General features: G+C 40.1%; 103 protein-coding genes, 4 tRNA genes, 3 other RNA genes and 1 pseudogene (1 of these 111 running past the window's edge). 58 read left to right on the plus strand and 53 right to left on the minus strand.

The window, feature by feature from the left end:
- The 5 genes from F885_RS15235 to F885_RS15215 form a co-directional block, all read left to right on the plus strand.
- On the plus strand, positions 1–2590 hold a 2590-nt coding region (locus tag F885_RS15235), incomplete at its 5' end, for a YadA-like family protein (RefSeq protein WP_005314236.1).
- Positions 2591–2655: 65 nt separating this feature from the next.
- Complete coding sequence (gene tpgA / locus F885_RS15230) at positions 2656–3447, plus strand: trimeric autotransporter adhesin/peptidogylcan-associated protein TpgA (protein ID WP_005202348.1); 792 nt, start codon at positions 2656–2658, stop codon at positions 3445–3447.
- Positions 3448–3866: 419 nt separating this feature from the next.
- A complete protein-coding gene (locus F885_RS15225) occupies positions 3867–4067 on the plus strand; it encodes a hypothetical protein (RefSeq protein ID WP_004808602.1) in 201 nt (66 codons plus the stop codon).
- Positions 4068–4297: 230 nt separating this feature from the next.
- Positions 4298–5536: a putative solute-binding protein gene (locus F885_RS15220; protein WP_005202349.1), complete on the plus strand. Its 1239-nt coding sequence runs from the start codon at positions 4298–4300 to the stop codon at positions 5534–5536.
- A gap of 80 nt (positions 5537–5616) precedes the next feature.
- Entirely contained in the window at positions 5617–6057 is a 441-nt protein-coding gene (locus F885_RS15215; protein WP_005202350.1) for an SMI1/KNR4 family protein, read from the plus strand.
- 104 nt (positions 6058–6161) lie between these two features.
- Here F885_RS15215 and ssrS (F885_RS20555) read toward each other — a convergent pair.
- The 5 genes from ssrS (F885_RS20555) to F885_RS15205 form a co-directional block, all read right to left on the minus strand.
- Positions 6162–6343: non-coding RNA, 6S RNA (gene ssrS / locus F885_RS20555), on the minus strand.
- A 137-nt stretch (positions 6344–6480) separates the two neighbouring features.
- A non-coding RNA gene (gene ssrS, locus F885_RS20560) (6S RNA) lies at positions 6481–6669 on the minus strand.
- 139 nt (positions 6670–6808) lie between these two features.
- Positions 6809–6998, minus strand: a non-coding RNA gene (gene ssrS, locus F885_RS20565) — 6S RNA.
- A gap of 309 nt (positions 6999–7307) precedes the next feature.
- Positions 7308–7592 (minus strand): cell division protein ZapA, encoded by a 285-nt coding sequence (locus F885_RS15210; protein ID WP_005202351.1) that lies wholly within the window; start codon positions 7590–7592, stop codon positions 7308–7310.
- A gap of 2 nt (positions 7593–7594) precedes the next feature.
- On the minus strand, positions 7595–8149 hold the full coding sequence (locus F885_RS15205) for a hypothetical protein (protein WP_004808598.1): 555 nt from the start codon (positions 8147–8149) through the stop codon (positions 7595–7597).
- A 66-nt stretch (positions 8150–8215) separates the two neighbouring features.
- On the opposite strand from F885_RS15205, the gene F885_RS15200 reads away from it, so the two are divergent.
- From F885_RS15200 to F885_RS15180, 5 genes are all read left to right on the plus strand, one after another.
- Complete coding sequence (locus tag F885_RS15200) at positions 8216–8848, plus strand: UPF0149 family protein (protein WP_005202352.1); 633 nt, start codon at positions 8216–8218, stop codon at positions 8846–8848.
- 69 nt (positions 8849–8917) lie between these two features.
- Positions 8918–10237, plus strand: a complete 1320-nt coding sequence (pepP, locus tag F885_RS15195) for a Xaa-Pro aminopeptidase (RefSeq protein ID WP_005202353.1) — start codon at positions 8918–8920, stop codon at positions 10235–10237.
- Between the two features lie 183 nt (positions 10238–10420).
- Positions 10421–11632 (plus strand): 2-octaprenyl-6-methoxyphenyl hydroxylase, encoded by a 1212-nt coding sequence (gene ubiH / locus F885_RS15190; protein WP_005202354.1) that lies wholly within the window; start codon positions 10421–10423, stop codon positions 11630–11632.
- Positions 11629–12861: an FAD-dependent monooxygenase gene (locus F885_RS15185; RefSeq protein ID WP_005202356.1), complete on the plus strand. Its 1233-nt coding sequence runs from the start codon at positions 11629–11631 to the stop codon at positions 12859–12861. The genes ubiH and F885_RS15185 overlap by 4 nt, the downstream gene beginning before the upstream one ends.
- Before the next feature lie 173 nt (positions 12862–13034).
- Positions 13035–13283, plus strand: coding sequence for a hypothetical protein (locus tag F885_RS15180; protein WP_005202358.1), 249 nt, complete (start codon positions 13035–13037; stop codon positions 13281–13283).
- Between the two features lie 23 nt (positions 13284–13306).
- Here the strand turns inward: F885_RS15180 and F885_RS15175 are convergent, their stop codons facing one another.
- Complete coding sequence (locus F885_RS15175) at positions 13307–13756, minus strand: MerR family transcriptional regulator (RefSeq protein ID WP_005202360.1); 450 nt, start codon at positions 13754–13756, stop codon at positions 13307–13309.
- A 61-nt stretch (positions 13757–13817) separates the two neighbouring features.
- Between F885_RS15175 and F885_RS15170 the strand changes: the two genes are divergently transcribed.
- A complete protein-coding gene (locus F885_RS15170) occupies positions 13818–14459 on the plus strand; it encodes a cation efflux transmembrane domain-containing protein (RefSeq protein ID WP_005202363.1) in 642 nt (213 codons plus the stop codon).
- A gap of 65 nt (positions 14460–14524) precedes the next feature.
- Here F885_RS15170 and rsmI read toward each other — a convergent pair whose 3' ends face one another.
- Positions 14525–15367 carry a 16S rRNA (cytidine(1402)-2'-O)-methyltransferase gene (gene rsmI / locus F885_RS15165; RefSeq protein WP_005202365.1) on the minus strand — a complete coding sequence of 281 codons (843 nt, stop codon included), beginning with the start codon at positions 15365–15367 and terminating at the stop codon, positions 14525–14527.
- A gap of 16 nt (positions 15368–15383) precedes the next feature.
- On the opposite strand from rsmI, the gene F885_RS15160 reads away from it, so the two are divergent.
- From F885_RS15160 to F885_RS15145, 4 genes are all read left to right on the plus strand, one after another.
- Positions 15384–16316, plus strand: coding sequence for a penicillin-binding protein activator (locus F885_RS15160; RefSeq protein WP_005202366.1), 933 nt, complete (start codon positions 15384–15386; stop codon positions 16314–16316).
- A 12-nt stretch (positions 16317–16328) separates the two neighbouring features.
- Positions 16329–16733: a YraN family protein gene (locus F885_RS15155; RefSeq protein ID WP_005202369.1), complete on the plus strand. Its 405-nt coding sequence runs from the start codon at positions 16329–16331 to the stop codon at positions 16731–16733.
- Positions 16734–16804: 71 nt separating this feature from the next.
- Positions 16805–17515, plus strand: coding sequence for a BON domain-containing protein (locus F885_RS15150; protein ID WP_004808582.1), 711 nt, complete (start codon positions 16805–16807; stop codon positions 17513–17515).
- Positions 17516–17518: 3 nt separating this feature from the next.
- Complete coding sequence (locus F885_RS15145; RefSeq protein ID WP_005202371.1) at positions 17519–18391, plus strand: alpha/beta hydrolase; 873 nt, start codon at positions 17519–17521, stop codon at positions 18389–18391.
- Between the two features lie 18 nt (positions 18392–18409).
- On the opposite strand, the gene nudC is transcribed toward F885_RS15145, so the two are convergent.
- The 3 genes from nudC to dnaQ all read right to left on the minus strand — a co-directional run bounded on the left by nudC (position 18410) and on the right by dnaQ (position 22294).
- The gene (gene nudC, locus F885_RS15140; RefSeq protein ID WP_004808578.1) at positions 18410–19162 is read right to left on the minus strand and encodes an NAD(+) diphosphatase; all 753 of its coding nucleotides are present in this window, start codon (positions 19160–19162) and stop codon (positions 18410–18412) included.
- Positions 19162–20808: a hypothetical protein gene (locus F885_RS15135; RefSeq protein WP_005202373.1), complete on the minus strand. Its 1647-nt coding sequence runs from the start codon at positions 20806–20808 to the stop codon at positions 19162–19164. The genes nudC and F885_RS15135 overlap by 1 nt, the downstream gene beginning before the upstream one ends.
- A 127-nt stretch (positions 20809–20935) precedes the next feature.
- A complete protein-coding gene (gene dnaQ, locus F885_RS15130; RefSeq protein ID WP_005202374.1) occupies positions 20936–22294 on the minus strand; it encodes a DNA polymerase III subunit epsilon in 1359 nt (452 codons plus the stop codon).
- 531 nt (positions 22295–22825) lie between these two features.
- On the opposite strand from dnaQ, the gene F885_RS15125 reads away from it, so the two are divergent.
- The 6 genes from F885_RS15125 (at position 22826) to F885_RS15100 (ending at position 33233) form a co-directional block, all read left to right on the plus strand.
- Positions 22826–26080 carry a LysM peptidoglycan-binding domain-containing protein gene (locus tag F885_RS15125; RefSeq protein WP_005314248.1) on the plus strand — a complete coding sequence of 1085 codons (3255 nt, stop codon included), beginning with the start codon at positions 22826–22828 and terminating at the stop codon, positions 26078–26080.
- 6 nt (positions 26081–26086) lie between these two features.
- Positions 26087–27928, plus strand: a complete 1842-nt coding sequence (locus F885_RS15120; protein WP_005202380.1) for an extracellular solute-binding protein — start codon at positions 26087–26089, stop codon at positions 27926–27928.
- A gap of 295 nt (positions 27929–28223) precedes the next feature.
- Complete coding sequence (gene yejB, locus F885_RS15115) at positions 28224–29294, plus strand: microcin C ABC transporter permease YejB (protein WP_005202384.1); 1071 nt, start codon at positions 28224–28226, stop codon at positions 29292–29294.
- Positions 29294–30304, plus strand: coding sequence for an ABC transporter permease (locus F885_RS15110; protein ID WP_005202386.1), 1011 nt, complete (start codon positions 29294–29296; stop codon positions 30302–30304). Before yejB ends, F885_RS15110 begins: the two co-directional genes overlap by 1 nt.
- Positions 30282–31877 (plus strand): ABC transporter ATP-binding protein, encoded by a 1596-nt coding sequence (locus tag F885_RS15105; RefSeq protein WP_005202388.1) that lies wholly within the window; start codon positions 30282–30284, stop codon positions 31875–31877. Before F885_RS15110 ends, F885_RS15105 begins: the two co-directional genes overlap by 23 nt.
- Before the next feature lie 111 nt (positions 31878–31988).
- On the plus strand, positions 31989–33233 hold the full coding sequence (locus F885_RS15100) for an NADH:flavin oxidoreductase/NADH oxidase family protein (protein ID WP_005202390.1): 1245 nt from the start codon (positions 31989–31991) through the stop codon (positions 33231–33233).
- Between the two features lie 87 nt (positions 33234–33320).
- Here F885_RS15100 and F885_RS15095 read toward each other — a convergent pair.
- The 3 genes from F885_RS15095 to pyrC all read right to left on the minus strand — a co-directional run bounded on the left by F885_RS15095 (position 33321) and on the right by pyrC (position 35100).
- A tRNA-Glu gene (locus F885_RS15095) sits at positions 33321–33396 on the minus strand.
- Between the two features lie 19 nt (positions 33397–33415).
- Positions 33416–34081, minus strand: a complete 666-nt coding sequence (gene rnt, locus F885_RS15090) for a ribonuclease T (RefSeq protein WP_026057574.1) — start codon at positions 34079–34081, stop codon at positions 33416–33418.
- Positions 34066–35100, minus strand: a complete 1035-nt coding sequence (gene pyrC, locus F885_RS15085; protein WP_005202392.1) for a dihydroorotase — start codon at positions 35098–35100, stop codon at positions 34066–34068. Before pyrC ends, rnt begins: the two co-directional genes overlap by 16 nt.
- 163 nt (positions 35101–35263) lie before the next feature.
- Here pyrC and F885_RS15080 point away from each other — a divergent pair, with 163 nt between their 5' ends.
- Complete coding sequence (locus F885_RS15080) at positions 35264–36541, plus strand: diguanylate cyclase (RefSeq protein WP_005202394.1); 1278 nt, start codon at positions 35264–35266, stop codon at positions 36539–36541.
- 50 nt (positions 36542–36591) lie between these two features.
- Here the strand turns inward: F885_RS15080 and F885_RS15075 are convergent, their stop codons facing one another.
- Entirely contained in the window at positions 36592–37797 is a 1206-nt protein-coding gene (locus F885_RS15075) for a L,D-transpeptidase family protein (RefSeq protein ID WP_004808556.1), read from the minus strand.
- Positions 37798–37994: 197 nt separating this feature from the next.
- Between F885_RS15075 and hemE the strand changes: the two genes are divergently transcribed.
- The 6 genes from hemE to F885_RS15040 all read left to right on the plus strand — a co-directional run bounded on the left by hemE (position 37995) and on the right by F885_RS15040 (position 44573).
- Complete coding sequence (gene hemE / locus F885_RS15070) at positions 37995–39068, plus strand: uroporphyrinogen decarboxylase (RefSeq protein WP_005202395.1); 1074 nt, start codon at positions 37995–37997, stop codon at positions 39066–39068.
- A 42-nt stretch (positions 39069–39110) separates the two neighbouring features.
- On the plus strand, positions 39111–39905 hold the full coding sequence (locus F885_RS15065) for a DUF817 family protein (protein ID WP_005202396.1): 795 nt from the start codon (positions 39111–39113) through the stop codon (positions 39903–39905).
- Between the two features lie 184 nt (positions 39906–40089).
- The gene (locus F885_RS15060; protein WP_005202397.1) at positions 40090–40560 is read left to right on the plus strand and encodes a DUF3015 family protein; all 471 of its coding nucleotides are present in this window, start codon (positions 40090–40092) and stop codon (positions 40558–40560) included.
- Positions 40561–40759: 199 nt separating this feature from the next.
- Positions 40760–41904, plus strand: a protein-coding gene (locus F885_RS20570; RefSeq protein WP_085944219.1) for an IS3 family transposase whose coding sequence is annotated in 2 segments (ribosomal slippage) — positions 40760–41024 and positions 41024–41904 — 1146 coding nt in all. Because the reading frame shifts where the segments join, the coding sequence is not laid out codon by codon here.
- A gap of 74 nt (positions 41905–41978) precedes the next feature.
- Positions 41979–43805 (plus strand): Lnb N-terminal periplasmic domain-containing protein, encoded by a 1827-nt coding sequence (locus F885_RS15045; protein WP_005314252.1) that lies wholly within the window; start codon positions 41979–41981, stop codon positions 43803–43805.
- 27 nt (positions 43806–43832) lie between these two features.
- A complete protein-coding gene (locus F885_RS15040; RefSeq protein ID WP_005202399.1) occupies positions 43833–44573 on the plus strand; it encodes an SMI1/KNR4 family protein in 741 nt (246 codons plus the stop codon).
- 11 nt (positions 44574–44584) lie between these two features.
- On the opposite strand, the gene F885_RS15035 is transcribed toward F885_RS15040, so the two are convergent.
- The 7 genes from F885_RS15035 to trpD form a co-directional block, all read right to left on the minus strand.
- A complete protein-coding gene (locus F885_RS15035) occupies positions 44585–44947 on the minus strand; it encodes a cupin domain-containing protein (RefSeq protein ID WP_005202400.1) in 363 nt (120 codons plus the stop codon).
- Entirely contained in the window at positions 44947–45447 is a 501-nt protein-coding gene (locus F885_RS15030; protein WP_005202402.1) for an endonuclease V, read from the minus strand. The genes F885_RS15035 and F885_RS15030 overlap by 1 nt, the downstream gene beginning before the upstream one ends.
- A gap of 12 nt (positions 45448–45459) precedes the next feature.
- Positions 45460–46008 (minus strand): GTP cyclohydrolase I FolE, encoded by a 549-nt coding sequence (gene folE, locus F885_RS15025; protein WP_005202404.1) that lies wholly within the window; start codon positions 46006–46008, stop codon positions 45460–45462.
- Positions 46009–46099: 91 nt separating this feature from the next.
- Entirely contained in the window at positions 46100–46789 is a 690-nt protein-coding gene (locus tag F885_RS15020) for a Smr/MutS family protein (RefSeq protein ID WP_017402419.1), read from the minus strand.
- Positions 46790–46994: 205 nt separating this feature from the next.
- A complete protein-coding gene (locus F885_RS15015) occupies positions 46995–47414 on the minus strand; it encodes a hypothetical protein (RefSeq protein ID WP_005202407.1) in 420 nt (139 codons plus the stop codon).
- 128 nt (positions 47415–47542) lie between these two features.
- A complete protein-coding gene (gene trpC, locus F885_RS15010; protein ID WP_005202409.1) occupies positions 47543–48349 on the minus strand; it encodes an indole-3-glycerol phosphate synthase TrpC in 807 nt (268 codons plus the stop codon).
- A gap of 9 nt (positions 48350–48358) precedes the next feature.
- Positions 48359–49408, minus strand: a complete 1050-nt coding sequence (gene trpD / locus F885_RS15005; RefSeq protein WP_032812186.1) for an anthranilate phosphoribosyltransferase — start codon at positions 49406–49408, stop codon at positions 48359–48361.
- 369 nt (positions 49409–49777) lie between these two features.
- On the opposite strand from trpD, the gene F885_RS15000 reads away from it, so the two are divergent.
- Together F885_RS15000 and F885_RS14995 are read left to right on the plus strand one after the other, a co-directional pair.
- Positions 49778–52510: a TonB-dependent receptor plug domain-containing protein gene (locus tag F885_RS15000; protein WP_005202411.1), complete on the plus strand. Its 2733-nt coding sequence runs from the start codon at positions 49778–49780 to the stop codon at positions 52508–52510.
- Between the two features lie 7 nt (positions 52511–52517).
- A pseudogene (locus tag F885_RS14995) lies at positions 52518–55290 on the plus strand (M1 family metallopeptidase).
- Positions 55291–55349: 59 nt separating this feature from the next.
- Here F885_RS14995 and F885_RS14990 read toward each other — a convergent pair.
- On the minus strand, positions 55350–56714 hold the full coding sequence (locus tag F885_RS14990) for an L-cystine transporter (RefSeq protein WP_005202416.1): 1365 nt from the start codon (positions 56712–56714) through the stop codon (positions 55350–55352).
- Positions 56715–57069: 355 nt separating this feature from the next.
- Positions 57070–57654 carry an anthranilate synthase component II gene (locus F885_RS14985; RefSeq protein WP_005202428.1) on the minus strand — a complete coding sequence of 195 codons (585 nt, stop codon included), beginning with the start codon at positions 57652–57654 and terminating at the stop codon, positions 57070–57072.
- A gap of 622 nt (positions 57655–58276) precedes the next feature.
- Here F885_RS14985 and glnA point away from each other — a divergent pair.
- From glnA to F885_RS14960, 5 genes are all read left to right on the plus strand, one after another.
- Positions 58277–59692 (plus strand): type I glutamate--ammonia ligase, encoded by a 1416-nt coding sequence (glnA, locus tag F885_RS14980; protein ID WP_171057879.1) that lies wholly within the window; start codon positions 58277–58279, stop codon positions 59690–59692.
- A gap of 123 nt (positions 59693–59815) precedes the next feature.
- Positions 59816–60307, plus strand: a complete 492-nt coding sequence (locus tag F885_RS14975; RefSeq protein ID WP_005202430.1) for a chorismate--pyruvate lyase family protein — start codon at positions 59816–59818, stop codon at positions 60305–60307.
- A 15-nt stretch (positions 60308–60322) separates the two neighbouring features.
- Positions 60323–61204, plus strand: coding sequence for a 4-hydroxybenzoate octaprenyltransferase (ubiA, locus tag F885_RS14970; RefSeq protein ID WP_005202432.1), 882 nt, complete (start codon positions 60323–60325; stop codon positions 61202–61204).
- 110 nt (positions 61205–61314) lie between these two features.
- Complete coding sequence (locus F885_RS14965; RefSeq protein WP_005202433.1) at positions 61315–62619, plus strand: alpha/beta hydrolase; 1305 nt, start codon at positions 61315–61317, stop codon at positions 62617–62619.
- A 115-nt stretch (positions 62620–62734) separates the two neighbouring features.
- Complete coding sequence (locus F885_RS14960; RefSeq protein WP_005202434.1) at positions 62735–62941, plus strand: hypothetical protein; 207 nt, start codon at positions 62735–62737, stop codon at positions 62939–62941.
- A gap of 19 nt (positions 62942–62960) precedes the next feature.
- On the opposite strand, the gene F885_RS14955 is transcribed toward F885_RS14960, so the two are convergent.
- The 4 genes from F885_RS14955 to F885_RS14940 all read right to left on the minus strand — a co-directional run bounded on the left by F885_RS14955 (position 62961) and on the right by F885_RS14940 (position 64184).
- Entirely contained in the window at positions 62961–63401 is a 441-nt protein-coding gene (locus F885_RS14955) for a DUF2726 domain-containing protein (RefSeq protein WP_017402421.1), read from the minus strand.
- A gap of 58 nt (positions 63402–63459) precedes the next feature.
- Positions 63460–63535 (minus strand) — tRNA-Asn (locus tag F885_RS14950).
- Between the two features lie 85 nt (positions 63536–63620).
- The gene (locus F885_RS14945) at positions 63621–63929 is read right to left on the minus strand and encodes a DUF8200 family protein (protein WP_005202435.1); all 309 of its coding nucleotides are present in this window, start codon (positions 63927–63929) and stop codon (positions 63621–63623) included.
- 179 nt (positions 63930–64108) lie between these two features.
- Positions 64109–64184, minus strand: a tRNA-Asn gene (locus tag F885_RS14940).
- 236 nt (positions 64185–64420) lie between these two features.
- Between F885_RS14940 and F885_RS14935 the strand changes: the two genes are divergently transcribed.
- Complete coding sequence (locus F885_RS14935; RefSeq protein WP_005202436.1) at positions 64421–64852, plus strand: hypothetical protein; 432 nt, start codon at positions 64421–64423, stop codon at positions 64850–64852.
- Between the two features lie 36 nt (positions 64853–64888).
- On the opposite strand, the gene F885_RS14930 is transcribed toward F885_RS14935, so the two are convergent.
- A complete protein-coding gene (locus F885_RS14930; protein ID WP_005202437.1) occupies positions 64889–65326 on the minus strand; it encodes a PaaI family thioesterase in 438 nt (145 codons plus the stop codon).
- A gap of 181 nt (positions 65327–65507) precedes the next feature.
- On the opposite strand from F885_RS14930, the gene F885_RS14925 reads away from it, so the two are divergent.
- Positions 65508–65927, plus strand: coding sequence for a GFA family protein (locus F885_RS14925; RefSeq protein WP_005202438.1), 420 nt, complete (start codon positions 65508–65510; stop codon positions 65925–65927).
- Positions 65928–66022: 95 nt separating this feature from the next.
- Here F885_RS14925 and F885_RS14920 read toward each other — a convergent pair whose 3' ends face one another.
- Complete coding sequence (locus F885_RS14920) at positions 66023–67258, minus strand: pyridoxal phosphate-dependent aminotransferase (protein ID WP_004808509.1); 1236 nt, start codon at positions 67256–67258, stop codon at positions 66023–66025.
- A 214-nt stretch (positions 67259–67472) separates the two neighbouring features.
- On the opposite strand from F885_RS14920, the gene F885_RS14915 reads away from it, so the two are divergent.
- Entirely contained in the window at positions 67473–67652 is a 180-nt protein-coding gene (locus tag F885_RS14915) for a hypothetical protein (protein WP_005202439.1), read from the plus strand.
- A gap of 37 nt (positions 67653–67689) precedes the next feature.
- Here the strand turns inward: F885_RS14915 and F885_RS14910 are convergent, their stop codons facing one another.
- Entirely contained in the window at positions 67690–68484 is a 795-nt protein-coding gene (locus F885_RS14910; protein WP_005202440.1) for an A1S_2505 family phage non-structural protein, read from the minus strand.
- Positions 68485–68918: 434 nt separating this feature from the next.
- On the opposite strand from F885_RS14910, the gene uvrB reads away from it, so the two are divergent.
- The 8 genes from uvrB to proB all read left to right on the plus strand — a co-directional run bounded on the left by uvrB (position 68919) and on the right by proB (position 78494).
- Positions 68919–70943, plus strand: coding sequence for an excinuclease ABC subunit UvrB (uvrB, locus tag F885_RS14905; RefSeq protein ID WP_004808507.1), 2025 nt, complete (start codon positions 68919–68921; stop codon positions 70941–70943).
- 120 nt (positions 70944–71063) lie between these two features.
- Positions 71064–71648 (plus strand): lipocalin family protein, encoded by a 585-nt coding sequence (locus F885_RS14900; RefSeq protein ID WP_005202441.1) that lies wholly within the window; start codon positions 71064–71066, stop codon positions 71646–71648.
- A 106-nt stretch (positions 71649–71754) separates the two neighbouring features.
- A complete protein-coding gene (gene rarD, locus F885_RS14895) occupies positions 71755–72699 on the plus strand; it encodes an EamA family transporter RarD (protein ID WP_005202442.1) in 945 nt (314 codons plus the stop codon).
- A 255-nt stretch (positions 72700–72954) separates the two neighbouring features.
- Entirely contained in the window at positions 72955–74412 is a 1458-nt protein-coding gene (locus F885_RS14890) for a glyceraldehyde-3-phosphate dehydrogenase (RefSeq protein ID WP_004808502.1), read from the plus strand.
- A gap of 134 nt (positions 74413–74546) precedes the next feature.
- Positions 74547–75290 carry a hypothetical protein gene (locus tag F885_RS14885; protein ID WP_005202451.1) on the plus strand — a complete coding sequence of 248 codons (744 nt, stop codon included), beginning with the start codon at positions 74547–74549 and terminating at the stop codon, positions 75288–75290.
- Positions 75290–75970, plus strand: a complete 681-nt coding sequence (locus F885_RS14880) for a hypothetical protein (protein WP_005202453.1) — start codon at positions 75290–75292, stop codon at positions 75968–75970. The genes F885_RS14885 and F885_RS14880 overlap by 1 nt, the downstream gene beginning before the upstream one ends.
- A gap of 157 nt (positions 75971–76127) precedes the next feature.
- Entirely contained in the window at positions 76128–77345 is a 1218-nt protein-coding gene (gene cgtA, locus F885_RS14875; protein ID WP_005202455.1) for an Obg family GTPase CgtA, read from the plus strand.
- A 15-nt stretch (positions 77346–77360) separates the two neighbouring features.
- The gene (proB, locus tag F885_RS14870; RefSeq protein ID WP_005202457.1) at positions 77361–78494 is read left to right on the plus strand and encodes a glutamate 5-kinase; all 1134 of its coding nucleotides are present in this window, start codon (positions 77361–77363) and stop codon (positions 78492–78494) included.
- 26 nt (positions 78495–78520) lie between these two features.
- Here proB and F885_RS14865 read toward each other — a convergent pair whose 3' ends face one another.
- Positions 78521–79195: an HAD-IB family hydrolase gene (locus F885_RS14865; protein WP_005314276.1), complete on the minus strand. Its 675-nt coding sequence runs from the start codon at positions 79193–79195 to the stop codon at positions 78521–78523.
- Positions 79162–80370: a DUF1615 family protein gene (locus F885_RS14860; RefSeq protein WP_005202462.1), complete on the minus strand. Its 1209-nt coding sequence runs from the start codon at positions 80368–80370 to the stop codon at positions 79162–79164. Before F885_RS14860 ends, F885_RS14865 begins: the two co-directional genes overlap by 34 nt.
- A gap of 82 nt (positions 80371–80452) precedes the next feature.
- Here F885_RS14860 and dusB point away from each other — a divergent pair, with 82 nt between their 5' ends.
- The gene (dusB, locus tag F885_RS14855; RefSeq protein ID WP_005202464.1) at positions 80453–81475 is read left to right on the plus strand and encodes a tRNA dihydrouridine synthase DusB; all 1023 of its coding nucleotides are present in this window, start codon (positions 80453–80455) and stop codon (positions 81473–81475) included.
- A gap of 59 nt (positions 81476–81534) precedes the next feature.
- On the opposite strand, the gene oxyR is transcribed toward dusB, so the two are convergent.
- The 4 genes from oxyR to rubA all read right to left on the minus strand — a co-directional run bounded on the left by oxyR (position 81535) and on the right by rubA (position 84905).
- On the minus strand, positions 81535–82440 hold the full coding sequence (gene oxyR, locus F885_RS14850; protein ID WP_005202466.1) for a LysR family transcriptional regulator OxyR: 906 nt from the start codon (positions 82438–82440) through the stop codon (positions 81535–81537).
- A gap of 6 nt (positions 82441–82446) precedes the next feature.
- The gene (gene estB / locus F885_RS14845; RefSeq protein ID WP_005202467.1) at positions 82447–83391 is read right to left on the minus strand and encodes an esterase EstB; all 945 of its coding nucleotides are present in this window, start codon (positions 83389–83391) and stop codon (positions 82447–82449) included.
- 84 nt (positions 83392–83475) lie between these two features.
- The gene (rubB, locus tag F885_RS14840) at positions 83476–84657 is read right to left on the minus strand and encodes a rubredoxin reductase RubB (RefSeq protein WP_005314280.1); all 1182 of its coding nucleotides are present in this window, start codon (positions 84655–84657) and stop codon (positions 83476–83478) included.
- An 83-nt stretch (positions 84658–84740) separates the two neighbouring features.
- On the minus strand, positions 84741–84905 hold the full coding sequence (gene rubA, locus F885_RS14835; RefSeq protein WP_004678010.1) for a rubredoxin RubA: 165 nt from the start codon (positions 84903–84905) through the stop codon (positions 84741–84743).
- Between the two features lie 348 nt (positions 84906–85253).
- On the opposite strand from rubA, the gene F885_RS14830 reads away from it, so the two are divergent.
- From F885_RS14830 to cysN, 5 genes are all read left to right on the plus strand, one after another.
- Complete coding sequence (locus tag F885_RS14830; RefSeq protein WP_005202469.1) at positions 85254–85691, plus strand: SRPBCC family protein; 438 nt, start codon at positions 85254–85256, stop codon at positions 85689–85691.
- 159 nt (positions 85692–85850) lie between these two features.
- Entirely contained in the window at positions 85851–87377 is a 1527-nt protein-coding gene (lysS, locus tag F885_RS14825; protein WP_005202470.1) for a lysine--tRNA ligase, read from the plus strand.
- 144 nt (positions 87378–87521) lie between these two features.
- Complete coding sequence (locus F885_RS14820; protein WP_005202471.1) at positions 87522–88961, plus strand: capsule assembly Wzi family protein; 1440 nt, start codon at positions 87522–87524, stop codon at positions 88959–88961.
- 322 nt (positions 88962–89283) lie between these two features.
- Positions 89284–90192 (plus strand): sulfate adenylyltransferase subunit CysD, encoded by a 909-nt coding sequence (cysD, locus tag F885_RS14815; protein ID WP_004808480.1) that lies wholly within the window; start codon positions 89284–89286, stop codon positions 90190–90192.
- An 83-nt stretch (positions 90193–90275) separates the two neighbouring features.
- Complete coding sequence (gene cysN, locus F885_RS14810; protein ID WP_005202472.1) at positions 90276–91889, plus strand: sulfate adenylyltransferase subunit CysN; 1614 nt, start codon at positions 90276–90278, stop codon at positions 91887–91889.
- A 123-nt stretch (positions 91890–92012) separates the two neighbouring features.
- On the opposite strand, the gene F885_RS14805 is transcribed toward cysN, so the two are convergent.
- The 3 genes from F885_RS14805 to F885_RS14795 form a co-directional block, all read right to left on the minus strand.
- Positions 92013–92885 (minus strand): DMT family transporter, encoded by an 873-nt coding sequence (locus tag F885_RS14805; protein WP_005202473.1) that lies wholly within the window; start codon positions 92883–92885, stop codon positions 92013–92015.
- Positions 92886–93060: 175 nt separating this feature from the next.
- Positions 93061–93738: an IS1595 family transposase gene (locus tag F885_RS14800; RefSeq protein ID WP_005202474.1), complete on the minus strand. Its 678-nt coding sequence runs from the start codon at positions 93736–93738 to the stop codon at positions 93061–93063.
- Positions 93739–93785: 47 nt separating this feature from the next.
- Positions 93786–94337 carry a DUF2239 family protein gene (locus tag F885_RS14795; RefSeq protein ID WP_005202475.1) on the minus strand — a complete coding sequence of 184 codons (552 nt, stop codon included), beginning with the start codon at positions 94335–94337 and terminating at the stop codon, positions 93786–93788.
- Between the two features lie 217 nt (positions 94338–94554).
- On the opposite strand from F885_RS14795, the gene F885_RS14790 reads away from it, so the two are divergent.
- Both F885_RS14790 and F885_RS14785 read left to right on the plus strand, forming a co-directional pair.
- Positions 94555–95070: a hypothetical protein gene (locus F885_RS14790; protein ID WP_005202476.1), complete on the plus strand. Its 516-nt coding sequence runs from the start codon at positions 94555–94557 to the stop codon at positions 95068–95070.
- 67 nt (positions 95071–95137) lie between these two features.
- Positions 95138–95401 carry a ribosomal protein L7/L12 gene (locus tag F885_RS14785; RefSeq protein ID WP_005202477.1) on the plus strand — a complete coding sequence of 88 codons (264 nt, stop codon included), beginning with the start codon at positions 95138–95140 and terminating at the stop codon, positions 95399–95401.
- Positions 95402–95438: 37 nt separating this feature from the next.
- Here the strand turns inward: F885_RS14785 and F885_RS14780 are convergent, their stop codons facing one another.
- Complete coding sequence (locus F885_RS14780; protein ID WP_005202478.1) at positions 95439–96767, minus strand: polyamine export protein PaeA; 1329 nt, start codon at positions 96765–96767, stop codon at positions 95439–95441.
- 201 nt (positions 96768–96968) lie between these two features.
- Positions 96969–97970 carry a LysR family transcriptional regulator gene (locus F885_RS14775; RefSeq protein WP_004808464.1) on the minus strand — a complete coding sequence of 334 codons (1002 nt, stop codon included), beginning with the start codon at positions 97968–97970 and terminating at the stop codon, positions 96969–96971.
- 530 nt (positions 97971–98500) lie between these two features.
- Between F885_RS14775 and F885_RS14770 the strand changes: the two genes are divergently transcribed.
- The gene (locus tag F885_RS14770; protein WP_004808463.1) at positions 98501–100105 is read left to right on the plus strand and encodes an isocitrate lyase; all 1605 of its coding nucleotides are present in this window, start codon (positions 98501–98503) and stop codon (positions 100103–100105) included.
- Between the two features lie 310 nt (positions 100106–100415).
- Here the strand turns inward: F885_RS14770 and F885_RS14765 are convergent, their stop codons facing one another.
- From F885_RS14765 to F885_RS14755, 3 genes are all read right to left on the minus strand, one after another.
- A complete protein-coding gene (locus tag F885_RS14765) occupies positions 100416–101042 on the minus strand; it encodes a superoxide dismutase (RefSeq protein ID WP_005202479.1) in 627 nt (208 codons plus the stop codon).
- A 230-nt stretch (positions 101043–101272) separates the two neighbouring features.
- Entirely contained in the window at positions 101273–101893 is a 621-nt protein-coding gene (locus F885_RS14760) for a superoxide dismutase (protein ID WP_005202480.1), read from the minus strand.
- A 348-nt stretch (positions 101894–102241) separates the two neighbouring features.
- Positions 102242–103000, minus strand: coding sequence for a Nif3-like dinuclear metal center hexameric protein (locus F885_RS14755; RefSeq protein WP_005202481.1), 759 nt, complete (start codon positions 102998–103000; stop codon positions 102242–102244).
- 188 nt (positions 103001–103188) lie between these two features.
- On the opposite strand from F885_RS14755, the gene F885_RS14750 reads away from it, so the two are divergent.
- Positions 103189–104376 carry a trypsin-like peptidase domain-containing protein gene (locus F885_RS14750; protein ID WP_004808459.1) on the plus strand — a complete coding sequence of 396 codons (1188 nt, stop codon included), beginning with the start codon at positions 103189–103191 and terminating at the stop codon, positions 104374–104376.
- A gap of 329 nt (positions 104377–104705) precedes the next feature.
- On the opposite strand, the gene F885_RS14745 is transcribed toward F885_RS14750, so the two are convergent.
- The 5 genes from F885_RS14745 to map all read right to left on the minus strand — a co-directional run bounded on the left by F885_RS14745 (position 104706) and on the right by map (position 111095).
- Positions 104706–105911: an MFS transporter gene (locus tag F885_RS14745; protein ID WP_005202483.1), complete on the minus strand. Its 1206-nt coding sequence runs from the start codon at positions 105909–105911 to the stop codon at positions 104706–104708.
- A 150-nt stretch (positions 105912–106061) separates the two neighbouring features.
- Entirely contained in the window at positions 106062–107198 is a 1137-nt protein-coding gene (locus F885_RS14740; protein ID WP_005202491.1) for a porin, read from the minus strand.
- Positions 107199–107281: 83 nt separating this feature from the next.
- Entirely contained in the window at positions 107282–108628 is a 1347-nt protein-coding gene (locus tag F885_RS14735) for an MFS transporter (RefSeq protein ID WP_005202492.1), read from the minus strand.
- A gap of 380 nt (positions 108629–109008) precedes the next feature.
- The gene (locus F885_RS14730) at positions 109009–110064 is read right to left on the minus strand and encodes an OmpW/AlkL family protein (protein WP_005202495.1); all 1056 of its coding nucleotides are present in this window, start codon (positions 110062–110064) and stop codon (positions 109009–109011) included.
- 206 nt (positions 110065–110270) lie between these two features.
- Positions 110271–111095, minus strand: a complete 825-nt coding sequence (gene map, locus F885_RS14725; RefSeq protein ID WP_005202497.1) for a type I methionyl aminopeptidase — start codon at positions 111093–111095, stop codon at positions 110271–110273.
- 213 nt (positions 111096–111308) lie between these two features.
- On the opposite strand from map, the gene rpsB reads away from it, so the two are divergent.
- Positions 111309–112061, plus strand: a complete 753-nt coding sequence (gene rpsB, locus F885_RS14720; RefSeq protein ID WP_004652723.1) for a 30S ribosomal protein S2 — start codon at positions 111309–111311, stop codon at positions 112059–112061.
- Positions 112062–112199: 138 nt separating this feature from the next.
- Positions 112200–113075, plus strand: a complete 876-nt coding sequence (gene tsf, locus F885_RS14715; protein ID WP_004652724.1) for a translation elongation factor Ts — start codon at positions 112200–112202, stop codon at positions 113073–113075.
- A 98-nt stretch (positions 113076–113173) separates the two neighbouring features.
- Here the strand turns inward: tsf and F885_RS14710 are convergent, their stop codons facing one another.
- From F885_RS14710 to cysS, 4 genes are all read right to left on the minus strand, one after another.
- Positions 113174–113650 (minus strand): copper resistance protein NlpE, encoded by a 477-nt coding sequence (locus tag F885_RS14710; RefSeq protein WP_005202498.1) that lies wholly within the window; start codon positions 113648–113650, stop codon positions 113174–113176.
- 108 nt (positions 113651–113758) lie between these two features.
- Positions 113759–113884 (minus strand): type B 50S ribosomal protein L36, encoded by a 126-nt coding sequence (gene ykgO, locus F885_RS20575; protein WP_081400817.1) that lies wholly within the window; start codon positions 113882–113884, stop codon positions 113759–113761.
- Positions 113885–114018: 134 nt separating this feature from the next.
- Positions 114019–114094, minus strand: a tRNA-Gly gene (locus tag F885_RS14705).
- Between the two features lie 62 nt (positions 114095–114156).
- Positions 114157–115343, minus strand: the 3' portion of a protein-coding gene (gene cysS, locus F885_RS14700; RefSeq protein ID WP_005202499.1) for a cysteine--tRNA ligase. Its footprint extends 235 nt past the window's final position; only the last 1187 of its 1422 coding nucleotides appear in the window; its start codon lies off the right edge, out of view; it ends in the stop codon at positions 114157–114159.

Here is a 115343-nt window from a genome sequence, read left to right on the forward strand (position 1 = left end):
TAATGGTAGCCAATTATTCAACACCGCTAACAATGTGAAGAATATTGTAGGTGGCAATACGACGATTGATGCAACGACGGGAGCAATCACCACAAATAATATTGGTGGCACAGGCTCGAACACGATTGATGGTGCGATCACCAGCGTTAAAGATGCAGCAACCAAAGCGAAAACAACGGTTACAGCTGGAGATAACGTTGTTGTAACCCCAACGACCAATGCAGATGGTTCAAGCAACTATCAAGTATCGACAGCGAAAGATGTGACCTTCGACAAAGTGACTGTAGGTAATGTAGTTGTTGATAAATCAAGCAATACAATTGAAGGCTTGAGCAATAAAGACATTACGGCAGGTGATTTTGCAACTAAAGGTAGAGCTGCAACTGAAGAGCAATTGAAAGTTGCGATCAGTAATAACATCACTGAAGTTGTTGATGGTAATGGCAACAAGGTGAATATCATTGATCAGGTTGTAAATAAAAATCCAGATAACAAGAATCAAGATTCATTGTTCTTAACCTACGATAAGCAAGGTCAAGAAACGACGGATCGCCTGACGATTGGTCAAACGGTACAGAAGATGAATACCGATGGTATTAAATTCTTCCATACCAATGCGGATACTTCTAAAGGCGATTTAGGAGCAACCAATGACTCAAGTGCAGGTGGTATCAACTCTACTGCGATTGGTGTAAATGCAATTGTTTCAACTGGTGCAGACAGTGCAGTTGCTTTAGGTCATAACAGTAAGGCTGGAGGAAAAGAGTCAATTGCAATTGGTCAAGGTGCCGAGGCATCTGGATTACAATCAATCAGCATTGGTACTGGTAACAAAGTGAAAGGTGATCACTCTGGTGCAATCGGTGATCCAACAATTGTTGATGGTGCGAACAGTTATTCTGTGGGTAACAATAATCAAGTGCTTACAAATGATACTTTTGTCCTTGGTAACAATGTAACCAAAACAGTAGCTGGATCAGTTGTGTTGGGTAATGGTTCAGCAGCGACAACGGGTGCGGGTGTTGCGGGTTATGCATTATCTGCTATCACAAGTGCAGATAAGACAGCAATTGATAAAACAACTTCAACTACTGGTGCAGTTGCAGTGGGTGATGCGGCGAGTGGTATTTATCGTCAAATCACGGGTGTTGCAGCAGGTAGTGACGATGCCGATGCCGTGAATGTTGCTCAGTTGAAAGCTGTGGGTAACCAAGTTGTCAAGACTCAAACTGCGCTTGTAGATAGTTTGGGTGGCGGTGCTAAAGTTAATAATGACGGTACAATTACAGGACCGACTTATAATGTAGCCCAAGGTAATCAAACCAATGTTGGCGATGCATTAACGGCACTTGACAAAGCGATTGGCTCTGTAGGAACAACATCGAAAACGACTGTAACCAATGGTCAGAATATTGTTGTGAATAAGAGCAAAAATGCAGATGGCTCTGATAACTATGAAGTTGCAACAGCAAAAGACTTAACTGTTGATTCTGTGAAAGCAGGTGATACTGTTCTGAATAATGCTGGTATCACAATTGGTAATAATACGGTTGTGTTAAACAACACTGGATTAATCATTGATGGTGGTCCAAGTGTGACGACTAAAGGCATTGATGCAGGCAATAAGCAAGTTATCAATGTTGCAGCAGGTACGAAAGCAACTGATGCAGTAAACAAAGGTCAATTGGATAGCGCAATCAGCAATGTGAATAACACTGTGAATGAGCTTGCTAATAATGCAGTGAAATACGACGATGCCAACAAAGACAAGGTTACATTGGGTGGTGGAGCCAATGGCACCACGATTACCAATGTGAAAGATGGTACTGTTGCTCAGGGTTCTAAAGATGCTGTGAATGGTGGTCAGTTGTGGAATGTTCAGAAGCAAGTTGATCAAAACTCAACTGATATTCAGAACATTAATAACAACATTAGTAACATTAACAACGGTAAGTCTGGTCTGGTTCAACAGCAGACTGCCAATGGTGAAATTACGGTTGGTAAAGACACTGGTGGTACAAGTGTCAATGTGGCTGGTAAAGATGGTGATCGTGTTGTAACTGGCGTTAAAGATGGTGCAATTAGTGCGACATCCAAAGATGCGGTGAATGGCTCTCAGTTGAATGCAACAAACAAAAAAGTTGTTGAATTCTTAGGCGGCGGAGCTGGTTATGACAACATTACCAATAGTTTCACCAACCCAACCTACAATGTTGGGGGCAAAGATTACAACAATGTTGGCGGAGCAGTTGATGCTTTAAACAAAGCCGATCAAGCATTGAATAGTAAAATTGACAATGTAAGTAATCGTCTTGAGCAAGCATTCTACTCAACCAATCAACGTATTGATGACGTAGAGAAAAAAGCCAATGCTGGTATTGCCGCGGCAATGGCATTGGAAGCTGCACCATATATCGCTGGCAAATATACTTACTCAGCAGGTGCTTCTTATCATGGTGGTGAAAATGCAGTCGGCGTAACCTTACGTAAGACTGCAGATAATGGTCGTTGGTCAATCACGGGTGGTGTAGCTGCTGCATCACAAGGTGATCCAAGCGTACGTATCGGTATCAGTGGCGTAATTGACTAAGGGACTCGTTATGTAGGAGAGCCCTTAGGCTCTCCTCATCTCCAATAGATAAAGAGAGTTAAAATATGAAAAATATGATAAAAGCATTGGTTATCGGGATCACATCTTCTTTCGCAATGGTGACATTTGCAGCAGATGATGAAGTTGTTGTTCAACAAGAGGAAATCAAATTTCCAGCAGTTGAAAAGAGCTATCTCAAACAAGTGCAGCGTTATGAATACGATAATGTTGCTCGTTTAGGAACAGGTTTAACCAAAGACCAAATCCGACATGTATTGGGAAATCCTCAATTTAGTGAGGGTCTGTTCTTTGTTAAAACTTGGAACTACGTATTAGATGTTCGTCAGCCGAATAGCCAAGATTATTTACGTTGTCAGTTGCGTGTAGACTTTGACAAGCAAGCATTATCAGAACGCTTATCGTGGAAAGGCGAGGCCTGTGAAGGTTTAATGGCTTGGGGAGCGAATAATCAAGTTCCAGCAGATACCAATTTAAATAGTCTACGTTCATCAAGTGTATTTTTTGCATTTGATCGTTCAAATGCCAATGCAATTGAACAGGGACCTAGTTCAGTGGCAGCAATTGCACAACGGATCAAACAAGCGCCAGCGAATAGCCCTGTAATTGTTGCTGGCTTTGCAGATCCTTTAGGTAAATTTGCCTATAACCATCAATTATCAGCACAACGTGCCAATACCGTTGCTAAGCTGTTGGTCAATGAAGGGGTTGATGCGAATCGCATTCAAATTCAAGCTAATAGCCAAACGGATCTATACCAGCAATGTGCTGGACATAGGGCAAATAGTCAACTTGTAGGCTGCTTAGCTCCAAATCGACGTGTAAATATAAGCTGGTAAATTTATTCAATAAGAAATGGCTGCTTAAGGGTGGCCTTTTTTATTCCCGTGTAATACCTGATGGTAAAAAACTCTCCTTAATTTGAACGGTGTTCAGTACTTTGCTATAAGTGGCATTAATATTTGTCTATTTTTTTAATCTTCCTTTTTGTTTTAATTTATTGATTTTATGCGGTTTTTAATTTTCTGGTTTTATTCTGCATAAATAATAATTTTTGTGAACTGTCTGACAATTTGCTTTAATTTTGTTTAAAAAGTGATCTAATATACGCCGCATGAAATAACATTTTCAGATGTCAGTTTCATGTATCTAAATAATTAGATTGAATATTTGTGGGGTAAGTAACGAGAGTGGTTTCACTTCTTGGCTTGATAAAAATATTCAAATTTTTTAAAGCAGTTTTATAGAGGGAAAAACAATGTTGGATTCTAAAGAACTTATTGTACTCGATCAGATACTTGTCCTCACCAAAGAAGGCAAAAATGATTTAGTTTATGAAAATGACACATTACTAAAAGTAAAGATGATCTCGAATCAACACATTGTGGTCGAAGATGATTATCAGACCAATTTTCTATTAAAGCGACAAGATGAAAATGTCGTTTGGTCGTTTATTTAAGCTGAGAAGAATCGCATCTGAGTCGAAAAATTGGTCATAAAATTTTATTATTCAATGGTTTATTTTTATAGTGCAATTCTGTGATTTGGATGTTTATTCTCGTATAGTCAATATTTTTTTGTATTTTGACTCAATTGACACCATCCAAAGAAAAGCAGTCAATTCTATTTCTATGCTTTATCCTTAATTTGAATAAAACTATTGGGAAATAGCTAAGGATGGAACAGGTGATGCAAAATAATAAATTCACGACATTTTTGAGGCCTTTCGCTGTGTCATGTATCTTGGCATCATCATTTGGGGTGATAAGTCCAAGTTATGCTGCGCCCGAAGGGAAACTAGATTTAACGCTTTCTCCGCATTCACAAAATAAAGTTAAGCAATTATTAAACGATCCCAAAACTTGGCAACAGATTCCTAAACAAGTCACTTTATGCGTGTTTTCTCCAAATGGTGAGCATAGTGAAGCATTTGAGCAAGCAACCAGTTACATCACAGAAATTCCAAGTATCGTCCGTGTAGCCAAACAGTTTGGTGTAAACATGAACGTGACACGTCCTTCGCATTTACAATTCAAATTAGACTTTGATTACCCAAAATTGAAAAAACAGGCATCGACTGTGGTCAATCTCAAGGTCTATACCAATGAAGCTGTATTAACTGAAGATTTCCGTAGTAAACGTTGTGATGGGGCTGGAATTAGTAATTTACGTGCAAAACAGTTTAATAAGTTTGTGGGCAGTGTCGATGCGATAGGTGCATTACAAACCTATAAGCAGCTCAGTTCAGTGATTCAGGTTTTGGCTAATCCAAAATTTGATGAAAAGATGACAAATAATGATTATGAAGTGGTTGGAATTGTACCGTTAGGTGCAGCCTATATCATGGTCACAGATCGTAATATTAATACCTTGGCAAAAGCCGCAGGTAAGAAAGTTGCCGTGTTCCAATTTGATGAGACCCAAAAGAAATTGGTACAGAACGTTGGTGCTCAACCTGTCTCTGTTGATTTGGTAACTGTGGGTGGGAAATTTAATAATAAAGAAGTCGATATTATGGCAGGTCCAGCCATTTTATTTGAGCCACTTGAATTGCAAAAAGGCATGACTGATAAATCAGGCAAGGCCGTCGGTGGGATTATTAAATTTCCTGTGATTCAAGTGACAGGGACGCTGATTATGCACCGTAATAAGTTTCCAGCAGGTATGGGATCGATTGCACGTGAAGTCATTTCTAAGCAGTTAAATCCTGCATTTGAATTTGTCGACAAGATTGAAGCAAAAATTCCTGATAAATTTTGGTTGAAATTGAATGAAAGCGACAAACCTGGTTATGTTCGATTGATGCGTGAAGCGAGGATTCAAATGACCAAAGAAGGTTTTTACGACAAAGATATGATGAAGTTGTTGAAACAGGTACGTTGTTCACAAGACCCAAGCAATTATGAATGTGCTTTGAAAGATGAGTGATAAGTCATATCCAAAGAATTGATCATTGAGTCTGCAGAAATGATTTACTTTATTTAGATTGATATCTATTAGAGTAAATCATGGATGTGATTAATAAGATTAAAAGTAAATTACAAAAACAGAATGTAAGCTTGAATACACCGGCAACATGGCAGGAAATTTTGGCTTTTGAATACAAGTATCAAGTCAAATTATCGCCAATTTTAAGAACTTACTTCTTAGAGTTTAATGGTATAGCTAACCGAGATATGGATGATAACTATTTTACATTTTTGTCGCTGGCTGACTTTCAATTATTCGAAAGTATTTCAAGCTACTATGATAAAGATAAGTATTTATATCCGAACTGTTTTGTATTTTCGGACTATCTAGTCTGGTGTTGGGGGTATGTGGTACAACTCGATCAGCTTGGTTTGGATGGTGTTGTATATCAAGTGGGAGGGGTAGAAAAAGTAAAAATTGCAGATTCTTTCACAGCATTTTTAAATCAATATTTAATCGATAGTGATGAATTATTATAAAAATAATTAATGGGGACTGTTAAAAGCATAAGGTTCATTCGAGATAAATGCTTTATTAAAGATATAATTAGAAGTTAAATTATTATTTTAATTATATTTAAAAAAGATACTCCAGAGGTGCCGCTGCATGGTCGTTACCCTGAACCCGATGAGTTCAAGGTGGAGGTGACGCATACTTAATGGGTTTCCTACTCGAGGCAGGCATACACTCAAAATACACAGAACACATCCATAAATTTAAGTATCGGCAGGGGAATAGACGTACTGGCGAACACCCTAGAGATGTTTCCTATTATAGTTAAATCAACAACGACCACAAGAGTTAAATATTGTGATTTGTATGTTTTACTAACAATTAGAAAATTAAGTTTAATAAGATTATAAAATCTAAAAACAGGATAAATCGTTATTTGAAATCAAATATGGGTCTCCAAAATGCCGCTGCATGTCTTTACCCTTGAACACTAAGGTTCAAGGTGGAGAGCGCTGTATATTATCTGGGTTTCCTACTCAGGGTAGGCATACACGCTAAATATTCAGAAACGCTTTCCGATTAAGAAGGATATCACGGCTCAGGGGAATCAGACCGGCTGGCGTACACCTCAGAGATGTTTTTAATTATAGTGAAATTAGGGGCTGTCGCAAGGGGAGAAAATAGAGAGATTTGTAAGTTTAAGTTTACAGTTAAGATGTTAAATAGAAGTGACTGAATTGAAAAATATAATAAATAAATCGATTTTTTAATTAAAAAATAATCTCCAGAAGTACCGCTGCATGTCTTTACCCTTGAACACTAAGGTTCAAGGTGGAGAGCGCTGTATATTGTCTGGGTTTCCTACTCAGGGTAGGCATACACGCTAAATATTCAGAAACGCTTTCCAATTAAGAAGGATATCACGGCTCAGGGGAATCAGACCGGCTGGCGAGTACTCCAGAGATGGATTGCATTATAGTGAACTCTGACGATGTTGCAAGGACTCCACTAATATTATTTGTAAGTATAGCTTAACAATGTGTAAGCTTATGTTTAGGTCATTTATGCAAGAAAAGAGCAGGATTATTCATTTTTTCCTGAATAACATTTAAAAAATAAACATATGAATTGACTCTATGTTAATACTTTGATTGAGGTCAAAAGATAGAGAAGTGATAAAAATTACAATGGGAGTAAGATAAAAAGGAAAAATTATTTTTGTGTGAAAGCTTGTTTAATAAAAAAGCCTGAAATTTGCATTTCAGGCTTTTTTCATTCAGATATTTTGTTCAACATCTTCTAGAATAGTTTCTAAAAGCCGTTCGCAATGAGCGTACTGTTGCAAAGATTTATTTAAGCTAAACACTTCTTGTGCCATCTGTAACGCAACCATAATCACAAGCTTATTATGTTCAACTCGTGGGGCACTACGACGCATGTCATGGAATTTTTGATTAAGTAGCTCTGCGGCACGCTCTAACTCTTCACGTTTTTCTTCTGTCGTATTAAGACGGAAAGTCTGTTCAATTAAGCGAAGTTCGACAACGATTGGTTCACTCATGATCAGATCTCCTCTTGGGTTTCAGCATTAGGGTGAGCAAGCTGCTGAATTTCTTGTGCATGCTGATCCTGTGCTGTGCCTAAAATTGAAAGGCGCTGAATAATAGCCTCGACTTTAGATTTTGCTAGCTCATTTTTTTGTAATAAGCGATCACGATCTTGTTGTAAATCTTGAATCTCTTGCTGACTATGGCGTTGTTGTGCTTGTAATTTTTCTTTATTGACACGTAGGTCATTACGCTCAGCCAAGATTTCTTGAAAGCGATTTTTCAAATCAGTGGTGCTTTTCTCTAAACGGCTATAACGTTCCGCTAAAGTTGTTGCATCTTGATTCAGTTGTTTAAATTGATCTTGTAACTGAGTCAGTTGTTCAGTTAAGTTATCAACTTCTTCCTGCTTTTGCGTGATGATGCTATTTTTCTGCACAATTTGTGCATGTTGGTCCGTTTCAGCTAATTGCTTAGCTTCGGTGAGCGAAGTATTTTCTCGCTCTAAGTGATGTAAGCGTGTTTTTAAAACACCAATATGCGCTTGTAGACGCTGTAATTGTTCTAACATAACGAAGGTCGCACAGAGTTGCAATCAAAGGTAATATATACAGCAGTATAGAGGTTGGATAAACGAATGCAAGACGATATTTCAGGTTGGACAGAATGGAATGCTCATTTTGATGGGATTGAAGAAATTTCAAGCCCAAGTGAGTTACACGGTTTACTAACTGGTATAGTTTGTGTGACACAAGCGCCGACTGAAGATGAATGGTCACAAATCTTAAACACCCTGAATGTGCCTGCTTTACAGCCAGAAGCACTGCAAAGTTTAACCGATGAAGCAGAAGATGTGGCACATGCTTTATCGGATGATGAATTAGATTATTTACCGATGCTCCCAGATGACAACCATTTGCTAGCTGATCGTGTTCAAGCCTTGGCAGATTGGTGTGCAGGGGTGGTACTGGGTTTTGGTTTGGCTTCTGGTCATATCCGTGCTGAGGAACAAGAGCTGATTGAACATTTACAAGATGTTGCAGCTGTTGAGTTCGAAGACTCGGATAATGATGAAGAAGGTGAAGAAAGCTATCAGGAACTGTATGAGTTTGTACGCTTGATTCCTGTGAGCTTATCGATTGGTCGCACCAAGATTCCTGTAGCCGAAAGTTCTTTATTGCAAAACTTTCATGCCAAAAGCAGAAATCAAGACAATCCAGCTGATCCACAAACAGTAGTAGAAATGTTTACCCCACATCGTCCGAGTTAACTCGGGCGGTGCCTTAACACCTTATAAATAAAGATACTTACAATCATTCATCTTCATCAGAAGGACTATATGAAATTAAGTCAAGCCGATTTTAAACAACGTCGTGATATTCTCGCTAAAAAAATAGGCAGCAATAGCATTGCAATTATTGCGACACGAGCAGAAATGTATCGTAATCGCGATGCTGATTATAAATATCGTGCCGACAGTAGTTTTTATTATCTCACTGGATTTGCCGAGCCCGAGGCGGTTGCGGTTATTGAAACCTTTGCCGAAGGTGAAGAGTATAGCTACAGTTTGTTCTGCCGTGAACGTGATCGTGAAATGGAAATCTGGCATGGCTATCGTGCTGGTATTGATGGTGCGATTGAAATTTATGATGCAGATGAAGCTTATGCGATTGACTTATTAGATGAAGAAATCATCGAAAAAATTCTAAATAAACAGCGTCTTTACTATCGTATTGGTCAGCAAGCTGAGTTTGATGCACGTGTTAGTCAGTGGATTCAAAAGGCAGATGCAGAACAGCGGCGAGGTAGTGCTGCACCTGCTGAGTTGATTCAGCTTGATCGTATTGTTGATGAAATGCGTTTGAAAAAATCAGCCCAAGAAATTGAGTTGATGCAGATCGCATCGAATATTAGTGCCGAAGCACATACTCGTGCTATGCAAACTGTTAAACCTGCGATGATGGAGTATGCACTGGAAGCAGAACTCAATTATATTTTTGGGAAAAACGGTTGCGTACCGTCATATAACAGTATTGTTGGTGGCGGTGAAAATGCCTGTATTTTGCATTATGTTGAAAACAACAAGCCACTCAAAGATGGTGATTTAGTACTTATTGATGCAGCGTGTGAATATGAATTCTATGCGTCAGATATTACGCGTACATTCCCTGTCAACGGTAAGTTTAGTCCTGAACAGAAGGCGTTATATAATATTGTTTTAGAAGCGCAGCTTGCTGCAATTGATGCGACACGTATTGGCAATCATTATAAATACCCACATCAAGTTGCAGTGAAAATCTTAACTCAAGGTTTGGTTGATCTTGGTTTGATGAGTGGCGATGTTGATGAATTGATTGAAAGCGAAGCATTCCGTCAGTTCTTTATGCATGGTACAGGTCATTGGTTGGGTATGGATGTACATGATGTTGGTGCATACAAGACTGGCGAAGACTGGCGCGTTTATGAAGCAGGTATGGTGGTCACTGTTGAACCCGGCTTATATGTTGCACCTGATGATGAAACCGTCGATGCAAAATGGCGGGGTATCGGGATTCGTATCGAAGATGATATTGTCGTTACGGAAAATGGTCCATTGGTTTTGACCAAGAATGTAGTGAAAACTGTTGAAGAGATTGAAAGCTTGATGGCAAGCCATTAAGTTGAGATTGAGAAAAGGCTTATCGATCGATAGGCCTTTTTTATTTCGTTTGATGACCAAGACAACTTTTGAATATATTTTAAAAACATAGACCAAACAAAGTACAAATTCCAATCCTGATTTGAGTTAGAGTAAGATAGTCCCGAAACATCAAGTCATGAAAAACTGATAAGGAATAATATTATGCAGCAACAAGTCATCATTGTCGGTGGAGGTATGGTTGGACTCAGCCTTGCTTTAATGTTGGCAAAATCTAATATCGCAGTAAAGTTATTAGAAGCTGTGAAATATCCGAATTTTGATGATGAAAATGTTGCGCCTTATCATTCCAGTTTTGATGCGCGTAATACCGCATTATCACGCCGCAGCGTACAGATTTACCAAAAGTTAGGTTTGTGGGAAGCCTTACAACAACATGCTACCCCAATTCTGCAAGTGCATATTACTGAGCAAGGCAGTTTTGGTAAGGCTCGTCTCGTTGCAGAGCAAGAAAAAGTAGAAAGCTTTGGGCAAGTGATTGAAAATGCTTGGTTAGGTCGAGTATTACTCACCCAAGTGCGTCAACAGCCGTTGATTGAGTTGATTGATGGTGTGCAAGTAACTTCACTGACGCAAGATGCAGATCAGGTACAAATCGAAGCCATGCGTAATGGCGAATATATCCATTCCTTAAAGTCCAAGTTAGTCATTGCTGCTGATGGTCGCGATTCTTTCTGCCGCCAAGCCATTGGCGTGGGTGTAGATGAACATGATTATGACCAAGTCGCGATTGTGACCACTGTACAGACTTCTAAGCCGCACCAGCAGGTTGGCTTTGAACGTTTTAGTGCGTTGGGACCATTGGCACTTCTACCTTTACCAGGCGAATACCGCCGTTCAGTAGTTTGGCCTGTGAAAAAAGGTACTGAAGCAGAATGGTTAGGTGAAGAAAATGATCAACATTTCCTTGATGCTCTACAGGAAACCTATGGGGATCGAGCAGGGAAATTTGAAAAAACAGGCAAACGTTTTAGCTATCCATTGTCGCAAGTGTTAGCAGATAAGCAGGCGGTTGGACGTGTGGTGTTGATGGGGAATGCAGCACATACCATTCACCCAGTGGCAGGGCAAGGTTTTAACCTGTGCTTGCGTGATGCAGATGTGCTGGTTCGGTTCCTGATGGAGCAGTTAGCAAAATCAGATGATATTGGCGCGCCTGAAAATTTATTGGCCTATGAACAATCACGTTTGAAAGATCAGCAACGTGTAATCAAGTTCTGTGATTCGGTGGTGCGTGGTTTTAGTAATCAGAATCCAATCCTCAAATTATTACGCAATACAGGATTGATTGCTTTTGATGTGATTCCAGGTGTTAAGCCTTTGGTTGCCAATTATGCAATGGGGCTAAAAGCATGAGTGAAATCTTAGATGTCGTTATTGTCGGTGGTGGTTTAGTTGGCGGTTTAACAGCTTTATTACTCGCGCAAGGTGGGGTACAGGCGACGGTGCTAGATGCTGCACCTGTACTTGATCAGGATAAAACTTTGTCAGTCATGAATCCAAGGGTATTGGCACTCAGTCAAGCCACCATTCATTTACTCAAAACAGTGGATGTCTGGGATGATTTAGCACGCCAAATGCCCTATTCAGGCATGCAGGTCTGGAATAAAAATGGCTATGGTGAAATTAATTTTGGTCATGCTTCGGAGCAGCAACCTCAATCAGATCAGGCATTAGGTTCAATGGTTGAGCCAAGTGTTTTGAATGTTGCGATTCAACAAAAAATGCTGCAACAGCTCAAAGACTATCGTACCCAAGTCAAAGTCATTCGGATCGAACAGATTCCGCAAGGCTGGTCAATTCAATTGGCAGATGGCACGACATTAAAAACCAAGTTGCTGATTGGTGCAGATGGTGCGAATTCTTTTGTACGTGAGCAGGCGTATATTGATTTAGATGTACTGGATTATAAGCAGGCTGCGATCAGCTGTGCGATTAAAACCACGCGCCCGAATCAATATGTGGCTCGACAGATTTTCCTACCGACAGGACCATTGGCTTATTTACCGATGGCAAGTCTTGATCCTCAAGAAAACGGTTATTGGCAATCAATTGTTTGGACTTTACCAGATGATTATGCTGATGAGTATTCAGCACTCAGCGATCAAGCATTTATGCAACTATTGACGCAAGAAAGCCTACATATGTTGGGTGAGGTGGTTGAGGTGCGTTCTAGAGCACAATTCCCATTAAAAGCACGTGCAGCGCAACGCTACATCAAATCAGGCTTAGCACTGATTGGTGATGCCGCGCACGTGATCCATCCTTTGGCTGGACAGGGTGTGAATATTGGTTGTTTAGATGCCGCTGTGTTGTGTGATGTGTTACTACACGATTTAAAACGTGGTGTGTGGGCCAACGAACAGACTTTATTGCGTTATGAACACCAACGTAAGGGTCAAAACGACGCCATGATGCATAGTATGTCTGCGATTGGATGGATTGAAAGTTCAGAATTATTTCCCTTTGTTTGGGCAAGAAATTTTGGTTTGAAACAGGTTGAACAGTTCGATTGGTTTAAGGATCGTTTTATGCAACAAGCCAATGGATTAGGGACATTGAAAGACACACAATATGCATGTTAAAAAATAGTAGATATTTTTTAAACAATCATTTATAAATCAGAGTGAATTTGGTCATAAAAAGTACGTTTTAACAAATATTGTGCTTTGCTAAATCTGAAGAGCTTGCTAAATTCCACCTAGTTCTGATGGCCAAATAGCGATGATGAGAGTTGAGTCATTGTGGGGAGATGAAGATGACGGAAATGAATGATTACGACGAAAACACAGAAGATTCTGCTGTAGACGACGAAGAGGCGAAAGCGGCAGAAAGTGGTGCAGAGAGTGAAGAATCGAGCGCCAATGACGCTGATCTTGCTGAAGCGGAAACTTTAACCGTGACTGCGAAGCAGAAACAACGCCAAGCTTTAGAAGATGAAGTGGCTGCGTTTCTTGCACGTGGTGGGCGTATTACTGAAGTTCCGCCAGGTGAGCATCAAGATTAAGTCTGAATTGATATAAAAAAGCATCACGGTTGTGGTGCTTTTTTATGTTGGTGTGACTCATGTTCACACTCAAGTGGTTGGTGTAACTCTTTTAAAATGCCACATTGTTCAATGGTACGATGTTGTGAACATTGTTGTTTTAAATGGCTTAGATCTTGTTTGAGATGTTCCAGATTCTTAATCTTCTGTGAAACCTCGGCAAGATATTGATCAATCAGATGATCGACCTCCATGCAGGTTTGATTTGGATCTTCGGCTAGACCCTTAAGCTTTTGAATATCTTGTATGGTGATGCCCAGTTCTCGGCAGTGTTTTAAAAATAACAATTCTGAAAGCATTTGTTCCGAATAATGACGGTAATTTCCCGCCGTTCGTTGGGCTTTGTCCAGCAACCCAATTTTTTCGTAATAGCGAATCGTATCTACAGATACACCTGACTTTTTTGCTAATTGTCCAATGCTAAAACTGATCATGCTTGACTCTGGAGTTACTCTAGGGTTTTAAATCACTATAAAATATTCAGTGAGAAAAGTCATGGCAGGATGTGGATGCAACACAACGTGTTCGCCAACACAAAAAATTAGTCCAAAGTTTAGAAAGGCTTTATGGATTGCTTTAGTTTTAAATGCATTGATGTTCTTTGTCGAAATTATCGGAGGATCACATGCACGTTCTGTGTCGCTCTGGGCGGATGCCTTGGACTTTGCGGGTGATGCAGCAAACTATGCCATTTCTTTAGCTGTATTGTCCATGACCTTGTACTGGCGAGCGACCGCAGCCTTAGTCAAAGGAATCACCATGGCTGCCTTTGGTATTTTTGTGATTGTTAAAGTATTCTGGTCATGGTGGCTAGGTGTAACACCTGAACCAATGCTTATGGGGGCGATTGGTGTACTGGCATTGGTTGTCAATGTTATCTCTGCATTGATGCTCTATGCATTCCGTGATGGCGATGCAAATATGCGCTCGGTATGGTTATGTAGTCGGAATGATGCGATTGCTAATATCGCCATTATCATCGCAGCTGTTGGTGTATTCGGCACAGGAACCATGTTCCCTGATTTATTTGTAGCCTTTATTATTGCGTATTTAGGTGTTTCTTCTGGTTTGGCAGTGATTAAGCAGGCGAGAATGGAAAGAAAACGAGATCAGGTTAATATCATGACTAAGGCCTAAAACACATTGTTGTTATTTCATATTGAGATGATAAGGGGAGATTTAAAAAATCTCCCTCTTAGGTTTTATTGATCTTGTTGGGTGAGTTCCAAAGCACGTTGGTACGCCACTTTCTTTTTTATACCCGTCAAATCAGCAGCCAATTGTGACGCCGCTTTTACCGATAAATCCTGTAATAAACGTTTCAACAACGCATCCAGTTTATCCTGCTCCATATCTTTTTCCGCAGATGCTCCACCGACCACAACCACAATTTCACCCTTTTCTTGGTTGTGATCATTTTCGATAAAAGTAACCAATTCTTTTAAAGTCATCTTCTTGATGGTTTCAAAAGTTTTGGTAATTTCGCGGGCAAAACCAACAGGTCGCTCTTCACCAAAGACTTGCACCATATTTTTGATGCTGTCCAAAATACGATGAGGTGCTTCGTAGAAAATCAAGGTCTGGGTTTCATCCTTGAGCTTTTCAAGCTGGCTGATTCGTTGCGATGCTTTCGATGGTAAAAAACCCTCAAAGCTAAAGCGGTCACTCGGTAAACCCACTGCACTTAATGCCGCAATTGCTGCACAAGCACCCGGTACTGGAATGACACGAATGCCATGTTCTTGAGCGGCACGAACCAGCTTAAAACCTGGGTCGCTAATCAGTGGAGTACCAGCATCACTGATTAATGCAACATTTTCTCCTTTTAACATTCTTTGGAGAAGTTGATCAATTTTGTTACTTTCGTTGTGATCATGACACGCTGTGAGTGGAGTTGAGATATTATAATGTTTGAATAATTGAGCAGATTGACGAGTGTCTTCTGCGGCAACTACCGATACAGATTTTAAAATATCAATTGCACGAAAGGTCATGTCATCTAAGTGCCCAATCGGGGTTGCTACAACAAATAATTGAGCACTCATAAAAGGTAACTCCCTAATGTATTACAAAAAATATTGGCTGCTACTATGTTTGGCGGCATGTGTGAGTCCAGTTTATGCGGACGTACTGGTGATTCTACCCGAATCTGGTACGATGGCGCGAGCTGGTCAAAGCATCAAACGTGGTTTCTTGAGCGCTTATACAGCATCTGGCAGCAAAGAAAAAATCATTTTTGTAGATTCAGCGAAAAATAACATCGATACGATTTTTAAGAAAAGGGTCAACAGTAAGACTCGACTGATTGTTGGGCCATTGGCACGGCCTGAAATTGAAACTGTGATGCAACTGAATCCAGCAATTCCTGTAATTGCATTAAATGATGTGAATAACCAGACCACCAATGTATGGCAATTTAGTTTGGCAAAACAGCATGATGCTGTTGCATTAACTCAATTATTGAAGAAAGACAAAATTAAAAATCTATTGGTATTACGTCAAGCTGGAACTGAATCTGCAACAGAACTATTTATGATGGCACTCATGTCTGAATTTGGCTCAGATATTCATGTGGTCAATGAACGTCCTAAAAAACTTGCGCGTAAAGAAGGGCTGTTATTGTTGGGCGATCAACAGTGGTTAGAGCAACTAGGTCCTTTACCTGAAAAAAATATTTATGCTACTGCGTTGAGTATTGAGCAAGACAAGAGCATTCCGATGGGACTCAGTTTTTGTGATACACCAGCTTTATATAACGGACAATGGGCAGACCTAGTCGCTGCATATAAAGAACAACCAGAAAATATGGCATTTCAACGCTTATTGGCCTTTGGTGGTGATGCATGGAGTATTAGTCAGCAATTTTTAAATAGTCCAGATCGACACTTTTCCTTTGAAGGTCGAACTGGGGCAATTGATGTGAAAGACGGGAAAGTTTATCGCCAACCTTATTGCTATCAACAGCAGAAAAAGGGTATTCAAGCATTAAAATAAGATCGGGCAGGTATGTCACAATCAGTACATGATTTAGGGCAATGGGCTGAACAGAAAGCACTTGCTCTTTTACAGTCCCAACAATATCTATGTGTAGCGCGGAATTATCATTCACGTTATGGGGAAATTGACTTAATCGTTGAACGGGAAAAGGAACTCGTTTTTGTCGAAGTCAAAGCCAGATCGAAAGCAAGTTATGCGAAAGCCTATGAGGTGGTTTCACTCGCCCAGCAACGTAAAATTATTAAGACAGCTCAATTGTTTTTACAGAAATCTCCACATTATGAGGACTTTGATTGTCGTTTTGATGTGATTTGTTTTGATTTTCCACAGAAAATTGCAAAAACAGTACAACCAGATTTTTCAAAATTGCAGTATGATCAGCAATGGATTGAACACGCATTTACTTTAGATTAATTAAGAAGTCTAATTTAAAGCTAAATATTGAAAATTGAACAAATTTGTTTGTAGATAGGGAGTCTTGCCAAGTGTTAAAACGTTTATCGATTACGTTGCTTTGCGCTGCAAGTTTATCGGGATGTGCTAGTTTTATTTCTGGTGGCACAGGAAGTTCACCCGTTGGAACGAACAGTGGTGAACGCAGTCTTGGGCAGATTTTTATTGATTCTTCGATCAAGCGTACTGCAAATATTAATTTGTACAAATTAGATCACCGCTTTAAACAGTCTCGTATCAACATTGAAAGTTTCCACAGCAATGTTTTATTGACTGGACAAGTCCCTGATCCATATTTAAAACAATTGGCAGAAGATAACTTACGTTCGATGTCAGATGTAAAAGCCGTACATAACTATATTACGGTAGGTGACAAGGTCGGTTATAACACCATCATGCAAGATGCAACGGTGACTGCAAATACCCGCGGTTTGTTGATGAAAGCCCCTGTAGTATCTGACAGCAAAGTATTAGTGCATACTGAAAATGGTGTGTTGTACGTGATGGGACGTTTAAATACTGCTGAATCAAGAGATTTAGATGACGTCTTACAAAAAGTTGGAAATGTGACTAAAATTGTGACACTCATCGACAACACGGATCAACCTTCAGGCACTGTTGCTAGTTCAACAGCAGCAGCACCAATGGTGGGCACTGTGACTACACAGCCTTTAGTTGAGACACCTGTTGCAATTGATCCTGATCAGGCGGAACCTGCGACCATTACTCCAACTAATCCTTAATTTATGAAGCAACTTATTCAACAAGTACAAGAAAATGTAATAAAGGCGAAAAACCTCTATCAGGAGTTTCGCCTTTATGATTTTGCCAGTTATTCGATCAATTACCTGACACCCAAAGATACCTTTGAAAAAGAAGAGCATCTTGCCTATGGATTGAAAGCAAGACAGCGTTTGGATCTGTATCGAACTAAAAATCCTAAAAAGCAAAGGCCACTTATCGTATTTGTACATGGTGGCTCTTGGCAGCATGGTAACAAACGTGAGTATCTGTTTATTGGGGAAACTTTTGCCCGTGAAGGTTATGATGTTGCAGTGATTAACTACCATCTTGCACCAGAACATATCTTCCCGACCTTTATTGATGATATTGCTCAAGCCATTCATTATTTAAATCAGAATCAGAGCAAGCTAAATATTTCGACAGATAACATCATTTTAATGGGACATTCTGCGGGTGCGTTTAATGTCATGTCTGTGGTGTATTCTGCCTATTCACAAAATTTTAAATACAAAGAAAATATTAGAGCAATTGTGGGGATGGCTGGGCCATATCACTTTGACTACAAGGGTGATCCTTTAGCTGAACATGCTTTTGATCAGAAAGTATCGTATCAACAAGTGATGCCGTATTACTTTATTGAGCCGAATCAAATTAAGCATTATTTGTTGATGGCTGAACAAGATCAGTTGGTGGGCAAGGAAAATAGTTTTGATCTAGATAAAGCACTCAGAGAAAAAGGCAATCATAGTCATATCGCCGTGATTCCAAAGACAGGGCATATTACCATTGTGGCGACACTGGCCAGTTTGATGAGCCATTATTTCAAAACCAAACGGACGATCCTGCACTTTTTGGATGAAGCCTTAGACCCCTAATCAATAAAAAAGCATCGTTTAAGATGCTTTTTTATTGTCGATGATTTGCATGATCATGCTATGGGCAATACTGCCTTTAAACGGAATTTCTGGAAGTTGATCAAATTTAAAAAACGCTGCTTCACTGATTTCCTCGAGCTGCAATTGGATATCACCTGAATCATATTCAGCATGGAAGGCAATCATTAAATTACTAGGAAATGGCCAAGGCTGGCTCGACATATAACGAATATTTTTAAGTTTGAGTCCAACTTCTTCAAATGCTTCACGTTGCACGGCTTCTTCTAAAGTTTCACCCACTTCAACAAAACCAGCAATTAAGCCATGCATATTACTTTTGTTATGCGCTGATTTGGCAAGCAAAATCTCATCGTTACCTTTGGTGATAATGGTAATGATACAAGGCTGTACGCGAGGATATTGATGGTAAGCACAACTTGGGCAAACCATGGCATATTCTTTAGGGTGAATTTCAGTCGCATGACCACAGTGGCTACAGAATTTATGGTTACGTCGCCATTCAAGTAATTGAACTGCTCGACTGGCTTGCAGGAAATCACTACTTGACCAAGACTGAATCAGTTCCCGAATCGGAACTAATTGATAGCCTTCAGGAATAGATTCATTTTCAAGCAGATCACGTGCGATGACGTGATCATTATGATGGATGGGGAGGTCACTTGCTAATTTCTCAACTTGGGGCAGTTGTAGATTTTGGTCGACTAACAGTTTTTGGTGTTGAAAAATATAAGCAAGTGATAGTTGAGTCATTATGCGGCTATGGTTTGTAATTGCTGACTGTTTGATAATGCCACATCAAACATAGATTGCAATACAGGTTGCTTGTTCTTTAAGTTCTCAACCAGTAAATCTAGACCTGCGACAACGTTTAAGACGCAATTAATTTGTTCGGCATCGAGAGGTTGATTTTGCGCTAAACGATATTGGGCAAAGTGCGCTGCACCTAATAAAGCAGTTTGTTGAGCTGAACTACCTAAGAACAGAGCAGCGCCTGAAAGTTCCTTCAGATACACGGGTAACGCTTCTAAGCTATGTGCTGTAGGATCTTGTACATAGAGACTTAAGGTTTGCGTTAAAGTATCAATCAAGGTTTTGGTTTCAGTCAATAACGCTTTATGTGCTTCATCTAAACGATCAAGCGAGATTTGCATGTTATTAACACGTAACTGTAAACGACTAGACGTGTAATTACGTTCCAAAATCCCAATCGAATTCATTGAAGCCAAAATACTGTTCATTAACTGTTGTACCGAAGTTGCATCAGTTAATGTATTTGGTTGGCTTAATTTTTCCGCTTGCTGAGTTAACTCTCGTGCTGCTTCATTAAGATTCAGTACTTTGAAAACATTCGAAAGCTGATGTAGTTTTTGTTGCAGTTCTTGGGTTTTTTCAGCTGACATATTTTGATGGTTGTATTCAATCTCATTACGGATTTGAGCCATCTCATCTGTCATTAACTGACTGATGGTGTGTACCGTTTCATAGTCAGGGCCGTATAAATGACGGCTTAGTACTTGTAGCTGCGTATCGCTAAGTAACTCATCACCAATATTGAGTTGATCTCGAATATGCTGTGACACATCATCTTCTTGGCTAATACAAATACATAGGATGTCTGCAAGATCAGCAATGCTGTTTTTAAAGCTGGCCGATTGAGCGAGGAATTTACCGATATTGGTTTCAATTTGAATCAACGTACGTAAGCGTGCTTCGGTAATTGAAAGCTCATCAATATGGCTTAACCCTACATTGACCAACTGCCAGTATTGTTGGCTTGGTTGACCCGCCGCTAAACCTGCAAGATAAACGCCGACCAATTTGATCCCTTGTAGATCAAGGGGGGTTTCAGATTGCTTAATGAGCTTGTTTAAACACAATTTATAAAGTTGATGAATATATTGTGATTGTTCCAAGCTTGGTGCCTGAGGCAAATTAAAACTCGGGGTAATGAACTCAAGCAATGGTTGTACCGTTTGACCTTCTTTGGTCAGTGGTTTACCTAGGGCTTTTTCTAAACGGTTCAGTGTATCGAGTAGGAATTGAGGAACTTTTACTTCACGTAAACAAATGAATTCGATATAACGCTTCAGCATGGTAGTACCTTCACTGAGCGCAATAACATCATTGGTTTGGATTTGCTGTGGTTGCGCCATAATTTTGCGCATCAGCTCGGCAGAGTATTGAGTAATTTGTGATAAATGTGGCATATCAATTAACGCGAGAACTTGCGTACATTGTTCAAACTGGTTCAGCGCATCATCAATCCCGAAAGGTAGTGCTTGTTCTTCGGCAAGGGTATTGACTGCTGTTTCTACCAATTTAATCGAATTGTCGATTTCATTTTTTATTATTAATAATGCCGTTGGGTCGAAATGAATCGAGGTTTGGTAAGACATATGACCTACACCTTTCCTAAGTTGTTATATCCATGGACCTCCTTTTTTAGGAGGCCTAAATCTTTAAAGGTTAATATAACTTAACTTTAGAGGCTTGAAATACAAAAAATTACATTGACTGGAAAATTTATTTTGCGAAAAGGCAAGGCTCTCCATGTTTTTGTTCAAATTGTTTGACCCAGGTCTCATGTTCATTTAATTCATGTTCAGACGGTTGAATCACAGGTAAGTCAACTTGGACACGTAGGCGGGTGGATTTATTTTGATTTTGTTCTGTTTGAGAAAGGGCGTCCATATCAAATGAGACTTGCCCACCCGTCATGGCAAGATAAACATCGGCTAAGATTTCAGCATCGAGTAAGGCACCGTGGAAAGTACGATCTCGTGCTGGAATTTCATAACGGCGTACCAAAGCATCCAATGAGTTCTTTTGACCAGGGTGCTTATTCTTGGCCAGTGCCAAGGTATCGGTAACCTCACAAACCTCAGACAATAAAGGTAAGCCAGCACGTTTGAACTCCATATCTAAGAAGTTCATATCGAAGGTCGCGTTATGCGCGATAATTTCGGCGCCTTTTAAGAAGGCAAAAAGCGTATCGGAAATTTCAGCATATTTCGGTTTGTCTTTTAAAAAGTCATCGCTGATACCATGCACATTTTCAGAGTCACCGACGGGTTTTTCTGGATTGATATAGATATGAATTGAACTACCCGTGAGTTTACGGTTGATCATTTCAATTGCACCGACTTCAATAATACGGTCGCCATCTTGATAGTAAAAACCTGTGGTTTCCGTATCAAGAATGAGCTGGCGAGGGCCCTGTAGATGAACTTTGGCTTCTGTAATGACAATATTTGGATGCTGATTTAATGGAGCGGCTTCGACGACCACTTCATCTGATGCTGTATTGTCACCCATATTATCCAAGACTTCTTCAAGTTCTGATTCTTCGATCATTTCATCGCTATCCATATCAATATCTAATCCGAAAGGGTCATTTAAGAGCCAATCGGATTCAGGCTTTTTTGTATCAGCGTTAGCCTGTGTTGGCGATTTTAGTTGTTGAGCGGTTTGTTCTGCACCTAAATTTGCCAATTGGTCTGCCATTTCATTACCTGCATGTCCAGCATGGCCTTTAATCCAGTTCCATTCGATCTCTCGGTTGGCACAGACCGCATCCAGTTTCTGCCATAAATCAGGATTTTTAACATCTTTCCAGTTTTTCTTTTTCCAGCCATGAATCCATTCAGTAATGCCTTGTTTGACATAATTGGAGTCTGTCCAAATAATTAAACGGGCATCGGTCGGGCAAAAAGAAACGCCTTCGATCGCAGCTTGAAGCTCCATACGGTTATTGGTTGTTTCAGGTTCGCCACCAAACAGCTTGTGTTCACCTTGTTCGGTAATGACATACGCGCCCCAACCCCCAAGACCTGGGTTACCCTTGCATGCGCCATCAACGTAAAGTGTGATTGTTTGTGACATATTTGAACCTGAACAATAAGCAGAATAAGAAGTTGAATATTTTAATCGCACAAAAAGTTAGCCAATATTCAAGTGTTACTTAAACATAGAACAAAAGAATAAGACTTTTACTTGAGCTAAAATAAGCAGGGAATTTTAGCATCCCCATAACAATAACAGCTATTGTAAAGCTAAATTTGGCTTCTGAACGTTACAAAACTCATCTTTTTTAATTTCTTGTAACATTTCCATGCAAATCACGTTAAATTATTGCCTTGTCTAAGTGACATGCTTTACTACAATGGCTAAGTCTGTTGACGTTTCACAGATGACAGAAGAGTTTTGCCTTGTGCTGTGACCAAAGCAGTGCTTTGTACTTGCTCAAGTCATGGCTAAAACTTTTCCAAACTTCGTTGTGAAACTTGACAAAGAGCGATGATTGTCTTTGTCCCATGCCTTGTTTGAATGGTTTAGCCTATAACGTATGCATGGTTGAAACATCAATAGCCCCTAATTAAGAAATAAACTAGCGTGAGTTGACTGGAAGTTTTTATGTATAAATCGAGCACATTGGTGTCGCAAGCATCTGCAACATCATTATTCAAAATTACTGTACTCACTTCTGCTCTCGTTGCGTTGGGAATCACCACAGGTTGTTCTTCAACACCTCAATCAAGTAAAAGCTCGTCTTCAAAGCAAGCTGGCTCAGGTTATTTAGATGCAAGCAGTTTAGATTCACTTGAAGACTTATTGTCTGCAACCGACATGCGTGCTGTGGAAGGCGACCGTTTATTGGTACTGAAACATGGTGATGTGTGGAAACGAATGACGGTTGGATTCAAGATGGACTTGAACCATTGGGATTCACGAATTGAAGCACAACGTAGCTGGTTTATTTCTCGTCAACCATATTTAGATCGTTTAAGTGCGCGTGCCAGCCGCTATTTATATCACACCGTAAAAGAAGCTGAACGTCGTGGTATGCCGACAGAATTGGCATTACTGCCGATTATCGAAAGTTCGTATGACCCAGCAGCAACCAGTAGTGCAGCAGCAGCAGGTCTATGGCAGTTCATCCCAAGTACAGGGCGTATTTATGGTTTGCAACAGACCAGCCTCTATGATGGACGTCGTGATGTAGTCGAATCGACACGTGCTGCGTATGAATTCTTTGGTAGCTTATACAATCAGTTTGGTTCGTGGGAACTGGCATTAGCTGCATATAATGCGGGACCGGGTCGTATTCAACAGGCGATTAACCGTAACCGCGCTGCAGGTTTACCAACCGATTATTGGTCATTGAAGCTTCCACAAGAAACCATGAACTATGTTCCACGGTTTTTGGCTGTTGCTCAAATTATTAAAAACCCAGGTGCATATGGTGTGAGCTTACCACCAATTGCAAACCGTCCTCACTTCCGTGAAGTAAGTCTGGCTGGTCCAATGGAACTCAATCAGATTGCATCGATTACGGGCTTAAGTCGAGCTGAACTCTATGCACTGAATCCAGCTTATCGTGGCGAAATGGTTGACCCAATGAGTCCAATGCGGATTTTAATTCCAGCAGATTTAAGTCCCTCAATCGATGCGAAATTACGTTCTGGTAAGGCAAGTTCTGGTGGATTCTGGGCTAGCAATAAAAACCCACCGCCAATGAATACCAATCCACTGAGCAGCTCAACGACGATTCGTACAACGACCAATAGTGGGCAAAGTATTACTGCATCGACAGCAACGCCACCCAATTTAACGGCAAGTAATACAACACGTCCAACAACTTCCTCAATCAGTACCAGTAAAGTTAATACGCCTAGAGGTTCGGATGCGTTGGCTTCATTTGCTGCAGGGGCTGATGTTCCAAGCGCACCACGTATTCCTGTCGCAATCACGCCTGCCGCAAATGTGAAGCCTGTGGTGACTGAACCACCAATTTCTTTAAAAGAACGTGAGCAAATTAGTGCCGCAATAAAAGAAGAAGGCAAAAAAGAAACGGTTGCACAAGTCTTAGAGCCACAAGCGACTCAAGCTGAGAAAGATCAAGTTGTTGCAGAAATTAAGGCAATTGCACCAAAAGGCACAGAAATTGTTGATCCATTCGATGGCAAAATTAAATTAACTGCGATTCAAACCAGTCAATCGGTTGCTGATGAAAAAGGTCAAGAGGTGAGCCGAGGCTTCTCTTATCCAAAAAACTTGGTTGAAGATACTGCCACTGCAAACAGTGAAGACGCCAAACGCAACCAAGGCAAGCCATACATTAAAACCGATACGGATGTTGTTGTCGTTGCATCAAAAGGCAAGCGCAGCACCTATGTGGTACAGCCTGGCGATACCTTAGCTGTGATTGCGCAAAAAAATGGCGTGAACTGGCGTGATGTTGCCAAGTGGAACCAGATTGATCCAAACGGTACCTTATTTGTTGGTGCAAGCTTATATTTATATGATGCCAAACCAGAAGCACCTAAAGCTGCTGAAAAGCCAGAGAGCTATGTAGTGCAGTCGGGTGATAGCTTAACTAACTTGGCTTCACGCTTTGATTTAACTCTAAAACAGTTGGCGGATTATAATAATTTGTCTGTGACTGATGGTTTGTTCGTTGGGCAAAAATTAACATTGATTGAGCCAAAAAATAATGCCCGTACAACGCAACAGGCAGCACGTGTGACTGACAGTAAGGCAACAACGACTCAAAAAGTTGCAACCAAATCATATACGGTGAAGCGTGGCGAATATTTAAAGCTGATTGCGGATCGTTATGCATTATCGAATCAGGAATTGGCTGATTTGACCTCTGGTTTAACTGCGAGCAGTAGCTTGTTCGTTGGACAAAAAATTAATGTGCCGTTACACGAAGTTTCTCAGACTCAGGAAACACCTGAGCCAACGAAGACGAACGTAAAATACGAAAATGTAAGTGCATCGACTAACTATAAAACTGAAAACTATACCGTACAGCGTGGCGACACTTTATCAAGTATTGCAACCAAGTCGAAAATTAGCTTGAGTGAGTTGGCTGAGCTAAATAATTTGAAGTCAAATAGCGGCGTGCGTTTGGGTCAAAGCATCAAGATTCCTGCGGGTTCAACTGTACCTGATCAGTATGTGGTGCAGTCGGGTGATAGTTTGAATGCGATTGCAGCCAAGTACAATCTTCAACTGAGCTATGTTGCCGATCTGAATGGCTTGGAAAGAACGTCGGGTGTACGTGTTGGTCAACGTTTGAAACTGACGGGTGATGTGCCTACAAAAACCACTGCGAGCAATACGACCAAATCGAGAGAAGAAACTACACCTGATATTTATACGGTTAAATCTGGTGATACTTTAGGCAATATCGCGAGTCGTCATAATTTACAGCTCGATTATGTTGCTGGTTTAAATGGTTTAACACGCGGCAGTAATGTTCGTATTGGGCAAAAGCTAAAATTGACAGGTGATTTACCGAAAGCTGAAACCGCAAAGGTAGAGAATAGTAAAACAACACCAAAAACATCAGCACCAAGCCGTAATACTGAAAGATATAGTGTCAAAGCAGGTGAGTCTTTGAACAGTATTGCTAATCGTTTTGGGATGTCTGGTCGTGAACTGGCTGAGTTAAATGATCTAAAAGCCAATGCAAGCCTGCAACGTGGTCAAAGTATTTCAGTCCCTAAAACAGTGAGTGAATACAAAGTAAAACGTGGTGATACGCTGATTGGTTTAGCAAGTCGTTATGGTTTAGATACAGGTGCGCTGGCAGAAATGAATGATTTAACGCCAAGTACCCAGTTACGTATTGGTGACGTGATTAAAGTGCCTAATCTGTAATTGTAAATGATTCATTTACGTTTAATCAAAAGGCTTAGTCTATATGCTGGACTAAGCCTTTTTGCTCAGTCTCCATTTGCGGCAATGCAAACCACGCCGTATTTGGCGATGCATGTACAGCCTAAATATGCACAGTTGAAGGTGATGCCTTATGCTAATCCGAATGCACCGAAGGGTGGTACGCTGAGCCAATCGAGTTTAGGGACATTTGATAATTTAAACAGCATGAATGGCAAGGGCAGTTCAACCGAAGGCGTTAATTATCTGTTTGATAGTTTGATGGATCGTTCGCTGGACGAGCCGCGTGTGATGTATCCGCTGCTTGCAGAAAAGGTCAGTTATGATCCTGATCAGCTGCAATCGGTGACCTTTCACTTGAATCCACAAGCACGATTTAATAATGGTCAGCCTGTAACTGCTGAAGATGTGAAATTTACCTTCGATACTTATCAGACCAAAGCCAATCTGGGCTTTCAAATGTATTTGTCAGATTTGGCTAAAACTGAAATATTATCTAAACATCAAATCAAATTTATTTTTAAGTCTAAGAACAATGTGGAAATGCCACTGATTGTGGCGAGCCTGCCGATCTACTCAAAATTGGATTGGAAAAATAAGAACTTTGGTCGTGTCACCCTTCAACCGATTATCGGTTCAGGCCCTTATGTGGTAGATCGTATTGATGCAGGGCGTAGTATTACCTATAAGCGCAGTCCAAACTATTGGGGCAAAGATTTGCCAGTAAACAAAGGCCGCTATAATTTTGATCGACTGAAATATGTGTATTATCGAAATTTAGATGTGAGTTTTGAAGGGTTTAAATCTCGACAATTTAATTTATACGAAGAAAAAAATATCCGTAATTGGGTCACAGCCTATCAGTTTCCAGCAGTGAAATCAGGTTTAGTCAAAAAGTATAAAACGCAGTTAGGTACTCCTCTAGATATCCAAAGTTTGGTGTTTAATATCCGCCGTGCGCCACTCAATGATATTTATCTACGTCAGGCATTAACCTACGCTTATGATTTTGAGTGGCAAAATAAGGCACTGTTCTTTAATCAAAATCAGCGTTTACAAAGTTACTTTGATAATACTGATTTGGCTGCAACTGGTCGCCCGAGTGCTGCTGAACTAAACCTATTAAAGCCATATTTGGCCCAATTCAATCCAGTGATGCGACAAGGTATTTTGGCTGATTGGCGCTATCCTGTTTCCGATGGCAGTGGTTTCAATCGGCAGAATTTATTGACTGCACAACAGATCTTAAAAGATGCTGGTTATCAAATTCGCAATGGGCAGTTATATGATCGAACAGGTAAAGCCATTCGAATTGAATTATTGATGCAACAAGAAAATCCACAGCGTGAATTAATGCCTTTTGTGCGCAATTTGAAGCGTTTAGGTATTCAGGTTCAACTACGGCAGGTGGATGTACCGCAATATATGGAACGGATTCGTCATCAAGATTTTGATATGATGGTGCTGAAACTGCCACAGACTTTAACTCCAGGAAAAGAACAGGCCCAATTCTGGGGGAGTGCAGCAGCAGATGAGGCGGGTAATTATAATTATTCAGGGATTAAGAATCCTGCGATTGATCAGATGATCGCGAAAATTGTGGCGGCAAAAACACGCGATGAGGTGGTGTTGTATACGCGTGTGCTTGATCGTTTATTGCGTGCAGGATATTACCAAATTTTGACTTATGGAAAGCCTGAGCGTTGGTTTTCCTACTGGGATATCTATCAGCAGCCTTCGGTTAAACCAAAACTTTCTGTAGGATGGGAGTATTGGTGGGTCGATGCAAATAAGGCTAAGAAACAGGAGCAGTCTATACAAAAGCATTAATTAGAATGGTTTGGACTAGCGTTTGATGAAGTCGTTAGATTAATATAACGGAGTCTTACCGAGTTCTCATCTTAATTTCAAGATAAGCTTTCAGCTGGAGTTACTTTTGTTTCGCCCAAAGTAACCAAAGGCATTGTCATCCACAAAACCTGTTTAGTTATTGGGCCTCTTTTATTCTTTCGCAAAACATTATCTTGTTTAAAACACGCAGGTTGTGGATGACGTTTCCGTGTATTTTATCTCATGTTAGATTTCATAAAAACTTAGTAAATAAATTAATAAGGGTTCGACTTCAATGGTTCACTATATTCTAAAAAGAATGTTATTGATGATCCCGACATTATTTTTCATTTTATTGATTAATTTTTGTATTGTGCAAATTGCCCCAGGCGGACCAGTCGAACAAGCGATTCAGCAAATCCAAAATGCGCAAGGCTTAGGGGTAGGCAATAATGCGCCCTCAGGTTTGACCACCTTGGCACAATACGAGGGTGCGCGTGGTTTAAGCCCTGAAATGATTGAAATAATCAAAGCCCAGTATGGTTTTGATCGTCCTGCTACTGAACGCTTTTGGCTGATGTTGAAAGGCTATTTAAGCCTAGATTTTGGGAACAGTTTTTTTAAAGATAAACCTGTGACCCAACTGTTATACGAAAAGTTGCCTGTTACGCTGTCTTTGGGCTTGTGGAGCACCTTTCTGATCTATCTGATCGCAATCCCGCTAGGTATCAAAAAGGCCAAAAATAATGGCTTGCTGTTTGATCAATCTACTTCCTTATTATTAGCCGTAAGTTATGCCATTCCATCCTTTGTATTTGCTATTGTGTTGATTGTTTTCTTTGCGGGTGGCAGTTATTTGCAATGGTTTCCATTACAAGGTCTGGTTTCAGAGAGCTTTGCCCAATTGAGCCTCTGGGCAAAAGTACAAGATTATTTGTGGCATATGTATTTGCCCATCTTGAGTATGGTGCTCGGTAGTTTTGCGGCGTTAACTTATCTGACGAAGTATTCATTTGTTGAAGAACTGCAAAAGCCCTATGTACTGACTGCAAGGTCAAAAGGACTGAATGACAATCAGATTCTTTATGGGCATGTGTTTCGCAATGCAATTTTAGTGGTTGTGGCCGCTTTACCAGAAGCTTTGGTCGGCATTTTCTTTGTCGGTAATTTATTTATCGAAATCATTTTTAATTTAGATGGAATTGGTCTATTAGGTTTTGAAGCGATTACTCAGCGTGATTATCCTCTGATTTTTGGTACTTTATTTTTATTTACCTTATTCGGGATGATATTGCGTTTAATCGGTGATGTACTCTATCAAGTGATTGACCCACGCATTGATTTTGAATCAAGAGGTGGAAAATAATGTCCCCTTTGATGCGTGCACGTTTTGATCGATTTAGGCAAAATAAATTGGGATTTCGCTGTCTGATTTTATTTTTAACGATCTTTGTATTGTCCTTATTTGCTGAATTGATTGCCAATGATAAACCATTGTTGGTTCGCTATCAGCAGTCTTTTTATTTCCCGATTTTGAAAGATTATCCAGAAACGACCTTTGGCGGCACCTTTGAAACTGCTACAGATTATCAAGACCCAGCCGTAAAACAATTGATTCAAAAACATGGCTGGATGATTTCTCCACTGGTTACTTTTGCTTATCAAACACCAAATTTATCATTGGCAGTACCTGTGCCTTCAGCGCCAAGTTCGCAAAATTGGCTTGGAACTGATGACCAAGGCCGTGATGTATTTGCCCGAATTTTGTATGGCCTGCGTGTTTCTCTTTTATTTGGGTTTGCTTTAACCCTATGTTCTGCGGTGATTGGCATCATGGTTGGCGCAATACAGGGCTACTATGGCGGCTGGGTTGATTTAGTTGGGCAGCGGATTTTGGAGGTCTGGGGTGGTCTACCAATGTTGTTCATTGTCATGATCTTGGTCAGTATGTTTAGTCCCAGCATTTATTGGCTATTTTTGATCATGTTGCTATTTGGTTGGACTCAGTTGGTTGGGCTCGTACGTGCAGAGTTCTTGCGTGCGCGAAATTTTGATTATGTCCGTGCAGCGCAAGCGTTGGGCGTAACGGATCATAAAATTATCTTTAAGCACATTTTACCGAATGCAATGAGTTCAAGTTTGTCACAGATTCCGTTTATGTTGACCGCCAATATTATTGCCTTAACTGCATTGGATTTTTTAGGTTATGGTCTACCGCCTGATGCTGCATCATTGGGTGAATTATTATTACAGGGTAAAAATAATCTAGATGCGCCGTGGTTGGTGCTGTCTGGCTTTTTTACATTGGCGATTGTACTTTCGTTATTGATTTATATCGGGGAGGCTGCACGTGATGCATTTGACCCAAGACGATAAACCGCTTGATCAATCCCCGTTATTAACGGTTCAACAACTGAGTATTCGTAGTGAAACAGGACAAAGCTTGCTTGAAAATTTGAGCTTTGATTTATATCCAGAGCAGACGGTTGCGATTGTTGGAGAGAGTGGCTCTGGTAAAACCATTAGTTTGTTGGCTGTGCTGGGTGTGTTGCCTGAACATTTTACAGTACAAGGCAAAGTGGAACTCGATGGAGAAAATGTGCTGGCTTTGAGCAAGAGTCAGTTACAGCAGATACGTGGCAAACGCATAGCTATGATTTTTCAGGAGCCGATGACCGCTTTAAATCCTTTGCACAAAGTAGAGCAGATGCTAGGCGAGAGTCTAATGCGACTCGGTATTGCCAAGACTGAGATTCGAAAACGGTGTGTGGCGTTGTTGCAGGATGTCGAGATCCACGATGCAGCACATATACTGAAGTGCTATCCACATGAGTTGTCTGGTGGGCAGAGGCAACGAGTCATGTTGGCAATGGCTTTGGCTTTAGAGCCTGAGATTTTAATTGCGGATGAACCAACCACGGCTTTAGATGTGGTATTACAAGCACAGATTTTAACGTTGTTAAAACGCGTACAGCAGCAACGAAAGATGGCGATTATTTTGATTAGCCATGACCTTAATTTAGTTAAGCATTATGCAGATCAGGTTGTGGTACTGAATCAAGGACAAGTTGAAGAGCAGGGTGAAGTTCAGAAGATATTTACCTATCCTGAAACGAGCTATACACAGCATTTGCTCAATCATAATTTTGGACAAGCTTTGGCGATACAGCCGACGCAAACCTTGCTTGAATTAAATAACGTCACAGTAAAATATCCGATTCAGCAGGGATTATTTCATTGGATTAAAGCTTATAAAGTTGCAGCAGAATCCATCCAGTTGAGTCTGTCTCAGGGAGAGGCTTTAGGCATCGTTGGAGAGAGTGGTTCAGGTAAATCATCTTTGGCTTTTGCAATTGCAAGGCTGATCAGTAGCGAAGGTTCTATTCATTTTCAGGCACAAGATTTAAACCTGTTGACTCAAAAACAGCTTCGACCACTTCGACGTGATTTTCAGATTGTGTTTCAGGATCCATTTAGTAGCCTGAATCCTCGTATGTCAGTTGAACAGATCATTGCCGAAGGGCTTCATCTTCAACCCATTTCAAAGCAACAGTGCCAAACTGAAGTTGACGCTGTTTTGGCAAAAGTCGAATTATCTTTAACGGACAAAGATAAGTATCCGCATCAGCTTTCTGGTGGGCAGCGGCAACGTGTGGCACTTGCAAGAGCATTGGTGCTAAAACCAAAGCTACTGATTCTGGATGAACCAACCTCCGCCTTGGATCGGACTACGCAGTTGGCCATCATTCAATTGTTACGTCGTTTGCAGCAGCAAGAGCACATCAGCTATATCTTTATCAGTCATGACTTACAAGTCATTAAAGCACTGTGCCAAAAAGTCCTAGTGATGCATCAAGGCAAAGCCTTGGAATATCAAGCCACAGCACTTTTATTTAGCCAGCCTCAGACTGAATATACCCGTCAGCTTATTTCTGCTAGCGAATATTAGCATTGTAATTAAATTGACATATGCTATTGTCAGTTCATCGGAAGAATGCTTGACAGTAACAATAATCAGATTAAATTAGAGCAAATACTCTAATTGTAGCAGAGGATGACCATGAGTCAGATTGCAGACAGTATCCAGATTCGCAACACCACATTTAAAAACCGTATTATCAAAGGGGCAATGAGCGAAGCACTCGCGAATGATGCAGGACAACCCAATGATCTATTGATTGGTTTATACGAAGCGTGGGCAAAAGGTAGTTTGGGCTGTGCCATTACGGGAAACGTAATGGTGAATGTAGGCGCTAAAAATGAACCGGGTGTGGTTGCAATTGAAACCGAGCGTGATCTGGAAAAACTCAAGCAATGGGCTGCTGTGGGGAAAAAACATGGCATGGTGCAATTGATTCAGTTGTCACATCCTGGTCGCCAATGTCCAAAAGGTCTAAATAAGGAAACGGTTGCACCTTCAGCTGTGCCTTTTAGCCCAATGCTTGCAGCAATGTTCGGTACGCCACGCGAGCTTAAACATGAAGAAATTTTAGATATTATCCAGCGTTTTGCGACAGCTGCAGCAGTATGTGAGAAGGCAGGTTTTGAAGGTGTACAGTTGCATGGCGCACACGGTTATCTGATTAGCCAGTTTCTATCACCTTTGACCAATAAGCGCACGGATCAATGGGGTGGTTCGATTGAGAATCGTATGCGTTTCTTGATTGATGCTTATCAGGCGGTACGCGATGCAACTTCTGAAAACTTTATCATTTCGGTCAAACTGAACTCAGCAGATTTCCAACGTGGTGGGATCACAGAAGAAGATGTCATTACCGTTTTCAAAGCGATTGATGCTGCGGGAATCGATATTATTGAAATTTCTGGGGGAACCTATGAAGCCCCTGCAATGGCAGGTGCTAAGGCAGAAAAACGTAAAGCCAGTACCATTGCGCGTGAAGCTTATTTCTTGGAATTTGCAGAAAAAATTCGCCAACATGTTGCCTGTAAATTGATGGTAACAGGTGGTTTCCGTACTGTAGAAGGAATGAATGCTGCACTGGAAAGTGGTGCATGTGATTTTATTGGTATTGCACGTCCATTGGCGGTTGAAGTTGATTTAACAGATCGTTTAATTGCAGGGCATGATGTCCGTTATGCAGTCAATCAAATTAAAACAGGAATTCCATTTGTCGATAAAATGGCAATTATGGAAATCATTTGGTATGCAGCGCAGTTTAAAGCCATTGGACAAGGTAAAAAGCCGAATCCAAAATTATCACCATTGTTGGTATTCTTAAATTATGCGAAAGGGAATATCAAAGCGGTTGTAAAAGGTCGGGTCAATTCACGTAAGTCTGCATAATATATTTTAGGGCTCTTCGGAGCCCTTTTTATTATTCTAAGCAAATAAAAAAGCCACTGTCTTAAGATGCAGTGGCTTTTTCAAATTTGGCGTCCCTACGGGGATTCGAACCCCGGTTACCGCCGTGAAAGGGCGATGTCCTAGGCCTCTAGACGATAGGGACTTCTTGAGGTGGGTGTATATTAGGGTTCTGTCACCAAACTGTCAAGAAGGTGTGGAGACAGTTTGTTCAAAATATAGCAAAACAGTTCAGCAGTCTTCTGAGTATCGTATAAAGCAGAGTGTGCTTCTTTACCATCAAACTCGATTCCCGCCTGAATACAAGCACGTGCCAACACGGTTTGGCCAAACATGACCGCACTGAGTGTCACGGTATCAAATACCGAAAAACTGTGAAATGGATTTTGATTTTTTGTTCCGGTACGTGCAATTGCTGCTTGTAAGAAACCTAAATCAAAGTGTGCATTGTGACCAACCAATACAGCATGAGTACAATGCTGAGCTTTACGAACTTCAGTCAATGATTTGAAAATACGACGCAAGGCAGTGCGCTCATCTTCAGCCATTGCAACACGCATTGGATTGAAAGGATCAATACCAATAAAATCTAATGAACGGCGGTCAAGATTCGCGCCTTCAAAAGGGTTGATATGTGCTTGGAATGAAGGGCCAGGTATAAATTGCCCGTGTTCATCATAGATGATCGGAATACACGCAATTTCGAGTAGGGCATCGGTTTGCGAATTAAAACCTGCTGTTTCCACATCGACAACAACAGGTAAGAATCCACGAAAACGCTGTCCGATGACAGGGGCTTTATTTTCTTCTTGGGTCACACTTTTCTCCAATGCAAGGTTTTGCCTGCATGAAGTGGGATAATTTTTTGGTCATCGAGATAGTCTAAAGATTCTGCGATAGTAATATCTTCTTTGACTAAGGTAATGGTTGAGGTATTACGTGGCAAACCATAGAAGTCAGCACCGAATAAGCTTGCGAAGCCTTCTAAGCGTTCTAGCTTTCCGACTTGATCAAAGGCTTGTGCATACAGCTCAATGGCATTTGGTGCGCTATAACAACCCGCACATCCACAGGCATTTTCTTTGGCATCTTGTGAATGGGGTGCACTGTCAGTACCTAAGAAAAATTTCGGATTACCACTGGTTGCGACTTCCAACAATGTTGTTTGATGGGTTTGACGCTTTAAAATCGGTAAGCAATAGAAATGCGGTTTTACGCCGCCAACCAACATGTCGTTACGGTTAAATAATAGATGTTGCGGAGTAATGGTTGCTGCAACATTACGATCTTGTTCGAGTACAAAATTCGCCGCATCACTTGTTGTAATGTGTTCTAACACGACTTTTAATTTTGGGAACTGTTTGAGTAAAGGCGATAGCACTTCATCTAAAAATCTTTTTTCACGATCAAAAATATCGACGTGATTATGCGTCACTTCCCCATGCAGTAACAATGGAACCTGATGTTCTTCCAGTTGTTCAATCACGGCATACACTTTGCGAATATCACTAACACCATTATCCGAGTTGGTGGTCGCACCCGCAGGATAAAGTTTGATCGCATTGACGAATTCAGACTCTTTAATTTTACGCACTTCGTCAGGAGAAGTGTAATCGGTAAAATAAAGTACCATGCGCGGATCAAAATTTAAGCCTTCAGGCACATGGGCAAGAATACGCTCGCGATAAGCTAAAGCTTCTTCTACCGTTTTAACGGGTGGGACAAGATTGGGCATACAAATTGCGCGGGCAAATTGTTTGGCTAAATCAGGAACAGTACGTTTTAAAGCTAAACCATCACGCAGGTGTGCGTGCCAATCATCAGGTTGCAAAAGTGTAAGAGTATTCAAGGTCTACTTCAAACTTAAAAATAATACAAATAATAATGCATAAAGTGTGAAAATGGTAACTAGAATTACGGATAAGTGGTTAAGCAAAGCGCATGACAAAATGATAATTTATGTTATTTTTTATGCGGCACAAAAATAGTGCAGCATAAAAAGAGTATCTGGGATGGACAACGGCTATGATCTTGATCAATTGCGGAGGTCGAAAGAAGACCTCGAGCAGCTTGTTGCCCAACATTCTAAATCTAAGAATACCCATCAAACTTTACCGCAAAAATTAGAAAATGAATTCTGGAAATTTAATGTAGACAGAACACGTCTCAATGCGATTCAGTTCTTTGGTCAGGGGGTGATTACCTATACTATATTTGTGCTGTTGATCCTGCCATCTAATTTTCTCGTGATTCGTGGCAGTACATATTTTGCCCTCGATTTTATCTACAGTATTCTCAGCTTAATTGTTGTGGGGATTGCACTGTTCTTATTCTGGGCTTTTTCACGCTTTAAAAAACTCAATCCTTTATTTTACCCTGCCGCTTGCCTGATAGTGTTCCTGACCATTGTATTCACCTCATTTTTGATGATGAGTGTTTCAAATCTGGTACTGCAAAATCAGGCCATGGTCCTCATTGCATTTCTGTATATGTTGGGTTTTATCCTGAGTGGCATTCGACCACTACATATGTTATGGATTGGTACCTTTGCCGCAATTTCGATTTTGTTTCTTTTATATTGGTTTGATAACCCTAGTGATTTTCTCATGATTGGGCGCACACTAATAGGAAGCTTACTGCTGGGTTTTTCGATTAGTGTGATGTTGACTTCAAAAGAAAGAAAAATATTTATAAAGTCCAAAATTTCAGAAATTGATGAGCAGATTTTACGGATACAAGCATCTGAGTTATTACATCTGAGTCAGCATGACGAACTGACCGATGTGTCAAATCGACGTACCTTTGAAGAGATGTGTACCTATTACTATGATTTAGCCTGTAAAGAGCGCAAATCGCTTTCGGTCTTATTTATCGATATTGATTATTTTAAAAACTACAATGATTTTTATGGGCATCAAATGGGGGATCAGGTGATCTCAGCTATTGCGAAAACCATTAAAAGCTCGATTCGACATATGGATTTTATTGCTCGTTATGGAGGGGAGGAGTTTGTTGTACTGTTGCCTGAGACCTCTGCACAAGGTGCTTATGCAGTTGCGACCAATATCTATCGTGCCATTGACCGCTTAATGATTCCACATGATAAATCATTGGTATCTAATCATGTAACTATTAGTTTGGGGATTACGGTATTTAACGGCAATCCGAAAATTAGTCAAGAGATGTTGATTCATACAGCAGATAAAGCTTTGTATCGAGCAAAACAACTTGGGCGCAATCAGATTTATTATCAGCCCTTACCGAATATAGAAGAAAGTATTTTGAAATAAAAAACCGAATATCAAGCACTGATATTCGGTTTTTGTAGAAAATGCCTAGATTATTCTAAGAATTTTACAGTAACACCTGAACGTACTTTAGCACCTAAGTCATTGGCATCCCAGTTGGTTAAACGGATACAGCCGTGTGATGCAGTCTTAGAGATTAAAGATGGGTTTGGTGTACCATGAATACCAAATGATTTTTTGCTTAAACCAATCCAAATATTACCGACTGGTGCATTTGGACCAGGTGGTAGAGAAAGTGGTTTAAGGTTTTTACCTTGCACAAAGTTAGATGGTGAATAACTATACCAAGGGTTTTTGGCAACACCGACTACTTTATAGGTACCTGCTGGAGAAGGCGTATCAGTACTGCCAATTGTTGCAGGAAATGATGCAATCATTTGATTACGGCTATTGAACAAATAAAGCTGTCTTGCGCCTTTGTGTGCAACGATCAAATGAATATCTTCAGGTAAGTCATTGCGGACATTGGCCACAATAATTTTTTCACCCGCTTTTTTAAATGTTGCAGTTGGATTCAGTTTCTTTAAGAAATTCTCATCCATATGGAATTTTTCACCTAACATCTCTGTTACGCGGGTGTAATACAAACCTTTCATTTTTGCTTGTAGTGCATAATCAGAAGGGATTGAGTCAGCATATGGACCTTTTAAGTCTGCGTCGGTAATGGTGTACTCAACATAAGCTGGCTTAGTCTGCTTAGCAACCAATGCATCCCAAGTTTCCTTGGTTAACTGACCTGTTGGTGTTAAACCATTCATTTGCTGGAATGATGCAATCGCTTTTAGTGTATTTTTACCGTTTGAACCATCAATCGCACCTGGTGATGCATGTGCATTGTTCAACATGACATGTGCGCGTGCGTAGGCAGGAAGTTGTCCTTTTGGCAAAGCTTCAGGATATTCAGCATTATTCATGCTGTCTAAAGTCCATGAAATTTTAGCAGCTGGAGCAGCGGTTGTTGCCGTGGTGGTATCCGGTGTATTTTCTAATTTTTGCGATACGACTGATGCCGCACCCGTATTGACTTGAGGTTCAGATACCGCTGGAGCTGCAACACTTGACGCAGGATCAGCAACAACACTTGATGCCGAACGGTCAATGGCTAAGGGATCAATCGGATCTTGGACCGAACCTGTAATTTGTTTTGGATTTAATGGTTGCTCAGTTGTTGGCGCAGCAAAAGCAACATTAGCAAGAATACAACTTAAACTCATAGCGAGTAATGAGCGAACAAACATGTAATTCAACCTTAAGAATTATTCATATTGAGATATAAGATATTGCAAGTATTACAGAAAATAATGCAGCTTGCAGTAGCAGTTTTGTGTAAAAGCGAAATTTATTTCAGCTCATAAATTTGAGTACGATTGAAATTATAAATTCCAAGCTAACTTTGTTATGATGCGCGCTATATGAAACAATTTAGAGATGGGTAATGACAACGTTGAAAAATGATCGTTTTTTACGAGCTTTATTACGTGAACCTGTAGACACCACACCTGTATGGATGATGCGTCAAGCAGGACGTTATTTACCAGAATATCGTGAAACTCGTGCGCAGGCAGGGGATTTCTTATCTCTATGTAAAAATACTGACTTTGCTTGTGAAGTGACCTTGCAGCCATTACGCCGTTATGAACTGGATGCTGCAATTTTATTTTCAGATATTTTAACGGTACCTGATGCTCTAGGTTTAGGTCTGTATTTTGAAACAGGTGAAGGGCCGAAGTTTCATAAAACAGTACGTACTGAACAAGATGTGGCAAACTTGCCAAAACTCAATGCCAAATCTGATCTGGCTTATGTCATGAATGCTGTTTCGACCATTCGTTCTGCTTTAAATGGCCAAGTTCCTTTGATTGGTTTCTCTGGCAGTCCGTGGACTTTAGCAACTTATATGGTTGAAGGTGGATCAAGTAAAGAGTTTCGCTTCATTAAAAATATGATGTACGCACAGCCAGAAGTGTTACATGCTTTGCTAGATCATTTAGCTGATTCAGTGATTGATTATTTGAATGCGCAAATTGATGCAGGTGCACAAGCGATTCAGATTTTTGATAGCTGGGGCGGTGCGCTCGCGCATAGAGAATATGTTGAATTTTCATTGAACTACATGACCAAAATTATTGCAGGTCTTCAACGTGAAAAAGATGGTCAACGTATTCCGATTATTGTGTTTACCAAAGGTGGTGGTCAGTGGTTGGAAACGATGCTCACCACAGGGGCTGATGCGTTTGGTTTAGATTGGACCACACCGCTTTATACTGCACGTGATGTGGTTGCAGGACGAGCTGCATTACAAGGTAATTTAGATCCAGCTGTGCTTTATGGTTCAGCCGCTTCAATTGAAAAATCAGTGAAAGCCATGATTGATGATGCTTATGCCAATGGTGAAAAAACAGGCTATATCGCAAACTTAGGTCATGGTATTACCCAATGGGTCGATCCAGCACAACCTAAGATTTTTGTAGATACTGTACATGAATACAGTGCTAAATATTTAGGTTGATATTTTTAAGCATTTCAAGATAAACACGCTAGGATCAGTTTTGTGCCGTTGATTGTATTACCGCTCAACTTTATCTTTAAGGCAGCTTCGGCTGCCTTATTTGGATTGTTGCTTTTGATTGCATTTGCAGTCACCGCACCGATGGGAAGTCATGAATATTGGGGCTTCTTTCGTTATGACTATTTGCTGTTTTATGCCTTGATCATTCAAGTCTGTCTGATCTATTTAAAGCTCGAGTCATGGGCAGAAGCAAAAGTCATTGCTTTATTCCATATCATGGCGATGGGAATGGAAATATTTTTGACCCATCCAGCGATTGCCTCATGGCAGTACCCACAACCAGCGGTATTGAAATTACTTACTGTGCCATTGTTTGCGGGGTTTATGTATTCAGCAGTGGGGAGTTTTTTTGCTCGCTCATTGCGGCTCTATAACGTTTCATTCGAGAATTTGCCGAATTTTGGCAATATGCTGTGTTTGGCAGTGTTGTCTTATCTCAACTTTATGACCAAGTTTTTTATTCCTGATATTCGTGTTGCATTATTTATTTGGAGTATTTTGATTTTCTGGAAAACAAAACTTTATTTTCAATTGCAACAGCATCGTTTTAGGGTGCCGATGTTGCCGATTTTATTGTTGCTTGCCTTCTTGATCTGGATTGCAGAGAACATCAGTACCTTCTATAAAATTTGGTTGTACCCAAGTCAAGTCGATGCATGGCATATGGTGGGGTGGGGTAAATTAGGTTCATGGTATTTATTATTATTGCTGAGCTTAGTGTTGGTATTAAAAATCTTGGGGACGCGAGATAAAAATGGGGCTTGGCGGTTAAATTAGGCCATTCGAAAATCGTTTAAAATGAGCATCTAATTTCCTTTTGTTATGAATATTTCAGATATATTTCAAAATTTATTTGCTAAAGCGCGCTAAGCTCGCTATTTTAACTTTTGTGTAGGAAGAATTACACAACACAATAGTGATAACAAATACTGAAGAATAATTGATACTGGAGATCGTTCCTATGTTAAAAAAAATTGCATTAGCTGCTCTATTGACCGCTGGTTCAACAGTTGCAATGGCTGATAATGATGTCGGTTGTGGTGCTGGTACACAAATTTGGGCAGGTAAAAAAGGTGTTGCACCTAAAATTCTTGCTGCGACAACCAATGGTATTTTTACCAACCAATTATTAGGTATTACTTTTGGTACTTTAGGATGCCGTCAAGGTGGTACTGTCACAGCTCAAGTGGTGACTTTTACCAATGAAAATGCTGAATCTTTAGCGCGTGATATGGCCGTTGGCCAAGGCGAAAGCTTAAATGTACTTGCTGAATTAATGCAAATTAAAGCCAATGACAAAGCACGTTTCTTTGCTGTGTCTAAAGCAAATTTTGCTGAAATTTATTCAAGTAAAAATGCAAACTCGCTTCAAGTGCTAGACGCTTTACAAAGTGTGATGGCAAAAGATGCAGTGCTTAAAGCATACGTTTAATTTGCTACATGTTAAAACCCTGTCTTGATGACAGGGTTTTCTTATACCTACGATCATTATTCTTAAAAATTGCGATTGAATGAAATTAGCTACTTTTGTACTTGCGTCTTTGATGTGTCACTTAGAGGTGGATCAGGAAATTTGAACAACACTTATAAGTGATATTTTGCTCCCCAAATGATGTTATAAACATCAATATATGGAGTATTTTATGGCACGTAGACCAAGAAGAAATCATTCAAATGATTTTAAAGCTAAGGTAGCACTTGCTGCGATTAAAGCAGAAAAAACACTTGCTGAATTGAGTGCTGAATTTGATGTTCATCAAAACCAAATTATCGACTGGAAAAATCAACTGATTTCAGCTTCCTCGCAAGCTTTCGATCAATCAAAAGCTCCAACAGAACCACCCATCGATCTAAAAAAACTACATGCAAAAATCGGTGAGCAGGCATTAGAAATTGATTTTTTAGAAGGTGTGTTGAAGAAACTGGGCCGCTTCAACCACAAAAGTTAATCGATGACTCACTTCAGATTTCAGTATCTAAGCAAGCTCAGCTGCTGAAAGTCTCCCGTGGTTGTTATTACTATCGCCCAAAACCTGTGAGTGCATCAGATCTGAAGCTGATGCGGTGTATGGATGAGTTACATATGCAATACCCTTTTGCAGGTAGCCGTATGATGCGTGATTTGTTGAATCGTCAAGGACATCATATAGGACGACGTCATACACGTACTTTAATGAAGAAAATGGGCATTAATGCGTTATATTGCAAACCAAATTTAAGCCAGGCTAATCAAGCTCACCGCAAATATCCATATCTGCTCAAAGGATTGGCTATTCAGCGCAGTAATCAAGTGTGGTCTACGGATATAACGTATATCCCTATGGCAAAAGGCTTTGTTTATTTATGTGCTGTGATTGATTGGCATAGCCGCAAGGTACTTGCGCATAGAGTATCGATTAGTATGGAGGTTACATTTTGCATAGAAACATTAAATGAAGCTATTGAAAAATATGGTCGACCTGAAATATTTAATACAGACCAAGGCAGTCAGTTTACCAGTGATGCATTTATTGATGTATTGAAATCAAATGACATCCAAATCAGCATGGATGGTAAAGGTCGATGGGTTGATAATGTGATGGTTGAACGATTATGGCGGAGCGTTAAATATGAAGAGGTGTATCTCAAAGCCTACAGCAATGTTTTGGATGCGAAGAAGCAATTAAACGCATATTTTGAATTTTATAATTTGAAACGACCTCATTCGAGTCTGGACAAAATGACTCCAGATGAGTTTTACTATGACCAGCTACCACAACAAAATAAGGTAGCTTAACTAGAGCAGAGTATCACTTATAAATAAGCTTTTAGTTGTTCAAACATGTGGGACCACCTCTCTTTGCCCACGCGATGGTTGAATCAGATTTTCAAACTTATTTGGACATCGCGAAACAAAAACAATTAGATCAGCACATCACATGGCAGCGCTTGATGTATGCCGACCAAAAACAAAATAGTGAAGTTACTTATGCGGGTTATTTTTACGCAAAAGATGGTAAAACAAATTTAAAGAATGAATTACAAGCTGACATTAAAGCCTTATTTGTAGAAGCTCCAGATAACCAATCCATCCGTTGTAAATTTCCCGCGCGTAGCCGCTGGTTGATGCAACAGCTCAACCTTAGTGATCAACAGCTGCCAAAAGTAAATTGTACGGAATTTGAGGACTGGATCAATCAAATCAAACCGTATAAAGCGACTTTGATTTATGCAACAGATTTTATGGGTAATCCAAGTTCGATGTTTGGACATACGCTATTGCGTTTAGATCCAAAGGATCAGAAGCAACTCAATCTAGTGTCCTATGCAGTGAACTATGCTGCCACAGTGAAAGGTGATGATAACTGGTCTTATGCATGGAAAGGTTTAACAGGGCAATATCCAGGTGAATATTCTTTAATGCCGTATTATCGTAAAGTAAAAGAATACGGTGATTTTGAAAGTCGTGACCTGTGGGAGTATGAGCTGAATTTAACCCCAGAGGAAACTCGGTTTCTAGTTGAGCATATTTGGGAAATGCAGCATGTGAGTTTCCCTTATTATTTTGTTAGCGATAACTGTGCCTACCGTTTACTTGGCTTAATTGATTTAGTACGTCCAAATTTAAACTTAAAACAGCAGTTTAACTATGCTGCCATTCCAATTGAAACCTTGAAGGCTGTCGATCAACAAAATTTAGTAAAAGAAGTCGTGTATCGACCAGCTTTGGAAACCCAATTACTTGCTCAAGCCAAGCAGCATGGCACAGCTTTAGCCAAAGTCGCTCATCAGGTTGCTTTTACCGAGACAGATCAGACTCAACCCATTTTAAAAGCATATCAGCCACAAGATCAGGCCAAGATTTTAGAAATGGCTTATGACGATTTATATCTACAATATATTAGCCATAAGGTAGATGCGGATTTTGCCCAACCTCAATTACGTCAGTTACTTGCTCAGCGTAGTCAAATCGAGATTGATAAACAACGTCAAGAACCGATACGTCCGAAAAAGCAGCCTGTAGAAGGGCACCATGCCCGTAACTTGTCGGTAAATGTGGGTGAAGTACAAGGACAGAAGTTTATTGAACTTGGGCATCGTCAGGCTTATCACGATTTAATTGATCCACAAGGTGGCTATCGTGCAGGCACACAACTTTTGTTTTTAGATGGCAGTCTGCAATACCGCGACGACAAGCTTAAGTTAGAACATTTAGATCTACTGTCGGTAAATTCCTATAACCCGATTCAACCATTTAAATCACCACTCACTTGGGGTTTTAATTTAGGTTGGAAACAGGAGTCAGTTGAGAAAGGGCAGTTTAGTGAGGATCAGCAACATGGTGTGATGAATCTAAATATGCAAGTTGGCTATAGCGTGGCAGATTATGATCGTCGAAATTTGTGTTATGCCCAATTGCAAAGTCATATTCAAGGTGGCAAAAATTTAGATAAAGGCTGGCGTGTTGGAGTAGGGCCAACGGTAGGATGTATGAATCTGTGGACAGACAATATTAACAGCGTGGTACAGATTGAGTTACCGTATTGGCAAGATCGGAGTCAGTGGAATTTAAGAGTCGGTATGCAACTTCAATATAGTTTGAATACAAATCATGCTTTACGTTTAAACTGGGATTTTGAACAGCAGGATCATAAAGACTGGAATAAAATCGGTGTGGGTTATGTACACTTTTTTTAAAGTTGATTGTTTTATAGGAAAATAAAAATGTGGTCTGAAGTGGCTCAAAAAATAAAAAAACTTAAACAGTTTGACCAATGTTTTGTTGTAGATGGTGCTAGTCTGAACCAATATATTATTAATTCAGTTGATGAAGAAAAGTTGTTTCAATTAGAAGAGCAACTAAATATTCAAATTCCAACTCAGTTTAGGAGTTTCTTATTGCAGTTGGGTATGGGGTGTTGTGGACCTGATACAGGTATCACGACTTTAGATGATTTTGAGTTGTATTCTATGGATTTAACACCAGAATATGGTGAATGGCTTGATGCTAATGTGAGGAGCTTTATGCGCATTGGCTGGGGAAGCTATATTAGTGAATATTGTATTATTACGAATGGAATGCATAAAGGAATGATATATGAGTTTGAAGAAAATTCATTTTTTATAAAAAGAGCTGATAGCTTTATGGCATGGTATGCTGAATGGCTAAGAATACAATTACGTTGTTTTGAGGTAATTATCGATGAAATAAGAGAAAATGATGATATTACTGAGATTATGATGAATTTATATACGAATTATAAAATACAGCCAGCTTTGACATTAACTAGGTTAAAGAGTTTGCTAGGATGGAAAGACTTTGAAAGGCATATTACACTCAGCTTGATACCCTCTTTTTATTCAGAGCAACAGGTGCGTAAAATTTATTTGCCTGAAAAAGTGGCCTGTGAATTTAAAACAAGAATTGCTCAATATTTTAATAGTGAACCACATTCAGTTTTTTAGAAAAGATAAGTTCAAATCTCAACAATCACATAGTATTTTTTAACTGCTTCAATCACTTCAAATGTACCGACAAATGCGGGTGGAATAATCCCTGCATTTCCAGCAGTCACTTCAATAAAAGAATTGGTTTTTGCATCGTGAATACGCACAATTCCTTCAATGATCTGAAAAAACTCTTGTTTGTTTTCAGAAAATTGAATATTCCAAGCACCGACTTCACATTGCCAGATGCCACAGTCCATATGTGGATGTTCATATAAACTATAGGTTAAACGTTCGGGATTACCTTGAACCAAACGATCGGGACGAGGATAATCAATACTTGCTTCATTTGCGATTAAATCGCCGAAACCTGCTAACTGAACAGATGGCATTAGAAAAACGCTCTACTTTCTTGATCGACTAATTTGAGCAAGTTGGGAATACGATGTTGTCCTGACATCCTCATAATATATTGTTTCGCTTGTTCTAAATCGATGCCAATGCTTGTGATATATAACGGTTTAAGACTTTTACCACGTATAATTTCACATGCTTTAGGCGTATCTTTGAAATAATTCTTCGCCACACCAATCACTGGGATTTTGGGGATCAAGTTTTGCCAGAGATGACTGCCTAAACCAGCATTACCTTCATGACCCAAGGTGACATATCCATCAATTATAATGTAATCAATTGGATCATGAATGTCATGTAGTAACGCAAGAATACAAGGTAATTCTCGTTTATAAAAATTACCTGATTCATATTCAGCAATTGGATGAATGTGTTTTGTATAAATCTGTTTTGGAGTTGTACTTTCCCATACGGGAAAAATTACACCTGCAATGAAAGCTGAATTTTCTTTATAATGAACATCAATGGCTAGAATCATTATTCAGAAAGCTTAATAGTTTTCAGGAACAGCACTTAAGAATTCACGACGTACATCTTTGTCGGTTTTAAAATCACCAACAAAAGAAACCGTACGTGTGGTTGATTCTTGTTTACCTACACCACGCATCATCATACACATATGCGCAGAGTCAATTACAACTGCAACACCACGTGCTTGAGTCACTTCTGCAACTGCTTCTGCAATTTGCTGCGTCAAGTTTTCTTGAACTTGTAGACGACGTGCAAACATTTCTGTAATACGCGCAAATTTTGATAAACCTAAAACTTGACCTTCAGGTAAATATGCAATGTGCACACGACCATAGAATGGCAGTAGATGATGTTCACAAAGTGAATAAAATTCAATATTTTTGACCAATACCATTTCATGGTTATCGGAAGGGAAGAGCGCGCTATTTGTAACTTCTTCAAGCGTTTTGCTATAGCCAGAAGTTAAAAAAGAGAAAGCTTTAGCCGCACGCATTGGCGTATCTTTTAAGCCCGGGCGATTTAGGTCTTCACCAACGGCAGTTAAGATATTTGCGTACGATTGCTGCATAGACATAACAATGTTCACTTAGGTGGGTTGAACAAAAACGGCAATTGTATCAGAAAACGATTGGAAATCTTAATTTTGATAAAAATGCCGATTACTGTTTGTACTTAGGGTTCTTTTCGGCACGTTTGAGCAGGACTAAAACCGCTCCTGTACCGCCTTGATTTTCTGGCGCACTAACGAAAGCAAGCACATCACGATGCTGTCTGAGCCAACCATTGACATAGGTTTTTAAAATTGCTTCGGGCCCTTTACCGTGCACAATTTTAACGACATTTTGATTTTCATCTTTTGCCATTTGAAGTACTTGTAAGACCGCAGCACGTGCTTGCTCAACGGTACAGCCATGTAGGTCAACCGCCTCGAACCAGCGAATTTTGCCTGCTTTTAAGTCTTCAAATACTTTGTGCTGTAAAGTCGCAATGCGATAGCTTAAAGTTGCTTGGCTGGCAACAGGATTTAAGATTGCTTGGGTATCGGAAATTTCTGTAAGCTCTTGCTCTGCGCCACCTTCTGCCGCAGCACGTTTTGCCAAGGTTTGAGCATCGACTTTTTTACTGCGTGCAACGCGAGTATCGGCAATATTTTGATTGTCGATTGGTTTTACCCCAAGCAGGGCTTTTTTAAAAAGCTCAGTATCTTCCAACTCTTCTGCAACGGCTGGAGCTTTTTGTGACTCTGCTTGTTTTGCAATAGCACTCGCTTGAGGATTAGAGATTTGCTTTTTAAAGGCTTTCAGTAAGTTAAACTGGTCTTTAGAAAGCGATGAATCGTGTTTACTCATAAGTTTAGAAAAATAGGCAAGATACGAGAGATATAAAATTATAGTCCGAAACCGTGATGATTTGAACTGAATTGCATTCATAGGGAAAAGGAATGCAATTTAAATCATTAGACAGAATTGAATGTGTAGGTGAGAAATTAATTTAGTTTTTACTTCTACTGTGATCTTTGTATTAAAAAACTAAATGTTTAATGGCGTTTATTACTTAAGGAAGAGTAATGATTTTGATAATGCGTGATTGGTTTAAACCCCTATTCTTAAAGCGATCATAAAGTTCAAAGCATATATGCTCATTTACTTGAACACGCGGCAGAGTATGATCAAAGTCAAAATAACGAATATAGCCAGATTGGTCCATGACAATCGTCAGGCGCTCGATTTGACTTCGTTTCTTGGGGAACATTTTATATTGTTTTACGATGCCACACTCTTCAGTTTTAATGTAGGTCTTTGCGGGGGACAAATACATGGCAATGCCAATAAGAATAAGCCCAGGAATTAAAGTAAAGAAATAGGCGACTCTTGGATCTTTAAAACTCTGAATTTTTTCGTAGAAAAATAGATGACTATAAATAGGAAAGCTAACTAAAAAGATCAGCCCCAAGATTAATAAAAAATTACTCATATTGTTTCATCGATTTTTATCTTTTAGTATTTTGAACTCTAATTTTTATTCTTTATTTAGAGTCTATATTTAGTTCTAGCAACTTTTTTAAAGGTTCAAGGTAGAATTTTACCTTGAACCTGATTTGCTTAGATCTGCTCAGGTTGCCCAAACAATGCATGAAATGCTTGATCAGGGCGAGGCTGTTTCATAAAGCTTTCACCCACAAGGAAAGTATGAATGTCATTGGCTTGCATCATCTCTACATCAGTAGGCATGGCAATACCACTTTCAGTAACTAAGATACGGGAAGCAGGCAATAATTTCTTTAAACGCAATGAGGTATTTAAATCCACATCAAAGGTTTTAAGATTACGGTTGTTCACACCCAAAATACATTGCTCAGAAAGTTTTAGCGCACGTTCCAATTCATATTCATCATGCACCTCAACCAATACATCCAACTGTTGTTCAAATGCTGTTTTCGACATTTCTTCCAGTTGTTGATCTGATAAACATGCCACGATCAATAAAATACAATCAGCATGTAGCGCACGTGCTTCAACCACATTATAAGGATCAATCAAGAAATCTTTACGCAAAGCAGGTAGGGCACAATGCTGACGTGCAATCGCAATATTTTCGTCTGCACCTTGGAAGAAATCCACATCGGTCAATACCGATAAACAGGCTGCACCTGCTTGTTCATATTGTTGTGCAATTTCCGCAGGATTAAAGTCTGCACGGATCACACCTTTAGAAGGTGATGCTTTTTTAATTTCTGCAATTACAGCAGGGCGTTTATGCTGTAAAGCATTGGCAAAACCTCGCACAGGCGTTGCTTCATTTGCCCACTGCTCAACATCATGCAAGCTACGTTGTTTTAAACGTGCTGCAAGCTCCTCATGTTTGCGGTCAACAATTTTACCTAAAATGGTATTTTGAATATCGATCATGAGAAGTCCTTAGTCTGCCTGATATTGTTTCAATGTTTTGGTAAATTCAGCCAAGATACTCATTTTTTCTAAGGCTTGTCCGCCGTAAAGAATATCTTGAGCCAGCTCAACGGCTTGTTTATAGGTTTTGGTAATACCTGCGACGTAAATGCCTGCACCTGCATTGAGTGCAATCATATTTGCTGCTTTTTCGCCTACGTCTGATTTGTCACGACTCAAAGCATCTTTGATTAGCTTTAAGCTTTCTTCTGAACTATTGACGACTAAACCGGTGAGTGTTTGAGAGGCGATACCAACGTCTTCGGGGTTCAACGTCCATTCTGTAACTTCGCCATCTTTAAGCTCAGCCACAGCGGTTGGCGCAGCTAGACTGATCTCGTCTAAACCATCTTTAGAATGCACCACCAGTACATGCTCGGCACCAAGCTGTTTTAATACTTCAGCAATGGGACGGCAAAGTTCATCTGAGAATACGCCAATTACAAAACGATTTACGCCAGCAGGGTTGGTGAGTGGACCAAGTAAATTAAAGATACTACGAATGCCCAATTCACGACGTGGCGCTACCGCATATTTCATGGCTTTATGGTGATTTGGCGCAAACAGGAAACCTACGCCCATTTCACGGATACAACGTTCTGTTTGCTGCATGTCTAAATCAAGTTGAATGCCAATCTGTTCCAGCACGTCAGAAGAACCTGATTTACTTGATACACCGCGGTTACCATGTTTCGCAATAGTTGCTCCCGCAGCAGCGATCACAAAACTTGAAGCGGTTGAAACATTAAATAAGTTTTGACCATCACCACCTGTACCCACGATATCTACCAGATGAGGAATATCACTGACATCAATTTTAATCGCGAATTCACGCATAATACGTGCAGCGGCTGTAATTTCATCAATACTTTCACCCTTCATGCGCAAGCCCATCATTAGCGCACCGATTTGAGCATCAGTGGCTTCACCTTGCATGATACTGCGCATGACATCTTCCATTTGTGGCTGGGTCAGATGGATGTTCTTGGTAATGTTATTGAGTGCCTGTTGGATATTCATAGTCATGAGTTACAGCATTTAATGATTAAAAAATTTGGATGAAAGTGGTTGATGATGAAGGATAGCTCAGCTTTATGTGGTGTGTGTCCCACCCGCTAAAGGGCTATGTTAGCAGAAAATAACTCAAGATTTGGGTTGTGGCTAGAGAGTTTTTAAAATTTAACCCGTTTAGGCGCATTGGTAAATTTGTGACTGGGAGTGATTGAATGAAAAAGGTTTTATTTTATGGGGGAGTTATTTTAGTTTTTATGATAAATAATCAACCATTTGGTATATCTTATTCACACATATCCCTATAAAAAATGTGTATAAATCAACTAAATAAAAGTAGATATATTAGGGCGGTCTTCATTTTACTCATTCATAAATATGTATCTAAATTACTTGAAATATCTTGGGGCTGTTAAAAACAAAGGTTGTTTTGTTTTTGTCTTTATTGCATGTCTTCATCCATTAGAGAGCCATGCGGAGACAAATGTAGAACAGCCACAAACAACGACAACATCGGATAAAGTGGTGCATGTTGCGGTGACAGGTTCACGTATATCCAAAGCCCAGAAAGATGGCCCAACCAGTGTGACCGTGATTACCGCAGCCGATATCGAGAAACACGGTTTTAGTAATGCCTTTGATGCCTTGAATAACCTGACGCAAAACACAGGTTTTGTACAAGGCGCGGATTATGGCAATACTTTTACTCCCGCAGCCAATGCGATTAGTTTGCGCGGTTTAGGGCCGAACCATACCTTAACCTTAATTAATGGACACCGAGTTGCAGATTATCCAGTGCCTTATGACGGCGCTGTGAATTTTGTCAATTTAGCCAATATTCCGACTGCGATTATTGACCGCATTGAAATCTTAAATGGTGGAGCTTCCGCGATTTATGGTTCAGATGCGATTGCGGGTGTAGTCAATATCATCCTGAAAAAGAAAACTGATGGGACACAATTCAATATCAAGGCAGGTGGCACTAAAGAAGGTGGTGAAAATTTACGTCTACAATTGAGTGGCAGTAAAACATTGGACAAGCTCAATCTGGTTTATGGTGTTGAACTGAGTGGGCGCGAACCAATTTGGGCGGCTGACCGAGATTTCATGTCGAGCCGAACGCTTCGAGGGGAAAAGCCAGACACGATCGTTGGACGTAAAAATGCCAAGACAGGCCAATATCTTTCAATTAATGGCTGTGAGGCATTTGATGATCTATTTAAAGGCTCAGTAAAAAATATTGGAAAAGCGGGGACCGATAATTGTGCCAGTGGTTTAGCCAGACCGACCTATTGGACGGTTCAAACCAAGAATCGCAGCCAAAATGGTTATCTCGGTTTAGATTATGAGCTGAATGAGAAAACTCAATTATTCGCGGATGTTTTGATTGGTGCCAATCAAATTGAAAACAATACTCGTGGCCCGACATGGACTTCTTTAGGCGCAAGTAGTGGCTATTTCCTCAATCAAGACACAGGAAATTATGAAATCTGGACACGACGTTTTGCACCAGAAGAACTCGGTGGTGTCGAGCAAGCCAATAAAAAATGGAAAGAACTCTCCTCCAATTTGAACTTTGGTATCCGTGGCGATATTGGAGACAGTAGCTGGCGTTATGAAGCAGCCTATAATGGCTCGATTTATACCAGTCAATTACGTAAACAAGGGCTGGTACGTTCGAATGTTGATGAATATTTCTTAGGTCGGCAATTGGGGACAGATCAAGATGGTATTCCAATTTATTCCCCGCATTTAGATCGTATCAGTCGGCCACTGACCGCTAGTGAGTTTAGAAGCATTTCAGGCACAACTGAGGAAAACGACAAGTCTTGGGCACAGAGTTTAACCCTGAGTGCAAATGGTGATGTGTTTGAATTGCCTGCAGGAACGGCCAAGCTTGCTGCTGTGGCAGAAATTGGACGCCAAGGTTTTAAAATCAAACCCGATAAGGCGGTGGAAAATGGGGACTTCTATAATGCCACTTCCAGTGGTGAATATGGTGGGGCACGTACCCGTCAGGCATTAGGTACGGAATTATTCTTACCTTTAGCTAAACCGCTCAACCTCACCTTGTCTGGACGCTATGACCGTTATGCTTTGTCAGATAGTAGTATTGATAAATTCACATTTGGTTCAGGCTTAGAATTTAGACCACATCCAACCTTATTGGTGCGAGGCAACTACGCAACCAGTTTTCGTGCACCAGATATGAACTATCTGTTTTTGAATAAACAAAGAGGGTATTTCCCAAGTACCACCGATTATTTACGTTGTAGCCAAACGGGACAAGCATTAGATAAATGTAGCTTTAAAGATTATTCGCCTGGTGCGAACTACACACTAACGGGCAACAAAGATTTAAAGCCAGAAGAAGGCAAATCTTATGGTGCAGGTTTTGTTTGGTCTCCAAGCAATAAGTTTGATATTTCCGTCGATTATTGGGATATCAAAATTGATAATCTGGTAACCAATTTAAGTGAAGATAAGATTTTACGTTTAGAAGCTGATTGTCGTTTGGGTGCACAAGATATCAATTCGGCACAATGTGTTGATGCGTTGGCACGAGTAGAGCGCAATCCTACAAATGCAGTGGTTGATCCAAATGTGATCAACAATATCAATATTGTTCCGATCAATGCTGCCTCAGATCATACTCGTGGGATTGATTTCACCAGCAAATGGCGTTGGAAAACAGAAAATTTAGGTAACTTCCTGTGGACGGTGAATTATAGCCGTGTGCTTGAACGTGAATATCAACAATCAAAAGATGGCGAGAAAGATAACTATTTAAAAGACTTAACCATTCCAGATTGGCGAGACCGCTTTAATACCAGTCTCCGTTGGAGTCTCGGTGATTGGGCATCAACCGTATTAGTCAATCGCTACGGCAAGATTCCAAACGGTAATCAAACAGCTTACTTAAGCCCGACTTATTTGGTCAATTGGAGTGGAACTTATCAAATTTCACCCAAGGCCTCTGCATCAATCATTGTGAATAACCTATTTGACAAAGTGAAACACGATGACACAGGCGGATGGCCATATTATCCAGTAGGATCATATTCACCAATCGGCCGTCAGGGTTGGTTGGAGTTTAATTATAAATTCTAACAATGATGTGTGGACGCAGCGAAGTGGTACACCATTTGCTGCGTCTTTTTATTTTAAAAACTACAGAGGACAGATCTCCTATGTTGGTCAAACCTTCATTTAAAAAACAATTGCTACTTACAACATTACTTTCATTATCTGCAACCCAGATTTTTGCATCAAATAGCAATGAACAAATTCCAATCGGCAAATTGCCTGAATGGGCCATACCCGAATCTTATGATTTAGATTTTAAAATTGATCCTGCACAAAAAAGTTATACCGGTAAAACCACCATTCATTTAAAACTGACCCAAGCAACCGATCATGTTTGGATTCATGGCAAATCTTTATCGGTAAAAGAGGCCAACATCCTATCCGCAGCTGGACAGAAAACCACGGCCAAATATGAGCAAGCTTCAGAAGTTGATGGTGTCAGTCTGATTAAATTTGCCCAGACATTACCAGCAGGTCAGTACAGCTTAGTATTGGATTTCAATGCCGATTATGATCAGCAACTGGACGGTATTTATAAAATTGAGTTTGAGGGTAAACCTTATGTCATGACTCAAATGGAGGCGATCAGTGCACGTCAATCCTTTCCATCATTTGATGAGCCACGTTTTAAAACACCCTTTAATATTCGATTAACCATACCAAGTAAATATTCAGGTTTTGCCAATACAAATCAAGTCTCTGAACAGACCGAAAAATCGGGTTGGAAAACTTTAAGCTTTGCCCCGACCAAACCACTACCAACCTATCTACTGGCATTGGCGGTTGGTCCTTGGCAAGTACAACAAGGTCCTGATATTGGTGCGACTGAGTGGCGTAAACAGGCGATCAAATTACGAGGTCTTGCACCCGATGCTAAGGCTGAAAAAATGCAGCATGCCTTGTCTGAAACTCCCGCAATTTTAAAAACATTAGAAGATTATTTTGCATTCGGATATCCATTCGACAAGCTAGATTTGCTTGCTGCACCTGACTTTGCGGCGGGTGCGATGGAAAATCCCGGACTGATTACATTTAGAGACTATCTAATGCTACTGGATAAAGACTCTCCCGTGTCATTTGTACAAAGCTCTTTTAATGTCAATGCGCATGAATTGGCACATCAATGGTTTGGGGATGTGGTGACCATGCCGTGGTGGGATGACCTGTGGTTGAATGAATCTTTTGCCACGTGGATGCAAAGTAAGATTACCCAACAATTACATCCTGAATTTAACGCTGATCTTGAACGTGTCGTTGATACTGCAGGGGCGATGAAAAGTGATAGCTTGGTCAGTGTACGCCGTATCAGTCAGCCAATTTTAAGCAATGCCGATATTCAAACGGCTTTTGATGGCATTACCTACCAAAAAGGTGCAGCTGTTTTAAATATGTTTGAGAGCTATCTAGGCGAAGACAAATTCAAACAAGGGGTGCGTAATTATATTCACAAGCATCAATATGGTAATGCCACAGCCAATGATTTAATTAGTTCCCTTGCAGAACAGTCTGGTCAAGCTGAGCGTTTTAGCAAAGCGGTGAAAAGTTTTATTGATCAACCGGGCGTACCTTTGCTGAGTACCTCATTGCAGCAACAAGGCAATAAAGTCTTTTTAAATGTGAAGCAAACGCGTTACTTACCTGTTGGTTCTAAAGGCGATGCCAACAGTCTTTGGGGGGTACCGTTATGCGTACGTTATGAAGTTCCCAATGCAGCAAGTAAAGTTCAATGTGAGTTAATCGATCAAGCGGAAGCTAAAATTGAACTCAAAGGTGCACGTATTAACAGTTGGTATATTCCAAATGCAGATGCAGCAGGCTATTACCAATTTAGTTTGCCTGAACCAGAACTTGCTCGTCTGACTGCCGCTACAGAAAAACTCTCTAATACTGAACAATTGGCCTATGCCTATGCTGTTTCAGCGGCATTTAACCATGGTGATATTAACCTGTTGGCGGTGGTGGATGTGGCGAAGAAGTTTGCGAACTCGAATAGCCGACAGATTAGTACGGCATTGTTTCAGCAGCTCAGTACAATCCAGCGCCATGTGCTGAAGACTGAGGCAGAACGTGAGCATTTTAGAAAAGTGCTCACGAATTTATATCTACCCAAATTAAATCAATTGGGTTATGCGAGCAAAGCAGGTGAGTCTGCTGAGGATAGTTTGTGGCGTAGTGAGTTAGCCCAATTTCTTGCATTGGAAATTCAGGTGCCAGAAGTGCGTGAGCAATTGTTAAAACAATCCGACGCTCTATTCGCTCAAAAGCAATTGAATTTTGCAACATTACCCCCCGAGCTTTTACCAACGATTTTAGCTGTACGAGTACAAGAAAAAGGGCAGCCTACCTTTGATCGTTTAGCGGGGGAGTTACAACACATCACGCAACCGACCCAACGTTTGGCGATGCTTACTGCCTTAGGCTCAGCAAATCAGGTGGAAACACGTCAGCAGGCACGTCAGTTAGTTTTAGACCCACGTGTGAAAGTTGGTGAAGTACGTACCGTGATTAACTCAATCAATAGCTATAGCGGTGAACAAGGCGGACTTTGGTCATGGTTTAAGGCCAATCACGATGCTGTGTTTGATCGTTTAGGTAAGTCTTCTGCTGGACGCTTCCCTGCATTGTTTAGTGGTGCAGCTTGTACACAACAAGAAGCGACGCAGTTGAATGCCTTCTTTGCACCGAGAACAAAAGAGTTGGTCGGAGTCGAGCGTGGTTTAAATCAAACCAAGGAACGGATTCAACTGTGTGAATCCTTAGTGGCGAAACAAGATGGTTCGCTCGTGCAACAGTTGAAGTTGTAATTTATTCAGTTATAAAAAAGCCAACGATGATGCGTTGGCTTTTTTATTTTCAGTGTGTTTTAAGCATCATTATCGGGCTGTGGATTTCTGACACCGAGTAATTGACTGGTCGCTGTGCCTGCAGTCATCGAACCGTTGACGTTTAAAGCAGTACGGCCCATATCAATCAATGGCTCAATTGAAATCAATAGCGCAACTAAAGTAATCGGTAAGCCCATGGCTGGGAGGACGATTAAAGCAGCGAAGGTTGCACCGCCACCAACGCCAGCTACACCAATCGAACTGAGAGTCACCACCACAACCAATTGGGCAATCCATAACGGATCAAGTGGATTGATACCCACTGTTGGCGCAACCATAACCGCCAGCATCGCAGGGTATAAACCAGCACAACCATTTTGACCAATGGTTGCACCAAAGGAAGCCGAGAAGCTGGCGATACCTTCAGGCACACCCAATTGTTTGGTTTGTGCTTCAATATTGAGTGGAATACTCGCGGCACTTGAACGACTGGTAAATGCAAAAGTTAAAACAGGAAAAACTTTCTTGAAAAAGTCGATTGGATTGACACGTACAAACAGCAAAATCAGCGCATGTACGAGGAACATGATTGCAAGTCCAAGATAAGATGCAACGAGGAACTCACCTAATTTAACGATGTCGGCTACATTTGCTGTTGCCACCATTTTAGTCATCAATGCTAATACACCATAAGGCGTAAATTGCATCACTAAGCGGACAAGACTAATCACCAAGGCTTGCAGCGCTTCAATCCCGTGTCTGATTCTTTCGCCATTGACGGTGTCTTTATCCATCAGTTTAAGTGCTGCCACACCTAAAAATGCAGAGAAAATCACCACACTGATGATCGCTGTTGGACGAACACCGGTTAAATCAGCAAATGGGTTTTGAGGGAATAGTGAAAGCAAGAGCTTTGGAACATCTAAATCTGTCACTTGCCCAATGTATTGACTTTGGATGGTTGCCAGACGTGCTGCTTCTTTGGTGCCTTGTACCAGTCCTTCAGCCGTTAAGCCGAATAAATTGGTGATTCCAGCACCGACAAGTGCTGCAATAGCCGTGGTCACTAACAAGATACCAATCACGAGTACACTGATTTTTCCAAGAGACGTGGTTTGATGTAGTTTCACCACTGCACTTAAAATTGAAATGAAAATCAGTGGCATGATCACCATTTGTAATAGTTGTACATAACCATTACCAACAAGGTTAATCCATGCAATTGAATGTTCAATAACAGGGTTATCACCATAGACCGCTTTAAGGGCTAAACCAAAAAAGATACCTACGATCATACCGATCAGAACTTTTTTGGAGAGACTCCAATCTTTACGGTAGCTAAAAAACAATCCTGCCATGAGCAGGACGAAAACAATAATATTCAATAAAACCAAGGTATTCACAATAGGTTATCCTGATAGATCATTCAGGGGGAATGCTAAGAACAATGACTTAGATTCTATCATCCAGCCGCCCTGAAACTTAATCATTCCTATGACTATAGTTAATCTAAAAAAGTAAAATGCAATCAGACAAAACAGAAATTGAGGATTGAACTTACTTTTTATAACGTGTGAAAAGTGGATTAATTATTGAAAAAGAATGACTTGTTTTTAAGTGTAAGTTTTCAGATTAATTTTAATGCTGAAAATTTGTGCAGTATGTATGAGTTATATATTGTTTTTATATGTTCAAAATAAAAACAGCCTACTTATAAAAATAGGCTGTTTAGATGCTTAGTATTGTTAAATCTTGAGATTAAGCATAAATATCCAAGAAGTTTTTGAAAATTTGATGGCCGTGTTCACTCAAAATAGACTCAGGGTGGAATTGCACACCTTCCACAGGAAGTGTTTTATGTTTGACACCCATAATTTCTTCAATCGTACCATCTGTTTGATTGGTCCAGCAGATAACTTCTAAGCATTCAGGCAAAGTTTCCTGTTCAATCACCAGTGAATGGTAACGTGTAGCGGCAAAAGGCGACGGCAAGTTGCTAAAAATCCCTTTGTCACTATGGTGCATATCGGATAGGCGGCCATGCATCACTGTTTTAGCGCGAATGATATTGCCACCAAAAGCCTGTCCAATCGCTTGATGACCTAAGCAAACGCCAAGCAAAGGAATTTTGCCAGCAAAGTGATTGATGGCTGGAATAGAGATACCCGCTTCACTCGGTGAGCAAGGACCCGGGCCAATCACCAGATATTTTGGCTGCCATCGCTCAATATCCTCTAATGTCACTTGATCATTACGAACAACTTTTACTTCTTGATTCAACTCGCCAAAGTATTGAACGATGTTGTAAGTAAATGAGTCATAATTGTCAATCATTAGAAGCATGATTATAACCTTTTGAAAGATATGCACTTAATTGTGCTATTGAATTAGATAAACCAATCTTAGCGCTGTGTTTTTTCATCTATCTTGAATAGAGAAAAGATTATTCTAGCGATAACGGGAAATCATCATAACAAAACGGATCATTAATGTGGGAAATTTTGAAAGCATTGAAGGCTGAATAAAAGGCTAATTTTGTTTGTTGAAATGAGTTAGTAATTGATAATAAATTTTTGTAATTGAAACACTTGAGAAAAAAAACTGAAAGTGAATCGAAAGTCTAAATGAATTGATTGGAATGATCTTGAAAAGAATGATATAAAAAGCCAATTTACGCGAATAATAAAAGCGTAATTGGCACTACATTGGTTCTTTGTTATATGTATTGCACTATTTTGGTTCATTATGTCTTTTTTGGGGACGAGCTAAAATAGGAATGTTTAAATATGGTGCATTTTTAAATGCAGACATTATAGTAGGCATAGGACAGGGAGCCTAAAGCATTTTTTCTGCAAAGAATTTCAATGTTTTAGGTATGCTTTGAAATTGTTGGTATGATAATTGCTAATTATACATCAACAACTAACACGCACTTAACAAGTGCATAAAAACTTCATTGGAGCAAATGAGCATGGCGAACAAGGTCCTTCAACTCATCAAAGAAAGTGGCGCAAAATGGGTCGATTTTCGCTTTACTGATACTAAGGGTAAAGAGCAGCACGTAACTTACCCAGCTGATACCATTGATGAAGATACATTTGAAGACGGTAAAATGTTTGATGGTTCTTCAATTGCAGGTTGGAAAGGCATTGAAGCTTCTGACATGATCTTACGTCCAGATGCTGAAACAGGTTTTCTTGACCCGTTCTTTGCTGAGCCTACAGTTGTTGTGACTTGTGACGTTATCGAGCCTTCAACTGGTCAAGGTTACGAGCGTGACCCACGTTCGATTGCTCGTCGTGCTGAAGAATATTTAAAATCTACAGGTATCGGTGATACAGCATTCTTCGGTCCAGAACCAGAATTCTTCGTTTTTGACGAAGTGAAGTGGGACATCGACATGTCTGGCGCGCGCCACACATTGATTGCTGAAGAAGCTGCTTGGTCTACAGGTAAAGACTACGAAGCAGGTAACTCAGGTCACCGTCCACGTGTTAAAGGCGGTTACTTCCCAGTTCCTCCAGTTGACTCTCATCAAGACATGCGTGCTGAAATGTGTGCACGTATCGAAGACATCATGGGTCCTGGTCGTGTAGAAGTACATCACCATGAAGTTGCATCTTGCCAATTAGAAATTGGTGTGAGCTTCAATACCTTAGTTCGTAAAGCGGACGAAGTTCAACAGTTCAAATATGCAGTTTGGAACGTTGCGCATCAATATGGTAAAACAGCGACATTCATGCCTAAGCCAATGGTTGGTGATAACGGTTCTGGTATGCACGTTCACATGTCAATCTCTAAAGATGGCAAGAACTTGTTTGCTGGTGACGAATATGCTGGTTTATCAGAAATGGCATTGTTCTTCATCGGTGGTGTAATCAAGCACGCGCGTGCGTTGAATGCGATTACCAACCCAGGTACAAACTCTTATAAGCGTTTGGTTCCACACTACGAAGCACCAATTATGCTTGCTTACTCAGCACGTAACCGTTCTGCTTCTATCCGTATTCCTTACGTTTCTAGCCCTAAAGGCAAGCGTATCGAAGCACGTTTCCCTGATCCATTAATGAACCCATACTTAGGTTTTGCTGCATTGTTAATGGCTGGTCTTGATGGTATTCAAAACAAGATTCACCCAGGTGAAGCTGCTGACAAAAACTTGTATGATCTTCCTCCTGAAGAAGAAGCAAAAATCCCAACAGTTGCTCACAACTTGGAAATGGCGATTGCTGCACTTGAAGCGGATCATGAGTTCCTGTTGAAAGGTGGTGTATTCACTAAAGAAATGCTTGATGCATATATCGAACTTAAAACTGAAGATGTGCGCCGTCTTAACACGACGACTCACCCAGTTGAATTTGATATGTACTACAGCCTGTAATACATACAGATTGAAAAAGCTCGCTTCGGCGAGCTTTTTTTATGTTTTTGATTCAATTGAAAGTCATGCGTTTTTCCAAAGAAATTCATGTACACTAATCGCGATGTTTTTAGTGAGCCAAGCATGCGAAATTTACGACCAAACAGAATTAAGGGACGAGAGATCCCAACTGAAATGAAAAAATGGTTGTATGCATCTGGTTCTCTTACTCAGCAATTGACTGATCTGGGTGAGGGGGAGTTTCATGTTGAACGGACAAAAGAGCATTTTCAACGACTCACCTTTAACGATAGCCAGTGGATGCAAATGCCAGCACACCATATTGCATGGGTACGTGAAACCAATCTTTATGGTAGTGAAACAGAAGCTTGGGTAAAAGCAAAAAGTATCTTTCCTATTTTAAGCTTACATAAGAAAGCACGATTATTTCGGCATATTCGTAATAAGCCTATTGGTTGGTTTTTATTTCAACGAACCAATCCTGCCTGCGAAAGGCGGGTTATTTATCTTGAAGAAGGTTGGACCAGACAAAGTTGCTATACTTGGCATGGCTGCAAATTTATTGTGCAAGAAACATTTCTTCCCGCATTTGAACAGTTTATTCGACAGCATTGACTCTAAGGATTCATCATGGAAACAGTGCAACACACAACATGGCGGCAACGTTTAGAAGCCTATTACTATCTATGCCGTTTTGATAAGCCTGTAGGTACAGAACTGGTCTTTTGGCCAACCATGTGGGCACTATGGATTGCTGCTGGTGGTTTACCGCCATTGCAGATTCTCATTGCGATGGTTTTGGGCACGATTTTTATGCGTGCAGCGGGCTGTGCGATTAATGACTTCGCTGATCGTAAAGTCGATGCTCATGTAGAGCGTACTAAAACACGCCCATTAGCCACTGGCATCATTCGTCCACGCGAAGCGGTTTATGTTTTTTTGGGATTAGTTGCAGCAAGTGCGTGTACTTTATTTTTTCTACCGATTGCAACGTTTTATTGCGCCCTAGCAGGTCTAGTACTGGCATTTGTTTACCCTTTTATGAAGCGCTATACACACTTACCACAAGTGGTTTTAGGGATGGCTTTTTCATGGGGAATTCCCATGTCTTTTACCGCGATGGGGAAGCCCTTAGATTTAACCTGTTGGCTTTTATATTTTGGTAATTTGGCATGGACGGTGGCTTACGACACTCAGTATGCGATTACCGATCGAGAATATGATTTAAAAATTGGAGTGAAATCGACAGCGATTTTATTCGGTCGTTACGATATACAAATTATCGGGTTACTCCAGATTCTCAGTTTGTTGCTGATCGGTGGGGCTTTATATTTAGAAAATCTGTTGTTACCGTTTGGATTGATTGCGTTGTTGATCGTTGCGGTAGATTTTGCCTATCAAGCTTTCAAAACCAAAGATCGTGATCCACAAATTTGTTTTTGGGCATTTCGTCACAATCGTTGGGTAGGACTGATTATTTTTCTTGGAATTTTTTTAGAATTAATATTTTAATCTGACTAAATAGTTGAAAAGTGTCCTATGCAGGGCACTTTTTTTATGCCTTAATAATACGGCATGTAGATTCATGCACAAAAATAAGATAAGGACTAAAAGGATATTTTATGAAACGGTCAAACATTGCTTTAGCAGTTACTTTCTCGATTTCTGCATTATTTTTAACAGCGTGTAATGACAATGATGATGATTATACCGGGGTAGATTCGAATAAAACCTATCTGTCTGAAACGACTTATTCTAAGGATAAAGTGGATAATGCCTCATCACTCAAGGTAATGACTTATAACATAGAGAATGTTCAAGGTCGCACTGCCAAAGCAACCGCATTGGTGATGTTCCCTAAAGTTGCTCAGCCAGCTGATGGTTATAGAGTGGTGGTCTGGGAGCATGGTACGGTTGGGGTAGGTGATAGCTGTGCACCAAGTAATAATACTGTGAATCCTCGCTTTAAAATCCTCGCTGATACTTTATTGGCGGCGGGTTATGTGGTGATTGCGCCAGATTATGAAGGTTTGGGGACTCCAGGAATTCATCCATATCTAAACTTGGGTAGTGAAGCTAAATCTGCGATTGCAGCGGTAAAAGCAGCAAAAGATCATTATGGGGCGAAACTCAATGGACAATGGATGTCTATTGGTCAGTCTCAAGGTGGTCATGCTTCATTGGGTACTGCTGAATTTGCAAATAATGATGCAAATTACAAAGGTGCGGTTGCGGGCGCTCCTGCATCGAGCCTTGGTTATATCATCTCTGTTGTTGCACCACAGGCAATTGCAAATATTCTTAAGCAAGAACAGGCTGGTCTTGCACCAGTAGGTACAGCGGTTGAAGTCTATGCAGAGCTGCTTGCTTATGCTGCATATACCACTGTTGGTATTACTGCTTATGATTCTAAATTTAATTATCGGGAAATTTTTCAGGAACGTTCTCGCTCAATTGCTGAATTCGCCGAAGGTACGACAGGTGAAAATGGCATCTGTTTAGATGATTTGCATAATAAGTTTGCAGCAGATATTCGTGACTTTATCAGCAAAGATACCACTAAAACTGTTTTGGACTATCCGGGCTTAGCGGGTAACTTCCAAGAAAATCCAACAGTGAAAAAATTCCTATCAGATAATCAACCTGCGACCAAGAAAATAAACAGTCCAGTAATGATTATTCAGGGGACATTAGATATGGCAGTGCCTTATCCAGTGACAGATTCCTTGCAAAAAGGATTGATTGCATTGGGTACTAAAGTCACATTCGTGCCAGTTGTTGGAGCGAGTCATACTCAAGCGATTGTATGTAAAAATGCGGATGCTTATGGCTTTATCCAAGCCAATATGTCAGCAGGTACAGGTATCGTATTGACGGATGCGCAGAAGGATGCCAGCCAAAGCCCTCACTGTACTGGTAAATTCTAAGATTTCTTTGCTTATTTAGAAGAAATTTACTTTTAAAAAGAGTCTCTTTATAGGGGCTCTTTTTTGTTATATTGTTGCACAGTTTAAAGCCATGCAATTTGAGTTTAAATCACTTATGAGCCAGCCACCTGTTGAGAAAAAATCAATCCCTTGGTTATTAATGAGTTTGGGATTGTTAATTCCAATTTTTATTGTAGGTATGGCCTTTGTTGCTGCGAAAAGTGATGCGCAAACCAAGAAAAAATATGACCAGCAACGCGCTGAAATGGCAAAGAAATTTGAACAGCAGAAAAATGCTGAACAAGCGACAAAGGCGGAATAATTTTTCTTAAATTAGCTGACTATCGGAGATCCATCTGTAGCTGTTTTATAGATGGAATCTCCGTATAACGTTGTACTTGATAGCCTGCTTCTTGTAACATCTGATCGCGCTTTTGATCTTCTAATTCTTTGCCTAAATGACTCGGGTCATCTAACTCAATAATCGCCAAAACATTCATCTGCTGATCTAAAACCACAAAGTCTGTCACCTTGCGATTAAACTTACTGCGGATCTTATAGTGATCACTAGTAATCAATGCACTAAAGGCTACCTGCGCAAGTACATGATGCTGTGGAAAGGCCTGTTGTAATCGTACAAACATTCTTGATTCAAATGATGTGATGACAGGTCGAGCAAAGAATTTTTGTTTGGGAAAGAAAGGGCGTATACAGCTAAAAAGCAAGATAGCTGTACTAATAAAACCAATCGTTAGAAATAAGAAGTGATTCGATTCAAACATGTATTTATCAAAGAGCAAATAAAAAACCCACTCAATTAAGAGTGGGTTTTTAGAATCTTGGCTCTCCCACCTGGGCTCGAACCAGGGACCTGCGGATTAACAGTCCGTCGCTCTACCGACTGAGCTATGGGAGAATCTGGAGCGAATTTTAGGGCCTAAATGGCAGTCCGTCAAGTAAAATCAGTATGAATAATAATCGCTTAACAAAAATGTTGAGTATTAACGTGCAACTTGATTACATTGTGCCAATTCAGTGGAGCGGGCATTCCAGATTGCGCCTGCTGAGTTTTTATAATAATTAATCTTACCGATACGTAAGACCAGACTCTGACAAGAATCTAAGGAGAGTGCATTGCCCCAAGGGCCAGACATGCTACAGACACGACCATTACATTTCCAGACGACATTGGGACCACTTTCAATTGGTACAGTCACCGTGCCTTTATAAGAGGAACCAGCATACCAAGTGGTTTGGGCGGCCATTGCTGGACTACAAAAGACGATTAAACAGAATAGAAGTTTTTTCATTATGTGTTTTCCTTAACAACATCATTAATTTTTATCTTATAGTTAAAATAATATGGTAGGTCGAAATTTATACGATACTCAACATGAAATGAACAAAATAATCGTAATTGTCGTTATAAGGGTATTTTGTTTATTTAAAATAAAAAGCCCAGATCAATGATCTGGGCTTTTTAGAATCTTGGCTCTCCCACCTGGGCTCGAACCAGGGACCTGCGGATTAACAGTCCGTCGCTCTACCGACTGAGCTATGGGAGAATCTGAGTGCCATTATAGGCAGCTTTTAAAATTGGTCAAGATAAAACTGTCATGTTTCTTTCATTTTTGCATCGTATGCTTTTTATTTGCACAATTACGATAAAGTAGGAAAAATAACTTGAACTTTGAACAGGCTATTGCTAGATTCGAATTAGAAAGAGCGTTTAGATATTTATCTAAACAGTGTGGATTTAACCCTACTTGCCAGCACTAAAATGGCTAAACTGGAGGTCGAAATGACTATTCTAAATATTCAATCTATTTTTTCAAATTTGTCTTTTTATCAAGAACATTATCTCGAAATTATTCAAGATGCTGCGCAGTATTACACGCCAGTTGAACATTCATTTATAAATACTTTTCCGTTTAAGCAACAAGCCTTGTATCTGGGTGATTTACTGCAATTATGGTTTGGTAATAAGTGGAAAATTCAAACGGCAAAAGATCTACTCACACAAAAAAATACATCAACTGTCGACGAGCACGCACCTTTATATTTATTTCAACTTGGTGGTGAATTATTTTTAGGTGCAAACACTGCTTTGGCTTGGTCTGTGGCAGAGCAAAAGGTTGTTTCAGTACAAGTGAAAAGCATTTGGCAATACGCAGTATTTAGTCATTTATGTATTCGACCAAAAAACTTTCAAGCGAATAAGGCCATTGCATAGGGCTATGATGAAATAGCCCATTTGCTTAATCTATGCTTATGGGCGAATGATCATGCAGGTTGCGGTTGCATGGGCATAAAGTTTGCCATCTGCATCGACAATCTTACCTTCAGAAATACCTAAATTTTTACTGATATTGATCATGCTGCCTATCGCTGTGAGTTTTTGATTCTTAGGAATAGGGCGACACATTTTAATATTTAGATCAATGGTGCCATAACCGACGCCTGCTTCTAAAAGCGTATGAACAGCACAGCCTGTCACTGAATCAAGTACGGTTGCAGCAAAACCACCATGTACTCCACCCAGCGGGTTAAGGTGGCGTTGATCTGCTTGAACTTCAAATTTGATAAATCCTTCTGCAACTTCTACGGGTTGCATCGGAATGGTTTCACTAATACTGGCAGGTGGAATTTTCCCTTCACACATCGCGGTTAAAAACTCAAGTCCATTCATTTCTTTCGGGTGTTTCATATTTTTTCCTATATAGTTCTAAAAAGGAACTTGTGTATAACGTAGTCTTTCCATCAGAGACTGTCAATACAGTTCATCGATCCATATCATGTTTTACAAATTATTGATTGCAGCATGCTTGCTTTGTTTTATGCTAAGGATAATTCATAAATAACAATTTTGAATAAAAGGTAAATTTATAATGAAAGGACAGTGTGTTTGTGGTGAAACCACATTTGAAGTCGAATTAAGTAATCATGATGTACATGCCTGTCACTGTTCGATTTGTCGTCGACAGACCAGTGGTGTGATTATGACGATTGATGTTAAACAGGGCAGCTTAAAATTTTTAAAACAAGATCATCTCTCTGTTTATAACTCATCGGCTTGGGGCGAGCGAGGATTCTGTAATGCCTGCGGTACCAATTTATTTTGGCGGACTAAAGATCAGAATTATTGCAATATCAATGCATTTGCATTGAATGAGTCACCAAAAGATCTAAATCTCGATCTAGAAATCTATATTGATTGTAAGCCTGAGTTTTATGCTTTTCAAAATTCGACCAAGAAGATGACTGAAGCGGAGGTCGTTGCACTTTTTAGTGGTGAATCTGCGGAATAGTGTAGCTTGTAGGAAATTCTAATTGTATTGAAGATTTTGATTTAAGAGATAAAAAAGAAGCTTCATTGAGAAGCTTCTTTTTTATTGCAGAAAAATTATTTCGCAGCTTTTTCTGCTGCAATCGACGCAATTGCGGCATCAACGCCTTCAATTGAATCAGCTGCTTTTTTAATACGTGCTAAAGCATCAACTAAAACCTCGTCAGCAGTCGCATAAGAGATACGCATAAAACCGCCTAAACCAAATGCATCACCAGGAACAACAGCAACACCTGTTTCTTCCAGTAACCATTCAGAGAATTCTGTGCAAGATTTTAAGCCTTTGGCACGAATCAATGGACGGATGTTGGCATAGGCATAGAAAGCACCATCAGCAGGAAGACAAGAAATCCCTTTGATGTCATTCAAGCCACTCACAACGAGGTCATGACGACGTTTAAACGCTTCAATCATTGGCTCAAGTACATCTTGTGGGCCATTCAATGCAGCTTCAGCTGCAACTTGCGAAATTGAAGTTGGGTTTGAAGTCGATTGTGATTGGATCTTTTTCATCGCACCAATGATTTTTGCAGGGCCTGCTGCATAACCGATACGCCAGCCTGTCATTGCATAGGCTTTAGATACGCCATTTAAAACAATGGTACGGTCATATAAGTCTGGTGCAACAGTCGCGATATTGTAGAACTCATCTTCCCAACGAATTGGTTCATACATGTCATCAGATGCAACAAATACTTGTGGATGACGACGTAATACTTCTGCCAAAGCCTCTAACTCAGCTTTGGTGTAGATCATACCTGTTGGATTTGAAGGGCTGTTTAATACCACTAGACGAGTATTTGGTGTGATTGCCGCTTCTAACTGTTCTGGTGTGATTTTGAAGCGTTGTTCTTCACCACATTTCACGATTACGGGTGTGCCTTCAGCAATAATCACCATATCTGGATAGCTTACCCAGAAAGGTGCAGGGATGATCACTTCATCACCTTTGTTTAACAAAGCAAGTGCCAAGTTAAAGAAACTTTGCTTACCGCCACAAGACACCAGAATCTGGTTGGCTTGATAATCTAAATTATTATCGCGTTTGAATTTCGCAATAATTGCTTTTTTTAAGCTTGGAGTACCGTCTACAGCTGTATATTTTGTAAAGCCTTTATTAATCGCTTCAATTGCAGCATCTTTGATGTGTTGAGGGGTATCAAAGTCTGGTTCGCCTGCACCTAAACCAATCACGTTTTTACCAGCAGCTTTAAGCTCAGCGGCTTTATTGGTCACTGCAAGTGTAGGGGACGGTTTGATGGCATTGACACGATCAGAGAGACGTACGTCCACGGCATTATTCCTTCTTATGGGATTAAAAAATAAAAAGCAGGTTATCTTAGCCTAAATCGACTTCTTTGTGGCTGAAACTTGCCAGAATCGCATAAAAAGTTACTAAATTTTAAGCATTAGAATCATTGTGTTTTTTTACATATTTTATTTTTATCAAAAGCGCAAAAATCTATTACAATATGCGGCTAGAAATCTAGATTTCGAGAGAATTCCAATGAGAACCCAACAACCTAAAGCCAAAAAAGCTTTGGTGAAATTGCCTTTTCCAATGCCATCTGCTCAGGATGATGCTGAGGATGCAACGCATAATCAGGTTCGTCCAAAACCTGAACAATATGCTGATCGCACTTGGATGCCACCACGCGGTACACGTCGTTCGATGGGTAAGCGTTAATAAAAAAGCCAATCAATCTGATTGGCTTTTTTTCTTATTAATGGCGGTTTAATGGGTGTTGTATTTTTAGTTCACCACGCCATAGTTTGAGAAAATCATACTCATCAATATCATATAGTTCCATCAAGGCAATAATTACACTCACAAAGGTCATTGCACCTTCAGCATTGTTATGGAAGTTGAAAATTTTGCCATTGAGCTTGCCTAAAATGTCGTTGATTTCATGTTCACGACCGCGACCATAACGATCACGTGGGTACAGCTCTTCATTTAAAACAACTAAAGCAATGGCTTTTTCAGCTGCAGTTAACTGAGTTTGATCGAGTGCTTCTTCGAAAGACTCGTAGCCATGATCGAAATAGAAAATGACCTTATCTGAAATAAAAGCATGTACCGCATCAGCAGTTAGGTCTGGAAATTGTGAAACAGCATCTTCTTCGATATAGGGGCGAAAAGATTCTGGAAAAATCACATTGGAGTGAATGCCTTTAAATAATGGGGCGATTTCAGATACTTTATAACCTGCAATACCGCAGCCTAATGCCGTTAAAAAGTATTTCATTTTAGGGTGGTGTTTTGCGTAGACTTTAAAGTCCTCGACATAATGCTCTATCTGAGCCAATGGCATTTGTTGTAAGTGTTCATTCAGTGTTGGAATTGCGAATGTTTGTCCAGCCCAGCCACGACCAACACCTTTGACTGCCGCAAAATGTTGTGCCGCGACACGGGCCGCACCGCTGTCATGTATCCCTGCTAAATTACTACCAAAAACAAAGACCGTATCTTCTGGGAGTTCCGTTACGATTGTTTCATCGTGATATTGGTAAGTCATATTCTTATCATTGAAATCGAGTATAAGTCCATGTTGCAGTTGATTGCGTAGCGGGTCAAGTCTTGCTTGAGATTAATTTATTCAAGACATGTTTCTGAGTGACGCTATTCCAATGACGATTAGATTCAAGTATTGCTAAGCACTAAAATATATATCATGGCTTTCTTGGCAGAGTCTTTGATACTGTGATGTATTGTCTAGGAGTTGTAGTTAACAACTAATATCAAAACGAGATTGAAATTTAACCCCATTCTGTTAAGTTTTTTAGGTTTATAAGTATAAATTGCGCGCTTTTTTAAAGACTAGGGCAATCTCTTGATTTGACTGTGTTGGAAATTGCATAACAATTCAAAAGTATCGTTAGACTTTAAAAAGCAGTTTGTTGCCCCCATTAGAAAGTGAAAATAGCCATCCAATCAGTTGAGTATCTCTATATGAGCGAAAACCAACCTTTTGAGTTAGTCACCAATTATCAACCTGCGGGAGATCAACCTCAGGCAATCGAGAAATTGGTTAGTGGTATTGACCAAGGTTTTCGTAATCAATTACTGCTTGGGGTAACAGGGTCGGGTAAAACCTATACCATGGCCAATGTGATTGCTCAGACGCAACGTCCAACAATTGTCATGGCACATAACAAGACCCTTGCGGCTCAGTTGTATGGTGAATTTAAAGCTTTTTTCCCGAATAATGCAGTTGAGTATTTCGTCAGTTATTACGATTACTATCAGCCCGAAGCGTATGTGCCTTCGTCAGATACCTTTATTGAAAAAGATTCTGCAATCAACGATCACATCGACCAAATGCGTCTTTCTGCGACACGTGCGTTGTTAGAACGTCGTGATGCCATTATTGTCGCTTCAGTTTCTGCAATTTATGGTTTGGGTGATCCAAATGCCTATATGCAAATGCTGTTGCATATCGTACAAGGCGATCGTGTTAGTCGCGATGAGATCATTCGTCGCCTAGTAGAGATGCAATATACCCGCAATGAACTGGAGTTCTTACGTGGTACCTATCGTATCCGTGGTGAAATTATTGATATTTTCCCTGCGGAATCGGATAAAGACGCGATACGGGTCGAATTATTTGACGATGAAGTCGATTCGATTCGTTGGTTTGATCCTTTGACTGGAAAATTGGTGCGTAAAGTGCCGCGTGTGACCATTTATCCAAAGAGTCATTATGTGACCCCGAAAGATCATTTAACTCGTGCTATTGACACCATTAGAGATGAGTTGAAAGATCAGCTCAAATTTTTCAAAGAGCATGACAAATTATTAGAAGCGCAGCGGATTGAACAGCGTACGCGTTATGACTTAGAGATGATGCAGCAGTTGGGTTATACCAACGGTATTGAAAACTATTCACGTCACCTTTCTGGTCGTGGGGCAGGCGAAGCGCCGCCAACCTTGTTTGATTATATCCCTGAAGATGCCTTGCTGATCATTGATGAATCACATGTGACCGTTCCACAAATTGGGGCGATGTATAAAGGTGACCGTTCACGTAAAGAAAACTTGGTGAATTATGGTTTCCGTTTACCAAGTGCTTTGGATAACCGTCCAATGAAATTTGAAGAATGGGAGCGGATTGTTCCAACCACGGTCTTTGTCAGCGCAACGCCTGCACATTATGAGTTGGAAAAGTCAGAGCAAATTGTTGAGCAAGTGGTACGTCCAACAGGTTTGATTGATCCTGAAATTGAAGTGCGTCCGGTATTAACCCAAGTGGATGATGTGCTCTCTGAAATTAATATTCGTAAACAACTCAACGAGCGAGTATTGGTTACAACCTTGACCAAACGTATGGCTGAGGATTTAACCTCATATCTTAAAGAATATGGCGTTAAAGTGGCTTATCTGCACTCAGATATCGATACGGTTGAGCGTGTCAAAATTATTCACGAACTACGTACGGGCGTGCATGATGTATTGGTTGGGATTAACTTGCTGCGTGAAGGTCTGGATATGCCAGAAGTATCTTTGGTTGCAATCTTAGATGCCGATAAAGAAGGTTTCTTGCGTTCAGAACGTTCATTGATTCAAACCATTGGTCGTGCAGCACGTAATGTCAAAGGTAAAGCGATTTTATATGCTGATCGTATTACTGATTCAATGCGTAAAGCGATGGATGAAACAGATCGCCGTCGTAATAAACAAATTGAATTTAATGAATTACATGGTATTACACCACGTAGTGCGGTGCGCCAAACCATCAAGGAAATCGATACGGGTGAAGTACTCAGTGATGATGAAATTGATGAAAAAGTGCTTGAGCAAGCACAGGCAATCAGTGCAGATGAACAGCATTTGTTATCAGACCCAAAACTGTTTGCAAAGCATATTGGCAAACTGGAAAAGGAAATGTTAAAAGCCTCGAAAGAGCTCCAGTTTGAACAAGCTGCAAGATTACGTGATGAGATTGTTCGTCTCAAAGCACATATGTTGCAGTCATAATCAAACAGAGAAATCCTCAAAAGGGATACATATCGCAACAGTTTTTGTTCACAAAGTAAGCTATTTTAAATTGCTAACTATATGACTATTGATAACAAATTACTGTTTTGAGGATTTCTCATGCCTTTTATTAAAAATTTCCCGAAAGCGAGTTGGCGCCTTGCAAAGATTGCGATTGGTGGGGCTGTCTTAACTGGGTTGGCTGTTGGAACGATTGCTTATGCACAAGCAAAACCGTTATCGACAGTCGATAAAGTTGAACTCGATAAGTATTTGGGAGTTTGGTACGAAGTCGCGCGAAAACCAATGTTTTTTGAGCGTAAATGCGCTTATAACGTCACCGCGACTTATACCTTAAATGAAAATGGCAATATTGTTGTTGATAACAAGTGTTATGACAGTGAAGGCAACGTACAGCAAAGTGTGGGTGAAGCTTTTGTTGCCAATGCACCATTTAATACTAAATTGCGAGTAAGTTTCTTGCCAGAGGTCGTGCGTTGGGTCCCTGTGATCCGGGGTGATTACTGGATTTTAAAACTCGATGCTGATTATCAAACGGTACTGGTTGGAGAACCGCGCCGTAAATATTTATGGGTACTTTCACGGATACCTAATCCCAAAAAAGAAATTATTCATGAATATTTAAATTATGCTAAATCATTAGGTTATGATGTTGGTGATGTGATTTATCCTGAACATCATTAAATAAATACGATATACTGAATAAGAACCATGCTTGCATGGTTTTTTTAATTTTAAATAGTGGATAAATCACGTATTTTGGAAGATTCCCTAAAATTAGAGGCCTAAAATGTTTAAAGGAATTGCTTATTCAGTTTTGGCTTCAGTTACTTTTGGGGTTTTGTATTTTTATACCCAATTGCTTGGTGCATTTGATAGTGAACAAACCTTTGGTTGGCGCATCATTGCGACCTTGCCCGTTTTAACGCTATTTATGTGGTTCAGTGGTGATTTAAGTCATATCAAACACGTCTTTAAAAGAATTGTCGCGCAGCCCTCGTTATTACTACTTTTAATCATTACATCGGTACTGACATCAGCGCAGTTATGGCTGTTTTTGTGGGCACCTATGCATGGTCGTGGGCTACAGGTCTCATTGGGTTATTTCCTATTACCTCTGGTTTTGGTGTTGGCTGGAAGTATCCTATATGGTGAAAAGCTTTCAAAGTTGCAGTACGTTGCGGTATTACTCGCAGCATTTGGTGTCGGACATGAGGTATGGCGTTTAGGCAGTATTGCTTGGGAAACTGCCTTTGTTGCTTTGGGCTACGCAGCTTATTTTATTCTTCGCAAAAAGATTCAAACTGATAATTTAGGTGGGTTCTGGTGGGATCTTTTACTGATTCTTCCTGTTGCGATTTTCTTTACCCAAACAGGGGATACACCTTATCTCAAGTTTTTAGAATATCCGAGTTTGATCTTGGTGGTGATTGGGCTAGGTTTGCTCAGTGCCATTGGGCTAGGTAGTTATATTCTTGCGAGTCGCTATTTACCTTTAATTATTTTCGGTTTACTGGGCTATTTGGAACCTGTTTTGTTGGCCTTGGTCTCTTTGCTGATTGGAGAAAAAATCGGGGCAGATGAATGGTTAACCTATATCCCAATTTGGTTGGCTGTGTTGGTACTGGTGATTGAAGGGGCAATACATTTGTATCAACAGAGGAAGCGCAAGCAACATCTAGAATTGAACTTAAAACAGTATTCGCAACGGGTGAATTTGGATGATAAAAGCTAAAAGTGCTTATCTATTACGCTGAACTATCAATAAAACTGTTATGTAAGTGCACTAAGTTGCAGCTATTTTGATGATGAAAATGGATTTCTACCAAAATTCACAAAAATAATTATAGGTATTTTATGAATTTATAGTCAATTAGGACAAAATCTTAGCTCGTTTAGCAGCTTTTGATTCAATCTTGATGATAATTCTATTACAATTATGGCGTTTTAAAAATTCACGCCCAGTATATATAAATTAGAGGACGTATCAGTGAGCAAAGACACTATCATTGCCCTACACGCAGAACACCAAGGTCGTTGGAAAAACCGTGAAGAAATCGCGGAACGTATGATTACTTTAATTGGTCAATTGTACCGTGAGAAAAATATTGTTGTTTCTGTTTACGGCCGTTCTTTAATTAACCGTTCAGTTATTCAAATTTTAAAAACGCATCGCCGTACACGTATGCTTGATGTTGAACTTTCTGTTGTAAATACCTTCCCAATTTTGGAAGCGTTAATGAAAGTTGAGAACATCGGTTCAGCTGAAGTTGATATCGGTAAACTCGCTGTTGAATATAAAAACCAAGGTGGCGATGTTGATGCTTTCGTTGCTCAAGCGGTTGCTCCAATCCAAGGTAACGTGACTGCTGCTGCGCCTAAAGATGTTGTTCTTTATGGTTTTGGTCGTATCGGCCGTATCCTAGCACGTTTAATCATCAGCCAATCTGGTTTGGGTCGTGGTTTAAGCCTTAAAGCAATTGTTGTTCGTAAATCATCTGATGGTGACTTGGCGAAACGTGCTTCTCTATTACGTCGTGACTCTATTCACGGTACTTTTGACGGTACGATTTCTGTAGATGAAGAAAACGAAGCAATCATTGCAAATGGTCAATTCATTAAAGTGATCTATGCATCAAGCCCAAGCGAAGTGGATTACACTGCTTACGGTATTGAAAATGCACTTCTTATCGACAACACAGGTAAGTGGCGTGATGCTGAAGGCCTGAGCCAACACTTGAAATGTGCAGGTGTTGCACGTGTGGTATTAACTGCACCAAGTAAAGGTGAGATGAAGAACGTTGTATTTGGTGTGAACAACTCTGACATCTTAGATGAAGACAAAATCATCTCTGCTGCAAGCTGTACAACTAACGCAATTACACCTGTATTAAAAGTTTTAGATGACAAATACAAAGTATTGAATGGTCATGTTGAAACAGTTCACTCGTTCACAAACGACCAAAACTTAATTGATAACTATCATAAAGCTGACCGTCGTGGCCGTGCCGCAACATTGAACATGGTCATTACTGAAACTGGTGCTGCAAAAGCAGTTGCAAAAGCGTTACCAGGTCTTAAAGGTAAGTTGACAGGTAACTCTGTACGCGTACCAACACCAAACGTATCTCTTGCAATCTTGAACCTTAACTTAGAGAAAGAAGTTGATCGTGAAGAAGTGAACGAATACATTCGTCAAATCTCAATCAACTCTAGTTTACAAGGTCAAATTGGTTATACCAACTCAACTGAAGTTGTATCAAGTGACTTTATTGGTTCACGTACAGCTGGTGTATTTGATGCGCAAGCAACAATTGCTTCAGGCACACGTTTAACTGCTTATGTTTGGTACGATAACGAAGTGGGTTATAGCTGCCAAGTATTACGTATCGCTGAACAAATGTGTGGCGTAAGCTATACAAAAATCCCTGCTGAAACAAATGCATAATTTGTTTGCAGAATGATAAAAAGCCCAGTTAATAAACTGGGCTTTTTTATTGACTGTACAGAATATATGCTGAATAAAACATAAAAATCGATGAGAATAATGGAAAAGGGAAATAATTAATAAGGAATCGTTCATTGTTGCAGTTCAGACGTTTATTAGTGGTATTTGCTTTAATTGTGGTTGCCAACTTGTGTGGTGTGTATATCGCGATGTGGGTATTTAAGCATTTTAATATTTATATTCCATTAAAGAATCAAGATGTCGCCATCGACTTACAAGAGCCTTTGCAGGTTCGTGTGAAGGTTAAAGATGCGCTCAATGTGGATGTGAATGGTCGTGTCGATGCCAAGATTCCAATTAATGAACAGCTGAATGTTCCTCTGACTCAAACCCTGACGCCACGGGTTTATTTTGATAATTTAGTTCCAATCAGTACCACGATTCCTGTAAAGGAAACGATTAAGGTTAATCAAAGCCTACCGATTGATACCAAGGTACAGGTTAAAATTTTAGGTAAGGACGTCACCTTACCATTGAAAGGTTCAATTCCTTTACAACTGGATGTGCCGATTGATATTCAAGTACCGCTACAGCAAAAAGTACATTTGAAGTTTGATGCGCCCGTTCGTACTGAACTTAAGGAAAATTTGCATATTCCTTTGAAAGCACAGCTGAATGCGAACATTCCAATTCAAGGCAATTTGAATGTACCGATCACTTCTGAGCTTAATGCTACTGTCGATGTTAAAAATACCTTACCTGTCAAAATTGCACAGGGTGAATTAAAGATTCCGTTATCCACGATGTATTTGGATCGTGTCAAAGCTCAGCCTGTCGAAGTACAAGCAGCTCAACACGATATAAAAGCAGGTGAGTAATGGAGATGCCCAAAACACTGAAAAGCCTGCTGATTAGCTTTGTGATTGTCACGACTTTGGTGGCGATCCTATTTTGGTTTTATTTAAATATTCAGGCATCTTTGATTGTTTCTGCGCAACAGGCAGATATTCGTTTGCCTGAATCCTTGGGCACCAAGATCCAAGTAGGTGATCACCTAAGAGTGAAGTCGGAAGGTCAACTCAATACGGTATTGGACATTGATCGGACTCTACAATTGCCTTTAAAAGGCAAATATTTGGCTGATTTAAGTTTTGAAGTCGAAACACCGATTACGGTTGATATCAACTATGAAACCACGCTGAAAGTAGATGAAGTCGTACCGATTGAAACCAGTACCGATTTGATCTATCAGAATAAATTATTGCCCAAGTTTCCTTTGAGTTTGAATATTCCAGTAAATTTGGATATCCCATTTCAATTGAAACGTACTTATACCGTTCCTGTGAAAATTGTTTTTGATGGACCTGTATATTTTGCTTTTGATGAAACTGTAGATTTGCCGGTGAAGCATCAATTTAAACCGAGCTTTTATATGAATGATGCAATTAATATGAGTAAGATTTCTTCCTTTGATGCAATCATGTATAACTCGGTGCAACAGACCAAAGCCAATTTAGATATGCAAATGGAACTGCCTTTGAAGAATGTGAGACCATAATTAGCTAAAAAATCTCTATAGTTCGTTGACTTGGATAATGAAATTGAATATTGAACGAATAATAAATTTAAAAAAATCAATTTGCTGATTTTTCTATTCGAGAATTTTCTTAAAATGTGGCAAAATAGTCCGCTTTTAAGAATTTGAGGATTGGCACATGCGCTTTGTTGATGAAGCAGTCATTACCGTAGAGGCTGGCGACGGTGGCAATGGCGTAGCCAGTTTTCGCCGTGAAAAATTTGTCCCTTTTGGTGGCCCAGATGGCGGTGATGGGGGACGTGGCGGAAGTGTATATATTCAAGCTGATGATGATACCAGCACATTGGTAGATTACCGTTATACGCGTCGCTATCGTGCAGAGCGTGGTAAAAATGGTTCGGGTGCGAACTGTTCTGGTCGTGGCGGCGAAGACGTTATTTTGAAAGTGCCAGTCGGTACAACCATTGTAGATACTGAATCTGGTGACATTATTGGTGACTTGGTCGCTGATGGTCAGCGTGTAAAAGTTGCCCATGGTGGTGATGGTGGTTTAGGTAATACTCACTTTAAATCATCGACTAACCGTTCACCACGTAAGTGTACGCACGGGATCAAAGGTGAATATCGTGAAGTGCGTTTAGAGTTGAAAGTACTTGCAGATGTTGGCTTACTCGGTATGCCAAATGCAGGTAAGTCAACGTTCATTCGTGCAGTCAGCGCAGCAAAACCAAAAGTTGCAGATTATCCGTTTACCACGATGGTACCAAACCTCGGTGTGGTTGATGCGGATCGTCATCGTTCATTTGTGATGGCAGATATTCCAGGATTAATCGAAGGGGCTGCTGAAGGTGCTGGTCTAGGAATTCGTTTCCTTAAGCATTTGGCGCGTACGCGTATTCTTTTGCATATTGTTGATGTTCAGCCAATTGATGGTTCTGATCCAGCTCATAATGCAAGAGCGATTTTAGGTGAGTTAGAAAAATTCTCTCCGACATTGGCAAAACTGCCAGTGGTCTTGGTGTTAAATAAACTGGATCAAATTGCAGAAGAATCAAGAGAAGAATGGTGTCAGCACATTCTCGATGAATTGCAGTGGAAAGGTCCTGTATTTAAAACTTCTGGTCTTATGTCGGAAGGAACCAAAGAAGTTGTGTATTACTTAATGGATCAAATCGAACAACAACGTGAGCGCGAAGTTGAAGATCCTGAGTATGCAGCAGAAGTGAAAGCATTCCGTGAGCAGCTTGAAGCTGAGACACGTGAACAAACCATCGCAGCGAAAGAAGCATATCGTGCCATGCGTAAAGCACAGCGTGAAGCTGGTTTGGACGATGATGAAGACTTTGATGACGATGAAGACGAAGGCGATGTAGAAAGCGTCTACATTCGTGACTAGTAAACCGAGGGAAAAATGATAGAAGTGGTCGATGGGCAACGTCAGCTCAATGCGTGTAAACGAATCGTTGTTAAAATCGGATCATCTTTACTCACTGCAAATGGGCAAGGTCTAGATTTAAATGCAATTTCGCACTGGGCGAAACAAATTGCAGATCTACACAATGCTGGACATGAGATTATTCTTGTGTCCTCAGGTGCAGTTGCAGAAGGGATGGTACGCATGAAACTTGCGAGTCGACCCACTGATCTACCCAGTCTACAAGCTTGTGCTGCTATTGGCCAAATGGGTTTAATCCATACATGGTCAAGCGTACTGGATCAACATGGTATCCAAACTGCACAAGTGTTACTCACGCATGATGATCTCGCTGATCGTCGTCGTTATCTCAACTCTTGTGATGCTTTGCAGAACTTGATTGATTGGCATGTCATTCCAGTCATTAACGAAAATGACACCGTCTCTACTGATGAAATTCGGTTTGGTGATAACGATACTTTGGCAGCGATGGTTGCGGGTCAGGTACAGGCAGAATTGTTGATTATCTTAACGGATCAACAAGGTATGTTTGATTCAGATCCACGTAGCAATCCAAATGCAAAATTGTTCTCTGCTGTTCGAGCACTCGATGATCGTTTGTTTGAAATGGCGGGTGGCGGTGGTGTACTTGGTCGTGGTGGTATGGTCACCAAGGTTCGCGCTGCGCGTCTAGCGGCAAAGTCGGGTTGTCCTACCTTGATTGCCAGTGGGGAAAGCGAAAATGTGCTGGCTCGCCTAATGGCGGGTGAGATGTTGGGTACCTTATTTACCACTGACAATGATCGTGTGACAGCACATCAGCAATGGTTGGCAGCGCATTTACAAACTGCGGGTCGTTTAGTGATTGACGATGGTGCTGTTGAAGCGATTAAGCTCAAACATCGTAGTTTATTGCCTGTCGGAGTCAGAGCGATTGAAGGACATTTTGATCGTGGTGATGTAGTTGAATGTGTTGATAAAAACGGTGGTCGTGTCGCAGTAGGTCGTGTGAATTTTAGTTCACGTTCTGCCGAAATGATTAAAGGTTTATCATCAGAAAAAGTCTATCAGGTTTTAGGTGAAGCACGATCGCTAGAAATGATCCATCGTGATCATATGGCAATCTACTAAATTGTTTAAAAATAAAAAAGCTCGCATTAAGCGGGCTTTTTTATGTCTGCTTGGTTCAATTGTTTCAGCTCTAAGGAGGGAAGAGCTTGCTCTACTCCCATCATATAAGGATGGTCTGCTAAAGAGAGCATTTCTAGATCTTCTTCACTATTGCCATAGGCATAAATCGTTTGATAATTTGCTAAATTGTAGCTTTGTAAAATGCGCAATTTCTTTTGCTCACAACTGCAATCTTCTGAACTGTAGCGACCCGTTAAACGTCCATCTTTAGTTTCAGTTTGGGTGCACAGTAATTCAATATTGAGAACTTCACAAATTGGAGCCAAATAAAGATCAATCGATGCTGATACTAGAACAATGTGATCACCACGTTGCTGATGTAGTTGAAGCTGCTGGAATAAATCGGGATCTAATTTTTTAGTGAGTTTCTGTGCATATTCGTGAGCAAGTTGCTCAACCACATCTACAGAAATGTCTTTAAACATACTCTGGAATAAACGTGGTCGCATGGCATGCGCAGGGTAGAGGCGTAAATAATAGGCTTGAATCCATGGCAGGATTTTCAAGCCTCTTTTGACAATATGGCGTTTTGATAGTGCAAAGAAAATAAACCCTGTGAAACTGTCTCTTGGATAGAGTGTTCTATCGAAATCAAATAAAGCAAGATTTAGAGTTTTATGCGTTTCGCTCTTTGCATGCATGTTTCATATCGTCCATTAACTCGACTGGCAAACCAATTGGTATTGTAGTCACGGCTCAGTTTAGGGCCCGAAATAACGACTTCAGGCATAATTGCATAAATAGGTTCTTTATTGGTTTTACTTTGATACAACTTTTGAACGGCTAAATAAGTTTGTGTATCTTCGAACTTCTTCTCTTTTTCTTTCTTTAAATCCGCACGAATTTGACGCGGAGTAACCAGAATTTTATTGTTGGTAAACGCTGAGATCACTTCTTTTTCAGATTGGCTCAGTACAGATTGTACATTCCCATCTTTATTATAAAGTAACAGGTCACCATCTAAATCAAGGTCTTTACCTTGTATGACTTCAAGCATCTTTTGAAAAGCTGCATTGCGGCTTGAATACATGCCTGAGTTGTAATCGGCAAAACGATAGATGGCTTTGTCATAATCGGCAGAATATTCCATCAAACGATGGATACCATAATATAGGCCACCGTATTGGGTATAGAGATCATTACGTAGTTCAGCAATATTTCCGCTTTGACGTTTATGTTCTTTGGCATAATTAATATGCACTTGCATAGAACCCAGTGTCGTGATCGGGTTCATTTTTTCGCCAATATCTTGTCCAACCAATTTCGCTGCGCCTGTTAGGGCACTGACATGATAATGCTTCGACATATAGTCAAAAATTTCACGATAAAGCAAATCGAGTTCACGCTCAGTTCTGACTTTGCGCATTTGGCTCATATAGTTATTTTCTGGTGAAGGTTGGTTTTTGAGCACATCCTCAAAATAACCTGCCACAGTGCCGCCAATGGTTTCACCTAGTTTCGCTTCAAACTTCTCTTTGAGGCGCGTATTGATTTCCTGAACTGCTTTCTCGCCTAAGCCTGGTACAGCAGGGTCAGCGACAAAGTTAGATTCCTGATCGACTACGGCCACAATGCTGCATACATTTTGCTTGGTTTTAGGAATACTAAGTTGTTGCATGATATCGAAGATATCTTGCGACCAAGACTGGCGATCATTCACACGCGGTGGCAGTACTTTGGTAATTTGTTCTGCCTTCATTTCGGGTTCTTTATTATTTGACCACCAAGCATTATCACCACAAGCCACTAAGCTTATGCTGATTGCCAAGAGGCTAAATGTTTTGAATAGAGGACGAGTCGAAAACGATTGGTTCATAATGAAGACAACACCGCACAAAAAGATGAGCCGAACGGGCGAATGAAGTATACTATGTTGATCAGAAATTGTAAGAAAATATATGTATATTGGTTCATATCAACTGTCAAATAATTTGATCGTTGCTCCGATGGCTGGCGTTACGGACCGTCCTTTTAGAACGCTGTGCAAATACTTTGGTGCAGGGCATGCGGTCAGTGAAATGATGACTGCAGACAAGACACTACGTATGAGTAAAAAGAGTCTTTATCGGGCTAATTTTGATGGTGAGCTTGCACCAATCTCTGCACAAATCGCAGGTTCGGATCCAGAGCAACTGGCTGAAGCAGCACGTTATCAAGTGGCGAATGGTGCGCAGATTGTTGATATCAATATGGGTTGCCCAGCTAAGAAAGTATGTAACAAACTTGCAGGTTCGGCTTTATTACAAGACGAAGATCTCGTTGCGCGTATTCTCGATGCCGTAGTTTCTGCAGTGGATGTACCAGTCACTTTAAAAACCCGATTAGGTTTTTTAAATGGCCATGAAAATATTTTACGTGTGGCCAAACGTGCTGAAGAATCTGGAATTGCAGCCTTAGCCTTGCATGGTCGTACCCGTGAAGATATGTATTTGAATACTGCACGTTATGAGCTGATTAAGCAGGTTAAAGAATTGATTGATATCCCATTGATTGCCAACGGTGATATTGATAGTCCCGAAAAAGCCAAATATGTACTGGATTATACGGGTGCAGATGCCATTATGATTGGGCGTGCAGCCCAAGGCCGACCTTGGATATTCAGAGAAATTGCTCATTACTTAAAAACAGGTGAGCATCTTGCTGCGCCTGATATTGCAGAAGTCAAAGCAGTATTATTGGGGCATCTGGCTGAGCTGTATGATTTCTATGGTGAATACTCAGGCTGTCGTATTGCCCGTAAGCATATTGCTTGGTATACCAAAGGCTTACGCTCAAGTAACGAGTTCCGTCAGAATATGTATAAAGTTGAAAATACGGCTGATCAAGCCAAAGTGGTGGAATCATATTTCGATGAATTACTTGATCAAGGTCTACGTATGAGTGATGTACAAGTTGAACAAGTGAATTTATTGGATATTTAATAATTATTTTAATTGTATTGAAAAGCCTGTAATTCGATCTGAATTACAGGCTTTTTTTATTACGATAAATGAGCCGTGATTTTTTGCAGAATCTGCAAGATCACATCAAACTCACTTTGTAATGGTGTGCTTTTACGGGTCACTAAAGCCAATGTACGGCTTGGTGCAGCTTCAATCGCTTTCACATCAATATCTTGATTGAAATGAATCATACTGTTTTTAAGCGCGATCTCAGGTAAAAGAGTAAAGCCTAAATCAGACGATACCATTTCAACCAGCGTTGGTAATGAACTTGCTTTTAAGCGATGATCATTTTTGCGCTCACCAACAGGGCAGGCACTTAAAGCATGGTCGCGTAAGCAATGACCTTCCTCAAGCAGCATTAAACGAGATAGATCCAAATCATCGAGAGAATTTGCATTGGCTGCATTGGTATCTTTCTTGTTATACACAAGGAATAAGTGTTCTTTGGCAATTTCAGCAACTTTTAAACTGCGCGTATCAAACGGAAGTGCAAGTACAATCATGTCTAAATTACCATGTTCCAACTTCTCTACAATCTTCTCACTTTGTGCTTCATGTAAGTGTAGCTGGATTTTTGGCAATTGCTGATGAACTTCATCTAAGAGTTGAGTCAGAATAAAAGGTGCAATGGTTGGAATAATACCGAGATGTAAATCACCTGTTAATGGTTCACTCATCTCTCGGCTTAAACGCATCAGGTCTTGGGCATCGGCAAGCAACACTCGCGCTCGCGCCACCACTTGCTCACCTAATGGGGTTAAACGGACGTTTTGACGATCACGCTCAACTAAGACCCCACCTAATAAACGCTCCAATTCCATGATGCCACCAGACAATGTTGACTGGGTAACAAAGGAACGACGCGCTGCTTCAGTAAAATGTAAAGTTTCTGACAACGTAACTAAATATGATAGCTGTCTTAATGAGGGTAATGCAGCCATAGTGTCCTAGTGTGATGATCTAAAGTGGTGAGTAAACAAACCACTAAGTTGCGGAATGAAATGTGCAGGAATATCATGCCCCATTCCTTGAATTAATTCAAACTTAGCACCCGAAATTGCTTTTGCAACAGCTTTCCCGTGACTTGGTGGTAACAGGCGATCTTTTGATCCGTGTACAACCAATGTCGGCTGAGTAATCGTTTTGTTCAATGGTAACAAAGAACCTGTACATAATATTGCTAAAAATTGTTGAAGTACACCCGCTGGATAGAAACTACGTCGATATAATTTGCGAATGGTTTGAATTGATTCGACTGGATTGACATAACCAGGTGAACCGATAATACGGAAAACATTTAAACTATGATTAATAATTGTTTCTTCATCATGCCCTTCAGGTTTACCCAATAAGCTAAAAAGCTGCTTTGGAAAAGGCGGAGGTAAAAACGGCTGATTATTACTGGTAAATAACAAACCTATTTTTTCTACTTTTTCTGGATATTTCGCAGCAACAATCTGTGAAATCATTCCGCCCATTGAGGCACCAATAATATAGGATTTCTCGATGCCAAGTTGATCAATCAACATTGCTACATCATCGGCCATATCATATAAGGTATAAGGTGCACCTTCATTGCGAAGTCCAAACATGAAACGACTCATCAGTTTCATGGTATTGAGTCGTTTGCCCTTATTACGAATTTTAGAAGATAAACCGATATCGCGATTATCAAAGCGAACTACACGGAAACCTTGATCGATTAAGGCTTTACAGAAGAAATCAGGCCAAAACAGCATTTGTGCACCTAGGCCCATGATCAATAAGATGGTTGGATGCTCAGGATTTCCGCCCATTTCAACATGTAGTTCAATGCCATTGCCCAAAGTAACTTTGGTTTCCTGCATAAAAGAAGCATATGGTGACACGTTAAATTGGAGGGCACTGTTCATGATCTTCGTTCCAAATTGAATTCTTCTTATTGCTTAGAGAGTTTGAAGGAAATTCTTTTCTCAACAAACTCTCGTATTTAAACCTTAAACTTGCGCTGGAATCAAGTCTGGAACCAGCTTGGTGAGGGTTAAACGTTGTTTGCCCGCAGTTGCACCTAACAGTACAAAACCCCTTAAGGTTCCTTCACCATCAGCTGCTTTGGCAAGCATACCATCATCAAACTCTTCGGTTTCCCAGTTCACATCCACATTAAGCGGTGCAGGTAAAACCGTCAATGGCGCAGCGGGTGTTTTTACTGCAACAGGCATAGCAGGGTAGTGTACCGCTGTGCTTTGACCACTGAGCGTTTTTGCTAAAGCACGTGCTTGCTGCATAATTGGCATCACATATGGCAATAACGTGCCATTCACTTCTGCACAGTCACCGACGGCATAGATATCCGCTTGATTGGTTTCCAAAAGCGTGTTGGTAATAATGCCACGACTGGTTTGAATGTCTGCTGCTTTCGCTAAAGAGATATTCGGTTGTAAGCCAATTGCAGAAAGAACAATATCAGCGACCAGTGTTTTACCATTGGCTAAGGTGACTTCGTAGTCTTCACCATTATTAATCTTGGTTACTTTTTCCACGGTGGTGGAGAGTGCAAATTTAATGCCTGCTTGTTCTAAGTTGGCCTTAAAGGCTTCAGCGACATGGTTTGGTAATAAACGACCGAGTGGCTGAGGGGCTAAGTCAATTACAGTAACATCATATTGGCTATGCAATAAGTCATTGGCAAATTCACAGCCAATTAAACCTGCACCAAGAATAACCACGCGTTTGTCTTTACGGTTTGTAAGGTTTTCACGGAAGATACGATAGTCGACCAATGAGTTCACAACATGGATGTCATCACTGCCATCACCGGCAATCGCTAAGCGGATAGGGTTTGCACCGACAGCCAGTACTAATTTTGAATAAGGTTGGGTAATGGTTTGCCCATTTTTTTCTAATGTAAGTTCATGGTTTTCGGCATTGATTGCTTTCACCCATGTGTCTGCATCAATGCGCATATTCAATTGGGTTGCCATCTTTGTCGCATCGCCTAAAGCAATTTGTTCTGGTGCTTTATTCCCTGCAAAGGCATTAGATAATGTTGGTTTTGCATAATTTACCGCATCATCTGCACAGATCATAACCAGTTCTTGTTCAGGACTTAGTTTACGAAACTCTCGCGCTACGGTGTAACCTGCCATGCCCGATCCGATGATAACGATAGGATGCATTCTATTCTCCAATATTTTCTTATTTAAAAACAAACGATAGCAAAAAAAAGACCATGATCATTGTCACGGCCTTCTTGATCTATTTAGATTTCAACCATTTCAAAATCAGCTTTTGAAACGCCGCAATCTGGGCAAGTCCAATCATCTGGGATATCTTCCCATTTGGTCCCTGCTGCAATGCCGTCTTGTGGCCAACCTTCTGCTTCGTCGTAAATCCAACCACAAACGATACATTGATATTTTTTCATGTGACTCTCCAAACTGATAGGTATGTTCAAGTTGCCTTTCAGTAAAACTATTCCGTAATGTCGCTATGATCGCTGCAATAGGAACTAACTTATGCTAATCGGGAGTTAGATTTTTACGCAGAACGACATTTAAGTAAAGTAAATGCAAGAGTTTAATCATTTATTCAAAAAGTGATATGGCAATTCTATCTGAAAGTCTTGTTATTTGAGCAATTACTCTAATTTTTTTTAGGGATATAACGCTTATACAATTAAAAAAAGCCGAAATGTATAAATATAGTGTGTATAAAAAACAAACATTCAGAATCAAGATATGATGATGAAAACAATGATCAAGGAGAATAAAACATGGAAACCTTATCTTATAATATAAAAATTTATGCGACCCCTGAAAAAGTTTGGGAGGTTCTTTGGACTCCAGAAAGTTATCAAGCATGGACAAAATTCTTTGCATGCGATTCAACCATGACTACGGATTGGAAAGTGGGTGGTAAAACCTATTTTGGAGATGGCAAAGGCAATGGCATGATCTCTACCATTGAAAGTATCGATGAGCCTAAAGAGATTGTTTTTAAGCATCTTGGGATGATTGAGAACGGTAAGGAGGATCTGGAAAGTGAGGCTGTGAAGTCTTGGGCAGGTGCTTTGGAAAAATATATGCTGTTTGATTTTAATGGTGAAACGCAATTGCATGTAGAGGTCGATATTCAACCAGAACATGCAGAATTTATGAATAAAGGCTTTGATCAGGGACTTGCTATGGTCAAGCATTTAGCGGAGAAATAAGCGACAGCGAATCGATTGTTGAGCGGAAAATTGCTGCGTTATCTTGATTCAAAAACTGATCAATCTTGATTTTTTTGAATTGTCTGGTTGAAACAATACGAAAATGAGTTGTGATCTGCTATCCTATGTCACTTCATTTTTTACTTAATCGAGGCAGAGATGACGCAACAAAACGCTCAATCGACTTCTGAACAAACACTTTCCGAAAACGATTTAATCGCACAGCGTCATGCCAAATTAAAGCAAATCCAAGAGACTGCAAAACAAACGGGTAAGAGCCCGTGGCCAAACACGTTTAAACGTGAGCACTATGCAGCTGATTTGCAAGAACAGTTTAAAGATCAAGACAAGGCGCAAATTGAAGGCGCTGAAAAAGTTTATGTAAAAGTTGCTGGTCGTGTGATGTTGAACCGTGGATCATTTATGGTGATCCAAGATATGACGGGTCGTATTCAACTTTATGTGGATCGTAAAGGTCTGCCAGCTGATATTTTAGAAACCATTAAAAGTTTAGACCTTGGCGATATCATCGCTGCTGAAGGTTATATTGGTCGTTCGGGTAAAGGTGACTTATATGTGCACCTTGAAGGTTTTGAATTACTGACCAAATCACTTCGTCCACTTCCAGATAAATTCCATGGTTTAACCGATACAGAAGCTAAATATCGTAAACGTTATTTAGATTTGATCGTAAATGAAGAAACACGTAAAACTTTCGAAATTCGTGCCCAAGTAGTTGCAGGTATTCGTGCATTCTTGACCAATGAACGCTTCATGGAGGTGGAAACGCCAATGATGCATGTGATTCCGGGTGGCGCATCTGCTAAGCCATTCGTAACACATCATAATGCTTTGGACATGGAACTGTATTTACGTGTTGCACCGGAACTCTATTTAAAACGCCTTGTAGTGGGTGGTTTTGAGCGTGTGTTTGAAATTAACCGTAACTTCCGTAACGAAGGGGTTTCAACACGCCACAACCCTGAATTCACGATGATCGAGTTCTATCAAGCCTATGCTGATTATAAAGACTTGATGGTATTGACTGAAAACATGCTTGAAAAATTGGCAGTTGATATCTTGGGGTCTACCGATGTGCCTTATGGTGACGAAGTTTATAGCTTCAAAGGGCCATTCAAGAAAATCTCAATGTTTGATGCAATTCTTGAGAACAATCCAGACTTCACACCTGAAAATGTGAATGACCGTGAATTCTTGGCCAAATTTACCAAAGAAGTTTTAAAAGAGCAGGTAAAACCTGGTTTTGGTTTAGGCAAATTACAAACGATTGTGTTTGAAGAAACTGTAGAAACTAAACTGCGTCAGCCGACGTTCATTACTGAATATCCAGCTGAAACTTCACCACTTGCTCGTCGTAATGATGATAATCCACATATTACCGATCGTTTTGAGTTCTTTATCGGTGGTCGTGAGTTGGCAAATGGTTTCTCTGAGTTAAATGACCCGATTGATCAGGCTGAGCGCTTCCAAGCGCAGGTTGCAGAAAAAGATGCAGGTGATGATGAAGCAATGCATTACGATGCAGACTTTATCGAAGCATTGGAATATGGCTTGCCACCGACAGCTGGTCAAGGCATCGGTATTGACCGTTTGGTGATGTTGTTTGCCAATGCTGCGAGTATTCGTGACGTGTTGTTATTCCCGCATATGCGCCGTAAAGATTAATTTACCATTCATTAAAAAGCCACTTCCATGAAGTGGCTTTTTATATTCATGATTAAAAAAATATAATTATTGCATTTGATGATTGAAAAGAGATCGTAAAAAAACGATCATGTGCACATAAATAAATTTGAGAACAGTTTAGATATGTTTCTAAAAAAATCCCTTTATGTCGCATTATTTGCTTCGCTTTCCTCTGCAACATTTGCACAAGGTCTCATCTTAAACGATGCAAATTTACGTACAGATTTAAATTGGCTGAACCAACAAGGTGTTATTCAAATTAGTACGTCGACTTGGCCAATGAGTGGCGATGAAATTCAACGTGCTTTATCCCAAGCGAAAGTGAGCAATAATGCTCAGCAAAAGGTGGTGAATTCAGTTGCTAATGCACTGAAAGCAGATAATGAAACGGTTAAACTTGGTTTACATGCCGGCTCTGATCTTAAAACTGTTCCTCAAACATTTGGTGATAACCAAAAATCACAATATCAGGTCGCTGCTGAGTTTAATGCAGGTGGTGAAAATTGGGATGCAAAACTTCGTGTGAATGGAGAGAAAGATCCACTGGTTGATAATGGGCATGATGTCAATGTAGAAGGTTCTTATCTTGCTGGTAAGCTTTGGAATCAATGGGTGATTGCAGGTCAGATTCCGACCTATTGGGGTCCTGGGCATGATGGAAGTTTGATTCGCGGTGATGCGAGTCGTCCTGTGTATGGTGTTACAGCACAACGAGCTGTACAAAATGCATTTGAGAGCAAATGGTTATCTTGGATTGGTCCTTGGCAGTATCAAGCATTTGCTGGGCAATTGGATGATTATAAGGCTGTTCCTGATGCAAAACTGCTTGGTTTACGTGTAACGGCACAACCTTTGTCTTATCTTGAACTTGGTGCATCACGTGTATTGCAATGGGGCGGTGAAGGCCGTTCAGAAAGTTTGGACTCACTTTGGAATGCCATTAAAGGTAATGATAATCTTGATTATGATACTGATAAGTCAAATCAGATTGCAGGATTTGATTTTCGGTTGAATACACAACCATTACTACAAGTCCCTGTCGGTGTTTATGGACAATATGTGGGGGAAGATGAAGCCGGTGGACTCCCTGCTAAAAAGATGTATTTAGCGGGTATAGATTTCTCTTCTTCTTATAAAAATATGCCGTATCAACTCTATGCAGAATGGGCAGATACGCGTAGTAATGGAAAAGTAGATGGTGTTTCATATAATCATTATGTTTACAAAGATGGCTATTATCAACATGGTTTTTCTTTAGGCCATGCAATGGGTGGTGATGGTCAAATGTATTCGGTTGGTGGTGATATTCGTTTTGATACAATGAACCGTTTAAATGGTCGTTTGCTTTATACCAAGGTGAATCCATTAGATTTAAGAATTAATGAGGCATTTCCAAAGCAAGATACAATAAAAGCTCTTGATTTGACTTGGACACACTACTTGAAACCAACAATTCCATTAAAAGTGAATGGTTGGGTCAGTGATTCTGATTTGAATGGCAGTGATGGTGGTGTTTCTGTTGGTGTTGAAATTCCATTAGAACGGAAAATGTTCGGTTTTTGATAGGTTTTAAACCTTTGAAAAAAGGAGCCTTTTGGCTTCTTTTTTTATATTTTTTGGTGAGGAATAGATTGTATTGATATTCCATAATCTTATTTTTATATCATAATTTTGCATATTGATATGAAAAAACAAGCTAAAGAACTGGATCTAAATTATTATAATGAATAACCGCTATTGAGTGGTTTTTTGCCACCAGTAAGAATATCTATATCATGAAAAATTGGAGTTGTTATGGCACTCGTTCCTCCACACAGTCTTCAAAGTGGTGGTTTAATCCCACTTATAGATTTTATGGATAGCATGGATAAGGAGGAAATTGTACATGACTGAAAATAGATTAACTCACCTCAAGCAACTTGAGGCAGAAAGTATTCATATTATTCGTGAAGTTGCAGCTGAATTTGAAAACCCTGTGATGCTTTACTCGATTGGTAAAGACTCGGCAGTAATGTTGCATTTGGCATTAAAAGCATTCTATCCAGCGAAACTCCCATTCCCACTACTGCATGTAGATACGGGTTGGAAGTTTAAAGACATGATTGCTTTCCGTGACAACATGGCAAAAACGCATGGCTTTGATCTGATCGTGCATCAAAATGTAGAAGGTCGTGAGGCGGGGATTAACCCGTTTGATCACGGCAGTTCAAAATATACGGACATCATGAAAACCCAAGGTTTAAAACAAGCCTTGGATAAGTATCAGTTTGATGCTGCTTTTGGTGGTGCACGCCGTGATGAAGAAAAATCTCGTGCCAAAGAGCGTGTGTATTCATTCCGTGATAATAAACATCGTTGGGATCCAAAAAACCAGCGTCCGGAACTTTGGAACCTTTACAACGGTAAAGTGAACAAAGGCGAAAGTATTCGTGTATTCCCATTGTCTAACTGGACTGAGTTAGATATCTGGCAATATATCTATCTCGAAAATATTCAACTCGTTCCTCTTTATTTCTCTGCAGTTCGACCTGTGGTTGAACGTAGTGGTACGTTAATCATGGTCGATGATGAGCGTATGCGCTTAAAAGAAGGTGAAGTTCCACAAATGAAATCGGTACGTTTCCGTACACTTGGTTGTTACCCGTTAACAGGTGCAGTTGAGTCTGAAGCAGATACCTTGCCTGAAATTATCCAAGAAATGCTTTTAGCAACCAGCTCAGAGCGTCAAGGTCGTATGATTGACCATGATGAGGCTGGCTCGATGGAAAAGAAAAAGCAAGAAGGTTATTTCTAATTTCCTTAAGCAAGTCCCTCTTTTTAAAGAGGGATTTAGGGAGATTAAAACCGATTTCTAAAGAATATGTGGAGTTTTGAGCAATGTCTCATCAATCAGATCTTATTAGCCAAGACATCTTGGGATATTTAAAACAGCATGAGCAAAAAGATTTATTACGCTTTTTGACGTGCGGTAATGTCGATGATGGTAAAAGTACCTTAATTGGTCGTTTACTTTACGATTCAAAATTGATTTATGAAGATCAATTGCAAGCGGTAACACGTGATAGTAAAAAAGTGGGTACTACAGGTGATGCACCTGATCTTGCTTTGCTGGTTGATGGTCTACAGGCTGAACGTGAGCAGGGCATTACCATTGATGTGGCTTATCGTTATTTCTCTACAGAAAAGCGTAAGTTCATCATTGCTGATACCCCAGGACATGAACAATACACGCGTAACATGGCGACTGGTGCATCCACTGCCGATCTTGCGATTATCTTGATCGATGCACGTTATGGTGTGCAAACTCAAACTCGTCGCCATTCATTTATCGCAAGCTTACTCGGTATTAAAAATATCGTTGTTGCGATTAACAAGATGGACTTGGTTGAGTTCTCTGAAGCACGTTTCAATGAAATTCAAGTTGAATATGATGCTTTCGTGAGTCAACTTGGTGATCGTCGCCCTGAAAATATTGTGTTCGTACCGATCTCGGCATTGAATGGCGACAACGTTGTTAATCCATCAGCAAGTACGCCATGGTACAAGGGTCAAACCTTGATGAGCCTTCTTGAGTCAGTGGAAATTAAACGTGAATCAAATAAACGTGAATTCCGTTTCCCTGTTCAATATGTGAATCGACCAAACCTCGATTTCCGTGGTTTCGCAGGTACGATTGCGCTTGGTCAAGTGAATGTTGGTGATGAAATTATTGCCTTGCCATCTGGTAAAAAATCAACAGTTAAAGAAATCGTAACTTTTGATGGCAATCTAGAACAGGCCGTTGCTGGTCAGGCCGTGACTTTAACCTTAAACGATGAAATTGATATTTCTCGTGGTAACGTTTTGGTCCGTGCAGGCGAGCAACCATTGATTTCACGTAGTGTGCGTGCATCAGTGGTCTGGATGAATGAGCATCCGCTGGTAAAAGGCAAACTGTACAATGTCAAAATTGGGACTCAAACTGTTCCAGCGAAAGTGACGGCAATTAACTTCCGTGTCAATGTGAATACGTTGGAACACACACAAGTTGAAGAGCTTGAGTTGAATGCAATTGCGGATGTTGTAGTTGAGTTTGATGCGCCAGTGGTCTTTGATCAATACCAAGACAGCCGTTACACCGGTTCATTTATCTTTATTGACCGTCTAAGCAACGTAACTGTTGGTGCGGGTATGGTTGAAGCTGCGGTTGAATGGGCAGCGCATAGCAATCCTGTGACTGCAGAAGATCGTGCAGCTCGTTTAGGTCAGAAGCCTGCGGTGATTGGTGTTTCTGCATCGTTGATCGAGAAAGCTCAAGCTTTAGAAAGCTTGTTGATCCAGCAGGGTGTGGTTGCGATTGCGAAAGCCAATTTAACTGCTGAGCAAATTGCATTGTTGCGTGAAACAGGTGTTGTAATTATCACTACGACTGTTGAAGGTACAGATACCGAGATTGCTGCTGAAACGGTTGAAGAAGCCGCTGAAAAAGTGGTGGAGTTAGTTCGTCTTTAATCGGCTGAGTTGATTTTGGAAACCCGCGCAAGCGGGTTTTTTTATTTGAGTGGGCTACAAAAAGCTGGAATTGGTTCTGTTGGATATTTACTCATTGTATTCTTTGCAGTTGTAGTTTTGATATTATGTTGTGCAACTTGGTTTAACTGCTTTTCTATACACTAAATAAACACCACTCAAGATTGCTGTAATTCCAATATAGTCGAAAGTAGAAAGTTGGGTATTAAAAATCATAAAGTCGAGTATTAAAGTCACAAGGGGCACAAGATAGAATAAGCTTGTTGTATTCACCAGATTGCCTGATTGTAGTAATTTATAAAAAATTAGTTGAGCAATCACAGAAACAATGATGCCTTGATATAAAACTGGAATCCAAAAGCCCCAATTCATCTCAAAATTAAATGATTGAAAAGGGATGATTAAGATCATGAAAATCAAAGAAATTGCATATTGTAGTGGTAAAACGTGCCATGGTTTTTCAGAAATTTTTCTTTGTAGAATCACACCTGCCGTAATACATGTCAGGCACATAATTGAAGCAAGCGTTGCCCATAAAGATAATTTATTGACAAACATATTGTTATAAACCAAACAAATAATTCCAAAAAAACTAAGCAGTAGTCCAGTAAGCTTCACTTTGGAAAAACTCTTTTCGGTAATAAAAAAAGTCAAAATGGGCTGTAATGCAAGGATGGTGGAAAGGAGCCCTGGTGAAATTCCAAATTCAAGGGATAAAAAATAAAATAGGGTATAACCCGTAATTAAAAAGCAACCCGTCAATATGACATATTTAAAAGAGGTGTTTTGTGGGTAAAAAGGCTGTTTTGAAATCACACAGAAGGATAAAATTAATGCGGTAGCAATCAAAAAGCGAAAAAACAGAAAAGGAATTGCAGCACCATGATGAAGTCCCCATTTGGTAAAAATAGCAGCGCTACCCCAAAGCAAAACAAATAGGCCAATATAAAGGAAATTCTCATTCTTAAGTTTGACCATTTTACTTATCCTTTTTAATATCTATATTTTTAGGTCTTTGAATATCAGTTTTATATGATCACTAAACTATGATTTTCACTCGATGGTTATAAAAATGCTTTACCATCTAAGACGGATAGAGCAAGTTATTTTAACAAATAATAAAAAGAATATATTTAGAAAGGGGCTTAGGAAGTTAAAGAGGATCATTGCGGAGTAGTTTCAGCAAATCGAGGTATAAATTACTATGCCGATGATTGAAGCGATACTCCGTTTCTTTAAGATGTAGATAAAACATCTTTTTGTCAATCCCATTAAACTTAATAAGCCTTTTCTTAGCATAGCCCCAGAATGATTCTATACCGTTGATATGACGCTCTCCACAGGCAAATTCATTGTCACCATGATTTACTCTTAAGTGCTTATCAAAGCCAATATCTACTAAACCATCATATCCCCGCCATCCATCTGTATTAATGACTGAATCAAGTTCTATATGCCCACGGATAATGCCTTGTAGCGTAGCTTTGGAGCAATCTGGTACAATTTCTGTGTATACATTTCCATCTCGTTTAAGCAAACCAAATACAATGGTCTTTCCTGACGCCCCACGACCTCGTTTACCACGAACACGACGAGCACCAAAGTAAGATTCATCCAATTCAACGATACCATTGAAGGGAGATATTTCTTCACATTGGATAGCAATCTTTTTACGCAATTTGATATAAATTGTATTGATAGAACGTACAGAAATATTGGTGAGTTTAGCGGTATCTGAAGCAGTAAAATCCATGGCAAAAAAGCGAATGATCTGCCTGAATTTTGCTTCTGTGATTCTTGAACGGGAATAGTATCTATTTTTTGCTTTCATATAAGGAAGTTACCATACTTTTTAATATGCTTAACTTCCTAAGCCCCTTAGAAAATATGATGTGTTTTAAAAACTAAATAGTTTTTTATATCTTTAGGATAATCTTGAATCATCTTTAAGAAATTCGCTTGATCACCCTGATATAAAGCACGGGTTGCCTCTTCATAATTGGGCATATTACCCAACATGGCAGACATAAAGCGGTCGGTGGATTGTTTGGCGAGCATGATATTGCTTTCAGAAGTTGGATCATTCAGCTCTTTATCAATCAACTTCCGAATCACAGCAGATGCACTGGAACTCTGTTGATCTAACCAATCCCAATGTTTTTTTTGTAAGGTAATTTCACGAGAGATGACCCCAAGTTTCGGTCGCCCAACTTTCTTTGTCGGCTCAGGCTCGCTATAACGTTGATGAATTTCTTGTTCAGAACCAGAAAGATCAAGATCAACCTGTCGGCCAGTTTGATCATTGAAAATTAAAATATTCTCAATTGTTTTAGGCCTAAGTTTAATCTTAATTGCAAGCTCAGTAGGTTGCCCAGTTGCGATGAAGGTACTCCCTGAAAAGGCAGTATAGGTTGTTATTTGAGTATTCATTTTCTTCGGATTGTTTTATACGGGTAAAATAATATTATCAGGGTAAAAATAATTATGCAAATAAATATAGCTTCAAAAGATCTGATTCAGTTGGAGAGCTAGCTCTCAAATCTGACATAAAAAATGATGCAGATAGAATGCCAATTTTCAATTTTATTCTGCTTTGATATCGCTTTTATGAGACAATGTTTTTTTATTTTTGTGTATTAGGACTCCCATGATTGAGCAATCTCCTGAATCTTTAAGCGATATCGAAATTTTAGACATTTTACAGTCTATGAAAAAAGATAAGCTGGATACGGAAGCAAATGAGATTATCCGTAATGGGGGGAAGGCTGGGCGTCAAGAAGCACACAAACAAGCTTTGGTTGCACTGAATACAAGCTTTGAAGAAAAGTTTGTAGAAGCAGTTACGCTGGCATTAGGTTTGAATGCCGGTCAGGCGAAAAAAATTCGCTATAAAAAAGATCGTATCCGTATTTTAAAAGTGCGTGGTATTGATTATTTAGCGATTGATGGTGCAGAAACCGCTCAGGTCTTGGCTCAGGTTGCTCAAGCGATTATCCGTGAAGATGCAATCGTGACAGAAGGTCTACACAATATTTTCCCATTTTGGAAAGAAGGTTGGCCAATGGTTCAGTTTGATAATGCTTATAAGATCTTGGCAGAAGACATTGCTATTCACTATCAAGCGACCTTGGATGAACTCATCTCAATGTATGGTGGGAATTAAGGAATTATAAACCTCCTGTTCTGATCAATGCGGTTGCCAATAGAAAATAACAAGGATTGTTACTTTTATGAATTTACCACCGACGATTCCTGCAGAAGCTTTAGCCATGCTTCGTGCAGGGCAGCTGATTGATGCAATTAAGATCACGCGAGAAAAAACAGGTTTAGGTCTTAAGGAATCTAAAGATTTAATTGATCAGTATCTTCAAGATCATCCACAAGAACAGGCGCAGATTCAAGAGCAGTTGGCGCAGCGGAGTCGTGGTGGAATCAAAGTCTTTATTTTAATTTTACTGATATTGGCTGCCGTGATCTGGTTTGTTATGAAATAAAAAAAGCCCATATATGGGCTTTTTTTAGCTTTCAAGATTAATCATCTTGGGATACTGGAGATTCACCTTCGAGATTTGGTAAAACTTGGGTTACCAGCAATTGGTCAATTTTATAGTGGTCAATATCGACAACTTCAAATTTGAAACCAGCATATTCAACAGCATCGGCAGGACGTGGGATCTTGCGTAAACGATACATGATAAAGCCTGCAATCGTTTCGTAATTCTCATTTTCAGGGAATTCTTCGATGGTTAATGCGTGTTTTACATCTTCAATTGGTGTACTGCCATCAATCAGCCAAGAATGATTATCGCGTTTGATAATCTGCTTTTCTTCATCCATCGGTGTGACCCAGTCGCCCATAACCGTGATCATAATATCGCTGAGCGTGATAACACCAACAACCAAAGCATACTCGTTGATCACAACAGCAAACTTTTCTTTGGTTGAACGGAAACGATCCAGCAATTCAGACAAGGTTAAAGAGTCTGGAATAATCAGGACATTACGGATGGTTGATTCATTGAGTTGGGTAAAGGATTGATTGTTTAAGATGCGTACCAGAATATCTTTGGCATCGACATAACCAATCACTTGATCAATATGTTCACTGCACACTAAGAATTTTGAATAAGGATGTTCAGCCAGTTTTTGACGAATACTCTGTTCAGGTTCATTCAAGGTGAAATAAACAATATTTTCTCGTGCCGTCATGCTGGATGGGACAGTTCGTTCTTCAAGCTCAAATACATTTTCAATGAAATGATGTTCTTGTTTTTGTAAGACACCAGCTTGTGCACCGGCATTTACAATGGCAGAAATATCATCAAAAGTCATACTATCATCGCGTTTAGTATCAATTTTAAAGATTCTAAAAATTGAATTTGCAATGATATTAATAAACCAAGCCAATGGTCTGCAGATTTTGATAAAGATCGTAATTGGATTGATGACTTTAATGGCTAGTTTTTCTGGGAAAATCATGGCCAAACGTTTTGGCATCAAATCAGCAAATAAGATAAATAGGGAAGTGACTGTTAAAAAAGATAAGCTGAATCCGATGGTATCTGCCCAAGGCCCCGGGTAAAGCTCAGTCGCCAAATTGTGGAAGTAAGGACGCAATGAGGATTCACCGACAATACCCCCCAAGATCGCAACAGCATTCACACCGACTTGCGTAGATGCAAAAAAGTCTGCAGAGTTTTCTTGTAACTCAATGACTTTATTTGCTCTTTCCTCACCGCTTTCAGCAATGAGTTTGAGTTTGAGTTTTCGTGATCCAGCAATCGCGATTTCAGATAAGGATAAAAAGAATGAACATGCGACTAGAAGAACTAGAATCATCATGCTTTGTAAAATATCCATACATCACCTATGTTGATAGGACACAGCCTATAAAGTCGCTTATGCAAATAATTGTTTGTAACGCATTATTTCACTCGCTTATTCTTTAAGAGAATATAATCTATCAATAAGTAAAAGAAATAAATTTTTATTGATATTATTATTAAAACAATCAGCCACACAGAAAATATGGCTGAAAATTCATCTTGTTAATGTGTCAGTTTAGAAAAAACTATGTGGTAATTGTGAATTGCCATTATTCAACAAATACTCACGATTTTCTTCTTCAATCATTTGACGTGCAACAAATAGGATCAATTGTCTGAGCCAACGATGTGCAGGATGATGATGTAACAACGGACACCAAGCCATTTTAAGTTCAAATTCGGGAATATAGAACGGAGGATCCTTTATAACCAGTCTAGGATTCTGTGTTTGTAAGCGTGCCATACGTGTTGGTAGCGTCGCGATTAAATCTACATTTTGCGCTAACAGTGCTGGCATTTGATAATGACGGGTAAATACAGAGATCTTACGGCGTTGACCGATACGCTCTAACGCTTGATCAATCCAACCTAATCCAGCTTGTTTTTCTGGATTAACACCAAAGCCGACACCCATACCTGTTTTAGATACCCAAATATGCTGTGCATCTAAATAGCTTTTTAAATTGAGATGAGTCACTGCAGGGTGTTTATCATTTAAAATACAGCTAAAACTATCACGCCATACTAAGACCTGGTGGAAGCTTTGCGGGATTTCGTTGAAGCGGTTAATGGCTAAGTCAACTTTACCTTGTTCCATATCACGGTAGGATACGTCACTTGGGGTTAAGAAATCCAAGACCACGTTTGGTGCTTCTGAGCGTAAAGCTTTTACTAAACGTGGAACTAAAGTCGCTTCGGCATAATCGGATGTCATAATCCGGAATACACGATTACTGGTATAAGGACGGAATTCAGTACGCGGTTCAAGGATCATTGACAGATCAGCTAGCGCATCTCGAATACGTGGCTGTAATTCTAATGCGCGTTCTGTTGGCGTCATGCCCTCAGAAGAACGAATGAGTAGGGGGTCGTTAAATAAATTACGTAAACGACGCAGAATATTACTCATCGCAGGCTGGGTAACGCCCAATTGCTCTGCTGCGCGGGTGACATTTTTTTCACGAAGAAGTACGTCAAGATAAATTAATAAATTGAGATCGACGCGCTCCAGATTCATAAAAAAAATACCGAAAATAAAATCCTTGAATTGCCTTGAATTATGACATATCCAAAGGGATTTGTGTAACTTAATCCTACATAAAAGCAACAGCCTCAATGCTTATGCTTCAACTTGGCACATTCTGTCGAATTATTTAATTTTGACGGCTTTTTATGCTGTGGTTTTGTATTCAAATTGAAGGAAAATACACAGAAAAATTGTCATTTTCTGCAACTCAAATAAGCAAGTTTCAGCTTTTTATGAACTGATGAGTCTAGAAAATGGGGCTAAAATTTGATGCTTGGCCCAAGTTGTGTATTTTGTAAAATTAATAAAAACAAATACTTGTTTGGTGTTTTTTGTATTCTTGAAAAATGGTTATACATATATTTTTTTAGAAAATACTGAAGATTAAGCCAGAATATTGGATAAAACACTTGCCAAAGACTAAGCTGTGATACATGTTGATGAGGTGCTTTAAATCTAGACTAATTAAAATCAGGATTTATTAGCAATCATTCGATGCCAATCCGCAAAAGGAATATATCATGTCTACATATCAAACAGCGATTGATGCAATCCGCGAACTAAAAGCAAAATTCGGCGACACTTGGCGCGATATTAGCCCAGAAGATGCTGCGCGTATGCAAATGCAAAACCAATTCAAAACTGGTTTAGATATTGCTAAATATACAGCTGCGATTATGCGTCGTGATATGGCTGCTTATGATGCTGATTCTAGCAAATATACTCAATCATTAGGTTGCTGGCACGGTTTTATCGCGCAACAAAAAATGATTGCGAACAAAAAATACTTCGGTACAACTGAACGTCGCTATATCTACCTTTCTGGTTGGATGGTTGCTGCACTTCGTTCAGAATTTGGTCCACTTCCTGACCAATCTATGCATGAAAAAACTTCTGTACCTGCTTTGATCGAAGAAATCTACACTTTCTTACGTCAAGCTGATGCGAAAGAACTTAATGATTTATTCCGTGCGCTTAAAAAAGCAAACGAAGCTGGTGATACTGCTAAAGCTGCTGAAATCACTGCTCAAATCGACGGTTTCCAAACTCACGTTGTGCCAATTATTGCGGACATCGACGCTGGTTTCGGTAACGAAGAAGCGACTTACTTACTTGCACGTAAGATGATCGAAGCGGGTGCTTGTGCACTTCAAATCGAAAACCAAGTATCTGACGCGAAACAATGTGGTCACCAAGCTGGTAAAGTAACAGTTCCACACGAAGACTTCATCGCTAAAATCCATGCATTACGTTATGCATTCTTAGAAATGGGTCTTGATGACGGTATCATCGTTGCGCGTACTGACTCTGAAGGCGCTGACTTGACTCAAAAAATCCCAGTGGTTAAAGAGCCAGGCGACATCGCTTCTCAATACATCAGCTACTTAGATACAACTGAAATTGACATTGCTGATGCTCAAGAAGATGAAATCTTGATCAAACGTAATGGTAAATTACACCGTCCTAAGCGTTTAGCTTCTGGTTTATATCAGTTCCGTGCTGACACTCAAATTGACCGTGTTGTACTTGACTGTGTATCTAGCCTTCAAAATGGTGCAGACCTTCTTTGGATCGAAACTGCGACTCCAAACGTAGAAGAAATCGCTCACATGGTTAACCGTGTACGTGAAACTGTTCCAAATGCGAAGCTTGTTTATAACAACAGCCCATCGTTCAACTGGACTTTAAACTTCCGACAACAAGCTTACGACCGTTGGGTTGCTGAAGGTAAAGACGTTTCTGCTTACGACCGTGCTAAATTAATGAGCGCTGAGTACGATGCTACTGAATTAGCTGCTGATGCAGACGCTAAGATCCGTACATTCCAAGCAGATGCTGCTCGTGAAGCGGGTGTATTCCATCACTTGATCACACTTCCGACTTACCACACTGCTGCGCTTTCTACTCATGAGCTTGCACAAGGTTACTTCGGTTCTGAAGGTATGTTGGCTTATGTTGCTGGCGTACAACGTAAAGAAATCCGTGGTGGTATCGCTTGTGTTAAACACCAAGCAATGGCGGGTTCTGACATCGGTGATGATCACAAAGAAATCTTCTCTGGTGACAACGCTCTTAAAGCACACGATGATGCTAAAAACACAATGAACCAATTCGCTGCTCACTAAGCACTGAACTGATTCAAAAGAAAACCCTGCGAAAGCAGGGTTTTTTTATTGCTTTAAAATAAATACTTAAGACTGAATCTTTGTTTCAAGAAAACTAATTAGGGTCTTTCTGATTATTCGTGATGAGACGCTTTCTATTGAAAGAATTTATTCAATGAGATCTATCTTTATTAATCTAAGGACGATGTAAAAGAGACTTTATTTAAAAAGAGCAAGTGAATTGAATGGCTGAGTTGAATGATTCCATCAAAATATAAGCATAAAAAAACTGCTCATAAAGAGCAGTCTTTTAAGTTTGGGAAATAATAAATTATTTCTCAACACCTGCTGGTTGACCTGCAAGTTTAGCATTTGCATAGTCCCAGTTTACTAAGCTTTCTAGGAAAGTTGCGATGTACTTAGGACGTAAGTTACGGAAGTCGATGTAGTAAGCGTGTTCCCATACGTCGATGGTTAATACTGCAACTTGGCCATGAGCAAGTGGAGTATCTGCATTGGCAGTTTTAGTAATCGATAATTTACCGTTTACTTCATCAGCAACTAACCAAGCCCAACCTGAACCGAATTGAGTTGTTGCAGCAGCAGTAAATTCCTCTGCAAACTTTTCGTAGCTACCAAAAGCTTCTTCAATTTTCGCTGCAATCGCACCTGTAGGTTTACCACCACCATTTGGCTTCATGCTGTTCCAGTAGAACGTGTGGTTCCATACTTGCGCAGCGTTGTTAAAGATACCTGCTTTAGATGCATCACCAGCAGACGCTTTGATGATTTCTTCTAAAGATTTACCTTCAAGGTCTGTACCTTTGATTAAGTTGTTTAAGTTAACAACATAAGTATTGTGGTGTTTGTCGTGATGGTATTCTAAAGTTTCGCGAGTGATGTGTGGCGCTAAATCATCATAGCCATATGGAAGTGCAGGTAAAGTAATGGTTGTCATGTTTCATTCCTTGCAAATTTGCTGGGTTTTACATTAAGTGCCTTTATTGTAAATGATTCTATAGATAATAGGGCAGTCTTTTAATACACAAAATATGCAAAAAATTTCGTTATGAGACATATACGATACAACAATGATTAGAGTTTTTAGCTCGTTTAGTGAACGTTCTAAGACACTCTAACCCGTTTTTTATGGAGATACTGAATCAGGCCGAGCTGATTCGAAAATTATTATACTTTTGCTTGTAACGCTTGGTGATAACGGCGATTGACCTCATTCCAATCCACCACATTATAAAATGCAGCAATATATTCAGGACGGCGATTTTGGTATTTTAAATAATACGCATGTTCCCATACATCCAGACCTAAAATAGGTGTATTGCCATGCATCAAGGGTGAGTCTTGATTGCCGCTACTTTCGACCACTAATTTGTGTTCAGGCGTGACGCTCAGCCATGCCCAACCACTGCCAAAACGACTAATCGCTGCCTTGGTGAATGCATCTTTAAAAGCATCGAAACCACCAAGTTGTTGATCAATGGCTTCAGCAATATCACCTGTAGGTTCTCCACCACCTTGCGGGCTCATGACTGTCCAAAAAAGTGAATGATTTGCGTGTCCGCCACCATTATTGATCACCATATTTTTAAGATCTGCTGGAACTTCATTCACTTTGGCGACTAGTTCCTCTACAGGGAGTTGTTCCCATTCTGTGCCTTCAATTGCGCCATTAATATTATTGATATAGGTCTGATGGTGTTTGCTATGATGAATTTCCATGGTTTTGGTGTCAATGTTCGGTTCGAGTGCATCATATGTATAAGGAAGCGCCGGTAAAGAATAAGCCATGTGTTTGATTCCTTTTGTAATCAATGTGGTTTTATTACGATGAATTGAAGCGCCTTCATTATTTATTTAAAAGCAAATGAGAATCAATGTCTTTTAATTTGCTTTTATCTATGCGAAATGGAGTAAAAAATAAATTTTATTTATCATTTGTCTGTTGGGTCTTGAATTGACTTGCCAATGAAAGAAAGGGGATGTGTTCTGGGTTAGGCTTTATAAGCCCCAAGATAAGGTAAAGACGTTGCAATGCTGGTGGTGTTAACGCAAATCTTAATTTGAAAATGGATTCATTTAAAAATTATGAAGAGAAGGAGTGAAAATAATTCCACTCCTTCAAATGGTTGACTCGAACTAGATCGGATTGTTGAGTTCGAAGTATTCGGTTTTGATTGAAAACTGTTTGGTAATGGCCTGTGCTAAACGCTGTACACCATAACGTTCAGTTGCATGGTGACCACATGCAAAATAATGTACCCCTAGTTCTTTTGCTTCATAAAAAGTACGTTCGCTAACTTCGCCAGAAATATAAGCATCACAGTCTGCTTGAGCTGCTTTTGCAATAAAATCTTGAGCACCGCCTGTGCAGAAGCCTACTTTTTTAATTACAGTTTTATCACTTGGTAGATGAATCACATTAAAGTCAAAAATGCTCTGTAACTTCGCCTTAAATTGTTCTGGACTTAGCGGATTGTCTAAATAGGCAATGTTGCCAATTGGATGCTTTTCGTTTGGATCCAAAGCTTCTAAATCTTTTAGACCGATCAAATCGGCAATAGCGATGTTATTGCCCAAAGTTGGATGTGCATCCAAAGGCAGGTGATACGCGATCAGGGAAATATTATTTTGAATCAGTTTCTTGATACGATTGCCGCGCATGCCTGTAATTGGGTAGGGTTCACCTTTCCAGAAATAACCATGATGGACCAGTAATGCATCGGCTTGTTGGGCAATTGCAGCATCAATTGCATCTTCAGATGCAGTCACGGCACATACAATTTTATTGACTTCAGGCTTACCTTCGATCTGTAAGCCGTTTGGCGCGTAGTCTTTAAATTCATTGGCTTTTAAAGTCTGGTTACACCATTGCACAATGTCATGCAAATTTGCCATGCGATTCCTCAAATGATTTACATCTTTTCTCAGCAACAATAAGAACATATTTTCAAATGTAACTAAAGCTAGACAAAACTTTTTTAACTTTTGCATTGATTTTAAGCAATTTACTTTACAATGGTGGAAACTTCCAGTTCTTCAATAAATTACGTTCATTACATAATTTCGCCTAGAGGATAATAGACGTGCGCCGTGCATTTACATGGTTACCTTGGGTATTACTCATTCTTGTTATATTTAGTTTTCTGGCTTGGCAGAAATCACATCAACCGAAACCAACGGTGGCTGCTGATGGGGTAAAAATGCCAGCAGAAAAGGTTGAACCACTGATTGATACCACGCGTACGGGTGGGGTGGTTTCGTATAGTGCTGCGGTCAAAGTGGCGGCACCTGCTGTGGTGAATATCTTTACCACACAGAAAGTGAAACAGATGAATCATCCATTATTGAATGATCCTGTATTTCGTGAGTTTTTTGGCAATCAAATGCCGCAACAACCTCAAAACGAAAACAGTTTGGGTTCAGGCGTCATTGTACGTGCGGATGGTTATATTTTAACGAATAATCATGTGATTGCGCAGGCTGAGCATATTGTCGTGGCTTTACAAGATGGACGCCGTGCTGAAGCGACCGTGGTTGGCACTGATCCAGACACCGATTTGGCGGTAATCAAAATTGAATTGGATAAATTACCGGTGTTGCCATTTAAATTAAGTGGTAATGAAGTGGGTGATGTTGTGCTCGCGATTGGTAACCCATTTGGTGTCGGTCAAACTGTGACTCAGGGGATTATCTCTGCTACGGGACGTTCGGATTTGGGCATCAATACCTATGAAGACTTTATTCAAACCGATGCTGCGATTAACCCAGGTAACTCTGGCGGTGCATTGATTGATGTTGCGGGTAATTTGATTGGGGTCAATACGGCGATCTTCTCGCAATCGGGTGGTTCACTTGGAATTGGTTTTGCGATACCTGCCAAAGTGTGTCAGCAAGTTCTTAATTCCATCTTGAAAGATGGGCGTGTAGTACGTGGTTGGTTAGGAATTAGCTTAATTCCAAATAACATTGATGAAGATGTTTTGACCGCTAAACCAGTTGGTGTCACTGTTGCAGATGTATTACGTGGCGGACCATCTGATTCTGCAGGGATTAAGCGTGGCGATAAGATTATTCAAGTGAATAATGAGCAGATCTCTTCAGCATCGCATTTGATTAATTATGTTGCGTTACAAGCACCAGAAAGTTTAATTGATGTGGTGATTGAGCGTGAAGGCAAACAACAAACTTTGCAGGTTAAAGTTGGAGAGCGTAAAGTGCAACAAAATGCACAATCGCAATATATTCCATTGCCTAAGCGTCAACAACAGTAAGGCCGCTTAGATGATAAATAAGGGCTGCCAATGAGCAGCCTTTATTTATTTGAAGTCATAAAAAAAGCGTGTTGATCGACTGATCAACACGCTTTTTGCATTTTATCGACTTTTTTATTTTTCATTAAAGCATCGAAATTTGATGGTTTGATGACAGAGTTTTGATGTTTATATGACAAAGACCAAGCACAAGCGCTCTGCTTCAATGTGCACAAAATGCTTGATTGAAGTACTCAAACAAATCAGGGGTTTGAAACCAGATCAAGATCGAAAGACTCATCAAACACAGAAGCGTGACAAACAATAGCAACTTAAAATGACGTTCTATATTAGTCATGAATCACAGCCTCTTCATTCACGAAAAGATGGATGACAACACCAAAAGCACTTAGCACTAAACAGGCGAGCCAAATCATATTGTAGTTGCCTGCAATATCATGATTGACCCCACCGAGCCAGCCGCCAAAGAATGAGCCGATTTGATGGGTAAAGAACACAATACCACTGAGCATGGATAAATATTTGACGCCAAACATATTGGCCACAATCCCATTGGTGAGCGGAACAGTGGAAAGCCAGAGTAGTCCCATAATGATCCCAAAACTATAAACGGTCAATGTGCTGAGTGGGAGTAGTAGAAAAGCAATAATAGCAATACCGCGTAAACCATAAAGCAGCATCAGCAATCTTGGTTTTGAATAGCGATCACCTAACCAACCTGCACCATAGGTCCCTACAATATTAAATAGACCGACCAGTGCCAAGAATATCGTACCTGTTGTGGCATCAAAGCCATGATCAATTAAATAACCAGGTAGGTGTACGCCTAAAAATACCACTTGGAAACCACAGACCAGAAAGCCGAGCGATAACCACCAAAATGGTTTGTGTTTTCTTGCGATGTGTAAAACCTGTTTAAAGCTTAAACTTGGCTGATTTAGCGCTTTAGGTGCTGTAGAAGCAGGGGATTTCAATAACCAAGCCAAGGGGACAATGAATGCAATAGCAAAGGCACTCACCAGCAAAGCAGAAGACCAACCGATGGTTTTAAGGAATAACAGAGTTGAGGGCAGCATAATAAACTGCCCAAAGGAACCCGCAGCACTGGCAATCCCCATGACCATACTGCGTTTCTCTGGTGGTGCAGCGCGACCAACCGCAGAAAGCAATACGGTAAAAGAGGTCGCAGATAAGGCGAGTCCAATCACGAGCCCTAAGCTGAGGTTAAGTAAGAGTCCTGTAGAGCTAAATGCCATAAGGACTAAGCCAATAGCATAGAGTACCCCTCCCGCCATCACGACTTTTTTAGTACCGTACTTGTCAGCAATCGCACCGGTAAAGGGTTGTGCAGCCCCCCAGATCAGGTTTTGCATGGCAATCGCAAAACTAAAAATATGATGGCCCCAACCAAAACTATCGCTCATGGGTACCAGATATAAACCAAAGCCATGGCGTACACCCAATGAAAGTGCGAGAATCAGCGCACTTCCGATCAGCATATAGACCAATTGTTTGGAAAATTGAGGGTTTGACATTGTTGTTGTAATCTTGGAATAAGTGAAAAGTATTCTAAAATACTTCTCATCATATTTCGATTCCCTGCAAAAATAATTGTGACAAGATGCAAAGTCATCAAAACAGTCAACTGTAAATTGACCGTTTTGTTTCAAATGGCAGGATATAATTTAGAACTTAAATTCCAAGCCTAATCCGACAACAGGTTGCTTGTCTTTTTTATCTGCTTGTTCAAGTGTTAAATAACCTACATAGCCATAGCTTTTCACCTGCTTACTAAAGGCATAATCAGCCCCGGCCATGATTTGTTTGGCTTTAAAATCAGCTGTGGTGTTTTTAAAGTGAGTATCATTCTGGCTATATTGTGCTTTGAGTATCCATTTTTTTGCATTTGGAAGAATATATTCGGCACCCACTAACCAACCTTGAGCATCATCAATATTGTTGGCTTTTGTGGCCCATTTTGTTGTTTCTGTTGGATCTGCATAGCTAGTTTCTTCAACATCGGAACGTTGATACAAGCTTTTAATCGCCAAGCCTTCAAACGGATTTAAACGTCCGATGGCACGTATGGTATTTGCTGCGGCAAAAGCTTGTGTGTCGGCTGTATAAGCCTGTCTTGTGGCAACATTGAGAAAGCCACGTCCTGCAAAAGTGCTTGGAATGGCTTTGTCATAGCCAAGTCCTGCGACAAAAAATGGATGTTCATAAACCAGACTGGCAGACCATGCATCGCCTAAGCCGCGACCTGCGACTTTTGCACCGCCGCTGGATGTTTTAATTCCAGATGATTCTCCAGTGGCGAGCAGAGCATTCAGTTTAACCACGCCTTGAGAGAGATGAATGGCTGGTGATTCATAGAGAATGACGTTATCGATACGGTTTTCTCCAGTCAGAATCCCACCAATATCTGCTTTATTTGCCACATAATTATTGAAAATATCAACTGTGCTTGAGAGCTGTTTGACCGGCGTATCATGTTTACCCACTTTGATGGTGCCGAGTTGACTGTCCTTTAATCCGACAAAGCGGTTTCGTTGCGTCCAGTCTGTTCCATCGCCGTCAGCACTTAATCCCCATTCAATTGCATAGACCGCACTTAGATGCTCAGTCAGTTTGTCATCTCCTTTAATGCCTAGATATGAACTATTGGAGCTAACCTCCCACACATCTTTATTTGAGCTGTTGGCATTTTTTTCTGGCAAGTAATCGATACTTGCATCAATTTCCCCATAAAGTGTAGGTGCTGCAAAAGTAGTACTGGTTAAGCATCCAAGCATGGCAAAGCCAAGAAGATTCAATTTCATATTGAGACCCCTGAAAAATGGTGTTGAAGTATTTAATTTGGAAATCGTGTGGGAGGGTTTATCCCACACAAAATGTGTTGTGATTAAGCGAGAGAGTTACGTTCTAATACAGCTTGCTCGAACAATTGTTGTTCTTTGGCTTTATGTTCGACCGAGAAGCGAATGAGGATGACACTGAATGCGGCTACGGTCACCAAAGCACCTAAAATCATCAGGCAGGTTTGTACGTCGAGTAAACCTTTGAGTAAGAAGCCTGCAGCAACTGCACCGACATTACCGCCTGCACCGATGATACCTGCGACACCACCTAAAGCATTGCGATCAATAAAAGGTACAAGCGCGTAAGTTGCACCACAAGACATATGGGTAAAGAGAGCAAAAACGGTCATGCTAATAATTGCAAGTGCTACGGTATTCATCTGAGAAAAAAGTATGAGGAATAAGCCTTCACATAGAATCATGATAAACAATACTTTTGTGCGACCATCTAAACCTTTTGATATTGCAACCTTATCTGAAAGATAACCTCCGAGTGCACGGGCAAATAGGGCAAGCAGACCGAAAATACCAGCAGTCAAACCTGCTTCTTTAAGGCCCATATTGAAGTGATCGACATAGTACATTGCAGCAATGTTATGAATAAAAATTTCAATACCAAAACAGGCAGCATAAGAGACAAATAGAATCCAAACACGGTAATTACGGGCTGCTTGCATCAGAATCGCAACACCGCCTTTTTTGCCAGCACCAACTTCGATACCTTGCTCACGAAGTTCTTTAAAGTTTCCTTGAGGGCAATCTTGAGTAAGCTTCCAATACAGGACACCCACGATCAGCATCATGATGCCTGGTACAAGTAATGCGATTCTCCAACCCATTGCTTGTTCTACACCAAACATGACGATTGCACCTAAGATAAGAGGCATGATGGCTTGGGTTGCACCACCTCCTGCATTTCCCCAACCTGCCGAGGCTGCATTTGCTGTACCTACAACGTTTGGTGCAAACATCACGCTGGTATGGTATTGGGTAATCACAAAGCTCGCGCCAATTGCACCAATCAATAAGCGGAAGAATAAGAAGGATTCATAGGTATTTGCAGCAGCAACACCAAAAACAGGAATACTACCAAGCAGTAAAAGAGCAGTGTAGGTCTTACGTGGGCCGTATTTATCACAGAGTGGGCCAACGATGAGTCGAATTAAAATGGTAATGGCAACTGCTGCAATGTTGATATTGGCAATTTGATCTTTGGTTAAATTGAACTCGCCTTTGATGACTGGCATGAGGGGAGCACAGGCAAACCACGCGAAGAAACACACGAAGAATGCCAACCATGTCATATGGAACGCTCGCATGGCAGGTGTAGAAAAGCTAAATAATTTTATTTCGGTGGCTTTTTTTGCATCAATATTCATTGGTGAAGACATAACTTTCTCCTGAACTGCACGTCATTTATTTTGCTTAGGCATTACGCTGATTAAGCAAATCGAACAGAACGGACGCCGTTGGCCGTCATCAAATATGTTTATGAATCGTCGTTGATTCAATGTGTTTGATATATAGCAAGTGCCGTGCCAGAAAAATAAATTAACCAAATGAATAATTTAAAATGTTAATCATCAAGGTGTTTATAAGAGGATTGAGTGAATCAAGAATATTGGTATAAATGTGGGGTCGTAGATAGAAGGTGTCTATGTTAGACAATCTTCTGAAAATTGCGTTCTCGTGGTGCGTGATTTTTGATCATGCTGCTTTGAAAGATTGCACAATAAAAAAGCAGCGAGTGCTGCTTTTTATGAAATGAAATTTAGAAGCGGTAACCGACACCGACATAGGTAATCAGAGGATCAATATCAATTTTAGTATTTGCTTTGATGAGTTCTTTACCTGTGTTGCGGTCAGTCACAGAGATTTTAGCCTCATTATTCATTTTGGAATAAGAAACAGAACCGACAGCAAACCAGTTTGGATTAAAATCATAGGTTGCACCTATAGTCACAATCGGGGCAAAGGTGTCCGTTGCTTTGAGTTTAACTACAGGGTCTGCTGAGGATGTTTTACCATCTAAGGCTGCACCTGCTTTTCCATCATGAATATTTTGAATCATATGACCTGCTTTGATTAAATCTAACTCGATCCCTGAGTTGATTTTTAAATCATTAAAATAAGCATACATGACACCTGCGCCAACATAGGGACGGAACTTATTCACCCCAGATTTACCAAACTGGTAATGTAGTTCTACAGCGGGTAACCAAGCACGTGCAGTTGCAGCTTTGTCACCTTGGGTTAGATCAGTGATATGGATATCTTGTTTTAAACCAATTGTTCCTAATGCGGTCTCTGCCTGACCTGTTAAAGGTGCGTAGATATCGCCTTTACCTTTGATATCAACTTTCGGTGGAATACCAGCCTTAACTTCTAAAGAGATGTTATCGGTAAAATGGTAATTAGCCATAATACCAACAGTGTCAACCTTATCAGCTTCTAAACCTGTTCCTTGGCTTTGCCAGTTAGATAGGCCGTTGACAGTTGCAGTGCCTGTTAACAGGCCTGGTACTGGGTCAAGGGGTTGTATTTTAATGGCATCATAAAGAAGCTTATTGGAGTCTCGGTCTGCTGCTGCAAGTACAGCTTGTTTAGAGACATCTCCAACTTTGGCTTTAGTACCCTCAGCAACACTCGTGTTGATATTGACTGGATTTGCAGATCCTTGCGGCATGGCATGTAACCAGCCCGCGGAAACAGAAAAACGTTTAAACCCATCTCCATCTTTTAGACTGAAATAAGGCGAGTCTGCGAAAGTAAGTGTCGGTAGGGCACATACACCTGTAATCAGGCAAGCGAATGATTTCTTCATCATTGTGGGACTCCATGTCCAAAAAGTTTGTTAGGATTTTTCTTGCGCCCACCTTAACGCTATTTTTAAATAGGCTTTGTTTAGTTAAATTTTATAATTGTTATGCTTATGATTTTTTTTGTTTGATTTAAATAAATTGATGAAGAAAATGTGGATGCGTAAAAAAAGTCACCGGAGTGACTTTTTTAAAATAATTCAAAGGGAATGAATTACATAAAGCGAGACAGATCTTCTTCAGGTCGAGCAGTGAGTACTTCGATCCCTGTTTGTGTTACCAAAATCGTATGTTCATATTGAGCAGATAACTTGTGATCTTTTGTGACAACCGTCCACTTATCACCTAAAAGTTTGGTTTGCCAAACACCTGCGTTGACCATTGGTTCGATGGTAAAGGTCATGCCAGCCTCTAGACGCATACCCGTACCTTTTTGGCCATAGTGTAAAACTTGTGGTTCGTCGTGGAAAACATTGCCGATACCATGGCCACAATATTCACGGACAACGCTGAAACGTTCAGATTCAACATATTGCTGAATGGCATAGCCCACATCACCTAGATATGAACCATCTTTAACAGTTGCCATACCACGATACATCGCTTCCTGTGCCACTGAACATAAACGATTAGCAAGAATAGATGTTTCACCACCCACGATGTACATCATGTTGGTATCACCGTGATAACCATCTTTAATCACTGTTACATCAATATTAAGAATATCACCGTTCTTTAATGTTTTATTTTCAGAAGGGATGCCGTGACAAACTACATGGTTAACCGAAGTACAAATAGAATGTTGAAAAGCAGGGCGGCCAGGTGCAGCACCGTAACCTACACAGGCAGGAATCGCGTGTTGAACATTTTCAATATGATTGCGACAGATTGTATCGAGTTCTAGTGTGCTCACACCCGCTTTAATATGCGGTTTAATCATGTCTAGAACTTCAGCCGCCAATTTCCCTGCAACACGCATCTTTTCAATTTCTTCAGGTGTTTTGATTAATCGGCGTGGGGCTGTATAAGTTGTATTCATGATCTCTAAAAACTTTTGGTAATTTGCAAGTGTCTATGGTATAAATAGCCGCCTATTTTATCAAATGCTTTTCGTGAATATATTTTACGAAAATATCTGATAACAATAGTCGTAAAAAATCCGCACATATATCGACACATTACTCTGGGTGCCTAGCAATAGGTGGAGAATGCGGATATATGGAGGCCTAACCCAAACTTTAAGGTAAAGAAAATGGCAGATTACAACGTAAGCATGCGCGACCTTCTTCAAGCAGGCGCACACTTTGGTCACCAAACTCGTTTCTGGAACCCAAAAATGCGTCAATACATTTTTGGCGCGCGTAACAAAATTCACATCATCAACCTTGAGCACACTGTTCCTGCGTTAAATGATGCTTTGAACTTTGTTAACAATCTTGCAAGCAAAAAGAACAAAGTATTGTTCGTTGGTACTAAACGTGCTGCTTCTAACATCATCCGTGAACAAGCTCAACGCGCTGGTCAACCATATGTAGATCACCGTTGGTTAGGTGGTATGTTGACGAACTGGAAAACACTTCGCCAATCTATCAACCGTTTAAAAGACCTTCAAACTCAATCTCAAGACGGTACTTTTGCTAAGCTTACTAAACGTGAAGCTTTAGAGCGTACTCGTGAGATGGAAAAACTTGAACGTGCTTTAGGCGGCGTTAAGAACATGGGTGGTTTACCTGACGCATTATTTGTAATCGACGTTGATCACGAAGCGATTGCAATCAAAGAAGCGAAAAACTTAGGTATTCCTGTAATCGGTATCGTTGATACAAACTCTAACCCAGACAACGTTGATTACGTTATTCCGGGTAACGACGATGCGATTCGTGCAGTAACTTTGTATGCTTCAGCTATGGCTGATGCGATTCTTGCTGGTAAAGAATACGCTCAATCACAAGCTAATGCACAAGCAAAAGGCGACGATGCTGCGAAAGACGCATCTGAGGCTTAATGCGTTTTGACGCAAGCTTGTCATTTTTGCGACATGTAATGGTGGCAAATTAAAGCGTCGAGAGTGCAAACGGCCCAGAGTTTCTTTGGGCCGTTTTTGTTGAACAGATTTATTTTCTACCGATTTTAGGAGATCAACATGACTGCAGTTACTGCGAGCATGGTAAAAGAATTACGTGACCGTACTGGTCTTGCAATGATGGAATGCAAAAAAGCATTAACAGAAGCAGGCGGTGACATCGAACTTGCGATTGATAACCTTCGTAAATCAGGTCAAGCAAAAGCTGCTAAAAAAGCAGGTAACATTGCTGCTGATGGCGCGATCACTATTATTCAAAACGGTAACAAAGCAATTCTTGTTGAAGTTAACTGTCAAACTGACTTCGTTGCTAAAGACGAAAACTTCAAAAACTTCTCTGATAAAGTTGCTGCTGCTGCACTTGCTGCAAACGAAACTGATGCTGCGAAAATTGCTGAACTTAAGCTTGAAGACGGCGCGACTGTAGAAGAAGCTCGTGTTGCACTTGTTCAAAAAATCGGTGAGAACATTCAAGTTCGTCGTGCTCAAATCGTTGAAGGCGAAAACTTGGCTGTTTACAAACACGGTTTAAAAATCGGTGTTGTTGTTTCTTACACAGGTGATGCTGACACTGGTAAAGGTATTGCAATGCACGTTGCTGCGTTCAACCCAGTTGCTGTAAATGCTGAAGCTGTTCCAGCTGACTTGATCGCTAAAGAGAAAGAAATTGCTGAAGCGAAAGCATTAGAATCTGGTAAGCCAGCGAACATCGTTGAGAAAATGGTAACTGGTTCAGTTGAAAAATACTTGAACGAAGTTGCGCTTGATCGTCAAATGTATGTTATCGACAATGATAAGAAAGTTGCTGATGTATTAAAAGCGACTGGTACAGTTGTAGCTCAATTCGTTCGTTTCGAAGTGGGTGAAGGTATTGAGAAGAAAGCTGAAATGAGTTTTGCAGAAGAAGTTGCTGCTGCTCAAGCTGCTGCGAAGTAATTCGTATCTTCTAAAAAACCCAGTCATTATGACTGGGTTTTTTATTGGCTGTATAAAAAGCCCACTATATTGAGTGGGCTTTTATCGGTAGAAATAACTTATTCAGCTTCTTTCTTGAGTTCGTATTTGTCAGCTAATTCGCCTGTAATCTCTTTGCCTTCCATATCGAGGGCTTTTAAGTAGCCTTCTGCAACGAAGTATTTGCGGTTATCACCTGCCTTGTCGAGTTCAATGACAGAAGTGTTCTTGCTGTCAAAAGCGAAGCTACCTTTGCTTTCAAATGCTTTGCCATCACCTTTGCCTAAATAAGTCTCTTTGATCTCGTAAGTTTTATCTAGGTTGAGCTTAAGCTCAGTCTTAATCCCTTCGCAATCTGCGCATGGAAGTACACCAGTATACGTACCATTCCAGTCTAATGAATTTTCTGCGGTATGTGCACTATCAGCGATGACTTCAGAGCTTGCTTCTGTTGTGGTTGCTGGGGGTGTTTGCTCATCAGTTTTTGGGGTTTCTGCTTTATTGCATGCAACTAAAAAAATAGATGCCAAAGAAATTGCGATTAGTGATTTTTTCATCTTAGATATAACCTTGTGAAAACATTAATATCCAAGTTATTAGATTTTAAAAAGAAATGGTAGTAAGGGAATGTAAGGGTTATTTAACCTTTGGTAAAGCAAGACAAGTTAACCTTGTCTTGCTTTGAAGCGAGGGTTTGATTTGCAAATGACAAATAGCTTGCCACGACGCTTAATAATCTGGCAGTCAGCACTACGACGTTTTGCACTTTTAAGGGATGAGCAGACTTTCATTTTAGGTCTTGATGAATTTGTGTTATGTTATAATATTTCGCTTATTTGAGCATGTAGAGTTAGTCTTATTCTTTGGTGGGGTAAATGTTAATAATAAAAAAGCCCTTATCTTTCGATAAGGGCTTTTTTGAATCTGGAGCGGGAAAGGAGACTCGAACTCCCGACCCCAACCTTGGCAAGGTTATGCTCTACCAACTGAGCTATTCCCGCAATAGGACGCATTATAGAGAGTTTCATTCAAGTGTCAACTCTTTATAATGCTAAGTGTTTAATTAATCAGCACGTCGCCAGATTGTTCCTTGACGTGTATCTTCCAAAACCACACCTTGATCCAATAAAGACTGGCGAATGCCATCAGCTTGAGCAAAGTCTTTGGCCTTTTTCGCATCAACACGCTGTTGAATAAAACTTTCAATTTCAGCATCGGAAAGGCTAAGTGCTTCCTGACCAATATCTGATTTTAGGAATTCATCTACATCATGCTGAACCAGACCAAGAATGTTGGTTAAATGACGCAGAGTAGAGTAAAGCAGCGTTGCTTGTTCCGCTTGCTCTTCTTTCACCGCGCGATTAAGTTCTTTATTCAGTTCGAACAATACCGCCATTGCTTCAGCGGTATTGAAATCATCACACATCGCATTGTTAAAGCGTTCTACAAAGTTTTGCTCTAATGTCTCAACCGTTTTTTGACCATACACCTGTTGATAGGCTTTAAATGAATGATAAAAACGGCTTAGCGCAGTTTTTGCTTCTTTTAAAGCCACATCAGAGAAGTTAACTGGGCTGCGATAATGCGAAGACACGATGAAGTAGCGAATCACTTCAGGATGGAATTTCTCCATCACATCGCGAATGGTAAAGAAGTTGCCTAAAGACTTAGACATTTTCTCGCCATCAACATTGATGAAACCAACATGCATCCAATAATTAACATATTGTTCACCAGTCGATGCTTCACTTTGTGCGATTTCATTTTCATGATGCGGGAACATCAGATCTGAACCACCCCCATGAATATCGAAATGATTGCCTAGGCAGCAAGTCGACATTGCAGAGCATTCAATATGCCAACCTGGGCGGCCATTACCCCAAGGTGAAGCCCAAGCAGGTTCATTTGCTTTGGCATGTTTCCACAGTACAAAGTCAAAGGGATGTTTCTTTTCAACTTCAACATCCACACGCTCAGATGCACCCGCTTGCATATCATCCAATTTACGACCAGATAAACGACCGTATTTATTGAACTTGCTCACCTCAAAATAAACATCGCCATTGCTAGCAGGGTATGCAGCCCCTTTGTCAACCAATGTACCGATCATATTTTGCATTTGATCAATATATTCAGTTGCTTTGGGCGCCTCATCTGGTTCAGCACAACCTAAGTTAGCCGCATCTTCATTCATTGCCTGAATAAAACGAGCAGTGAGTTGTTGGATGCTTTCACCATTTTCATTGGCGC

Origin of the sequence: Acinetobacter higginsii, from assembly GCF_000369845.1 — a bacterium.
In the GTDB taxonomy this organism is placed as follows: Bacteria; Pseudomonadota; Gammaproteobacteria; order Pseudomonadales; family Moraxellaceae; genus Acinetobacter; species Acinetobacter higginsii.

Excerpts from the sequence above, each read along its gene's own strand:
- tpgA (WP_005202348.1), top strand. The coding sequence starts at position 2,656 with ATGAAAAATATGATAAAAGCATTGGTTATCGGGATCACATCTTCTTTC.
- F885_RS15225 (WP_004808602.1), top strand. The coding sequence starts at position 3,867 with ATGTTGGATTCTAAAGAACTTATTGTACTCGATCAGATACTTGTCCTC.
- F885_RS15220 (WP_005202349.1), top strand. The coding sequence starts at position 4,298 with ATGCAAAATAATAAATTCACGACATTTTTGAGGCCTTTCGCTGTGTCA.
- F885_RS15215 (WP_005202350.1), top strand. The coding sequence starts at position 5,617 with ATGGATGTGATTAATAAGATTAAAAGTAAATTACAAAAACAGAATGTA.
- F885_RS15210 (WP_005202351.1), bottom strand. The coding sequence starts at position 7,592 with ATGAGTGAACCAATCGTTGTCGAACTTCGCTTAATTGAACAGACTTTC.
- F885_RS15205 (WP_004808598.1), bottom strand. The coding sequence starts at position 8,149 with ATGTTAGAACAATTACAGCGTCTACAAGCGCATATTGGTGTTTTAAAA.
- F885_RS15200 (WP_005202352.1), top strand. The coding sequence starts at position 8,216 with ATGCAAGACGATATTTCAGGTTGGACAGAATGGAATGCTCATTTTGAT.
- pepP (WP_005202353.1), top strand. The coding sequence starts at position 8,918 with ATGAAATTAAGTCAAGCCGATTTTAAACAACGTCGTGATATTCTCGCT.
- ubiH (WP_005202354.1), top strand. The coding sequence starts at position 10,421 with ATGCAGCAACAAGTCATCATTGTCGGTGGAGGTATGGTTGGACTCAGC.
- F885_RS15185 (WP_005202356.1), top strand. The coding sequence starts at position 11,629 with ATGAGTGAAATCTTAGATGTCGTTATTGTCGGTGGTGGTTTAGTTGGC.
- F885_RS15180 (WP_005202358.1), top strand. The coding sequence starts at position 13,035 with ATGACGGAAATGAATGATTACGACGAAAACACAGAAGATTCTGCTGTA.
- F885_RS15175 (WP_005202360.1), bottom strand. The coding sequence starts at position 13,756 with ATGATCAGTTTTAGCATTGGACAATTAGCAAAAAAGTCAGGTGTATCT.
- F885_RS15170 (WP_005202363.1), top strand. The coding sequence starts at position 13,818 with ATGGCAGGATGTGGATGCAACACAACGTGTTCGCCAACACAAAAAATT.
- rsmI (WP_005202365.1), bottom strand. The coding sequence starts at position 15,367 with ATGAGTGCTCAATTATTTGTTGTAGCAACCCCGATTGGGCACTTAGAT.
- F885_RS15160 (WP_005202366.1), top strand. The coding sequence starts at position 15,384 with ATGTATTACAAAAAATATTGGCTGCTACTATGTTTGGCGGCATGTGTG.
- F885_RS15155 (WP_005202369.1), top strand. The coding sequence starts at position 16,329 with ATGTCACAATCAGTACATGATTTAGGGCAATGGGCTGAACAGAAAGCA.
- F885_RS15145 (WP_005202371.1), top strand. The coding sequence starts at position 17,519 with ATGAAGCAACTTATTCAACAAGTACAAGAAAATGTAATAAAGGCGAAA.
- nudC (WP_004808578.1), bottom strand. The coding sequence starts at position 19,162 with ATGACTCAACTATCACTTGCTTATATTTTTCAACACCAAAAACTGTTA.
- F885_RS15135 (WP_005202373.1), bottom strand. The coding sequence starts at position 20,808 with ATGTCTTACCAAACCTCGATTCATTTCGACCCAACGGCATTATTAATA.
- dnaQ (WP_005202374.1), bottom strand. The coding sequence starts at position 22,294 with ATGTCACAAACAATCACACTTTACGTTGATGGCGCATGCAAGGGTAAC.
- F885_RS15125 (WP_005314248.1), top strand. The coding sequence starts at position 22,826 with ATGTATAAATCGAGCACATTGGTGTCGCAAGCATCTGCAACATCATTA.
- F885_RS15120 (WP_005202380.1), top strand. The coding sequence starts at position 26,087 with ATGATTCATTTACGTTTAATCAAAAGGCTTAGTCTATATGCTGGACTA.
- yejB (WP_005202384.1), top strand. The coding sequence starts at position 28,224 with ATGGTTCACTATATTCTAAAAAGAATGTTATTGATGATCCCGACATTA.
- F885_RS15110 (WP_005202386.1), top strand. The coding sequence starts at position 29,294 with ATGTCCCCTTTGATGCGTGCACGTTTTGATCGATTTAGGCAAAATAAA.
- F885_RS15105 (WP_005202388.1), top strand. The coding sequence starts at position 30,282 with ATGCATTTGACCCAAGACGATAAACCGCTTGATCAATCCCCGTTATTA.
- F885_RS15100 (WP_005202390.1), top strand. The coding sequence starts at position 31,989 with ATGAGTCAGATTGCAGACAGTATCCAGATTCGCAACACCACATTTAAA.
- F885_RS15080 (WP_005202394.1), top strand. The coding sequence starts at position 35,264 with ATGGACAACGGCTATGATCTTGATCAATTGCGGAGGTCGAAAGAAGAC.
- F885_RS15075 (WP_004808556.1), bottom strand. The coding sequence starts at position 37,797 with ATGTTTGTTCGCTCATTACTCGCTATGAGTTTAAGTTGTATTCTTGCT.
- hemE (WP_005202395.1), top strand. The coding sequence starts at position 37,995 with ATGACAACGTTGAAAAATGATCGTTTTTTACGAGCTTTATTACGTGAA.
- F885_RS15060 (WP_005202397.1), top strand. The coding sequence starts at position 40,090 with ATGTTAAAAAAAATTGCATTAGCTGCTCTATTGACCGCTGGTTCAACA.
- F885_RS15045 (WP_005314252.1), top strand. The coding sequence starts at position 41,979 with ATGGTTGAATCAGATTTTCAAACTTATTTGGACATCGCGAAACAAAAA.
- F885_RS15040 (WP_005202399.1), top strand. The coding sequence starts at position 43,833 with ATGTGGTCTGAAGTGGCTCAAAAAATAAAAAAACTTAAACAGTTTGAC.
- F885_RS15035 (WP_005202400.1), bottom strand. The coding sequence starts at position 44,947 with ATGCCATCTGTTCAGTTAGCAGGTTTCGGCGATTTAATCGCAAATGAA.
- F885_RS15030 (WP_005202402.1), bottom strand. The coding sequence starts at position 45,447 with ATGATTCTAGCCATTGATGTTCATTATAAAGAAAATTCAGCTTTCATT.
- folE (WP_005202404.1), bottom strand. The coding sequence starts at position 46,008 with ATGCAGCAATCGTACGCAAATATCTTAACTGCCGTTGGTGAAGACCTA.
- F885_RS15020 (WP_017402419.1), bottom strand. The coding sequence starts at position 46,789 with ATGAGTAAACACGATTCATCGCTTTCTAAAGACCAGTTTAACTTACTG.
- F885_RS15015 (WP_005202407.1), bottom strand. The coding sequence starts at position 47,414 with ATGAGTAATTTTTTATTAATCTTGGGGCTGATCTTTTTAGTTAGCTTT.
- trpC (WP_005202409.1), bottom strand. The coding sequence starts at position 48,349 with ATGATCGATATTCAAAATACCATTTTAGGTAAAATTGTTGACCGCAAA.
- trpD (WP_032812186.1), bottom strand. The coding sequence starts at position 49,408 with ATGAATATCCAACAGGCACTCAATAACATTACCAAGAACATCCATCTG.
- F885_RS15000 (WP_005202411.1), top strand. The coding sequence starts at position 49,778 with ATGTATCTAAATTACTTGAAATATCTTGGGGCTGTTAAAAACAAAGGT.
- F885_RS14985 (WP_005202428.1), bottom strand. The coding sequence starts at position 57,654 with ATGCTTCTAATGATTGACAATTATGACTCATTTACTTACAACATCGTT.
- glnA (WP_171057879.1), top strand. The coding sequence starts at position 58,277 with ATGAGCATGGCGAACAAGGTCCTTCAACTCATCAAAGAAAGTGGCGCA.
- F885_RS14975 (WP_005202430.1), top strand. The coding sequence starts at position 59,816 with ATGCGAAATTTACGACCAAACAGAATTAAGGGACGAGAGATCCCAACT.
- ubiA (WP_005202432.1), top strand. The coding sequence starts at position 60,323 with ATGGAAACAGTGCAACACACAACATGGCGGCAACGTTTAGAAGCCTAT.
- F885_RS14965 (WP_005202433.1), top strand. The coding sequence starts at position 61,315 with ATGAAACGGTCAAACATTGCTTTAGCAGTTACTTTCTCGATTTCTGCA.
- F885_RS14960 (WP_005202434.1), top strand. The coding sequence starts at position 62,735 with ATGAGCCAGCCACCTGTTGAGAAAAAATCAATCCCTTGGTTATTAATG.
- F885_RS14955 (WP_017402421.1), bottom strand. The coding sequence starts at position 63,401 with ATGTTTGAATCGAATCACTTCTTATTTCTAACGATTGGTTTTATTAGT.
- F885_RS14945 (WP_005202435.1), bottom strand. The coding sequence starts at position 63,929 with ATGAAAAAACTTCTATTCTGTTTAATCGTCTTTTGTAGTCCAGCAATG.
- F885_RS14935 (WP_005202436.1), top strand. The coding sequence starts at position 64,421 with ATGACTATTCTAAATATTCAATCTATTTTTTCAAATTTGTCTTTTTAT.
- F885_RS14930 (WP_005202437.1), bottom strand. The coding sequence starts at position 65,326 with ATGAAACACCCGAAAGAAATGAATGGACTTGAGTTTTTAACCGCGATG.
- F885_RS14925 (WP_005202438.1), top strand. The coding sequence starts at position 65,508 with ATGAAAGGACAGTGTGTTTGTGGTGAAACCACATTTGAAGTCGAATTA.
- F885_RS14915 (WP_005202439.1), top strand. The coding sequence starts at position 67,473 with ATGAGAACCCAACAACCTAAAGCCAAAAAAGCTTTGGTGAAATTGCCT.
- F885_RS14910 (WP_005202440.1), bottom strand. The coding sequence starts at position 68,484 with ATGACTTACCAATATCACGATGAAACAATCGTAACGGAACTCCCAGAA.
- uvrB (WP_004808507.1), top strand. The coding sequence starts at position 68,919 with ATGAGCGAAAACCAACCTTTTGAGTTAGTCACCAATTATCAACCTGCG.
- F885_RS14900 (WP_005202441.1), top strand. The coding sequence starts at position 71,064 with ATGCCTTTTATTAAAAATTTCCCGAAAGCGAGTTGGCGCCTTGCAAAG.
- rarD (WP_005202442.1), top strand. The coding sequence starts at position 71,755 with ATGTTTAAAGGAATTGCTTATTCAGTTTTGGCTTCAGTTACTTTTGGG.
- F885_RS14880 (WP_005202453.1), top strand. The coding sequence starts at position 75,290 with ATGGAGATGCCCAAAACACTGAAAAGCCTGCTGATTAGCTTTGTGATT.
- cgtA (WP_005202455.1), top strand. The coding sequence starts at position 76,128 with ATGCGCTTTGTTGATGAAGCAGTCATTACCGTAGAGGCTGGCGACGGT.
- proB (WP_005202457.1), top strand. The coding sequence starts at position 77,361 with ATGATAGAAGTGGTCGATGGGCAACGTCAGCTCAATGCGTGTAAACGA.
- F885_RS14865 (WP_005314276.1), bottom strand. The coding sequence starts at position 79,195 with ATGCATGCAAAGAGCGAAACGCATAAAACTCTAAATCTTGCTTTATTT.
- F885_RS14860 (WP_005202462.1), bottom strand. The coding sequence starts at position 80,370 with ATGAACCAATCGTTTTCGACTCGTCCTCTATTCAAAACATTTAGCCTC.
- dusB (WP_005202464.1), top strand. The coding sequence starts at position 80,453 with ATGTATATTGGTTCATATCAACTGTCAAATAATTTGATCGTTGCTCCG.
- oxyR (WP_005202466.1), bottom strand. The coding sequence starts at position 82,440 with ATGGCTGCATTACCCTCATTAAGACAGCTATCATATTTAGTTACGTTG.
- estB (WP_005202467.1), bottom strand. The coding sequence starts at position 83,391 with ATGAACAGTGCCCTCCAATTTAACGTGTCACCATATGCTTCTTTTATG.
- rubB (WP_005314280.1), bottom strand. The coding sequence starts at position 84,657 with ATGCATCCTATCGTTATCATCGGATCGGGCATGGCAGGTTACACCGTA.
- rubA (WP_004678010.1), bottom strand. The coding sequence starts at position 84,905 with ATGAAAAAATATCAATGTATCGTTTGTGGTTGGATTTACGACGAAGCA.
- F885_RS14830 (WP_005202469.1), top strand. The coding sequence starts at position 85,254 with ATGGAAACCTTATCTTATAATATAAAAATTTATGCGACCCCTGAAAAA.
- lysS (WP_005202470.1), top strand. The coding sequence starts at position 85,851 with ATGACGCAACAAAACGCTCAATCGACTTCTGAACAAACACTTTCCGAA.
- F885_RS14820 (WP_005202471.1), top strand. The coding sequence starts at position 87,522 with ATGTTTCTAAAAAAATCCCTTTATGTCGCATTATTTGCTTCGCTTTCC.
- cysD (WP_004808480.1), top strand. The coding sequence starts at position 89,284 with ATGACTGAAAATAGATTAACTCACCTCAAGCAACTTGAGGCAGAAAGT.
- cysN (WP_005202472.1), top strand. The coding sequence starts at position 90,276 with ATGTCTCATCAATCAGATCTTATTAGCCAAGACATCTTGGGATATTTA.
- F885_RS14805 (WP_005202473.1), bottom strand. The coding sequence starts at position 92,885 with ATGGTCAAACTTAAGAATGAGAATTTCCTTTATATTGGCCTATTTGTT.
- F885_RS14800 (WP_005202474.1), bottom strand. The coding sequence starts at position 93,738 with ATGAAAGCAAAAAATAGATACTATTCCCGTTCAAGAATCACAGAAGCA.
- F885_RS14795 (WP_005202475.1), bottom strand. The coding sequence starts at position 94,337 with ATGAATACTCAAATAACAACCTATACTGCCTTTTCAGGGAGTACCTTC.
- F885_RS14790 (WP_005202476.1), top strand. The coding sequence starts at position 94,555 with ATGATTGAGCAATCTCCTGAATCTTTAAGCGATATCGAAATTTTAGAC.
- F885_RS14785 (WP_005202477.1), top strand. The coding sequence starts at position 95,138 with ATGAATTTACCACCGACGATTCCTGCAGAAGCTTTAGCCATGCTTCGT.
- F885_RS14780 (WP_005202478.1), bottom strand. The coding sequence starts at position 96,767 with ATGGATATTTTACAAAGCATGATGATTCTAGTTCTTCTAGTCGCATGT.
- F885_RS14775 (WP_004808464.1), bottom strand. The coding sequence starts at position 97,970 with ATGAATCTGGAGCGCGTCGATCTCAATTTATTAATTTATCTTGACGTA.
- F885_RS14770 (WP_004808463.1), top strand. The coding sequence starts at position 98,501 with ATGTCTACATATCAAACAGCGATTGATGCAATCCGCGAACTAAAAGCA.
- F885_RS14765 (WP_005202479.1), bottom strand. The coding sequence starts at position 101,042 with ATGACAACCATTACTTTACCTGCACTTCCATATGGCTATGATGATTTA.
- F885_RS14760 (WP_005202480.1), bottom strand. The coding sequence starts at position 101,893 with ATGGCTTATTCTTTACCGGCGCTTCCTTATACATATGATGCACTCGAA.
- F885_RS14755 (WP_005202481.1), bottom strand. The coding sequence starts at position 103,000 with ATGGCAAATTTGCATGACATTGTGCAATGGTGTAACCAGACTTTAAAA.
- F885_RS14745 (WP_005202483.1), bottom strand. The coding sequence starts at position 105,911 with ATGTCAAACCCTCAATTTTCCAAACAATTGGTCTATATGCTGATCGGA.
- F885_RS14740 (WP_005202491.1), bottom strand. The coding sequence starts at position 107,198 with ATGAAATTGAATCTTCTTGGCTTTGCCATGCTTGGATGCTTAACCAGT.
- F885_RS14735 (WP_005202492.1), bottom strand. The coding sequence starts at position 108,628 with ATGTCTTCACCAATGAATATTGATGCAAAAAAAGCCACCGAAATAAAA.
- F885_RS14730 (WP_005202495.1), bottom strand. The coding sequence starts at position 110,064 with ATGATGAAGAAATCATTCGCTTGCCTGATTACAGGTGTATGTGCCCTA.
- map (WP_005202497.1), bottom strand. The coding sequence starts at position 111,095 with ATGAATACAACTTATACAGCCCCACGCCGATTAATCAAAACACCTGAA.
- rpsB (WP_004652723.1), top strand. The coding sequence starts at position 111,309 with ATGGCAGATTACAACGTAAGCATGCGCGACCTTCTTCAAGCAGGCGCA.
- tsf (WP_004652724.1), top strand. The coding sequence starts at position 112,200 with ATGACTGCAGTTACTGCGAGCATGGTAAAAGAATTACGTGACCGTACT.
- F885_RS14710 (WP_005202498.1), bottom strand. The coding sequence starts at position 113,650 with ATGAAAAAATCACTAATCGCAATTTCTTTGGCATCTATTTTTTTAGTT.
- ykgO (WP_081400817.1), bottom strand. The coding sequence starts at position 113,884 with ATGAAAGTCTGCTCATCCCTTAAAAGTGCAAAACGTCGTAGTGCTGAC.